This is a genomic window from Stenotrophomonas sp. Bg11-02 (assembly GCF_002836635.1).
GTDB lineage: Bacteria > Pseudomonadota > Gammaproteobacteria > Xanthomonadales > Xanthomonadaceae > Stenotrophomonas > Stenotrophomonas lacuserhaii.
In genome coordinates, this window is sequence record NZ_PJAY01000050.1 from 56,601 (window position 1) to 171,943 (window position 115,343).

At 67.2% G+C, this 115,343-nt stretch carries 87 protein-coding genes and 1 pseudogene (2 of these 88 cut by a window edge); 49 read left to right on the top strand and 39 right to left on the bottom strand.

What is annotated here, in order from left to right:
* On the bottom strand, positions 1–623 hold the 5' portion of the coding sequence (locus tag CXG43_RS04840; RefSeq protein ID WP_101098917.1) for a lipid A deacylase LpxR family protein. The gene continues 439 nt to the left of window position 1, outside the view; the window shows 623 of its 1,062 coding nt (coding positions 1–623); it begins with the start codon at positions 621–623; the stop codon falls past the left edge of the window.
* A 352-nt stretch (positions 624–975) separates the two neighbouring features.
* Between CXG43_RS04840 and CXG43_RS04845 the strand changes: the two genes are divergently transcribed.
* The 8 genes from CXG43_RS04845 (at position 976) to gnd (ending at position 9,684) form a co-directional block, all read left to right on the top strand.
* Positions 976–1,968 (top strand): CsgG/HfaB family protein, encoded by a 993-nt coding sequence (locus tag CXG43_RS04845; RefSeq protein ID WP_042615460.1) that lies wholly within the window; start codon positions 976–978, stop codon positions 1,966–1,968.
* Between the two features lie 239 nt (positions 1,969–2,207).
* Positions 2,208–2,486, top strand: a complete 279-nt coding sequence (locus CXG43_RS04850; protein ID WP_101098918.1) for a DUF493 family protein — start codon at positions 2,208–2,210, stop codon at positions 2,484–2,486.
* Between the two features lie 11 nt (positions 2,487–2,497).
* Entirely contained in the window at positions 2,498–3,187 is a 690-nt protein-coding gene (lipB, locus tag CXG43_RS04855; protein WP_101098919.1) for a lipoyl(octanoyl) transferase LipB, read from the top strand.
* Between the two features lie 41 nt (positions 3,188–3,228).
* Positions 3,229–4,242, top strand: a complete 1,014-nt coding sequence (gene lipA / locus CXG43_RS04860) for a lipoyl synthase (RefSeq protein WP_101098920.1) — start codon at positions 3,229–3,231, stop codon at positions 4,240–4,242.
* Positions 4,243–4,586: 344 nt separating this feature from the next.
* Complete coding sequence (locus CXG43_RS04865) at positions 4,587–6,764, top strand: carboxy terminal-processing peptidase (RefSeq protein ID WP_101098921.1); 2,178 nt, start codon at positions 4,587–4,589, stop codon at positions 6,762–6,764.
* A 120-nt stretch (positions 6,765–6,884) separates the two neighbouring features.
* A complete protein-coding gene (locus tag CXG43_RS04870) occupies positions 6,885–7,478 on the top strand; it encodes a DUF2242 domain-containing protein (RefSeq protein ID WP_101098922.1) in 594 nt (197 codons plus the stop codon).
* A 2-nt stretch (positions 7,479–7,480) separates the two neighbouring features.
* Positions 7,481–8,773, top strand: a complete 1,293-nt coding sequence (locus CXG43_RS04875; RefSeq protein ID WP_101098923.1) for a hypothetical protein — start codon at positions 7,481–7,483, stop codon at positions 8,771–8,773.
* Positions 8,774–8,778: 5 nt separating this feature from the next.
* Complete coding sequence (gene gnd / locus CXG43_RS04880; RefSeq protein ID WP_101098924.1) at positions 8,779–9,684, top strand: phosphogluconate dehydrogenase (NAD(+)-dependent, decarboxylating); 906 nt, start codon at positions 8,779–8,781, stop codon at positions 9,682–9,684.
* Between the two features lie 88 nt (positions 9,685–9,772).
* On the opposite strand, the gene CXG43_RS04885 is transcribed toward gnd, so the two are convergent.
* A complete protein-coding gene (locus tag CXG43_RS04885; RefSeq protein ID WP_101098925.1) occupies positions 9,773–10,810 on the bottom strand; it encodes an oxidoreductase in 1,038 nt (345 codons plus the stop codon).
* A gap of 171 nt (positions 10,811–10,981) precedes the next feature.
* Between CXG43_RS04885 and CXG43_RS04890 the strand changes: the two genes are divergently transcribed.
* A complete protein-coding gene (locus CXG43_RS04890) occupies positions 10,982–11,362 on the top strand; it encodes a BON domain-containing protein (protein WP_042614161.1) in 381 nt (126 codons plus the stop codon).
* A 529-nt stretch (positions 11,363–11,891) separates the two neighbouring features.
* Positions 11,892–13,406 carry an ATP-binding protein gene (locus tag CXG43_RS04895; RefSeq protein WP_101098926.1) on the top strand — a complete coding sequence of 505 codons (1,515 nt, stop codon included), beginning with the start codon at positions 11,892–11,894 and terminating at the stop codon, positions 13,404–13,406.
* A 206-nt stretch (positions 13,407–13,612) separates the two neighbouring features.
* Here CXG43_RS04895 and CXG43_RS04900 read toward each other — a convergent pair whose 3' ends face one another.
* Positions 13,613–14,353: a 20S proteasome subunit A/B gene (locus CXG43_RS04900; RefSeq protein WP_101098927.1), complete on the bottom strand. Its 741-nt coding sequence runs from the start codon at positions 14,351–14,353 to the stop codon at positions 13,613–13,615.
* A gap of 89 nt (positions 14,354–14,442) precedes the next feature.
* Between CXG43_RS04900 and folK the strand changes: the two genes are divergently transcribed.
* Positions 14,443–14,943 carry a 2-amino-4-hydroxy-6-hydroxymethyldihydropteridine diphosphokinase gene (gene folK / locus CXG43_RS04905; RefSeq protein ID WP_101099031.1) on the top strand — a complete coding sequence of 167 codons (501 nt, stop codon included), beginning with the start codon at positions 14,443–14,445 and terminating at the stop codon, positions 14,941–14,943.
* Positions 14,944–15,056: 113 nt separating this feature from the next.
* On the opposite strand, the gene CXG43_RS04910 is transcribed toward folK, so the two are convergent.
* Positions 15,057–15,794 (bottom strand): pteridine reductase, encoded by a 738-nt coding sequence (locus CXG43_RS04910; protein WP_101099032.1) that lies wholly within the window; start codon positions 15,792–15,794, stop codon positions 15,057–15,059.
* 57 nt (positions 15,795–15,851) lie between these two features.
* Between CXG43_RS04910 and CXG43_RS04915 the strand changes: the two genes are divergently transcribed.
* Together CXG43_RS04915 and CXG43_RS04920 are read left to right on the top strand one after the other, a co-directional pair.
* On the top strand, positions 15,852–17,036 hold the full coding sequence (locus tag CXG43_RS04915; protein WP_101098928.1) for an SAM-dependent methyltransferase: 1,185 nt from the start codon (positions 15,852–15,854) through the stop codon (positions 17,034–17,036).
* Positions 17,033–17,419, top strand: a complete 387-nt coding sequence (locus tag CXG43_RS04920) for a hypothetical protein (RefSeq protein ID WP_101098929.1) — start codon at positions 17,033–17,035, stop codon at positions 17,417–17,419. The genes CXG43_RS04915 and CXG43_RS04920 overlap by 4 nt, the downstream gene beginning before the upstream one ends.
* 96 nt (positions 17,420–17,515) lie before the next feature.
* On the opposite strand, the gene CXG43_RS04925 is transcribed toward CXG43_RS04920, so the two are convergent.
* From CXG43_RS04925 to CXG43_RS04935, 3 genes are all read right to left on the bottom strand, one after another.
* Positions 17,516–19,840, bottom strand: a complete 2,325-nt coding sequence (locus CXG43_RS04925) for a family 20 glycosylhydrolase (RefSeq protein ID WP_101098930.1) — start codon at positions 19,838–19,840, stop codon at positions 17,516–17,518.
* A 121-nt stretch (positions 19,841–19,961) separates the two neighbouring features.
* Positions 19,962–22,592, bottom strand: a complete 2,631-nt coding sequence (locus tag CXG43_RS04930) for a TonB-dependent receptor (RefSeq protein ID WP_101098932.1) — start codon at positions 22,590–22,592, stop codon at positions 19,962–19,964.
* Between the two features lie 166 nt (positions 22,593–22,758).
* A complete protein-coding gene (locus CXG43_RS04935; protein ID WP_232767605.1) occupies positions 22,759–23,778 on the bottom strand; it encodes a glucokinase family protein in 1,020 nt (339 codons plus the stop codon).
* A gap of 363 nt (positions 23,779–24,141) precedes the next feature.
* Here CXG43_RS04935 and CXG43_RS04940 point away from each other — a divergent pair, with 363 nt between their 5' ends.
* From CXG43_RS04940 to CXG43_RS04975, 8 genes are all read left to right on the top strand, one after another.
* Entirely contained in the window at positions 24,142–25,431 is a 1,290-nt protein-coding gene (locus CXG43_RS04940; protein WP_101098935.1) for a sugar MFS transporter, read from the top strand.
* A 42-nt stretch (positions 25,432–25,473) separates the two neighbouring features.
* On the top strand, positions 25,474–26,541 hold the full coding sequence (locus tag CXG43_RS04945) for a LacI family DNA-binding transcriptional regulator (RefSeq protein WP_042614153.1): 1,068 nt from the start codon (positions 25,474–25,476) through the stop codon (positions 26,539–26,541).
* 8 nt (positions 26,542–26,549) lie between these two features.
* Positions 26,550–27,578, top strand: coding sequence for an SIS domain-containing protein (locus tag CXG43_RS04950; RefSeq protein WP_101098936.1), 1,029 nt, complete (start codon positions 26,550–26,552; stop codon positions 27,576–27,578).
* Positions 27,578–28,726, top strand: a complete 1,149-nt coding sequence (nagA, locus tag CXG43_RS04955; RefSeq protein WP_101098937.1) for an N-acetylglucosamine-6-phosphate deacetylase — start codon at positions 27,578–27,580, stop codon at positions 28,724–28,726. Before CXG43_RS04950 ends, nagA begins: the two co-directional genes overlap by 1 nt.
* A complete protein-coding gene (locus CXG43_RS04960; protein WP_101098938.1) occupies positions 28,723–29,790 on the top strand; it encodes a heparan-alpha-glucosaminide N-acetyltransferase domain-containing protein in 1,068 nt (355 codons plus the stop codon). Before nagA ends, CXG43_RS04960 begins: the two co-directional genes overlap by 4 nt.
* 317 nt (positions 29,791–30,107) lie before the next feature.
* Positions 30,108–32,999 (top strand): autotransporter outer membrane beta-barrel domain-containing protein, encoded by a 2,892-nt coding sequence (locus CXG43_RS04965; RefSeq protein ID WP_101098939.1) that lies wholly within the window; start codon positions 30,108–30,110, stop codon positions 32,997–32,999.
* A gap of 138 nt (positions 33,000–33,137) precedes the next feature.
* A complete protein-coding gene (locus CXG43_RS04970; RefSeq protein ID WP_101098940.1) occupies positions 33,138–34,175 on the top strand; it encodes a S41 family peptidase in 1,038 nt (345 codons plus the stop codon).
* A 101-nt stretch (positions 34,176–34,276) separates the two neighbouring features.
* A complete protein-coding gene (locus tag CXG43_RS04975; protein ID WP_042614147.1) occupies positions 34,277–34,711 on the top strand; it encodes an SseB family protein in 435 nt (144 codons plus the stop codon).
* 37 nt (positions 34,712–34,748) lie between these two features.
* On the opposite strand, the gene CXG43_RS04980 is transcribed toward CXG43_RS04975, so the two are convergent.
* Together CXG43_RS04980 and CXG43_RS04985 are read right to left on the bottom strand one after the other, a co-directional pair.
* Positions 34,749–35,969 carry a multifunctional CCA addition/repair protein gene (locus tag CXG43_RS04980; RefSeq protein WP_101098941.1) on the bottom strand — a complete coding sequence of 407 codons (1,221 nt, stop codon included), beginning with the start codon at positions 35,967–35,969 and terminating at the stop codon, positions 34,749–34,751.
* 146 nt (positions 35,970–36,115) lie between these two features.
* Entirely contained in the window at positions 36,116–38,092 is a 1,977-nt protein-coding gene (locus CXG43_RS04985) for a transglycosylase SLT domain-containing protein (RefSeq protein WP_101098942.1), read from the bottom strand.
* 266 nt (positions 38,093–38,358) lie between these two features.
* Here CXG43_RS04985 and CXG43_RS04990 point away from each other — a divergent pair, with 266 nt between their 5' ends.
* Positions 38,359–41,175 (top strand): TonB-dependent receptor, encoded by a 2,817-nt coding sequence (locus tag CXG43_RS04990; protein ID WP_232767612.1) that lies wholly within the window; start codon positions 38,359–38,361, stop codon positions 41,173–41,175.
* A 78-nt stretch (positions 41,176–41,253) separates the two neighbouring features.
* On the opposite strand, the gene fhuE is transcribed toward CXG43_RS04990, so the two are convergent.
* The 5 genes from fhuE to CXG43_RS05015 all read right to left on the bottom strand — a co-directional run bounded on the left by fhuE (position 41,254) and on the right by CXG43_RS05015 (position 46,910).
* A complete protein-coding gene (gene fhuE, locus CXG43_RS04995) occupies positions 41,254–43,413 on the bottom strand; it encodes a ferric-rhodotorulic acid/ferric-coprogen receptor FhuE (RefSeq protein ID WP_198551399.1) in 2,160 nt (719 codons plus the stop codon).
* A 237-nt stretch (positions 43,414–43,650) separates the two neighbouring features.
* Positions 43,651–44,388 carry an endonuclease/exonuclease/phosphatase family protein gene (locus CXG43_RS05000; protein WP_191769632.1) on the bottom strand — a complete coding sequence of 246 codons (738 nt, stop codon included), beginning with the start codon at positions 44,386–44,388 and terminating at the stop codon, positions 43,651–43,653.
* Positions 44,389–44,440: 52 nt separating this feature from the next.
* Positions 44,441–45,262 carry a thiol:disulfide interchange protein DsbA/DsbL gene (locus tag CXG43_RS05005; RefSeq protein ID WP_101098946.1) on the bottom strand — a complete coding sequence of 274 codons (822 nt, stop codon included), beginning with the start codon at positions 45,260–45,262 and terminating at the stop codon, positions 44,441–44,443.
* 100 nt (positions 45,263–45,362) lie between these two features.
* Positions 45,363–46,010 carry a thiol:disulfide interchange protein DsbA/DsbL gene (locus tag CXG43_RS05010; protein WP_101098947.1) on the bottom strand — a complete coding sequence of 216 codons (648 nt, stop codon included), beginning with the start codon at positions 46,008–46,010 and terminating at the stop codon, positions 45,363–45,365.
* Between the two features lie 102 nt (positions 46,011–46,112).
* A complete protein-coding gene (locus CXG43_RS05015) occupies positions 46,113–46,910 on the bottom strand; it encodes a c-type cytochrome (RefSeq protein WP_101098948.1) in 798 nt (265 codons plus the stop codon).
* Between the two features lie 124 nt (positions 46,911–47,034).
* Between CXG43_RS05015 and yihA the strand changes: the two genes are divergently transcribed.
* Together yihA and CXG43_RS05025 are read left to right on the top strand one after the other, a co-directional pair.
* Positions 47,035–47,634, top strand: a complete 600-nt coding sequence (gene yihA, locus CXG43_RS05020; RefSeq protein ID WP_101098949.1) for a ribosome biogenesis GTP-binding protein YihA/YsxC — start codon at positions 47,035–47,037, stop codon at positions 47,632–47,634.
* 604 nt (positions 47,635–48,238) lie between these two features.
* Positions 48,239–49,603, top strand: coding sequence for a glutamate--cysteine ligase (locus tag CXG43_RS05025; RefSeq protein ID WP_101098950.1), 1,365 nt, complete (start codon positions 48,239–48,241; stop codon positions 49,601–49,603).
* Positions 49,604–49,755: 152 nt separating this feature from the next.
* On the opposite strand, the gene CXG43_RS05030 is transcribed toward CXG43_RS05025, so the two are convergent.
* A complete protein-coding gene (locus tag CXG43_RS05030; protein WP_101098951.1) occupies positions 49,756–50,808 on the bottom strand; it encodes an NAD(P)-dependent alcohol dehydrogenase in 1,053 nt (350 codons plus the stop codon).
* A 105-nt stretch (positions 50,809–50,913) separates the two neighbouring features.
* Here CXG43_RS05030 and CXG43_RS05035 point away from each other — a divergent pair, with 105 nt between their 5' ends.
* The 5 genes from CXG43_RS05035 (at position 50,914) to fghA (ending at position 56,479) form a co-directional block, all read left to right on the top strand.
* Positions 50,914–51,801 (top strand): LysR family transcriptional regulator, encoded by an 888-nt coding sequence (locus tag CXG43_RS05035; protein ID WP_101098952.1) that lies wholly within the window; start codon positions 50,914–50,916, stop codon positions 51,799–51,801.
* A gap of 379 nt (positions 51,802–52,180) precedes the next feature.
* Positions 52,181–54,085: a pyridoxal-dependent decarboxylase gene (locus CXG43_RS05040; RefSeq protein WP_198551385.1), complete on the top strand. Its 1,905-nt coding sequence runs from the start codon at positions 52,181–52,183 to the stop codon at positions 54,083–54,085.
* A 79-nt stretch (positions 54,086–54,164) separates the two neighbouring features.
* Positions 54,165–54,440: a metal/formaldehyde-sensitive transcriptional repressor gene (locus tag CXG43_RS05045; protein ID WP_101098954.1), complete on the top strand. Its 276-nt coding sequence runs from the start codon at positions 54,165–54,167 to the stop codon at positions 54,438–54,440.
* A 90-nt stretch (positions 54,441–54,530) separates the two neighbouring features.
* Positions 54,531–55,640 (top strand): S-(hydroxymethyl)glutathione dehydrogenase/class III alcohol dehydrogenase, encoded by a 1,110-nt coding sequence (locus CXG43_RS05050; protein ID WP_101098955.1) that lies wholly within the window; start codon positions 54,531–54,533, stop codon positions 55,638–55,640.
* Positions 55,641–55,654: 14 nt separating this feature from the next.
* Positions 55,655–56,479 (top strand): S-formylglutathione hydrolase, encoded by an 825-nt coding sequence (fghA, locus tag CXG43_RS05055; RefSeq protein ID WP_101098956.1) that lies wholly within the window; start codon positions 55,655–55,657, stop codon positions 56,477–56,479.
* A gap of 52 nt (positions 56,480–56,531) precedes the next feature.
* Here the strand turns inward: fghA and CXG43_RS05060 are convergent, their stop codons facing one another.
* The 5 genes from CXG43_RS05060 to CXG43_RS05080 form a co-directional block, all read right to left on the bottom strand.
* Entirely contained in the window at positions 56,532–57,392 is an 861-nt protein-coding gene (locus CXG43_RS05060) for a PA4780 family RIO1-like protein kinase (RefSeq protein ID WP_101098957.1), read from the bottom strand.
* Between the two features lie 120 nt (positions 57,393–57,512).
* On the bottom strand, positions 57,513–57,857 hold the full coding sequence (locus CXG43_RS05065) for a hypothetical protein (RefSeq protein ID WP_101098958.1): 345 nt from the start codon (positions 57,855–57,857) through the stop codon (positions 57,513–57,515).
* A 67-nt stretch (positions 57,858–57,924) separates the two neighbouring features.
* A complete protein-coding gene (locus CXG43_RS05070) occupies positions 57,925–58,866 on the bottom strand; it encodes a DegV family protein (RefSeq protein WP_101098959.1) in 942 nt (313 codons plus the stop codon).
* A 156-nt stretch (positions 58,867–59,022) separates the two neighbouring features.
* Positions 59,023–60,276, bottom strand: coding sequence for an amidohydrolase family protein (locus tag CXG43_RS05075; protein WP_101098960.1), 1,254 nt, complete (start codon positions 60,274–60,276; stop codon positions 59,023–59,025).
* Positions 60,276–61,679 carry an amidohydrolase gene (locus tag CXG43_RS05080; RefSeq protein WP_101098961.1) on the bottom strand — a complete coding sequence of 468 codons (1,404 nt, stop codon included), beginning with the start codon at positions 61,677–61,679 and terminating at the stop codon, positions 60,276–60,278. Before CXG43_RS05080 ends, CXG43_RS05075 begins: the two co-directional genes overlap by 1 nt.
* Before the next feature lie 241 nt (positions 61,680–61,920).
* Between CXG43_RS05080 and CXG43_RS05085 the strand changes: the two genes are divergently transcribed.
* The 3 genes from CXG43_RS05085 (at position 61,921) to CXG43_RS05095 (ending at position 66,799) form a co-directional block, all read left to right on the top strand.
* A complete protein-coding gene (locus tag CXG43_RS05085) occupies positions 61,921–65,310 on the top strand; it encodes an autotransporter serine protease (protein WP_101098962.1) in 3,390 nt (1,129 codons plus the stop codon).
* A 128-nt stretch (positions 65,311–65,438) separates the two neighbouring features.
* Positions 65,439–66,215 (top strand): AMP nucleosidase, encoded by a 777-nt coding sequence (locus CXG43_RS05090; RefSeq protein ID WP_101098963.1) that lies wholly within the window; start codon positions 65,439–65,441, stop codon positions 66,213–66,215.
* Positions 66,216–66,259: 44 nt separating this feature from the next.
* Complete coding sequence (locus tag CXG43_RS05095; RefSeq protein ID WP_101099033.1) at positions 66,260–66,799, top strand: DUF924 family protein; 540 nt, start codon at positions 66,260–66,262, stop codon at positions 66,797–66,799.
* Between the two features lie 72 nt (positions 66,800–66,871).
* Here the strand turns inward: CXG43_RS05095 and grxD are convergent, their stop codons facing one another.
* Positions 66,872–67,798, bottom strand: coding sequence for a Grx4 family monothiol glutaredoxin (grxD, locus tag CXG43_RS05100; protein WP_101098964.1), 927 nt, complete (start codon positions 67,796–67,798; stop codon positions 66,872–66,874).
* Positions 67,799–67,857: 59 nt separating this feature from the next.
* Here grxD and CXG43_RS05105 point away from each other — a divergent pair, with 59 nt between their 5' ends.
* Positions 67,858–68,640: a polysaccharide deacetylase family protein gene (locus CXG43_RS05105; RefSeq protein WP_101098965.1), complete on the top strand. Its 783-nt coding sequence runs from the start codon at positions 67,858–67,860 to the stop codon at positions 68,638–68,640.
* 9 nt (positions 68,641–68,649) lie between these two features.
* On the opposite strand, the gene CXG43_RS05110 is transcribed toward CXG43_RS05105, so the two are convergent.
* The 3 genes from CXG43_RS05110 to CXG43_RS05120 are packed head-to-tail and all read right to left on the bottom strand — an operon-like array spanning position 68,650 to position 71,277.
* Positions 68,650–69,378: a methyltransferase domain-containing protein gene (locus tag CXG43_RS05110; protein ID WP_232767607.1), complete on the bottom strand. Its 729-nt coding sequence runs from the start codon at positions 69,376–69,378 to the stop codon at positions 68,650–68,652.
* Between the two features lie 4 nt (positions 69,379–69,382).
* Positions 69,383–69,994: an SGNH/GDSL hydrolase family protein gene (locus tag CXG43_RS05115; protein ID WP_101098967.1), complete on the bottom strand. Its 612-nt coding sequence runs from the start codon at positions 69,992–69,994 to the stop codon at positions 69,383–69,385.
* Positions 69,995–69,999: 5 nt separating this feature from the next.
* A complete protein-coding gene (locus tag CXG43_RS05120) occupies positions 70,000–71,277 on the bottom strand; it encodes a pyridoxal phosphate-dependent aminotransferase (RefSeq protein ID WP_101098968.1) in 1,278 nt (425 codons plus the stop codon).
* A gap of 122 nt (positions 71,278–71,399) precedes the next feature.
* On the opposite strand from CXG43_RS05120, the gene rsgA reads away from it, so the two are divergent.
* Positions 71,400–72,497 (top strand): ribosome small subunit-dependent GTPase A, encoded by a 1,098-nt coding sequence (rsgA, locus tag CXG43_RS05125; protein WP_101098969.1) that lies wholly within the window; start codon positions 71,400–71,402, stop codon positions 72,495–72,497.
* Between the two features lie 112 nt (positions 72,498–72,609).
* Entirely contained in the window at positions 72,610–73,863 is a 1,254-nt protein-coding gene (locus tag CXG43_RS05130; protein ID WP_101098970.1) for a flavohemoglobin expression-modulating QEGLA motif protein, read from the top strand.
* Between the two features lie 525 nt (positions 73,864–74,388).
* Here the strand turns inward: CXG43_RS05130 and CXG43_RS05135 are convergent.
* From CXG43_RS05135 to CXG43_RS05150, 4 genes are all read right to left on the bottom strand, one after another.
* On the bottom strand, positions 74,389–76,674 hold the full coding sequence (locus tag CXG43_RS05135) for a TonB-dependent receptor (protein WP_101098971.1): 2,286 nt from the start codon (positions 76,672–76,674) through the stop codon (positions 74,389–74,391).
* Between the two features lie 305 nt (positions 76,675–76,979).
* Entirely contained in the window at positions 76,980–77,720 is a 741-nt protein-coding gene (gene phbB / locus CXG43_RS05140; RefSeq protein ID WP_101098972.1) for an acetoacetyl-CoA reductase, read from the bottom strand.
* A gap of 31 nt (positions 77,721–77,751) precedes the next feature.
* Positions 77,752–79,080, bottom strand: a complete 1,329-nt coding sequence (locus CXG43_RS05145; protein ID WP_101099034.1) for a CitMHS family transporter — start codon at positions 79,078–79,080, stop codon at positions 77,752–77,754.
* 55 nt (positions 79,081–79,135) lie between these two features.
* Positions 79,136–80,293, bottom strand: a complete 1,158-nt coding sequence (locus tag CXG43_RS05150; RefSeq protein WP_101098973.1) for a porin — start codon at positions 80,291–80,293, stop codon at positions 79,136–79,138.
* Positions 80,294–80,784: 491 nt separating this feature from the next.
* Between CXG43_RS05150 and CXG43_RS05155 the strand changes: the two genes are divergently transcribed.
* Genes CXG43_RS05155 through CXG43_RS05170 form a run of 4 tightly spaced genes read left to right on the top strand, consistent with a single transcriptional unit; the run spans position 80,785 to position 84,630 of the window.
* Positions 80,785–81,483 carry a response regulator transcription factor gene (locus CXG43_RS05155; RefSeq protein ID WP_101098974.1) on the top strand — a complete coding sequence of 233 codons (699 nt, stop codon included), beginning with the start codon at positions 80,785–80,787 and terminating at the stop codon, positions 81,481–81,483.
* Positions 81,470–82,864 carry a sensor histidine kinase gene (locus tag CXG43_RS05160; RefSeq protein WP_101098975.1) on the top strand — a complete coding sequence of 465 codons (1,395 nt, stop codon included), beginning with the start codon at positions 81,470–81,472 and terminating at the stop codon, positions 82,862–82,864. Before CXG43_RS05155 ends, CXG43_RS05160 begins: the two co-directional genes overlap by 14 nt.
* On the top strand, positions 82,861–83,961 hold the full coding sequence (locus tag CXG43_RS05165) for an ABC transporter substrate-binding protein (protein ID WP_101098976.1): 1,101 nt from the start codon (positions 82,861–82,863) through the stop codon (positions 83,959–83,961). Before CXG43_RS05160 ends, CXG43_RS05165 begins: the two co-directional genes overlap by 4 nt.
* Positions 83,962–83,982: 21 nt before the next feature.
* Entirely contained in the window at positions 83,983–84,630 is a 648-nt protein-coding gene (locus tag CXG43_RS05170; protein WP_042614680.1) for a response regulator transcription factor, read from the top strand.
* A 64-nt stretch (positions 84,631–84,694) separates the two neighbouring features.
* Here the strand turns inward: CXG43_RS05170 and CXG43_RS05175 are convergent, their stop codons facing one another.
* Together CXG43_RS05175 and CXG43_RS05180 are read right to left on the bottom strand one after the other, a co-directional pair.
* Positions 84,695–87,343: a PAS-domain containing protein gene (locus tag CXG43_RS05175; RefSeq protein ID WP_101098977.1), complete on the bottom strand. Its 2,649-nt coding sequence runs from the start codon at positions 87,341–87,343 to the stop codon at positions 84,695–84,697.
* A 57-nt stretch (positions 87,344–87,400) separates the two neighbouring features.
* Positions 87,401–88,560: pseudogene (locus tag CXG43_RS05180) on the bottom strand (porin).
* 235 nt (positions 88,561–88,795) lie between these two features.
* Between CXG43_RS05180 and CXG43_RS05185 the strand changes: the two are divergent.
* Positions 88,796–90,139 (top strand): dicarboxylate/amino acid:cation symporter, encoded by a 1,344-nt coding sequence (locus CXG43_RS05185; protein ID WP_101098978.1) that lies wholly within the window; start codon positions 88,796–88,798, stop codon positions 90,137–90,139.
* Between the two features lie 238 nt (positions 90,140–90,377).
* Complete coding sequence (locus CXG43_RS05190) at positions 90,378–92,669, top strand: NADP-dependent malic enzyme (protein WP_101098979.1); 2,292 nt, start codon at positions 90,378–90,380, stop codon at positions 92,667–92,669.
* Positions 92,670–92,849: 180 nt separating this feature from the next.
* Here the strand turns inward: CXG43_RS05190 and CXG43_RS05195 are convergent, their stop codons facing one another.
* On the bottom strand, positions 92,850–93,548 hold the full coding sequence (locus CXG43_RS05195; protein WP_101098980.1) for a basic secretory protein-like protein: 699 nt from the start codon (positions 93,546–93,548) through the stop codon (positions 92,850–92,852).
* On the bottom strand, positions 93,545–96,826 hold the full coding sequence (locus tag CXG43_RS05200; protein WP_232767615.1) for a GH92 family glycosyl hydrolase: 3,282 nt from the start codon (positions 96,824–96,826) through the stop codon (positions 93,545–93,547). The genes CXG43_RS05195 and CXG43_RS05200 overlap by 4 nt, the downstream gene beginning before the upstream one ends.
* 276 nt (positions 96,827–97,102) lie before the next feature.
* On the opposite strand from CXG43_RS05200, the gene CXG43_RS05205 reads away from it, so the two are divergent.
* From CXG43_RS05205 to CXG43_RS05215, 3 genes are read left to right on the top strand one after another with little or no spacing between them, the layout of a single operon-like run.
* Positions 97,103–97,300, top strand: coding sequence for a zinc-finger domain-containing protein (locus CXG43_RS05205; RefSeq protein ID WP_042614687.1), 198 nt, complete (start codon positions 97,103–97,105; stop codon positions 97,298–97,300).
* Between the two features lie 16 nt (positions 97,301–97,316).
* Complete coding sequence (locus CXG43_RS05210) at positions 97,317–98,432, top strand: glycosyltransferase (protein WP_101098982.1); 1,116 nt, start codon at positions 97,317–97,319, stop codon at positions 98,430–98,432.
* The gene (locus CXG43_RS05215) at positions 98,413–99,741 is read left to right on the top strand and encodes an O-antigen ligase (protein ID WP_101098983.1); all 1,329 of its coding nucleotides are present in this window, start codon (positions 98,413–98,415) and stop codon (positions 99,739–99,741) included. The genes CXG43_RS05210 and CXG43_RS05215 overlap by 20 nt, the downstream gene beginning before the upstream one ends.
* A gap of 134 nt (positions 99,742–99,875) precedes the next feature.
* Here CXG43_RS05215 and CXG43_RS05220 read toward each other — a convergent pair whose 3' ends face one another.
* Complete coding sequence (locus CXG43_RS05220) at positions 99,876–100,793, bottom strand: LpxL/LpxP family Kdo(2)-lipid IV(A) lauroyl/palmitoleoyl acyltransferase (RefSeq protein ID WP_101098984.1); 918 nt, start codon at positions 100,791–100,793, stop codon at positions 99,876–99,878.
* A 70-nt stretch (positions 100,794–100,863) separates the two neighbouring features.
* Here CXG43_RS05220 and waaA point away from each other — a divergent pair, with 70 nt between their 5' ends.
* Positions 100,864–102,183 carry a lipid IV(A) 3-deoxy-D-manno-octulosonic acid transferase gene (gene waaA / locus CXG43_RS05225; protein WP_101098985.1) on the top strand — a complete coding sequence of 440 codons (1,320 nt, stop codon included), beginning with the start codon at positions 100,864–100,866 and terminating at the stop codon, positions 102,181–102,183.
* A 129-nt stretch (positions 102,184–102,312) separates the two neighbouring features.
* Complete coding sequence (locus tag CXG43_RS05230; RefSeq protein ID WP_157825058.1) at positions 102,313–103,278, top strand: hypothetical protein; 966 nt, start codon at positions 102,313–102,315, stop codon at positions 103,276–103,278.
* 63 nt (positions 103,279–103,341) lie between these two features.
* Here the strand turns inward: CXG43_RS05230 and mgtE are convergent, their stop codons facing one another.
* Positions 103,342–104,727 carry a magnesium transporter gene (gene mgtE, locus CXG43_RS05235; protein WP_101098987.1) on the bottom strand — a complete coding sequence of 462 codons (1,386 nt, stop codon included), beginning with the start codon at positions 104,725–104,727 and terminating at the stop codon, positions 103,342–103,344.
* A gap of 69 nt (positions 104,728–104,796) precedes the next feature.
* Positions 104,797–105,465, bottom strand: coding sequence for a hypothetical protein (locus CXG43_RS05240; protein WP_101098988.1), 669 nt, complete (start codon positions 105,463–105,465; stop codon positions 104,797–104,799).
* Positions 105,466–105,978: 513 nt separating this feature from the next.
* Between CXG43_RS05240 and CXG43_RS05250 the strand changes: the two genes are divergently transcribed.
* The gene (locus CXG43_RS05250; RefSeq protein WP_101098990.1) at positions 105,979–106,938 is read left to right on the top strand and encodes a hypothetical protein; all 960 of its coding nucleotides are present in this window, start codon (positions 105,979–105,981) and stop codon (positions 106,936–106,938) included.
* A 137-nt stretch (positions 106,939–107,075) separates the two neighbouring features.
* Here the strand turns inward: CXG43_RS05250 and CXG43_RS05255 are convergent, their stop codons facing one another.
* The 3 genes from CXG43_RS05255 to CXG43_RS05265 form a co-directional block, all read right to left on the bottom strand.
* Positions 107,076–108,434, bottom strand: coding sequence for a TolC family outer membrane protein (locus tag CXG43_RS05255; RefSeq protein WP_101098991.1), 1,359 nt, complete (start codon positions 108,432–108,434; stop codon positions 107,076–107,078).
* Between the two features lie 16 nt (positions 108,435–108,450).
* The gene (locus CXG43_RS05260; RefSeq protein ID WP_101098992.1) at positions 108,451–109,098 is read right to left on the bottom strand and encodes a protein-L-isoaspartate O-methyltransferase; all 648 of its coding nucleotides are present in this window, start codon (positions 109,096–109,098) and stop codon (positions 108,451–108,453) included.
* 139 nt (positions 109,099–109,237) lie between these two features.
* Positions 109,238–109,927: a TetR/AcrR family transcriptional regulator gene (locus CXG43_RS05265; protein WP_101098993.1), complete on the bottom strand. Its 690-nt coding sequence runs from the start codon at positions 109,925–109,927 to the stop codon at positions 109,238–109,240.
* Positions 109,928–110,048: 121 nt separating this feature from the next.
* Between CXG43_RS05265 and CXG43_RS05270 the strand changes: the two genes are divergently transcribed.
* A complete protein-coding gene (locus CXG43_RS05270) occupies positions 110,049–111,185 on the top strand; it encodes an efflux RND transporter periplasmic adaptor subunit (RefSeq protein ID WP_101098994.1) in 1,137 nt (378 codons plus the stop codon).
* 4 nt (positions 111,186–111,189) lie between these two features.
* Entirely contained in the window at positions 111,190–114,357 is a 3,168-nt protein-coding gene (locus tag CXG43_RS05275; protein ID WP_101098995.1) for an efflux RND transporter permease subunit, read from the top strand.
* Between the two features lie 464 nt (positions 114,358–114,821).
* Here the strand turns inward: CXG43_RS05275 and leuB are convergent, their stop codons facing one another.
* Positions 114,822–115,343, bottom strand: the end of a protein-coding gene (gene leuB / locus CXG43_RS05280; RefSeq protein ID WP_101098996.1) for a 3-isopropylmalate dehydrogenase. 543 nt of this gene lie beyond the right edge of the window; only the last 522 of its 1,065 coding nucleotides appear in the window; its start codon lies beyond the right edge, outside the window; its stop codon occupies positions 114,822–114,824.

Sequence of the window (115,343 nt, forward strand, 5' to 3'; positions counted from 1 at the left end):
GTGGCATCGCGCGGCCAACGGTTCATCCGTTCGTGGGTCAGCATCACCACCGGCTCGTTGTGCAACTGGTTGTCCCAGCCCTGGAATTTGTCATCGCCCAGCAGGTCATGCACACCGTCCTGGACTTCCTTGCCCAGTGCCCAGGGGCCGACCACGCCCAGCGTCAGCTGGGTGGTCTGCAGGTAATTGCCGCGCCGCGCGTTGTAGCCGAAGCTGCCGACCAGAACGCCTGCGTAGGGACGGTCATCTTCAATGACGTCCTTGCGGGTGAAATCGCTCGGCGTGAAGATGCCCTGGGCGATGCTGAAGATCATGTTCTGCTGCTCGAACTCGCCCGGATGCAGCGCTTCCAGGTGGCTGTTGACCCAGCGCGCCAGGCGCGGCAGGCAGGGGTCGTCGGTGAAGTCCACCAGGTTCGGGGATACGAAGGTGATCTGCGCGCCGTTGGTATAGCCCTGGTCCTGGTCGGCACCACCGAACAGGTCGTTGTCCACGCGGAAATTGATCTGCGGGGGATGATCGGCCAGCGCACTCTGGCTGCATTGATCGGCGGCGTGGGCAGGGAGGGCGAGGGCCATCAGGCTGGTCAGCCCGAGGGCTGCCGCGATACGCGTGGGGTGCATGGAAGTCCAGAGGGCTGTTTTGACGTTTTTCTCCTAAATACGGTAGCGCCGATGTGAATTCGGATCGACGGCCGTGGCCGGTCTGGTCCGTTCCGCACGTGGACTTCTACGCCGCGCGTTCGTACCGTCCCGTCGGCGGGTCGGAAAAAGTGATGAGTGTCACGATAATTTGCCTCCCTCGCATCCAATTGGACCGTTGTTCAGCCGCGGTTGCCGTTGGCACAGCGGTGTTTTATCCTCTGCGCCGGCGCCAGAGGGCGCTGTTCAAGGATTCCGGCCTGCCACCACCGGCCTCTCTCAAACCAATGGATTGCGCGCCGCCTGCAACGGGCAGGCGCGCTGGACAACAGACATGACCCAACAGAATTCGTTCGCCACCCTCGTGGTCACCGCCGTGCTGGGCGTTGGCCTGATGGCCGTCAGTGCACCTGCCTCGGCCGGCCTGCGCGACAGCTTCAGCTCCAGCCGTACCTCCGCGCAGGAGCAGAGCAAGCAGGGCCAGGCGCAGATCCCGGTCTGCACCAAGCCGCTGGGCTCGATTTCGGTGATCGAACCGGAAGACGTGGTGAACTGGTGGACCGGGCAGCAGCTGCCGGCGCCTTCCAAGCTGATCAAGGTGTTCGTCAACAAGTCCAAGTGCTTCACCCTGGTCGACCGTGGCGTCGGCATGGCCGCCGCCCAGGCCGAGCGCGCGCTGGCTTCGGAAGGTGAGCTGCGTGGCCGTTCCAACATCGGCAAGGGCCAGATCCGCGCGGCCGATTACGTGCTGGTGCCCGACCTGATCTCGCAGAACAGCAATGCCAGCGGGAATGCGATCGGTGGCCTGCTGGGCGGGCTGATCGGCGGCAAGGCCGGTGCCGTGGTGGGTGGGCTGAACTTCCGCAGCAAGACCGCAGACGTCACCCTGACCCTGACCGACGTGCGTTCCTCCGAGCAGGTCGCGATCGTGGAAGGCAACTCGAAGAAGACCGACCTGGGCTGGGGCGCCGGCGGCGGCCTGTTCGGCGGTGGCGGCATCGGCGCGATGGGCGTGGGCGGCTATGCCAACACCGAACTGGGCCAGGTGATCACCCTGGCCTACCTGCAGGCCTACACCAACATGGTGAACGAGCTGGGCGGCCTGCCGGCCGACGCCTCCGCCGCCAACAGCAGCCAGGCCGTGACCATGCTGAAGGCCGGTCGCCTGCTGGCCAATTCCAAGGGCACCGGCGCGGCCGTGCGTGACCTGGAACCGGGCATGCTGCTGTACCCCACCGGCCAGAAGGACGGCACGATGTGGGAAGTGGAAGACGAGATGGGCAACAAGGGCTGGGTCAATTCCACGTCCATGCAGCTGGCCAAGTAAGGCGGGGAGTGACGGCCACCGGCCGTCATTCACCGAAGCCGGAGCGGTAGCGCCGAGCCATGCTCGGCGAGCGCAGCGGCGAGGGCAAAGGCGTGACGACCAACGGTCGTCACCCACCAGACGGCCGCTGGCCGTCACCCAGCAGACGGCCAGCGGCCGTTATCCAGCAGACGGCCAGCGGCCGTCACGACCGATCGGACCCCCTTGGGTTTGATCTGCGGCGGCCCGATAATGGGCGGATGGAAATCAAGTCCGACAATCCCGAACACGGCTTCCAGTTCCCCGGGCAGTTCGAGCTCAGCGCCATGGGCGCGGCCAACTCCGGGCTGGAAGTGGAACTCCCCAAGCTGCTGATGGCCGCTGGCATTGACGTGCTCAACGAGCAGATCAGCTGGAAGCACTCCTCCAACGGCAAGTACGTCTCGGTGCGCATGGCATTCACCGCCCGCGACCGCGCCCAGTACGACCTCGCCCACGAGGTGCTGCGCGAGCATCCGGAAGTAAAGTGGACGCTGTAGCACCGGCGGTAGTGACGGCCGCTGGCCATCAATCGCCTCAGGGCCGTCAATCCCAGCCCGCCGTAGTCCGCGACCTCGGCCGCCAGCCCTACGAACCGGTCTGGCGCGCGATGCAGCGCTTCACCGACCAGCGCGACGACGATACCGCCGACGAACTATGGGTGGTCGAGCACGACCCGGTGTTCACCCTGGGCCAGGCCGGCAAGCCCGAACACGTGCTCGCCCCCGGGGACATCCCGGTGGTGAAAGTGGACCGCGGCGGCCAGGTGACCTATCACGGCCCCGGCCAGATAGTGGTCTACCCCTTGCTGCGCCTGCCGCGGCTGGGCATCGGCGTGCGTGATTACGTATGCCGGATCGAACAGGCCATCATCGATACCCTTGCCGAGTGGAATATCGGCGCGGAACGCCAGGATGGCGCCCCGGGCGTGTACGTGGGGGGAGCCAAGGTCGCCGCGCTCGGCATCCGGGTCCGCCGCGGCTGCACCTTCCATGGCCTGGCGTTCAACGTCGCGATGGACCTGGAGCCCTTCCGCCGCATCAACCCCTGCGGTTACCAGGGGCTGCAGGTGACCACGATGGTAGACTTGGGCGGGCCTTCCGGCATGGCAGCCGTCAAGCCCGTCCTGCTGGACAACCTGGCGCGCCAGTTCGGCCTGCACCTGCAGCCGTCCTCCACGCAGCCGGACCTGTCTGCCTGACCGAACCCATACCACGCGGCCCCGTTGCCGCCGGGAACACCATGACCGAACAGACTGCCCGCACCATTCCCCTGCAGATGCTGCAGGGCGATTCCGCTCCCGCCGCCGCGCCGTTGCAGGCCGGCGTCAAACAGCTGGGCGGTGACAAGATCAACCGCTCGCCGGTGCAGTTCGCCGACGCGCCGGTGCTGCGCAAGCCGTCCTGGATCCGCGTGCGCATTCCCTCCGGCAATGCGGTGCAGAACCTGAAGGCCAAGCTGCGCGAGAACCGTCTGGTGACGGTCTGCGAAGAGGCCAGCTGCCCCAACATCCACGAGTGCTTCAGCCACGGCACCGCGACCTTCATGATCCTCGGCGAGGTCTGCACCCGGCGCTGCTCGTTCTGCGACGTGGCCCACGGCCGGCCCAAGCCGCCGGATGCCAACGAGCCGGCCACCCTTGGCCAGACCGTGGCCGACATGGGCCTGAAGTACGTGGTGGTGACCAGCGTGGACCGCGATGACCTGCGCGACGGCGGTGCGCAGCACTTCGTCGACTGCATCACCGCCATCCGTGCGAAGTCGCCCGGCACCCGCATCGAAGTGCTGACCCCGGACTTCCGTGGCAAGGGCCGCATGGAACGCGCGCTGGAAATCCTCGCGCAGAACCCGCCGGATGTGTTCAACCACAACATCGAAACCGTGCCGGACCTGTACCGCAACGTGCGTCCGGGCGCGGATTACCAGTGGTCGCTGACCCTGCTGAAGAACTTCAAGGCGCAGCACCCGGGCGTGCCGACCAAGAGCGGCATCATGCTGGGGCTGGGCGAGGAGTTCGAGCAGATCAAGGCCACCATGCGCGACCTGCGCGCGCACGACGTGGACATGATCACCATCGGCCAGTACCTGCAGCCGACCGCGCACCACCACCCCGTGCTCAAGTACTGGACGCCGGAAGATTACAAGGCGCTGGAAGACTACGGCTACGAGCTCGGCTTCAGCCACGTGGCGTCCGGCCCGATGGTGCGCTCGTCGTACCACGCCGACGTGCAGGCCAAGGGCGCCGGCGTCGCCTGAGCGGTTGCCGCTGCGCTCGCCGAGCATGGCTCGGCGCTACCGGGTGGGTGACGACCGTTGGTCGTCACGCTTTCGCTTTCGCCGCTGCGTTCGCCGAGCATGGCGATGCCGGCCTCCTGACCGGCACCCTCCGGGCAGTCGCAAGCGACGTTGGCAGCGGCTCCTGCCGCTGCCTTCAGCGCTACCAGGGTCCAGATCCTCGTTCACATGCTGCTACAGGACCCCGTCTACGCTGGAAACACGCGTTCCATGAACGCGGGTGACAAAGCGCGCAACTTTCGGCACTGTCGTGGTGTCTGTAATGCACGCAGTCTTCCTTTCGGCAAGGTGCCCTGAGCAATTCCATGAAATTCAAAGCCCCCGCATTCCTGATTGCCCTGGCACTCACCGCACCGCTGGCGCTGTCGGCGCAGGCAGACGGGCCGGCGCTGCCGGCCGCCGCCACCGCAGACCAGGCGACCACCTCCAAGCTGGTCTACGGGCTGCTGTCCGACAGCCGCTATGCCTACCGGCCGCGCGCGCTGGATGAGGCTACCTCCAAGGACGTCTTCAAGCGCTACCTGGAGACCCTCGATGGCGGCAAGCAGTTCTTCACCCAGGCCGACGTGGCGAAGTTCGCCCCGTTCGAGGCCGGCATCGCCACGGCCATCCGAGGCGGCGAACTGGAGCCGGCCTTCCAGGTGTTTTCCGTCTACAAGCAGCGCGTCGGCCAGCGGGTGGGCTATGCACGCAATCTGCTGAAGCGCGAGCCGGATTTCAGCACCGACGAGAAGTTCGAGTACGACCGCAAGGATGTGCCGTGGGCGGCCAGCGATGCCGAACTGGATGAACTGTGGCGCAAGTCGGTGAAGAACGATTGGCTGCGCCTGAAGCTCGCCGGCAAGAAGCCGGACGAGATCCGCACCACGCTGGACAAGCGCTACGCCACGCTGGAAAAGTCGGTCAACGAGCTGAAGGGCGAAGACGTGTTCCAGTTCTTCCTCAACGCCTATACCAGTGCCGTTGACCCGCACACCGATTATTTCACCCCGCGCACCGCCGAAAACTTCAACCAGGCGATGTCGCTGTCGCTGGAAGGCATCGGCGCCCAGCTGCAGCGCCAGGACGACATGGTGGTGATCCGCGAGATCATCGCCGGTGGCCCGGCGGCGGTGAACGGCAAACTCAAGCCCGGTGACCGCATCGTCGGCGTCGGACAGGGCACCTCCGGTCCGATCGAAGATGTGATCGGCTGGCGCATCGATGACGTGGTCGCCAAGATCCGCGGCAGCAAGGACACCCAGGTCCGGCTGGAGTTCATCCCGGCCGAAGAGGGCGTGGACGGCAAGCACCACACCCTGGTCCTGACCCGCCAGAAAGTGCGCCTGGCCGAACAGGCGGCCAAGGGCGAGACCTTGACCATCCCGGCCAAGGACGGAGCGCCGGAGCGCAAGGTCGGCGTGATCAAGTTGCCGACGTTCTACCAGGATTTCGAAGGCCGTCGCCGCAACGCAACCGACTATGCATCGGCGACCCGCGACGTGGCCAAGCTGCTGGCCGGTTTCAAGACCGACAAGCTGGACGGCGTGGTGCTTGACCTGCGCAACAACGGCGGCGGTTCGCTGGATGAAGCCATCGAGCTGACCGGGCTGTTCATCGAGCAGGGCCCGGTGGTGCAGGTGCGCGAATCCGGTGGCCGCGTCACCGTCAACAGCGATCGCAGCGAAGCGGTGGCGTGGGATGGTCCGCTGGCAGTGCTGATCAACCGCGGTTCGGCCTCGGCCTCGGAGATTTTCGCCGGTGCCATCCAGGACTACGGTCGTGGCCTGGTGATCGGTGAGACCACCTTCGGCAAGGGGACCGTGCAGAACATCGTCGACCTGGACCGCTGGCCGAGCGGCGAAGCCCAGCGTTTCGGCCAGGTCAAGCTGACCATCGCGCAGTTCTTCCGCGTCAGTGGCAGCAGCACCCAGCACAAGGGCGTGGTGCCCGACCTGGCCTTCCCGGCCAGCGTGGACGCCAGTGAGTTCGGCGAAAGCACCTACGACAACGCGTTGCCGTGGACCCGTATCGCCGCCGTGCCACATACCCAGTACGGTAACTTCGGCCCGTTGCTGCCCAAGCTGGAAAGCCGCCACGACACGCGCATTGCCGCTGACAAGGAGTTCCAGTGGTGGAACGAGGACGTGCAGCAGTTCCGCGAAGAGAAGGCCAAGAAGTACATCTCGCTCAACGAGGCCGAGCGCCGCACCGAACGTGAGCGCCAGGACAAGCAGCGCGCCGACCGCCAGGCTGTGCGCAAGCAGTTGGGCCTGGACCTGGATCCGCTCGCCGATGACAGCAACGACGATGGCCTGACCGGCAACGAGCGCGACATCGTCAAGGATGCCGCCCGCGAGAAGGCCGCCGAAAAGCGTCCGGACCCGCTGCTGCGCGAATCGGCGGCGATCCTGGCCGACGCGGTGAACCTGCTGGAAGAGGACCGCCCGCTGTCCGCCCAGGTGCTGCCGCAGTCCACCGGCGCAGGCCGCTGGGCCGACTGAAGCAGCCGCTGAACCATCGCCAACCCATGGCGCGCCGCCAGCCGGCGCGCCATGGGCGTAAACCTGCCGCTTACGCACCGCGCGTTATGCTGCGACGAGTCAATCGTTGCAGGAACGTCCATGCGGACTGCCGTCTTCCTTACTCCCGTAGTGCTGATGGCCGGCCTGTCCGGTTGTGGTGGCCGTGCGGCCGACAGTACCTTGCTGCGGGAATCGTTTGATTCCGGCGACATGTACTCGCGCACCGTGGACGGTTCGCCGGCCGAGGCCTGTGAGGCCGCCCGGCGCACCCTGCTCAGCCAGGGCTATGCGATCGCCCGTGCCGACGGGACCGGCGTGGAAGGCAGCAAGAATTTCCAGCCGCGCGATGACGACCACGAGCAGCTGGTGCTGCGCATTTCCTGTGCGCCACGCGGCCAGCAGGCGCTGGTGTTCATCAGCGCGGTGCAGGACCGTTACGCGTTGAAGAAGAGCCCGACCTCCGCCAGTGTCGGCGTAGGTGCGCTGGGCTCGGTGTCGCTGCCGTTCGGCAGCAATGACGATTCGCTGGTGAAGGTCGCCAGCAGCACGGTGCAGGACGGCGAGTTCTATGGCCGCTTCTTCCAGCGGCTGCAGCAGTACCTGCCGGTGGTGGCGGCCCCGGCCCCGGCCCCGGCCGCGGCACCCGCGGCGGATCCGCCGCCGACGGACAGCACGGACGACGGGCTGCGCTGAACATGCGTGCAGGCGTCGCGCTGCTGGGGGCGCTGCTGGTCCTTCCGGGGACGGCGCTGTCGGCCGCGCCGGAGTGCACGCAGGGGCTGCTGGAACGCCTGGGATGGCGATTTGAGTCGGCGGCGGTGACCACACCCGACGTGCACGGCGGCCCTGTCTGCACCCGCGAGGATCTACGCCAGGCGCACGCGCAGGGCGATCTGCGCGCCACGCTTCCGCGCCAATGGCAGCCTGCCGAGCGCGCGGAATTCATGCAGCAGCTGCTGGACGATCCGGCCAGTGTCTGCGCCTATGCGATGCGGGTGGGCGAAGCAGCGCGGCGGGCGGCCCACGCGCTGGAAAGCAATCCGGGCTATCGGTTTTCAGGCCTGCAGCTGGGATGGATCGGCTTCGGCGCGCGCGGGGCGCACGCACAGGGCTGGCACCGTACGCGCAGCCTGGGGCGGGGTTACCGGCCGGCGGCCAGCAACAGCCAGGCACTGGCGGCGTTCTACAGCGGCAAGGTGCGCAGCGAATGCGGCGTCGGCCGCCAGGTCGCCCAACTGGCCACCCAGCGCGAGCTGCACGGGGATGCCTCGTTCGACACGGCGTTCGACAACGATGAGCTCGGCATCGGCACGTTCGTCGGCCTGCACGACACCAACAGCATCCTGCTCGGCGCGCACGCTGGCGACCTGTTCGCCGACGGCAAGGCGGTACGCACCTCGGCGATGGGCCGCCAGGCCTTCATGGGTGCGCCGGGTTACCTCACCCACGCGCTCGGCCGGGAAACGCTGGACGACCTGAACAACCAGGCCGAAAATTTCATCGTGGTGGACGTGGGCGCCGAGGCGGCCGAGGCGCTGCGGCGGCACGGCGGATTCGGCTGGTACGACCAGCGCAACCGGGAACTCTGGGAACTGTCCCGGCAGCTGCCACGCCGTGGCGTACGCTTCTTCGAACGCTTGTTGGCCGAGCGCGATCCTGCCCTGCGCGCATCGCTCACCGATGATGAAGCGGTGCTGTTGGAGCGCATGGACGCCGTGCTGGACGATCCGTTCTACCGGCAGTTCCTGATCTTCGTACATCCGCGCGGTATAAAGCCCATCGGCCTGCATGTCGCACGCCTGCTGGACCGCAACCCGCGCACGCCGTTCACGGTGGAGCTGACGGTGCACAATCTGCCTACCACGCTGTACCGGCGCTGGCAGCAGGCGCAGTTGCGCCACTGCGCGGCAACCGGACTGCCGGGCAGCCTGACTTCTGATTCCGGACCCGACGGCGATGCCGGTCGCCGTCCCTCAACGCAAAGGTGAAACAGATGGATATCGCAATGATCGGCCTCGGCCGGATGGGCGCCAACATGGCCCAGCGGCTGCAGCGTGGCGGCCACCGCGTAGTGGGCCATGACCCGATGGAAGCGGCACGCGCGCGGGCGGCGGAATCGGGGATGGAAGTGTTCGCCACGCTGGCCGAGGCCGTCGCCGCGCTGCCGGTGCCGCGCGTGGTGTGGCTGATGGTGCCGGCCGGCGATACCGTCGACCAGACACTGGCGCAGCTGGTACCGCATCTCGCTGAAGGCGATGTGGTGATCGATGGCGGCAACTCGAACTATCAGGATTCCATCCGCCGCGCGCGGTCGCTCGCCGACGATGACATCTTCTATCTGGACTGCGGCACCAGCGGCGGCGTGTGGGGGTTGCAGGAGGGCTACAGCCTGATGATCGGTGGCGAGGCGGCCACCGTGGAACAGCTGGCCCCGCTGTTCCAGGCGTTGGCTCCGGCTGCCGACCGCGGCTGGGCACGGGTGGGCCCGAGCGGGGCAGGGCACTACACCAAGATGATCCACAACGGCATCGAGTACGGAATGATGCAGGCCTATGCCGAAGGCTTCGCGTTGATGGAGCGGAAAGAAGAAATGGAACTCGACCTGGGCCAGGTCGCCGAGGTATGGCGCCACGGCAGCGTGGTGCGTTCGTGGTTGCTGGACCTGAGCGCGCAGGCGCTGCAGCGCAATCCGGCGCTGGACGGCATCGCGCCCTACGTGGAGGATTCCGGCGAGGGCCGCTGGACCGTGGCCGAAGCCATCGCGCTGGACGTGCCTGCGCCGGTGATCACGCTGGCACTGCTGGAGCGGCTGCGTTCGCGCGAGTCGAACAGTTTCAGCGATCGCCTGCTGGCGGCGATGCGCAATGAATTCGGCGGGCACGCAATCAAGAAGACCTGATCGCTGTGGTAGCGCCGCGCCATGCCCGGCGGACGCGGGGCGAACCGCAGAAAGCCGCCGAGCATGGCGCGACGCTACACCAGAGGCGTCACAGCGCGATGGTGCGGCCCTCGCGCGCGCTGCGGCGGCCGGCATCCAGCAGCTGCATCAGCTGCAGCGCCTGCCCCGGGGTGACCTCGGCCGGCCCTTCGCCACGGATCGCCGCAGCGAAGGCGCTGTACAGCCGCCGATAGTCACCGGGCACGTTGTCCACGGTGGTGTGCTGCAACGTGCCCGCCTCGTCGAAGGCCGAGTGGACGCCATGCAGCGGATCCAGTCCCCAGCCCGGCGCGCCGGGTGCCTTGCCTGCCGCCAGCTGTGCCTCCTGCACATCCAGTCCGTGCTTGATCCAGCTGCCTTTGCTGCCGTGCACGGTGAAGCGCGGCGCTGCTGCGCTGACCAGCGAACCCGCATGCACGATGGCGCGCATGCGGGGGTAGTGCAGCACCGCATGCAGGTAGTCGGTGCTGCCTTCGCTGCGCTGGCGATCCAGGTCTGCGGTGATCGCCTGCGGCCAACCGAACAGCTGCAGCATCTGGTCAAGCAGGTGGGGTCCCAGGTCGTACCACAGGCCGCCACCGGGTTGCTCACGCTCGCGCCAGCGGTCGCGGACCTGCGGGCGGAAACGGTCGAAATGGGAATGGCATTCGGCAATATCGCCCAGCACGTCGGTAGCCAGCAGGTGGCGCAGAGTGAGGAAGTCCGCATCGAAACGCCGGTTCTGGAAAACAGTCACCACCCGTGCGTTGTCTTCTGCGGCGCGCAGCACGGCTTCAGCCTGCGCGGTGTCCAGCGCGAAGGGCTTGTCCACCAGCACGTGCTTGCCAGCGCGCAGTGCGGCGATGGCCAATGGCGCGTGCTGTTCGTTGGGCGTTGCAATGATCACCGCGTCCACCGCGGGGTCTTCCAACACCTCAGCGGGTGCGGCGCGCACGTGCACGTCGGTGAAGTGGCGGCGCAGTTCATCACGACGCGAGCTGACCACGCTGTGCAGGAAAAGCCCCGGCGTGTGCTGGATCAACGGCGCGTGGAAAACCCGCCCGGCGAGGCCGTAGCCGATCAGTGCAAGCTGCAGGTCGACAGGCATGGCGCGCTCCGCGTTGGGTGGGGATGACCAGCCTAGCGGCTCGTCCACGCGGTGCAAAACATGAATGGATGTCGCATCCCGCATCTTGGTTCACCCCGGCATGACAGTACCGGCACGCGAACTGGACGCCGGTTACGGGACACTCCATCCACCAACGAGGAGGACCGTACGATGAAGACGAATTCCAAGCTGCTTACCGCGACCATTGGCCTGGGCATGCTGCTGGCTGCACCGCTGGCGATGGCGAACGATCCGGCAAAGAAGGGCGGCACGATGGCCCAGGATCGGACCCATGCGGCGAACCACGACTCCAACGAGCCGGTGACCGATACGTGGATCACCACCAAGGTCAAGGGTGACCTGGCCGTCAGCAGCAATGTGCCGGCCACCGATATCAGCGTGACCACCGTCAACGGCGTGGTGACCCTGCAGGGCAACGTGGCCAACAAGGCCGAGCATGACAAGGCGGTCAACACGGCGAAGGGGATCAAGGGCGTTACCCGCGTTGATTCCAGCCAGCTGAAGGTCGCTGGCACCGCCTCGACGAAGTAAGTCGGCAGTCCAGTAGAGGTAGTGGCGGAGGCGCTCCAGGTGGGCGCCTTTGCCGTGTCTGGCTCTGGCCTGGGCGGCATCGAGCTGGTGCAATCGTCCGCTGCTGACCTTCAAGGACTGACGTGATGATGCACGCGATGGACGTGGCCGCGCTGCCGCCCTCCCAAGCCACCATGACGACGGCGCCGCGCTTCCTGTGCGTACGCGCCAGGCCCCCGCATCCGCCAGTTGATGCAGCGTGGGTACGGTGATGTACGGGACGTTCGGCAAGCCCGTCTTTCTGGCCCTGTCACCTTCGGGCGATCCGGATACACCGGCGGCAGGAGCGGAAAAAGCGGTCGCCGGGACGGCCGTGGACAGGATCCTGCGCCGGGCATTGGGTTGACGCAGCTACCCCATGGCCGGACGCGCCCCCACTGGACTATAGTGGCTTCACGCGCCCTTCGCGGCCCCCATGGTCGCGCGGCGCGGGGGGCGGCGTTCTGGAGTCTGCTGGGGGATCGGCAATGTGGATGGCCAGGGTGAGACCATGCCAGTGAAAACTGAGGTGGACGATCTGCGTATCCTGCTGGTCGAGGACATGCCCGACGATGCCGAGCGCGTCATCGCGCAGATCCTCGCTGCAGGCATGCGCGCCAGTTTCCAGCGGGTGGACGAAGAAGGCCAGCTGCTGGCTGCGCTGCAGTCCTTCCAGCCGGACGTGGTGCTGGCCGAGTTGAACATGGCTGCTTTTTCGGGCTTCCAGGCCTTGGACATCGTGCGCCTGGCGCAACCGGACCTGCCGTTCCTGTTCCTGTCCAGCACGCTTGGCGAAGATGCGGCGGTGGCCGCGCTGCAGCGCGGCGCAAGTGATTACATCCTCAAACACCAGCCCGCGCGGCTGCCTTCGGCGGTCGCCCGTGCCGTGCGCGATGCGCGTGCGACGGGCGAACGGCAGCGGGTGGAGGGGGAGCTGATGCGCGCGCAGCGGCTGGAAAGCCTGTCGCTGCTCGCGGCCGGGCTCAGCCACGACCTGCGCAATATCCTGCAGCCTCTGCTGATCGTGCCGGAGTTGCTGAAAGCCCGGACGCAGGATCCGCAACTGCTGCACATGGCCGAGGTCATCGCCGAATGCGGGCGGCGCGGGCATGAGATGGCGGAGTCGATGCTGTCCTTCGTGCGCGGCTCGCGCAAGCCGAGCGAGCGGGTCCCGGTGCACCATCTGTTCGAGGCGGTGCAGTTGCTGTTGCGCGGCACCCTGCCCAGCGATGTCGAGCTGCAGGTGGAGGCGGCGGATGGCGCGCCAGCGGTGGACGGCAATTACACCGAGCTGCAACAGGTGCTGCTCAACCTTGCGCTCAATGCCCTGCAGGCGATGCCCGATGGTGGCAGGCTCACCCTGCGGGTGGGCCCGGACGGCAGCCGCGAGGGACGGCAGTGGCTGGTCATTTCGGTGATCGACGAAGGCATCGGCATGGATGCCCAAACGCTGGAACGGCTGTTCAGTCCCTTCTTCACCACCAAGCCGGACGGCACCGGCCTGGGCCTGGTGTCCTGCAAACGGATCGTGGAAAGCTGCGGCGGACGCATCGTGGTGACCAGCGCCGTGGGCAAGGGGACGCGTTTCGATCTGCACCTGCCGGTCAGCGAGCAGGGCGGGCTGCCGGTGCCGCCCAGCACCCCACAGGCCGCCGGCACGGGGCAGTCCATCCTGATCGTGGATGCCGAGGCAACCCGCCTGTCGCTGCTGGGCAATGCCTTGTCCAGCCAAGGGTATGAGCTGCAACTGGCATCCGACGGCGCAGCGGCGTTGCGCGCGTTGAGGCCCGATGCCATGCCGGCGCTGATCATTCTCGATGGTGGCGCCCAGTTGCTGAGCGCCAGCGCGCTGTTGTCGGAGCTCTCGGCACGCGGGTACCGCGGCGCGGCACTGCTGCTGCGCGATGAGGCCTGCGTGTCGCCGGTTGTCGCGCCACCGGGGATTACACTGCACGCGCTACGCAAGCCGCTGGAGATGCAGCAGGTGTTCGGTTCCGTGGCCAAGGCGCTGCGCTCGCACCGGTAGTGACGGCCGCTGGCCGTCTGCCCCGTCTGCAGGTGGGTGACGACCGTTCCCTGCCACGGGTAGGTGACGACCGCTTCCTGCCACGGGTGGGTGACGACCGTTCCCTGCCACGGGTGGGTGACGACCGCTTCCTGCCACGGGTGGGTGACGACCGTTGGTCGTCACGCCTTCGCGCTCGCCGGGCATGGCGCGGCGCTGGCCTGGCATCACGCCTGCTGTTCCCACGGGAAGCGCGGCAGCGCGGCCACTGCCTGTTCCAGCCGATGCGCCCAGTTGCGGTGGATATCGGCATACAACGGCGAATCGCCGCTCAGGCGCAGCTGTCCGCCGATCCGCAGTTCATCGCGGCGCACCAGCGCGAGGTCCAGCGGCAGGCCCACCGACAGGTTCGAGCGGATGGTGGAATCCAGTGACACCACCGCGGTGCGCGCCGCATCGTCCAGTCGCGTGCGCGGCCGGATGATGCGGTCCAGGATCGGCTTGCCGTACTTGGATTCACCGATCTGCAGGTACGGCGTTTCGGGCGAGGCGGAGATGGCATTGCCAAGGGGATAGACCATATAGAGGCCAGGCCGCTCGCCGGCGATCTGCCCGCCGAGGATCAACGTCGCCTGGGTGTTCACCCCATCGTGGCCGTGTTCCACGTCGCGGCATTTGACCTGGCTGTCGACCAGCAGCGCGCCGACATACTCGGCCACCTCGAACAGGTGGCGCAGGCCGCGCAGGTTCGGCGTGCGCTGCTCTTCCACGTCGCGCTGCAGACGCGAAACCAGCAGCTGGGTGGTGGCCAGGTTGCCGCTGGCCATCAGCACGAACACCGCCTGGCCGGGGTATTCGAAGACATGCAGCTTGCGATGGACGCGTACATCGTCCACCGACGCATTGGTGCGGGTGTCGGCCGCAAAGACCAGCCCCTCGTCCACGTCGATTCCGACGCAATAAGTCATTGGCATCGTCCCATCAAGTGCGGTCCAATGGTACGGGTGATGCCGTGATGAAGACATTACCTCCCTCCCCTTGTCTCCCGATGACCTGCATGACCACCGTGCTCCTCAGCCTGGGCAGCAATGTCCAGCCCCGCCGTCACCTGCATGCCGCCGTGGCCGCCTTGGCGGAACGTTTTGGCGCCATCGCCATATCTCCGGCCTACCGCACCGCGGCGGTGGGCTTTGACGGCCCGGCGTTCCTCAACAATGCGGTGGCCATCGAAACCGATCTGGACCTGGACACGCTGGACGCGTGGGCGCATGCGCTGGAAGACCGGCACGGGCGTGATCGCAGCGGGCCGCGCTTTTCCGACCGGACCCTGGACATCGACGTGGTGTTCTACGGCGATCTGATCGTGGAAGGACCGGGGCACCTGCGCATTCCCCGTCCGGAATTGAAGCATGCGTTCGTGATCAAGCCGTTGGCCGACATCGCACCGGACTTCGTCGATCCGGTCAGCGGGCTGACCCTGGCGGCGCTGTGGGGGGCCCACCGCCAGTTCGGCGACGCCTTCGAGGTGGTGGAACTGGGTCCGGACAAAGAGGGCTGATGCAGCGGCGAGCGCAGCGGCAAAGGCGGTGACGACCAACGGTCGTCACCCACCGCGGTCGTCACCCACCGCAGTGGTCAGCCACCGCGGTCAGCACGACCGAAGCCGGCGGCTCAGGACAGCGTGCGCCCGCCATCCAGCCGCAGCGTATGGCCGGTGACGAAGCCGGCATCGGCGATCAGCCAGCGCACCGCCTCGGCGATCTCTTCCACCGTGCCGATGCGCGCCAGCGGGGTGCGCGCCAGCAGCGCCTCGCGGGCGAAATCATCCTTGCCGCTTTCCGGCCACAGGATGGCGCCGGGGGCCACCGCGTTCACCCGGACCTTGGGCGCCAGCTCCAGCGCCAGTGAGCGGGTGACCATTTCCAGCGCGGCCTTGGCCATGCAGTAGGCGGGATGGTCGCGCATGGGCTGGCTGCCGTGCAGGTCGGTGAGGTTGACGATGCTGCCGTGGCTGCGACGCAGGTGGGGCGCGGCGGCCTGCCCCAGCAGCAGCGGCGCCCGGGCGTTCACCGCGTACAGGTCATCGATGGCTTCGGCGGTGATCTGCCCAAGCGGGGTAGCGAAGAAGTTGGAGGCATTGTTGACCAGCGCATCCAGCCTGCCGAAATGGGCCGCTGCCTGTTCGACCAGGTCGGCCAGGGCATCAGCCTGGCGCAGGTCGGCCTGCAGTGCCAGCACGCTGCCCGGCCGGGCCAGTTCAAACGCGAAAGCGGCCTGCTGCAGCTCGTCGCTGGAGCGGTTGGCGTGCAGCACGATGTTGTAGCCAGCCTGGTGCAGATGACCGGCAATGGCCGCACCGATGCGGCGCGCGCTGCCGGTGATCAGGGCCACGGGGGCGGTAGGGGTCATCGGGTACTCCATGGCTCGGCTATCCTGTGCACCATTGTCACCGCATTTGAAGACGCCATGCAGTCCACCCTTCCGCTGCCCGATACCGACGCCCTGGCCCATAGCGAACAGCTGGCGGCCGCCCTGCGTGATGAAATCCGTACGCAGGGCGGTGCGATCCCGTTCTCGCGCTTCATGGAGCTGTGCCTGTACACACCCGGTTGGGGGTATTACAGCGCCGGCGCCAGCAAGTTCGGCGCCAGCGGCGATTTCACCACCGCGCCTGAAATGGGCGGACTGTTCGCCGCCACGGTCGCAAATGCGCTGGCCCCGGTGTTCGGCCAGCTGGGACCGCAGGCCCGCCTGCTTGAACTCGGAGGGGGTACCGGTGCCTTCGCCGAAGCGCTGCTGCTGCGGCTGGCGGAACTGCAGGCGCTGCCGGCGCGCTATGCGATCCTCGAGCCCAGCGCCGACCTGCGCCAGCGCCAGCGCGAGCGGTTGCAGCAGAACCTGCCGGCGGAGATCGGCGGGCGCGTGGAATGGCTGGACCGGCCGTTCGACGATGACTGGGAAGGCGTGGTGTTCGCCAACGAGGTGATCGATGCACTGCCTACGCCGCGCTTCGTGATCATTGCCGGTGAGGTGTACGAGGAAACCGTGGCGCTGGATGCCGACGACCAGTTCGTGCGCGCCACGGCACCAGCGGACATGCTGCTCAACGGCGCGGTACGGCACCTGGAGCGTTACCTGGACAAGCCGTTCGCCGATGGCTACCGGTCCGAACTGTTGCCGCAGCTTCCCTATTGGCTGCAGGCGGTGGCCGGCGGACTGAAACGCGGCGCGATGCTGTTCGTGGACTACGGTTACAGCCGCGGCGAGTACTACCTGCCGGAGCGCGATGACGGTACCGTGCGTGCGTTCTATCGCCACCACGTACACAACGAGGTGTACCTGTGGCCGGGCCTGCAGGACATCACCGCCTCGGTGGACTTCACTGCCATGGCCGAAGCGGGCCTGCATGCAGGCTTCGACCTGGCCGGTTACTGCAGCCAGGCCAGTTTCCTGCTCGGTAACGGGCTGGACCAGGTGCTTGCGCTGGCCGATGAGCGCACCGACGACGTAGGTCGCGTGCAGCTGCGTGAGGAGGTGAAAAAGCTCACCCTGCCCAGCGGCATGGGCGAGCGCTTCCAGGTGATCGGCCTGCAGCGCGACGTGGATTTCGAACCGTCCTTCGAACTCGGTGACCTGAGCTGGCGGCTGTGAGCGGCAAGTGGCTCAAGCCACTGCGCCATCGGCGGTTCTGGCTGTGCGTGTGGCTGGCCGCGGTGGTGACGGTGATCGTGGTCTGCCTGATCCCGCCGCCGCCGCTGGCGCTGCCGCAGGGCAGTGACAAGGTAGAGCATTTCCTCGCGTACTTCCTGCTGGGGGGCAGTGCCGTGCAGGTGTTCCAGCGCGGGCGCGCGCTGCTGTGGGTGGCCGCGGGCCTGGTGCTGATGGGAGTCGGTATCGAGATCGCGCAGGGCGCGCTGACCGAAACCCGCATGGCCGATCCGGCCGATGCGCTGGCCAATACCATCGGCGTCGTGGCCGGCCTCGCCACGGCGCTGACGCCGTGGCGGGACCTGTTGCTGCGCCTGCGCGGCTGATGCCGGACGGGTGGTAGCGCCGAGCCATGCTCGGCGGGCTGCCTGAAGCGCCGCTGCGCTCGCCGAGCATGGCTCGGCGCTACCGGGTCCGCGGCGCTACCGGGCCAGGGTCACTTCATCCAGCACCCACATCGCCGGACGGGTGTCACCGGTGAAGCTGATGCACAGGTCGCTCTTGCCGGCCGCCTGCTTGGGCAATGCCGCTTCCAGGGTGACGAATCCCTCGGCACCCACCTGGGCGGGCAACGGCACTTCGGCCAATGCCGGGCCGGTGCAGTCGCCGCGGCGGACCTTCATTTCACCGTGTGCCCGCCTGGCCGCTTCGAACTTGCGCTGCGGTTCGTCGTGGGCCAGCTGGAAGTAGTAGGGAATGCGGCCAGCACGGACCTTCAGCGTGCGGATGCCGGTGAGATCGGCATCGGCCCAGCGCCAGCACGGGTTGAAGATGTTGACGTTGAACACCGCACGCGCACCATCAGCCGGGCCGTCATCTTCCAGTCGCAGCAGCAGCTGGCCCGGGCCGGGGCAGGTCAGCAGTTCGTCGTCGCGGCGGGTCAGCAGCGACTGCGCAGTGAACGCGGCCACGCTGGGTGCGGCAGCCAACGGCTTGCCGTTGAAGAACGCGGCAGCGCGCACGGTCACCGGCACCGTGGCCTGCAGCGGCGTCTTGTACAGCGTCGAGTCTGCGGTCACCGGCAGGCCATCGGTGCGATAACGCACTTCGTAGCCCAGCGGGTTGGCCAGGCTGATCCGCACGCTGCCGGCGCGCCGGTCGTCCTGATGCTCGACGGCTACCTCGAACGGGGTCTGCGCATACGCAAGCCCCCATGCACGGTAGCGCTGCAGCTGCGCAGGCAGCCGGGCCAGGAAGTCGCGGAAATCACGCTGCTGCACCGGGCTCCAGCCGGTTTCGGCCACCGCGGCCAGGCGCGGGAACAGGTTGTGCTGCAGGCGGGCGTAGCTGCGCGTATGTTCGGTGAACATGTTGGCCTGCAGGCCGAGGATGTGGTGCTTTTTGTCCGCCGCCAGCGTGGCCGGCACCGGCTCGAAGGCGTAGGTGCGGGCCAGCGTGGTGAGCAACGGGCGGCCCGGCGGCTCGTTCGGCGATGAGGTCTGCAGGTAATCCATGTACATGTCGGTGACCGGCGACATCACCACGTCGTGGCCTTCGCTGGCCGCCTTCAGGCCACCCTCGGTACCGCGCCAGGACATCACCGTGGCCTGCGGCGGCAGGCCGCCTTCGAGGATTTCATCCCAGCCGATCAGGCGCCGGTCGTGCTGTTCCAGGAAGGTTTCCAGCCGCTTGATGAGATGGCTCTGCATCTGCATTTCATCGCTGGCACCCAGTTCGCGCATGCGCTGCTGCACACGCGCCGAGGCGATCCACTGGTCCTTCACCGCTTCATCGCCGCCCACGTGCACGTAGCTCGACGGGAACAGGGCGATGACTTCTTCCAGCACGTTTTCCAGGAAGGTGAACGTGCTTTCCTCGGTATTGAACAGATTGGGGAACACGCCCCATTCGCTCAGCGGTTGCAACGGCGTATCCAGTACGCCCAGCTCCGGGTAGGCGGCAATGGCGGCGGTCGCGTGGCCCGGCACGTCGATCTCCGGGATCACCTGGATATGCAGCGCGGCGGCGTAGGCGATGACCTCGCGGATCTGCTGCTGGGTATAGAAGCCGCAATACGGACGCGGTGCACCGCTGGCCGGATCGCGGCCACCGTCACCGGCCGGGATGCGGCAGCTGCCGACCTCGGTCAGTTTCGGGTAGCGCTTGATCTCCATGCGCCAGCCCTGGTCATCGGTGAGATGCCAGTGGAAAGTATTGAGCTTGTGCGCGGCCATCGCATCGAGCACCTGCTTGATCTCGTCCAGGCTCTGGAAGTGCCGCGCCGAATCCAACATCAGGCCGCGCCAGCTGAAGCGCGGGGCATCGTCGATGCGTAGTGCCGGCAGGGCACCGTCGGTGTTGCTGGTGAACAGTTGCGACAACGTCGCCGCCCCGTAGAACAGGCCGGCTTCGGTAGCTGCGGCAACGGTCACACCGTCGCCGTTGGAGCGCAGTTGGTAGCCTTCGGCGCCGGTCTTCAGCGCGGTGTCGAGCACGAAGTTGACGCCGTTCTTGCCGTTCCCGTTCTTGACCGGCAGGGTGGGGCCGCCGCTGTCGCGCAACAGCGTGCTGAACTGGCGTGCCACGCGCGTGGCCGCGTCGCCGCGCGCCCAGACCGGGGTGCTGGCTTCCACCTTGAAGGGCGCGCCATCGAGGCGTTCCACGTGGGCCGGTGCGGGAATGAGCGGCAGGCTGCCGTCGCGCAGCAACGGGCCGGGGGCGTTGTCGATGGCCGGTGCATCGGCGGCGCGCGCCAGCGGCGCGATGGCCAGGCACAGCAGCAGCGGGGCCAGGGAGGTGAAGCGCATCAGGTGACTCCTGTGGTGGCGGGGCGCCGACGTTTGGCCGGTGCCTCCCGTTTTACCGTCCCCATCATGCAACGGGCCCGGATGACCGGGCCCGTTGCGATGGGACATTGCCAGCTGCAGCTTAGAACTTGAAGTGCACCGTGGCCATGTAGCGGCGGCCACTCTTGTACTTGCCGGCCAGGTGCTCCTTGTCGCCCAGATACTGGAAGTAGGTCTCGTCCAGCAGGTTCTGTGCGTCGACGGTGAGCGACCAGTTCTCGTTGAAGGTGTAACCGATGCTGGCGCCCAGTTCGGCGTAGTCGTCCACGCTTGCCGGCGCGGCACCGGCCACATAGCCGCCGGCCAGGTAGCTGTCACGCCAGTTGTAGGTCAGGCGGGCATTCAGCGGGCCCTTTTCGTAGTACGGGCTGAAGGCCACGGCATTGCGCGACTGGTAGGGCAGCGGATCACCGGTGTTGTTCTCGCCGTTGGCGTAGGTGTAGTTGCCGGTCAGGCCGAAGCCGCTCTCGCCGAAGGGCTGCTGGAAGCTCAGGTTGAAGCCCTTGACGTGGCCGCTGCCGGCATTGCGCGGACGCTGGATGCTGTAGTCGCAGTAACCATCGGCCGTGCAGCCGTTGGTGCCGACGATGCTGTCCCAGGTCAGCGGGGAGGTATCGCGGATCGAGTTGTACTGGCGCTCGATGGTGGCCGAGGTGTCGATGTAGTTCTCGATCTTCTTGTAGAAGATCGACCACGCCACCACCGCCTGCGGCGCGAAGTAGTACTCGGCCGACGCGTTGAAGTTCCACGACTCATACGGCGACAGGTCGGCGTTGCCGCCCGAGCCGGTCAGCTGGGTATCGTTGAGGAAGGTGTTGTTGACCATCTGGTTGTACGGCGCCCAGGCGATCACCTTCGCACCGGAGAAACGGAACACCCAGTCGCTGTCGGTGTCCCAGGCCAGGCTCACCGAGGGCAGCACGAAGTCTTCCTTCTTGCTCCGGGTCTGCCACTTGCTGTCGAGGTCGGTCAGGGTCGGCGTGCCGCCGTAGACGAAGCCGCTGCCGTCGGTCTTGGAGTCGACGTAGCGCACGCCGACGTTACCGCGCAGCGGACCGTTGGAGAAGTTCAACTGCGCATAGGCGGCGTTGTTGGTCTGCTCCAGCGCCCAGCTGTTGTTGAGGTAGCTGGACGGATCCGGGTTGGCGAAGTCCAGCGGGCTGCCCTTGACCCAGGCCAGCACGTTGTCCCGGCCCACCTGGATGTGGTGCGACTGGTCGTCACCGAAGCCCTGGATGCCGTCGGTCAGGCCGATGGTACCGACGTCGGCCAGGGTGCCGGTACGCACGCCGCCGTACACGTTGAGCTCGAAGTTTTCTTCGTGCTTGCCGTGGCGCACGCCGAACTGCAGCTGGTTGAACACGCTGTCGAACTGCACGTTGAAGTCCAGCTGCGCGTAGGTGTCCTTGCTGTCGGTGGCGAAGATGCCGTTGTTGCCGAGCCAGCCGCCCGGGGCGCCCCAGTTGGCCGGATCACGCGCGCCGGCCGGGTCGTCGAAGGTCAGGCCATCGTCGACGCTCCAGCTGTAGGCGCCGTTGTAGACCGGTTCGATGAAGTACTGCGCCAGGTTCTTGTTTTCCGACTTGCTCTGGCCGACCTGGCCGTTGACGCCCCAGCCTTCGCCCTTCCAGGCGCCACGCAGATCCAGGCCCTTGGTGGTGACTTCGGATTCGCGCACGTTGTTGTCATAGATGACGGTGCCGCTGGTGGCATCGGCATTGGCATTGGAGTGGCCGCTGGTGGCCACGCCGTTGCGCACGCCGCCGAGCTGGTCGATGGCGTTGCGGGTGCCGTCGTTCCAGGTCAGGAAGGAGTACATCGACTGGTTGTAGTTGTCGAAGTTTTCCTTGATGTACAGGCCACTGAGGTTGAACTCGAGGTCTTCGTTCGGCTTGAACTGCAGGTTGACCACGGCGCTGTCGCGCTTGCGCTCCTGCTGGAACCAGGCCGCATTGATCGAGTTCGGCACGTCGACATCGCCGGCCACGCCCGTTGCGTTGGTGAAACTGCTGGCCTTGGCGTAGCCGAACACTTCGATGCCCTGGCGGTCGATTGCTTCTTCGTAATGCTGCGCGGAAACGGCGATGCCGAACGTTTCGTCGTCGTTCTTCCAGCTGTACAGCGCCGAAGCGTTCGGCTTGCCTTCGCTGGCCTTCTGGCTGTAGCTGTAGCCTACAGAGGCGGCCACTTCGTTTTTCTTCAGGTCCAGCGGCTGGCGGGTGTGCATCAGCACGGTGCCGCCGAGGCTGCCTTCGGTCAGGCGTGCTTCGGAAGACTTGATGATCTCCGCGCGGCCGAGGATCTGCGGAGACAGCAGGGTGTAGTCGAAGCCGCGGTTGGGCTGCTCGCCATACAGCCAGATGGCCTGCGCGACCGGGTGGCCATCCAGGAAGGACAGGTTGAGGCTGGGATCGGTGCCGTCGATGCTGACCCGCTCGCCTTGGCCGAAGCGGCGGTCCAGGGTGACGCCGGGAATCTGCGACAGCGCTTCGGCGACATTGGTGCTGGGGAACTTGCCGATGTCCTCGGCGGTGATCGCTTCGGACACACCAACGTTGTTGCGCTTGGTATCCAGCGACTTTTCCAGGCTGGCGCGGATGCCGACCACGGTGATCGTGTCCAGGTCCTGCGGTGTCTGGGTCTGCTGGGCGTGGGCACTGAAGGCCAGGCAGCCGACGATGGCGGCCGAAAGTACGGACTTGCGGGTGTTCATGATGTCTCTCCTCATCACACGAAGTTTCGCCGCGTCGGCGCGTGGTTGTTGCTGTCGTACGACCTCGCCGCGGCCGGCGGGTCGGGTGTTCCGGGTACAGCGTGCTGCGTGTTCCGGGTACCGCGTCGTTCGTTCAGGCCGCCACGCGCTCCAGCGCGCCGCGCGGTCAGCGGGATTGCTGGCCGAGATACCAGCTGGCCGCGCCGATGACGCCCAGCTGACCGTGTTCGACCACCTTCACCGGGATCCGCTGCAGCGCTTCGCTCATCGGTCCCTTGTTGAGATAGCGCGCCACGAAGGTGCTGGCGCGCAGGTAATCACGGATCTTCGGCAGGATGCCGCCGGCCAGGTAGACGCCACCATGGGCGCCGTACAGCAGGGCCATGTCGCCGACAGTGCTGCCGAGCAGGCCGCAGAACACGTCCAATGCCCTGCGTGCCAATGCGTCGGTGTCCGCGATGGCGGCAGCGGTCACCGCATCGGGGGTGCCCAACACGGCGGGCTGGTCTTCCAGTGCGCACAGCGCGGTGTACAGGTTGATCAGGCCGGGGCCTGACAGCGCATGTTCCACCGACACGTGGGCGCGTGCGCGCAGCATGTGGCGCAGGATCGCCATTTCAAGTTCATCGCTGGCGGCAAGGCTGGCCTGGCCGGCCTCGGTCGCCAGCACCACCGGACCATGCGCGGTCGGGATCCACAATGCCGCACCCAATCCGGTGCCTGGTCCCACCACCAGCGTGGGGCCGACCGGCGCGCTGTCCGGCCCGCACAGCTGCAGCACGCCGCTCGCATCGACCTGGGCCGCCGCGTGGGCCACGGCTTCGAAATCGTTGACGATGTGCACGTGCTGCACCCCGACCTCGGTTTCCAGCTGGCGCGCCGACAGCGGCCAGGGCACGTTCGCGGTGATCACCGTGCCGTCTTCGCGGGCGTAGCCGGCGGTGGCCACCACGCAATGCGCCGGACGCATGCCGTCGCCGAGGAAGTCGGAAAGGATCGCGCCCAGGCCGGGGTGATCGGCATTGCGGTACTTGCGGTAGTCCAGCACGCGTACCGGATGCGCGGCGTCGCCGCTTGCCTCTACGCGGGCCACCCGGACATGGGTGCCACCGACGTCCGCGGCCAGAAAGCCCGGCGCTGCAGTGGAAAGGACGTGGGTGGGTGCGGGATGGCTGGCAGCGGTCACGCGGGCTCCTGCGGAGTGCGGGCCATGGGTGGCCCGCCGTTGAGCGGAATATGAAGCCGTGTTGACAACGATGTCAACGGCTTCGTGAATTTTTCGTTGCTGCATCGCAAGAGATGGTTTCCGCAGAAAACGATTACATGCCGGAACCGCTTCCTCCGGGGAAACATCCGCAGCGCAGGCGCTTGAGCGGTCCAGCGTGTTCAGTGTGTCCGACAGCCCCAAGGATGCGGCATCGCAGCAAATATAGGGCGGAGGATTTTGTGAGTTGACAAAGTCCCTATGCCCGTCGAAAGAATGTGACAACGTTGTTCCCAGCCACTCGTCGACGACGCCCTGCGCGGAGTCGCAGCAGGAGCCTTGCCGATGTCCGCCGTCCACGCTGCAGGTGCGCGTACCAGCGTCACCACGTCCATCGCCATCGTCGGCGTGTTGTTCTTCCTGATCGGCTTCTTCACCTGGCTCAATGGACCGCTGATCACCTTCGTCAAACTGGCCTTCGAGCTCGACGAGGTGGGCGCGTTCCTGGTGCTGATGGTGTTCTACCTGTCCTACTTTTTCCTGGCGCTGCCGTCCTCGTGGATTCTGCGCCGTACCGACATGAAGAAAGGGCTGAGCCTGAGCCTGCTGGTGATGGCCGCCGGTGCAGCCACTTTCGGTGAGTTCGCTACCCAGCGCTGGTATCCGGGCGCGCTGGGCGGTCTTTTCATCATCGGCAGCGGCCTGGCACTGCTGCAGACCGCGATCAATCCGTACATCAGCATCCTGGGGCCGATTGAAACCGCAGCGCGGCGCATCGCGCTGATGGGCATCTGCAACAAGATCGCCGGCATGCTCGCGCCGGTGCTGATCGGCACGCTGGTACTGCATGGCGTCGGCGATCTCTCCACCGCGGTGGAGCAGGCCGACGTGGCAACCCGCGCGGCACTGCTCAACGACTTCGCCGCCAAGATCCATGCGCCTTACCTGGGCATGGCCGCGCTGCTGGTGGTGCTGTCGGTGGCGGTGCTGTTCTCGCCGCTGCCCGAACTGAAATCCTCCGAGGCCAATGCCGCACCGGCGGGCAAGGGGGGGATCGAACGCAGCAGCATTTTCCAGTTCCCGCACCTGTGGCTGGGCGTGCTGTGCCTGTTCGTCTATGTGGGCGTGGAAGTGATGGCCGGTGATGCCATCGGCACCTACGGCCACGGATTCGACCTGCCGCTGGACCAGACCAAGATGTTCACCTCCCTCACCTTGGGGGCGATGCTGGTGGGCTACGTGGTGGGCCTGCTGCTGATCCCCCGTTTTGTTTCCCAGTCGCGATACCTGAGCATCTCCGCCTCGCTCGGCGTGCTGTTCTGCGTGGGCGCCTACTTCACCCATGGCTATGCGTCGGTCGCCTTCGTGGCACTGCTCGGGTTCGCCAACGCGATGATGTGGCCGGCGATCTTCCCGCTCGCGATCCGCGGCCTGGGGCGCTTCACCGAGACCGGTTCGGCACTGCTGGTGATGGGCATCGCCGGCGGTGCGATCATTCCGCAGGCCTTTGCCGTGCTCAAGCAGCATGTCGACTTCCAGCTGGTGTTCCTGCTGCTGATGGTCCCGTGCTACCTGTACATCCTGTTCTATTCGACCATCGGGCACCGCGCGGGCCTGCCGCGCGACGCTGCCTGATCGGCGATCATGGACGCCACGGATCAACCGCGGGGAACGGCAATGCGCAGAGCCACAATCAAGGACGTCGCCGAGAAGGCCAAGGTCTCTTTGAAGACCGTGTCGCGCGTCATCAACAACGAACCGTCGGTGATGCAGGCCACCCGCGCGCGGGTGCTGCGTGCGGTGGCCGAGCTGGATTACGAGCCGGATCCCTCGGCGCGCAACCTGCGCAGCGGCACTACCTTCGTGGTCGGGCTGGTGTATGACAACCCCAACCCGTACCACATCATCGGCGTGCAGAACGGCGTGCTGGCGGCCTGCCGCGAGACCGGCTTCGGCCTGCAGATCCACCCCTGCGATTCCAGTTCGCCGCTGCTGGCTGAAGAGCTGGCCGACTGGGTACAGCGTTCGCGACTGGCCGGGCTGGTGCTGACCGCGCCGATGTCCGAGCGCCGCGACCTGGTGCAGGCCTTGACCGCGCGTGGCATCAAGCTGGTGCGCATCATCGCCGCTACCGAAGATCCCGCCGACGGGGCCTGCGTGTTCGTCGACGACCGCGAGGCCGCCTACGAGGTCACCGAGCACCTGATCCAGCTTGGCCACCAGCGCATCGGCTTCCTGTGGGGCGGTAGTTCACACCGCTCATCGGTGGAGCGCCATGCCGGCTACGAAGCGGCGTTGAAGGACTACGGAATGACCGTGGACAAGCACCTGGTGGTGCAGGGTGATTACACCTTCGACGATGGATTCCGCGGTGCACGGCGCCTGCTGGCGCTGCGCGAGCCGCCGACCGCCATCTTCGGGTCCAACGATGAAATCGCCGCCGGCGTACTGGCGGCAGCGAAGTCGGCCGGCATGAACGTGCCCTACGACCTGTCCATCGCCGGCTTCGAGGACAGTCCGTTTTCGCGCCAGTCCTGGCCGCCATTGACCACCGCCAAACAGGCCACCGAAGACATCGCCCGGCATGCCGCGCGCCTGCTGATCGCACAGCTGCGCAGCGATGCGTATGACGATGCGCCGTCGCCGCTGCACAACCAGGGCTTCGTGCCACAGCTGGTGGTGCGTGGTTCGACCGCGCCGATGCGTCCGGCCGCCGCGCGTGCCCTTCCTTCCGATCCTCCTTGAGTACCGCCATGACCCTGCCAGCCCCTGCCGACACGTTGATGTTCCGCGAAGCCGCCGAGGCGGCCGATGTCATCGCCGCCCAGTTCGCGCGCAATCATGGCGTGATGGAAACGCTGGCAGCCAGCCTGCGCGCTGCGCCGCCGCCGTTCGTGGTGACCTGCGCGCGCGGCAGTTCGGACCATGCGGCGACCTATGCCAAGTACCTGCTGGAGACCCAGCTTGGCCTTGTGGTGGCGTCGGCTTCGCCATCGGTGGGATCGGTATACGCCGCGCCGCTGCAGCTGCGCGGGGCGTTGTTCATCGTGATCTCGCAGTCCGGCAAGAGCCCGGACCTGCTGCGCAATGCGGAGGCGGCCAAGGCCGCCGGCGCGCGCGTGGTGGCGCTGGTCAACGTGGAGGATTCGCCGTTGGCGCAGCTGGCCGAGACGGTGATCCCGCTGCACGCCGGGGCCGAGCGCAGCGTTGCGGCGACCAAGAGTTATCTCGCCTCGCTGGCCGCCGTGCTGCAGCTGGCCGCGTACTGGAAACAGGACAGCGCGCTGCGCGCGGCGCTGGACGCGCTGCCGGCGGCCCTGCGCGAGGCCTGGCAGGCGGACTGGAGCGCGGTCACCGAGGGCCTGGTGGAGGCCTCCAATCTGTTCGTGCTGGGGCGTGGCCTCGGTCTTGGTGCGGCGCAGGAAGCGGCGCTGAAGTTCAAGGAAACCTGTGGCCTGCATGCCGAGGCGTACAGCTCGGCGGAGGTCAAGCACGGACCGATGGCGCTGGTCGGGCCGGGCTTCCCGGTGCTGGCCTTCGCCCAGCCGGACGAAACAGGCGCCGGTACGCGCGCGGTGGCCGATGAATTCGCCGCGCGGGGTGCGCAGGTGTGGCTGGCAGGCGCCGGCGGAGACCTGCCCTTGGCCGCCGCGCCGCATCCATTGTGCGCACCGCTGCTGACGGTGCAGAGCTTCTACCGCGCAATCAACGCGCTGGCGCTGCGTCGCGGGCACAACCCGGACCTGCCGCCGCATCTGAACAAGGTCACGGAGACCGTCTGATGAAGCAGGTGCTGCGCAATGCCCGGATGCTGGTGGGCGAAGAGTTCCGCGATGACCTCGCGCTGGTGATCGAAGAGGGCCGCATCAGCGCGGTGCTGCCCGATGCGGCACCGCAGCTGGGACCGGCCGACGAACAGGTGGACCTCGGTGGCGGCTGGCTGCTGCCGGGCTTCATCGACGTGCAGGTCAATGGCGGCGGCGGCGCCTTGTTCAACAACACGCCGGACGTGCCGACCCTGCGCACGATCGCCGCGGCGCATCGCCGTTTCGGCACCACCGCGCTGCTGCCGACGCTGATCAGCGATGACCTGCAGGTGATGCGCGCGGCGATCACTGCCACCCACGATGCCATCGCGCAGGGGGTGCCCGGCGTGATCGGCATCCACCTGGAAGGTCCCTATATCGCGCCGGCCCGCAAAGGCACGCACGACGTCAGCAAGTTCCGCGTGCCGGACGCCGATGAGGTCGCGCTGGCGGCATCGCTGGACAATGGCGTGACCCTGCTGACGCTGGCGCCGGAACGGGTGCCGCTGGAGACCATCCGCGCGCTGGTGGAGCGTGGCGTGATCGTGGCGGCCGGGCACACCGCGGCCACCTACGAAGAAGCACGCGCCGGGCTGGATGCCGGTATCCGCGGCTTCACCCACCTGTACAACGCGATGTCACCGCTGCAGGGCCGTGAGCCGGGTGCGGTGGGCGCTGCGCTGGAAGACCGGGACAGCTGGGTCGGGATCATCGTCGATGGCGTGCACGTGCATCCGGGCAGCCTGCGCGTGGCGCTGGCCGCCAAGCCGCGCGGCCGCCTGTTGCTGGTGACCGATGCGATGCCGCCGGTCGGTGCGGATGACCCCAGTTACGAGCTGTACGGGGAGATCATCACCGCCGTGGACGGCGTGGTGCGCAACGCGGCCGGTTCGCTGGCCGGTTCCGCGCTGGACATGGCCACGGCGGTGCGCAACACCGTGCAGCTGCTCGGCGAGCCACTGGCCGAAGCCGCACGCATGGCCTCCACCTACCCGGCGCGCTTCCTCAACGTGGATGACCGGATGGGACATATCGCCGAGGGCTTCCAGGCCGACCTGGTGCTGCTGGACGATGCCCTGCAGGTGCGCGGCACCTGGATTGCCGGGCAGTACGAAGCGGCATGAGCACGGCCGCCGCCACGCGCCTGGCATCGATCGATGCACTGCGCGGGATCACGGTGGCGGCGATGTTGCTGGTCAACAACCCGGGTGACTGGGGCCATGTGCATGCGCCGTTGCTGCATGCGGCATGGCATGGCTGCACGCCGACCGACCTGGTGTTTCCCTTTTTCCTGTTCCTGGTCGGCGTGTCGATGGCGTTCAGCGTGGTGCCACGCGCAGCGAATGCAGCGGCACGGCCTGCGCTGGCGCGCGGCGTGCTGACCCGTGCGCTGCGGATCCTGCTGGCCGGCCTGCTGCTGCACGCGCTTGCGTGGTGGCTGCTGGAGCTGCCGCACTACCGCCTCTGGGGCGTCCTGCAGCGCATCGCGGTGTGCTCGGCGCTGGTGGGGTTGCTGGCGGTGTACGCGCGCCAGCGGCTGCAGTGGGCGGCGCTGGTGCTGCTGCTTGCAGGCTATTCCGGTCTGTTGCTGGGCGCCGATACGCTGGTGCCGCTGCTCAACCCGGTGAGCCGGCTGGACACCGCGTTGTTCGCCCCATGGATCTACCAGTACGAGGCGGCCAGCGGACTGGGCCATGATCCAGAAGGATTGATGAGCACGCTGGGTGCGCTGGCGACCACGCTGCTGGGGCTGCTGGCGGGGCAGATGCTGCGTGCCGCCGCGGCGCTGCGGCTGGCCATCTGCGGCGCGCTGCTGCTGGCCATCGGCCTGGCGGCGGCAGTGTGGCTGCCACTCAACAAGAATCTGTGGACGCCGCCGTATGTGCTCTGGACGGGGGGCCTGGCGATCATCGCCCTGCTCGCCGCGCATTGGCTGATCGACCAGCGCGGCTGGCCGGCATTGGGGCGCCGCTTCGGCGTGAACGCCATTACCGTTTATCTCGGCGCATCGGTGATGTCGGTGCTGCTGGGCGCCAGCGGGCTCTGGCAGGCGGTCTGGAACGCTGCCGCTGGCGCAATGCCGACGCAGCTGGCGACGGCCTCGCTGCTGATCGCGGTTTCCTTTGTCGCTGCATGGTGGGCGGTGGCGTGGTGGCTGGACGCACGCCGCATCTACCTGAAGATCTGAACCTGTTAAGTCATGTTGGCGGCGCGTGAGCCCAAGGCCTGTCCACATCCAATGTGCGAATGGCCTCACATTTAAAATGTGGAATATACGTAGAACCCGGTGGCAGACTGCGGTTGCAGTGCATTCAAGGTGGCACGTGACGCAGGGGACATTCCGGGACAACCGCCGCATCCAGGCGGACACGGCATGGGTGTCGGGGCCGATACATCCAGCGGCATTTCGTGTCTTCCGATCATGATGATGGAGAACGTCCCTTGCACCCTCCCGCACCTTCCCGGCTTGCATTCAGCATCTCAGATCTCCTTCACTCGCGGGCCATGGCAGGCACCGCGCTGCTGCTGGTCACGCTCAATGCGAGTGCCGACTGCATCACTATAGGCACCAGCACGGTCTGCGACGCGGCCCCGCCCACGCCGTGGACCAGCACGCTGGGTACCGGCAGCAACGCCACCGCAAGCGGCTCGGTACGACTGCTGGCCGGCGCGGTGGTCGATGTGGGCAACGCCGATGCCGTGGTGATGGGCGAAGGGGACGACCTGGTCGACCTCTCCGGGGCCATCATCGGCAATGTCGCCCAGGGCGGTGGCAACGACACCGCCATCCTGCGTGCGGGAGGCAGCATCAGCGGCACGTTGGCGCAGGGTGCCGGCAATGACCGGCTGGAGCTGCGGGGAGGTACGCTGACAGGCGCGGCCACGCAGGGCAGCGGTGACGATGTGGCGGTGATAAGTGCGGGCAGCCTCGCTTCGCTGGACCAGGGCGACGGTGCCGACAGCCTGCAGGTCAGCGGTGGCAGCATCACCGGCACCGTGCAGCAGGGCAACGGCATCGACAGCTTCCTGATGACCGATGGCAGCCTCGGGGCGCTGCTGCAGGGAGACAATTTCGATTCGTTCCGCATGACCGGTGGCCGCATCGTCGGGGCGTTCGAAGATGGCGACTACGCCGAAATGACCGGCGGTCGCATCGGCCGGGTCAACATGAAGCTGGACAACAACGTGTTCGACATGTCCGGCGGCACCATCGATGGCAACCTGGTCACCGGCTTCGGCCGCGACACGATCATCCTGTCCGATGGCTACATCGGCGGCAACATCAGTGTCAGTGGCGGCGATGACAGGGTGACCCTTACCGGCGGCACGGTGCGCGGCGAAATCCGCATGAGCGTGGGCAACGACGTCCTCGATTGGAGTGGTGGCGGGGTTGTGCACGACCTCATCGACATGGGCGAGGGCGACGACACCGCGCGACTGTCCGACCTCAACGAATCGCACCTCGGCGCGGTGCCGCGGCTGGACGGAGGCAGCGGCACCGACGCGCTGGCGATGGACAACGTCAAGACCTCCGCGGTAGCGCGCTACACCGGCTGGGAACGCATCGCGCTGGCCAACGACAGCCAGATGACGTTCGATGGCGCGTTGGTGCTGGGCGATGCGGGCACCACCACCGGGGCGCTGGATATCGATGCCACCAGTGCGTTGTTTTCCAGCGGGGCGAACGGCGTATCCGCCTTCGCTGCCGGGTCGTTGGCAAGCGTGCTCAATGCCGGGCGCATCGACATGAGCAGCAATGATGCGCCCGGCGATGTGTTCACCATCAACGGCAACTACACCGGCAACGGCGGTGGCCTGTACCTCAACACCGTGCTGGGCGATGACAGCTCGGCCAGTGACCGCCTGGTGATCGCCGGTGGCGCCGGTACCGGCACCACCGGTATCGGCGTGATCAACGCCGGTGGCGCCGGCGGGGCGACGATCGCCGATGGCATCCTGCTGGTGCAGGCAGGCAACGGCGCCACCACCAGCGCGGAGGCCTTCGCGCTGTTCTCGCCGGTGGCTGCCGGTGCCTACGAGTACTTCCTGTTCAAGGGCGGCGTCAGCGGCGGCACCGCTGAAAACTGGTACCTGCGCTCGACCCTCGTGGCAAGCGCGGATCCTGCCCCGGCGCCTGCGCCGACCACACCGCCACTGCCGGAGCCGCCGCCGCCGGAAGACCTCGGCACGCCGCCCTCGGTCCTGCCGCCGGCGCCACCGCCGCCGCCCGATGTGCCGGTCGATCCGGGTGCGCCGGATCCGGACCCGGTGGCGCCCGAACCGGCACCGCCGGCACCGCCAGCGGAGCCGGAGCCGGTCGACCCGCCGGATCTTACCCCGCCGCCGCCGGTGCCCGATGAGGTCGCCGTGGTGCCCGGCCCGCTGGCCAGCCCGCCCACGCCCGGCGCGCGCCCGTCGCAGGCCGAGGTGACCCCGATCTACCGGCTGGAAACACCGGCGTACACGGTGGTTCCGTCGCTGCTGCGCACGGTATCGCAGGCCTCGCTGGGAACCTTCCACGAGCGCCAGGGCGAACAGCGCCTGCTGGCGGGCGAGGGCGTCGCGCGCGCCGCCTGGGGCCGCTTGATCGGCAGCAGCGAGGAGCAGCACTGGAACGGCGATGCGCTGACCGGCTTCGACGGCGACCTGCAGGGACTGCAGGCCGGCATCGACCTGCATGCCAGCGACGCTGGTACCCTCCGCAGCCAGTGGGGCGTATTCGTCGGCCGCACCCGCGCCACCGGGCGCATCACCGGCCTGGCGCTGGGCTGGGAGAACGTGCACGTGGGCCAGACCCGGCTGGATGACAAGCACGTGGGGCTGAGCTGGACGGGTGTCGGCACTGCCGGTGGCTACCTGGATGCGGTGGTGATGCAGAGCCGTTACCGCGGGCAGGCGTGGTCGACCCGCGGGCTGGGCATCGACGTCCGCGGCGATGGCACCAGTGCCTCGCTGGAAGCGGGCAAGCCGCTGCTGCGCCTGGGGCAGTCGTCGTGGTGGCTGGAACCGCAGCTGCAGGTCATCTGGCAGCGGCAGTCGCTGGACGATGCGGCCGACGCGGTGGCGGCGATCCGCTTCGGTGCCGACAACGCCTGGACCGGCCGTATCGGCCTGCGCCTGGCCGGCGATCATGGACTGGCCGACAACGGCTGGCAGCCGTATTTCAAGCTCAATTACTGGAAGACCCTGGACGGTGACAACCGCGTGGACTTCGGCAGCAACCGCATCGTGGCGGGGCAGGAGACCAGCGCGTGGGAAGTCGGCGTGGGCGTGGTAGGGCGATTCAACCGCAACGTGAGCGCGTACGCAGTGGCTGATTACACGCGTGACCTGGAGGACCGCAACCGCGAACGCAGGAGCGTGGAGGGGAATATCGGCCTGCGCTTCGACTGGTGAGGCATTCCGCCGGGCACGGCCCGGCGTTGCCATGGGCATATCGGTAGCGCCGAGCCATGCTCGGCGGGATCCCCCAGCCATCGCGGTCCCGCCCTGCGTTCACGTATCATCCGGCTTCCTCTACATGGATGTAGCGCGATGGCCGGTAGGCATGCGTGGGTGGTTGCGATGATGCTGGTGCCTGCCGCCGCGCAGGCGGTGGACCTTCCTTCCGCCGAATCACAGGCGAAGATGCTTGACCTGATGGAACAGCGGGCGCTGTACCGCCAAGCCGTGGACTGGGAGGCCGTGCGCGCCGATATCGCCCGCGCGCACGGCGATCCCGCACGGGTGCGCTCCTTGCTGGATGCCGCCATCCAGCGCAGTTCAAAGGGCCATGGACGCTGGTTGGCCACCGACACCGTGCAGCTGCCCGTGCCGCTCGACGCGGTGCCTGGCGCGGGCACCGCAGCAGGGCGCGGCGTGCTGCCTGCCACGCTGGATCGCCGGCTTGGCTGGGTAGCGGTCGACCGTTTTTCCCCGGCCCTGGCCAGCTCCCCGGCCGAGCAGGCGCGGCAGTCGGTGCAGCGCGCGGTGGACCTGCAGCGGCGCGTGCGCGATGGCGATTCGAGCCCGCGCTGTGGTTGGATCGTCGACCTGCGCAACAACAGCGGCGGCAACATGTGGCCGATGCTGCTGGGCGTGGAGCCGCTGCTGCGGATCCCCGGCGATGGCATCCAGGTGCTTGGCATGCTGCGTGGCGCGGGGCCGAATGTGCCGTGGGAATCGCACGACGGCACGCTGATGGTCAAAGGCCGTCCCATGCTCGGGTTTGGCCAGGCCGGATACCGCCTGCGTGAGCCGGGCGCGCCGGTGGCCGTGCTGCTGGGAGAACGCACGGCCAGTTCCGGCGAAGCCACGGCGTTGGCCTTTCGTGGGCGTCCGGATTCGCGCAGCTTCGGCGCGCCGACCGCCGGCTTTGCCACCTCCAACTCCTCCATCCGCCTGCCCGATGGCACTCTTTTCCTGCTGACCGACACGCTGATGGCCGACCGCAATGGCGTGGGCGATGGTGGACCGATCGTGCCGGACCAGGTCACCGACGGCGATGCCGCGACGCTGGCCGCGGCCCAGCGTTGGCTGCTCTCGCAACCGGGCTGCGTCGCACAGGCCAAGGTGGCTCCGCGTGCTGGGTGAGGTCATCGGCGCGGGGGGCGCCAGTCCACAGGATGACAACGTCACGGCCTGTTAAAGTCGCGGTATCGATCACGCGTGTCAGCACGCAACCAGGAGTAACCGTGGAAGCCGAAGCCCCCTTTGAACCGCTGAACGATCTGGAAGTGCGCCTGGTGCAGGCGCAGGACGGCACCCTGCAGGCGCCGGCGTTCCTGGACAGCCTGCTGGGCGACCAGGTGTTCGTGCTGCTGGACAAGCCGGTCGGCCCGGACGCGGACTGGGATGAATCGATCAATCCGCTGGTACTGACCAGCGAAGCGGACGAGCCGATGTTCGCGATCTTCTCCGCCGTCGAACGTGCCAGCGCGTGGAGCGAACAGTTGCCGCAGTTCGAGAACGCCCTGCAGGTGGAAGTGCGCTGGCTGCTGAGCGCGATTTCCGATGGCGTCGGCATCGTGCTCAATCCCGGTTTCGACCTGGGCATGGAGATGATTCCCGATGCGGTGGTGCAGTTGAAGCAGCGCGCCGACGCCTTCACCCGCGGCGAAGCCCGCTGAGGATCGCCGCTGGCCGGTGCTGGCCGGTGCTGGCGGCTCAGCGTGCCGCCGCAATCGCTGCGATGCGCGCCCTGGCCAGCGCCTGGCCGATCGCCGGGCCCTGCAGGTGGGTGGTGTCCAGGTCACGGGCCTGCACGGACAACGCAGCCTGGTGCAGGCGCTTGAGGGTTTCGGCCTGCGGGTAGTCGCCTTCTTCGAAGCCGAGCCGGCCGCGCTTGTCCGCTTCGCAGCACAGCGCGATGCGGGCGATGCGCTCCGGTCGTCGCAGCGCATCGCAGCGGCCCAGCAGCTCCAGTACGGTGGCATCGCGCAGCTCGTCGATGCGATGCACGTTGAGGTGCTCGCGGCATACGGCCTCGGCCAGCTGCTGGTGCTCGGCCGGTACCTTCAACCGCGCGCACAGCGCCTTCAGCGGCTTCAACCCTCGCTGCTCGTGCATGATGTGGCGCGGCCATTCTTGCTGGGGAGTCAGCGCCTTGCCCAGGTCGTGGGTGAGCGCGGCGAAGCCGACCAGATCATCGCCCGGTGCCAGTCGCGCGGCCATGTCGCTGACCATTTCCTGGTGCACGCCGGTATCCACCTCCGGGTGGTACTCCGCGCGCTGGGGCACGCCGTACAGTGCGTCCAGCTCGGGCAGGATCGGCGCCAGCGCGTGCGCATCGTGCAGCGTGCGCAGGAAGGCTGACGGACGCTCCGATGCCAGCGCACGACGCAGTTCCTGCCAGACGCGTTCGGGCACCAGCGCGTCGAGCTCGCCACTGGCGGCGACATCGCGCATGAGTGCCATGGTTTCATCGGCGATGGTGAAGCCCAGCGGGGCGAAGCGGGCCATGAAGCGCGCCGCACGCAGCACCCTCAGGGGATCTTCGACGAAGGCCGGACCGACGTGGCGCAGCACGCGGTTCTCGATATCGTCGACACCGCCATACGGATCGACCAGGGTGCCGCTGTCTTCGTCGCAGGCAATCGCGTTGATGGTGAAATCGCGCCGCTGCAGGTCTTCTTCCAGCGTGACCGATGGATCGGCATCGACCACGAAGCCGCGGTAACCGCGGCCGGATTTGCGTTCGGTGCGGGCAAGGGCGTATTCCTCGCCGGTGTCCGGATGCAGGAACACGGGGAAGTCGCGCCCGACCGCCCGGAAGCCCTGGGCTTCCATCTGCGCGGGCGTGGCGCCGACCACCATCCAGTCGCGGTCACCGGCGGGGCGCTGCAGCAGGCGGTCGCGCACCGCGCCGCCGACGAGATAGATCTTCATGGCCCCCATGATACGGCGGGTTCGCCGCAGGTAGTGACGGCCGCTGGCCGTCACGCTTCTGCCTGCCGCTGCGCGCGCCGAGCATGGCTCGGCGCTACCCCGCCTTCGGTAGTGACGGCCGCCGGCCGTCATGCTTCTGCCGCAGCTCAGTCCGCCTTGGCACCCGCCGCGGCGGTGCAGGTGAACTTCTTGCGGGTGTCCACCAGCTTGCCCATCAGGCGGTCGCTCAGCGGCAGCGCATCGCCGTTGAGGCGCCAGTCGTAGATCACGCTGAAGGCCAGCACGCGGGCCACGTACTCGCGGGTTTCCTTGTAGCTGATGGTCTCGATCCACAGGTCCGGATCAAAGCCGGGGCGCTGGGTCTGCCAGCGCGCCGTGGGCGTGGGACCGGCGTTGTACGCGGCGATGGTGACGTAGGGCAGGCCGTCGTACTTGTTCATCAGTTGGCGCAGGTAGGCGGTGCCGATGGCGATGTTGGTGTCCGGGTCGTACAGGCTGGCGGCCCCGCCGTAGGTGGTCAGCCCGATGTTCCTGGCGACCGCAGCGCCGGTGGTGGGCAGAACCTGCATCAGGCCCATGGCGTTGGCGGGCGAGCGCGCATTGGGGCTGAAGATGCTCTCGGCACGGATTTCCGCCGCCACCCAGGCCGGGTCGATCGCATTGCGTGCGGCCTCACGCCGGATGCTGCCGTCGTGATGCAGCGGGAAGCGCAGGTGGTACAGCCGCTGTTCGTCCGGCTGCTTGCCGAGGGAGAACACCGCGCGATCGAACCAACCGTTTTCCTGTGCCACTTCCACCGCCAGGCGGCGCTGGGTGTCGTCGAACTTGGCCAGCGCGCTGTTCCACTCCGCCGTTGCCCAGCTGGCGCGGTCGATGCGGTACAGCTCCATCGCACGCACGATGGCCGGATCACGCGACACGGCCGCACGCGCCGATGCACTGTCGTTGGGCTTCCACGGACACAGCATGTACGGCTGTTCCAGCTTGTCGGCGGCCAGGAAACCATGGAAGGTCGGCGAGCTGGCGGCGCGCGCGAATACCGGCTTGGCCTGCGCGGTCTGGCCGGTCTTTTCCAGCATGCGGGCTTCAAAATAGGTCCAGCGCGAGTCCGCCCGTTGGGTCGGGCCCATCTTGCGGATCGCGGCCAACGTGGCCGGCCAGTCACCGCGCGACATCGCCTCGCGCACGCGCCATTCGTGCAGGCGTTCGTCATACGCCGAATCCGGTACGGCGTTGAGCCGGCGCGCGGAATCGGGCAGGTAGGAGGCCACCGTCCACAGCGCGATCTGGTAGCGCACCTGGGCCTGCTGGTCCGCGCTCAGGCCCAGCGCCTGCGCGTACTGCGGCAGCTGCTGTTCGGTGGCGTCGGGATTGGCCTTGGCCAGCTTCTGCAGGCCATCGGTGGCAATGCGGCGGCTGCGTTCGTTGCGTGGCCAGTTCAGGGCCTTGGCACTGGGTGCATCGACAAAGGAGGCGTAATCGGTGGCCAGGGCGAGGTCGGCCGCGGGCAGGCCGCGCGCGGCGCTGCGCATCACCGCCGGCTGTCCGGCATCGGCGGCGGCGTCCACGCGCTCCCAGCGCAATGCGTCGGTCATGCCGCCCTGGGTCTGCAATACGGCGAACACCGCATCGCAGCCATCGGGCAGCGACTTGCCGGCCTTGCGCCACAGGTCCTGCGCCTCGCTCGTCCACTGCGCATCGGCCTTGCCGGTGGCTTGGCGCGCGGTCAGCTGGGCACAGCGCAGGCCGACGTTCTCAGTCGGGGCCCAGTTGGCCAGCAGGGTCGACCAGTCCTGGCGGCGTGCGACCGCCGGCAGCCACACGCTGCGGAACGTGGAGGCCACGGCCTGGCCGTCGTAGCGCTTGAGGAAGGCCTGGGCCTGGTCGTTGCTGACCGTTTCGATGTTGCGTCGCAGGTTGGCATATTCCAGCCAGCCGTAGGCCGGGTTGCGGCTCAGGGTGCCGGCCTGGGCCGCATTGAACTGGCCGCGCTCGGCATCGGCGATGGCCGCTTTAAGCTGCGCACGCTGGGCATCGGAGGACTGGGCAGAAGCCGGGGATACGGCAGGCAGCAGGGCAGCCAGCGCGATCAGGGACAGGGCAGGGCGAGAGTGTCGAGTCATCCGGGGAGCATAGCCGCTGACGCCTGAATTCTGCTGTTCACGTGACCGCGTCGGGTCTTGCCAGCCATCGCATCTCCCAAGTGGGTTTTGTGCAGCCGAGGTGAAAGCGAGGACCAGGTCACGCCGTATGTTTTACAAGTTGTTTACAACTAGGACGCTGTGTGATTTCCGCAGTTGATTAGCACGCCCATCTGGAGAGAGAGAAGCGAATGAACAACCTGCATTACCGCCCGTTGGCGGTCGCCGTATCCCTGTGCGTCGGCCTGATGTCCTCCGTCAGCGTCATGGCGCAGGAGACCCCTCGTGTCGCCACTGACCTGGATCGTGTTGAAGTGACCGGGTCGCGCATCAAGCGTGCCGAGGTCGAAGGCCATCTACCGATCCAGACCCTCACCCGCACTGAAATCGAACGCACCGGCCTGACCTCCATCGGCGAGGTGCTGCAGCAGCTCACCGGATCGGGCTCGGCGCTGAATGCCAAGTTCAACTCGTCGGGCAACTTCGGCTTCCCGCCCGATGGCAGCGGCGTAGGGGCCGGCTCGGCACAGGTTGATCTGCGTCACCTCGGCGCCAAGCGCGTGCTGGTGCTGGTTGACGGCATCCGCTGGGTCAACGAATCGTCCGCCTCCGGCGTCGGCTCGGCGACCGATCTGAACACCATTCCGCTGGCCATCGTCGAACGCATCGAAGTGCTGGAAGACGGCGCATCGTCGTTGTACGGCTCCGATGCCATCGCCGGTGTGGTCAACATCATCACCCGCCGCAATTTCGATGGCGCCCAGGTGACGATGAACTACGGCGAGTACAGCAAGGGCGATGGCACGCAGAAGGGCATCGACCTGGCCTGGGGCACGCAGGGCGACCGTTACAGTCTGTTCCTGGGAGCCAGTTATACCAAGCAGGATCCGGTGTATGCGCGGACCCGTGAGCAGTCGCGCTTCCCGGTTCCGGGCACTGGCTTGACGTTCGGCAGCGGTGGCATTCCGCAGGGGCGCTTCCGCTTCATCGATCCCAACACCGGCGCCGTGCAGGACCTCGTGCCGAACAACGGTGCCAGCACCCCCAACTACGATGGCAGCGCCGGGTGCAGCCGCAGTGATGATTACCACTGCTTCACCACCGCAGACCGCTTCAACTTCGCTGAATACAACCTGTTGTTGACTCCATCCGAGCGCAAAGGTGTCTTCGGTCAGTTCCGCTTTGACATCACCGATAACCTGCAGTGGTACGTCAAGGCGCTGAGCAACCGCCGTGAATCGACCAACCAGGCCGGCCCCGAGCCGCTGTTCTTCGGCCCTGATGGCGCCACCGGCAACCCGCTGGCAGACAACATCACCATCTCGGCATTGAATCCGTTCAACCCCTTCGGCTTCGATCTTGTTTCCTCGGACAACATGCAGTTCATTGGCCGACGCCCGGTGGAAGGCGGCGCGCGTGTGTTTGAGCAGGAGGTCAATACCAGCTACTTTGCCACCGGGCTGGTGGGTGATTTCGAAGCCGCGGACCGCAGCTGGTTCTGGGACGTCAACGGCATGTACAGCAAGAACAAGGCCGAGCAGACCAACTACGGCAGCTACAACATCTTCAACATCGCCACCGCACTCGGCGACCCGGCGGTATGCGCATCTACGCCTGGCTGCGTGCCGTTGAACATCTTCGGCGGTGTAGGCAGCATCACCCCCGAGATGCTTCAGTGGATCCAGCCGGTGGTGCGTGACCGCAGCCAGAACGAGCTGAGCCTGTTCACTGCCAACCTCTCCAGCGAGCTGTTCACCCTGCCTGCCGGCCCGGTAGCGTTCGCCACGGGCTACGAGTACCGCAAGTACGAGGGTTCCTATCAGCCCGATCCGCTGACCGTGATCGGCCATTACAACGGCGTCCCGTCACTGCCGACGTCCGGTTCCTACGACGTCAACGAAGCCTACCTGGAGCTGAGCATCCCGATCTTCGCCAAGAGCGCGCTGGGCGAGAAGCTGGACCTGAGCCTGGCGGGACGTTACTCGGACTACTCCACCTTTGGTGGAGAGTTCACGCCGAAATATGGCCTGCGCTGGCAAGTGACCGATGACTTCGTGCTGCGTACCAGCTATGCCGAAGGCTTCCGCGCGCCGTCCATCGGAGAACTGTACGGTTCGGCCGCACGCGCTGACCTGCAGATCTTCGATCCGTGCTCGATCGGCCTGGGCGGCGATGCACCACGCGGCAATGCAGCCAACTGCGCCGCGCTCGGCGTGCCGACCGGCTTCCAGTCGGCGAACTCGCAGATCTCGGTCACCACCGGCGGCAACATCGAGCTGGATCCGGAGCATTCGCGCAGCTTCAGTGCCGGCTTCGTCTGGAGCCCGTGGTTTGCCAACAATACCGAATGGTCCGAGCGCTTCGACGTGGAAGTGACGTTCTACCGCCACACCATCGAGGGCGCCATCCAGGCCATCAACGCGCAGACCCAGCTGGACCTGTGCGTGGATTCACTGGACCCGCTGTACTGCAACGGCATCACCCGCGCCAACACCGGTGCGATCAGCAGCTTCAACAACCGCCTGACCAACCTCGGTTCGATCAAGACCGATGGCTGGGACGTGGATCTGTTCTACACCCTGCCGCAGACCGACATCGGTCAGTTCAAGCTGGGCTGGCAGAACACCTTCGTTGGCCGTTACGAGGCACTCGGCGCGGCCGGCCAGCGGCAGCCGCAGGAGCCGGGCGTGGAGGTGGCGGATAGTTCAATCCCGGAATGGACCAGCAATGCCAGCGTATCGTGGGCGCTGGACAACTGGAATGCCTCGTGGACGGTGCGGCACATCTCCGAGCTCACTGAACAGTGCGGCGACGCCTCCGCCTTCCCGATCTGCAGTGACCAGGTCGCTGGTACCAACAAGCTGGCCGCCACCACCTTCCATGACATGCAGGTGGGCTACAAGGTGGACTGGATGAAGGGCCTGCAGCTGAGCCTGGGACTGAACAACGTGTTCGACAAGGATCCGCCGATCTGCCTGTCGTGCTCGTTGAACGGCTACGACGCTTCCACGTATGACATCCCGCGTGGACGTTACTGGTACGCAAGGGCGGACCTGCGCTTCTAAAGCAGTAAGGGGCGGATCTTTCGATCCGCCCCTGCTCTACATCGGTGGGTGACGACCGTTGGTCGTCACTTGCCAGACTCAGAAGTTGTAGGTGAACGTCAGCGAGCCGTTACGCCCATCGCCATACGCGCCATATCCGTTGATCTGCGAGAAGTACTGCTTGTCCAGCAGGTTGTTGAGGTTGGCCTGCACGCTGAACTCCGGCGAGAGGCGGTAGCGCACGAAGGCACTGACCAGCGCGTAGCCGTCCTGCTCGATGCGGCCGTAAGCCGGCACCGGGTAGTAGATGCCGTTCTGCCAGTTGGCACCACCACCCACGGTCAGCGCGGTCAGCGACTGCGGGGTGTAGCTGGTGAACAGCTTGATCGTGGTCTGCGGCAGGTTGGTGTTGATGTTGGCGTCGTTGATGTCCTTGGCCACGTAGCGCGACGCACCGAAGGTGGCATTCCAGCCTGGGGCCAGCTCACCATTGAGCTCGAACTCGAAACCACGGCTCACCGTGCCGCGGGCGGCGACGTAGGCAAACTCGCCCGGGCGGCTGGGGATCGGCTCGCTGGTGACCTGCGCCACGTTGTCCTGTTCGATGCGGAAGGCCGCGACCGAGGCGTTCAGGCGATTGTCGAACCACGCACCCTTGACGCCGATCTCGTAGCTCTTGCCGTCCACCGGATCCAGGTAGCCGCCGCTGCGGTCGCGCGCGGTCTGCGGCTGGAAGATCTCCGTGTAGCTGGCGTAGGTGGAGTAGGTGTCGTTGATGTCGAACACCAGGCCCGCGTAAGGCGTGGTGACCGTGTGCGAGCGGTCGTCGCCTTCGCCTTCACTCTTCCAGTCGGTGTATCGGGCGCCGAGGATCAGCTTGAGCGGATCGGCCAGTGACAGGCGCGTGGCGGCATAGCCGGCCTTCTGGGTGATGGTGCCTTCGCTCTGCAACGGCAGGGTGGCCGCCCAGTTAGGCTCCGGGAAGCTGCCCACGCCGGCCAGATAGTTGTCCAGCGGCGCCCAGCCGACCTGGTAGTCGCCGTAATTGGCGAACTCGCGCTTGTTGTAGCTCAGGCCGGCCATGAACTGGTGCTCGCGGCCGAACAGCTGGAACGGGCCTTCCACGAAGCCGTCCACTGCGTTGACCTTGCGCTCGGTGTTGTAGAAACCGGCCGAGGGCGTCACGCCGGCGCCAGTGTTCCTGTCCAGCAGCGAGGCGCCGGTGGTCCAGTCGTTGTAGGCCGGGTAGAACAGCTTGTCGTCGGCCTTGGTGGTGTCATGCGTCGCGCCGAGCTTGACCTTCCAGTCGTTGGCGAAGGCATGTTCCAGCGTGGCGAACGCACGCTTGCTGGTGGTATCCCAGTAGGTCCAGCCCGGGTTGGCGCTGAACGATTCGTCAAACGGGGTCGGGCTGCCGTCGGAGAACAGCATCGGGAAGCCGCCCCAGGTCGCGCCGTTGGCGCGCTTCTGCTGGTAGTCGTAGCCCACGCTGAGCTGGGTGTCCGGGGTCAGGTCGGCATCGATGACCGCATAGCCCAGCGTCTTGTGCTGGTTGTAGCGGTCCATCTGCGATTCGGTGTCAAGGTAGCTGCCGATCACGCGCGCGCGCACCGAACCGCTGGCATTCAGCGGCGTGGTCACGTCCACGGTGCTGCGGGTGCGGCCCCAGCTGCCGACGTTGACCGACACGTTGCCGGTCAGTTCGGCGCTGTCGGCGTGCTTGCGGATCAGGTTCACCGAAGCCGACGGATTGCCGGCGCCGCTCAGCAGGCCGGTCGCGCCGCGGACCACTTCCACGCGGTCGTACAGGGCCAGGTCCAGGCCCGAATCGCCGTAGCTCCAGTTCTGCACCATCTGGGTGGGCAGCCCGTCGAACTGGTAACTGTCGATGTAGAAGCCGCGCGCGTAGAACTCGGTGCGCTCGGTGTCGGACTGGGTGCTGCTGACGCCGGTGGTGTTGGCCAGCACGTCGATGATGTCGTCGAGGTTCTGGTCCTCGATGCGCTGGTGGCTGATGATGCTGACCGACTGCGGAATCTCGCGCGGGGCCAGGTCGAAGCGCGTGCCGGCCGAGGTGCGGCGGACCGAATACCCTTCGGCGCGCTCACCCTTGACCACGATGCCATCCAGCGTGGTGGCGGCGCTGCCATCGGGCGTGGCGGTGTTCTGCGCGAACGCAGGTGCGGCAGCCAGGCTGCACAGGGCAACCATCAGGGCCTGCGGCAGGCGGCGCAGGGCGAGAGGGGCGGGACGGGTCATCGGCATCAACCAGGCAGGTCGCTACAGGCGCCTGGCCGGGGATCCATGGTGGCCAGGCGGAGCGGGAAGTGGGGGAGAGCTAAGGCGCGTCCGCACCATCCTGTGCGATCACGATCACACTATGATAATGGGACTGATTCGCATCTTCAATGGCAGAAAAAAGGGGACGGAGGGGATTAAGTCGTTTTCGGCTCGCTTGCTCGGCCGAAAACGACTTAATCCCCTCCGTCCCCTTTTTCAGCGCAGCGCGCTGGCCGGGACGTCGATCGACATGGCCAGCGCCAGGTGATCGGAGAACGCTGCGGGCACGGCTTCGATGCTGCGCTGCTGCAGGTTGCTGCTGACCAGGATGTGGTCGATGGCCCGGTCCGGTCGCCAACTGGGGAAGGTGGGCACTACGCAGCCGGGGGGCTGCAGGGTGGTCTTCTGGTACAGCACCTGCATTTCCGGGCGTTCGGCCAGGCAGTTGAAGTCGCCCATCAGCACTGCGTTGGGGTGGTCGGACAGCATCTCGGCGATGAACGAGAGCTGCGACAGCCGCGACCCGGCGCCCAGCGAAAGATGCGCCACGGCCACCGCCAGCCCGTCGGCACCATCGCCGAACTTGGCCAGCAGCACGCCGCGCCCGCCGATCCGGCCGGGCAGGGCGTGGTCCTGCACTTCCACCGGTTCCAGTCGGCTCAGCAGGCCGTTGGCCGAGGAGGCCACCCCGCCCATGCGCCGGTTCGGCTGATGGCTCCAGTAATTGAAGCCAGCGCGTTCGGCCAGGTAGTGGGTCTGGTTGGTGAAGCCCGAGCGCAGGCTGCCCGGGTCGGCTTCCTGCAGGCCGACGATGTCGTGCCCGCGGGCCAGCGTGGCGATCGCATCCAGGCTGCTGCGCTTGCGACCCGCCGGCAGCGCATGTGACCAGCTGCGGGTCACGTAGTCGCTGTAACGGCGGGTGCTCGAGCCGGCCTGGATATTGGCCGTCAGCAGGCGCAGGGTGCGTGATGTGGGGGAATTCACGACGGAATGCGCTTGTCCAGGATCAGTTGCCGGCCTTGGCCGCACGCTCACGCGCGATCAGGTGGTCGGCGATGCGCAGGTAGTCCGGGAAGGAGTTGCCCTTCACCAGGTACTTGCCGTTGATGATCAGCGACGGCGTGCCGGAGATCTTGCTGCGCTGGGCGAACTGCTTGGCGGCGTTGGTCTTGGCATTGACTGCGAAGCTGCTCATCGCGGCGCTGAACTGCTTGGCATCCACGCCATGCTTGCCGTAGAAGGCGGCGATGTCATCGACCGAATCACGGCCGCGCTCGCCCTTCAGGGTCTGCTCGGCGTGGATGGCGGCGTAGACGGCTTCATGGGTCTTCTCCTGCACGCCCAGGGTCTGCGCAGCGTAGAACGCACGCGCATAGTCGTCCCAGGTGCCGCCGAACATGGCCGGCACGTAGATGAAGTTCACATCACCCGGCAGGCCGGCCTTCCACGGGCCCACCAGCGGCTGGAACGCCGCACAGGCCGGGCAGACGTAGCCGAAGATCTCGACCACTTCGACCTTGCCTGCCACCGGCTGGAACGGTTGGCCGTTCTCGATCACCACGTAGTCGGTGCCGGCCACCGGTTCCGGACCGGTCAGGCGCATCGGCGCATCGTTGGCGGCCGCCGGTGCGGCTTCGCTGCCCGCCGCCTGCTCGGTGCCGGCAGCCTGTTCACTGGTGGCCGGTGCGGCGGCATCGGCTGCCGGAGCGGTTTCGGCGGCCGGGGTGGCTTCGGTCGGTGCTGCGACATTGGCGGTGCCGTCGTCGGCCTTGCAGGCAGCGAGGACAGGCAGCAGGGCCATCAGGGTCAGGGCGAAACGGGTCTTCATCAAAGCTTCTCCAGCAATGGTTGAGGCCGGCGTCGAGCGCCAGCCAGGAACGGATGATGACACGCAGGTGCATGGGCACCGCGTGTGGATGGCATGTGGTTCAGCGGGCCTTGCCGGAGCGGGCCTGTGCGATCAGCGCCGAGGCGATGCGCAGCTGGTCTTCGGCACTGTTGCCCTTGACCAGGAACTGGCCGTTGATGACCAGGCTGGGCGTGCCCGGAACCCGGGTGCGACGGGCGAAATCGCGCGCGGCGCTGACCTTGGCCTGCACCGCCTCGCTCTTCAGCGCGGCCACGTAGGCGGCCTCGGTTACGCCGTATTGCTTGTAGAAGGTCGCCAGTTCGTCGGCCGATACGTTCTGCATCGGCAGGCTGCGATCTTCGTGCAGGGCCTTGAACACCGCACCGTGGCTGCGCTTGGCGACGCCCAGCTGGTCGGCGGCGTAGTAGGCGGTGGCCCACGCATCCCACGGCCCGCCGAAGGCGGCCGGAACGGGGGTGAAGCGCACGTCCTTGGGCAGCTTGGCGACCCAGGCGACCAGCTGCGGTTCGAAGTGCGCGCAGTGCGAGCAGGTATAGCCGAACACTTCGACGACCTCGATCCTGCCGGCCAGCGGCTGGAACGGGCCGGGCTGGGCGATGCGCTCGTAATCGCGACCTTCCTGCAGGTCGGTCGCGGCGGGCGCGGCGGACAGGGCCAGCGGCAGCAACGCCAGCAGGGACAGCAACAGACGGGGAATCAACCTCATCGACACGCATCTCCATGAAAACAGTCGCCGGCGGGTGCCGGCGCGGAGATGAACATACCTCAGCCAGCGCCCGCGGGGGATACCGCAGGCGATCGACGGTCGTCAGGGAGCAGCGGTCGGCGCCGTTGCGGTGGCCTGCGCGGCGACATCGTCGGCGCGGTCGTGCAGGCCCTGCAGGTAACTGCCCAGCGCCTGGATTTCCTGCTCGGTGAGCTTGGATGCCACGCTGGCCATGATCTGGAAGTGGGTCTTGTCCGTCTCCCCGGTGCGGCCGGCCTGGTACTCCTGCAGGCGACGGGACACATAGCTGGCGTGCTGGCCGCCGATGTGCGGATAGGCGGGGCCGGGGTTGCCCGCGCCGGTCGGGCCGTGGCAGGCCATGCAGGCCGGCAGCCCGCGCGCCACGTCGCCGCCGCGATACAGCTGCTGGCCTATCTCGTAAAATTTCAGGCCTTTGTAGGGGCCATCGGCGACGACGGTGTCATCGGCGATCCCTGCGGCGCCCTTCTGGGTGGCGAAGAACGCGCCGATATCCCGCATGTCCTGTGCAGTGAGATCCTTGACGAAAGGCACCATGGCAACCGCCGCGCCCGAGGTGCGTTGCCCGGTGGCGATCAGTGCCATCTGCTGGGCGGAATAGCGTTCGCTCTGCCCGGCGATGCGGGGATACATCTCGATGCTCGCGTTGCCATCGGCGCCATGGCAGGCCGCGCAGGCGGCGGCCTTGGTCTGGCCGGCCTTGGCATCGCCCCATTGGGTCTTGCTGAAGTCGATTTCCAGCGATGCGGTCTGGATCGGGCCGTTGTCCGGCAGCGGGGTGATGCTGGTCTGCGCCCAGGCGGCAGCGCCCAGGATGGATATGGCGACAGCGGAAACGGCAATAACGCGAGCGTGGCGCATGCTAAAGCTCCGTTCTGGTCCGGCCAGGCCCTCCGCCCGGATACGCCGGATTATCAACGCCGGTTCATGGCACGGTCAAACAATGGTCGGGCGCGCGGCAGCGCAACATGCGATCCTATGCGCCATGTCTCTTCTCATCGAACGCGCGCACTACTTCGTTTCGGCCCACAACATGCGGCAGCTGCCGCCTGGTGAAGGTGCCGAAGTGGCGTTTGCCGGCCGCTCCAACGCCGGCAAGTCCAGTGCCCTGAACGCCCTTACCCGCCAGAACGCGCTGGCCCGTGTGTCCAAGACCCCCGGTCGTACCCAGCAGCTGGTGTTCTTCCGGGTCACCCCCGAAGCGCACCTGGTGGATCTGCCCGGCTACGGCTACGCCAAGGTGCCGCTGGACCTGCAGGCGCACTGGCAGGCCTTCATCGACCAGTACTTCCGCACCCGGCAAGCCCTGCGCGGCCTGGTGGTGGTGATGGACATCCGTCATCCGCTGAAGGAATACGACCGGCAGATGCTGTCCTATGCGGTGCAGCGCGGCCTGCCGGCGCATGCGTTGCTGACCAAGGCCGACAAGCTCAGCCGCAGCCAGCAGATGATCTCGTTGAACAAGGTCAAGAAGGAACTGCACGAGGCCTTCGGCGATACCGTCGGCGTGCAGGTGTTCTCCGGCGAAAGCCGGCTGGGCGTGGACGAAGCGCGCGGCATCATCGGCGGCTGGCTGGGTCTCTGACCCCGGCGCGGTAGTTTTGATGGGTGACGACCGTTGGTCTTGGTGGGTGACGACCGTTGGTCTTAGTGGGTGACGACCGTTGGTCGTCACGCTTGTGCCTGCCGCTGCGCTCGCCGAGCATGGCTCGGCGCTACCGGTCCTCGACCCCGCCCGGGTCCGCTGGCCGTCTGCTTCGGCGGTTGGCAGGCAACGACCGTTGGTCTTCGTGGGTGACGACCGTTGGTCGTCACGCTTGTGCCTGCCGCTGCGCTCGCCGAGCATGGCTCGGCGCTACCGGTCCTCGACCCCGCCCGGGTCCGCTGGCCGTCTGCTTCGGCGGTTGGCAGGTGACGACCGTTGGTCTTAGTGGGTGACGACCGTTGGTCGTCACGCTTGTGCCTGCCGCTGCGCGCGTCGGCGCAACCCTCGACACGCGTGTCGGAATCGGCCATGGCGGTCGGGACGAACGTCATCCCTCCAGTGTACGGGGGTCAAGCCCCCGCCGGTGGGATGCTGAAGTCCGTCACGAGGGCGTGACGCAGGCAGGCCTCACGCTATAGTGCGCCCTTGTGATGACGGGGCCGCAGCCCCATTCCATCCGCCACCCCACCAGCGAGCCTGTCCCTTGTCGAGCCCCAGCCACGTCGCGCAGACGCCCATCACTGACCGTTCGCAGCTGGTGGAGGTGATCGCCTCGGGAGAGAAGCCGCGCGCCGCCTGGCGCATCGGTACCGAGCATGAAAAATTCGGCTTCCGGCTGGACGACCTGCGTGCGCCTACCTTCGACGGTGATCGCGGTATCGAAGCACTGCTGCAGGGCCTGCAGCGGTTCGGCTGGGAAGCGGTGCAGGAAAAAGGCCGCACCATCGCCCTGCTGCGCGATGGCGCCTCGGTGACGCTGGAACCGGCTGGCCAGCTGGAATTGTCCGGCGCGGCAGTGGAAACCATCCACCACACCTGCGTGGAGACCGGCACCCATCTCAATGAAGTGGCCCAGGTAGCCGGTGAGCTGCAGCTGGGCTTCCTCGGCATGGGCTTCCAGCCCAAGTGGACGCGCGATGAGATGCCGTGGATGCCGAAGGGCCGCTACCAGATCATGAAGAACTACATGCCCAAGGTCGGCTCGCTCGGCCTGGACATGATGACCCGCACCTGCACGGTGCAGGTCAACCTGGATTACGCATCCGAAGCGGACATGGTGAAGAAGTTCCGCGTGTCGCTGGCACTGCAGCCGATCGCCACCGCGCTGTTCGCCGATTCGCCGTTCACCGAAGGCAAGCCGAACGGCTACCTCAGCTATCGTTCGCACATCTGGACCGATACCGATGGCGACCGCACCGGCATGCTGGACTTCGTGTTCGAGGACGGCTTCGGTTACGAGCGCTACGTGGATTACCTGCTCGATGTGCCGATGTATTTCTCTTACCGCGATGGCGTGTACCACGATGCCAGCGGCCAGAGCTTCCGCGATTTCATGGCCGGCAGGCTTCCGGTGCTGCCGGGCCAGCTGCCGACCCTGACCGATTGGGCCGACCACATGACCACCGCCTTCCCGGAAGTGCGGTTGAAGAAGTACCTGGAAATGCGCGGCGCCGACGGGGGCCCGTGGAGCCGCCTGTGCGCGCTGCCGGCCTTCTGGGTGGGCCTGCTGTATGACGATGAGGCCCTGGATGCAGCCTGGGACCTGGTGCGTGATTTCACCCTGGTCGAGCGCCACGCGCTGCGCGATGGCGTGCCCAAGCATGCGATGAACCTGCCGTTCCGCAACGGCACGGTGCGTGATCTTTCGCGCGAGGCGGTGAAGATCGCGGTGGGCGGCCTGAAGCGCCGCGCTGCGTTGAACAGCGACGGCATGGACGAAAGCCATTACCTGGACGTGCTGCAGGAAATCGTCGAGTCCGGCCTGACGCCGGCCGAGCGCAAGCTGGCGCTGTTCCATGGGCGCTGGAATGGCGACGTGGACCACGTGTTCCGCGAATTCGCGTACTGATCGTTGCGGCGAACGGCGAACGGCGGAGCCCCTCGTGGTGGGTCGCAGGATGCGGCTTTTGCCGTCCCCCGACCAAGCCCACCGCCCGGCCAAAACCAGAGATCAGGCTTGACGCGACCCACCACGAGGGGCCGCGCCGTTCGCCTGCCTGATCAGCCCTTGATCGAGGCCATGTCGATCACGAAGCGGTAGCGCACGTCATTCTTCGCCATGCGCTCCCACGCTTCGTTGACGTCCTGGATGTTGATCACTTCCACGTCGCTGACGATGCCGTGCTCGGCACAGAAATCCATCATTTCCTGGGTTTCGGCCATTCCGCCGATCGCCGATCCAGTCAGGTGCTTGCGGCCGAAGATCACGCTCACGCCGGTCAGCGGCGGGTCGAGTTCGGTCAGCACGCCCACCAGGCACATCGTGGCATCGCGCTTGAGCAGGCCCATGTATGGATTGGTGTCATGGCCGACCGGGATGGTGTTGAGCAGGAAGTCGAAGCTGCCCGCGTGGGCCTTCATCTGCTCCGGATCGCGCGACACCAGCACTTCATCGGCGCCCAGACGGGTGGCATCGGCGCCCTTTTCCGGGGTGGTGGTGATCATCACCACGTGCGCACCGAGGGCCTTGGCGAACTTCACGCCCATGTGGCCCAGCCCGCCCAGCCCGATCACGCCAACCTTCTGGCCCGGGCCGACCTTGAAGTGCTTCAGCGGCGAATAGGTGGTGATGCCGGCGCACAGCAGTGGCGCGGCGGCCTTCAGGTCCAGCGTCCCGGAGACTTTCACCACGAAGCGCTGCTCCACCACGATGTGGTCGGAGTAGCCGCCCTGCGTTGTTTCGCCGGTATGCCGGTCAGTGCCGTTGTAGGTGAACGTCGCGCCTTCGGCGCAGTACTGCTCGAGGTCGTGGCTGCAGGCTTCGCAATGGCGGCAGGAATCGACCATGCAGCCGACGCCGGCGAAGTCGCCGACCTTCAGCGTGGTGACCTCGGCGCCGACTTCGACCACCTTGCCGATGATCTCGTGGCCGGGAACCATCGGGTACTTTGCGCCGCCCCAGTCATCGCGGGCCTGGTGCAGGTCCGAATGGCAGATGCCGCTGTACAGGATCTCGATGCGGACATCGCCGGCGCCGACGGCGCGACGCTCGAAGGTGAACGGAACCAGCGGCGCCGTGTTGGAATGCGCGGCATAGGCTTTGGCGAGGGACATGGGGGAATCCTTGGCAGGGTTTATGGAAAGGCGCTTTACAATACGCCCGCGGCGACGCCCCACATAGGCCGTTGATCGGGATGATTCATCAAGGCGGACAGGATAATGGCGACGGATAACCTCACCCATCTCGCGGCGTTTGCCGCCGTGGCGCGTCATCGCAGCTTCCGCCGCGCCGCTGCCGAACTGGCGCTGTCCACGTCGGCGGTCAGCTATGCCATCCGTGCGCTGGAAGAACGCCTGGGGGTAGGCCTGTTCCACCGCACCACGCGCAGCGTCTCGCTGACCGAGGCCGGCCAGCGGCTGATGGAGCGGCTGCAGCCGGCACTGGGGCAGGTAAGCGACGCACTGGAGGAAATGAACCAGTTCCGCGCCACGCCGGCAGGATTGCTGCGCATCAACGCGGCCCGCGCCGCCGTGCCGACCCAGCTCAGTCCGCGACTGGCCGATTTCCTGCGTGCGCACCCGGACGTGCGCATCGAGGTGACCGAAAACGACGGGCTGGTGGACATCGTCGCCGAGGGTTTCGATGCGGGCGTGCGCCTGCACGAGTTCGTGCCCGAAGACATGGTGGCCGTTCCGCTGGGGCCGGCCCTGCGCGGCATGATCGTGGCCTCGCCCGCCTACCTGGCCCGCCACGAAACCCCGCAGCACCCGCGGGACCTGCTGCGCCACCAGTGCGTCCGCTTCCGCTTCGCCAGCGGTCATCTGTACAAATGGCAGTTCGAACGCGGCGATGAAACGCTGGAGATCGACGTCCAGGGCCGGATCACCTTGAGCGAGCAGACCACCATCGTGCGCGCCGTGCTGGACGGGTTGGGCATTGCCTACGTGCTGGAAGACGCCGCGCGTCCGTGGCTGGCGTCCGGGCAGCTGGTCAGCATGCTGGAAGACTGGAGTCCGCCGTTCCCGGGGTTCGTGCTGTATTACCCGCGGCAGCGGCAGATGACCTCGGCGCTGCGTGCGTTCGTGGACCTGCTGCGCGTGGCGTGAATGGCGCCTGCGCGCCGTCTGCATCCGGATCCGAGCCTGCGCCGGTCATCTGCATGACGGGCACGCGCGGGGCACTGCCGCGCACCGGATGACGGGTACAACCGCAAACGGCCCAGTGTCGGAAAACCCGATGCCCTATCGGGCAGATTCCCTGCAATCGCCATGGACCGGGCAACGCAGGATCGGGCTGCTGCACGCGCACCCGCCATGAAGCAGGCGCCAACCGCCGGCGTTGCCGCGGCAGCACTTTCCTGCCATGGCCAAGGTGTATACCCGCATGCAATCACGCGCTTCCAATCCCGCCGTCCTTACCCAGGCGTGGCCCGCTCCCGCCCCTGATCTTCCCGCCTGCTCAGCGCTGCAGACGTTGCAGGATCCCATGGCTGCGTGCTTTCTCGGGCCCTTCGCCGACAACGACGGGTTCATCCAGGAGCTGCTCTACGACTTCTTCCGCGATCATGTCGAGTGGCGTCGAAGCCTGCACCCGCAGGGCGACGGGCCCGTGCCGGCCCCGCGCGCGGCCTCGCCGAAATACCGTCAGCTGCAGCAGCGCATGTTGGAAGAACTCAGCGCACTGTCCCATGCACTGAAGGACTCAGTGCCTTTCCACAGCCCACGCTACATCGGCCACATGTCATCGGACCTGCTGCTGCCCGGCCTGTTGGCGCAGATGCTGACGCTGCCTTACGACCCCAACAACATCAACACCGACTCCGGCGCGGTCACCATGCGCATGGAAATGGAGGTTGGCCTGCAACTGGCCCGCATGCTCGGCTGGCCCGACGATGTCAGGCAGCCGGATTGTGCCTTCGGCCACCTGACCTCCGGCGGCACCACCGCCAACTACCAGGCGCTGCGCCTGGCCATGTCACTGAAGGCCTGGCCAGTGGCGCTGCGTGCTGCCAAGGTGCCGGACATTCCCCTGCCGGAGGACGACGACGCGGCGTTCAACTGCGGTCCCGCCGCTGGCATCGCGCTGTTCCAGCAATGGCAGGCGTGGATTGCCGCGCTTCCACCCGCTGACCGCCAGCGGTGGCGTGCCCGGGTCACTGGGCAGCAGGTCGAAACACTGGGCCTGAACGAATTCTTCGCCCGCCATCCCACGCTTCGCGTTCCGCAGGTGCTGGCATCGTCGACCGTGCATTATTCCTGGAACAAGGGCATGAAGCTGGTCGGCCTGGGCAAGGCACAACTGCGGCTGCTGCGCACCCAGGGCATGCGACTGGACATCGAGGCCCTGGACGAAGCACTGCGCGACTGCGCGCGTACGCGCCAGCCGGTGTTGATGGTCGTGGCCGTGCTGGGCAGCACCGAGTACGGCAGCATCGACCCGGTGGAGGCGATATGCGATGCCCGTGATCGCTCGACCCGGGCAGGGCTGGGCCTCAGCGTGCACGTGGATGCGGCATGGGGCGGCTATCTTGCCAGCGTATTCCGCCATGAAAGCGGGGCGTTGCGGTCGTTGCAGGAAATGCGCGCAGAGTATCGTGACTTCCCGCAGCCCTATGTCTACCGCGCGTTCGAGGGCCTGGCCCGGGCAGATTCGGCCACCGTGGATCCGCACAAACTGGGGTACCTGGCATGCGGCGCAGGCGCCTTCGTCTGCCGTGACAACCGCGCGATGCCCTTGCTGGCCGAACAGGCCGACTACGTGTTCGCCGGCGATCCTGCGGCCGGCTACATCGGTCAGTACGCGCGCGTGGGGCAGTTCACCCCGGAGGGCTCGCGACCGGGCGCGATGGCTGCGGCGGCCTACGTCAGCCAGCGCGTACTGCCGTTGGACCATGCCCATTTCGGCGTGCTGGCCCGTCGCACCCTGCTGGCCGCCGAATTTTTCACGGACCAGGTGACGGACTTCGCCGAACGCGTTCGCGACGTGGCCGAAGTCCTGGTGCCGTGCGAGCCGGACAGCAACCTGGTGTGCCTTGCGTTGAACCCGCAGGGCAATCGCTGCATCGATGCGGCCAGCCGATTCGTGCAGCAGCTCCATGATCGGCTCAGGCCTGATCCGTTGGGAAATGGCAGCTGTCCGGCCTTCCTCGCTTCCAGCACCAGTCTGCGCGAGCAGGCAGTGGGCAGGCGGGACATGCGGCGCATCCTGCGCCAGCTCGGCCTGGACGGGGGCGAGGCCGGCAGCTTTGGCAGCCTGTCCATCCTGCGCCACTCGCTGATGAATCCCTTCCTGCTGCGTGCCGAGGCTGCAGGAGAGGCGAACAACCCCATCACGCAGTATTTCGTGCACTTGGAGGTGCTGGTGCGGGAACTGGCGGCGGGTCTGCGGTGATCCCGCCATGACGTGGGCTGGACCGCCACGGCGGTCATCGATATACTGTCCCCCAGTATAGTTCCATGGCCGCTGCCCGATGCCGCATTCCGCTGAAGAAAAGAAGAAGGTCCTGGCCCGCGTGCGGCGCATTCGCGGCCAGTGCGATGCACTGGACCGCGCGCTGGAATCCGGCGCGGACTGCGGCCCGGTGCTGCAGCAGATCGCGGCCATCCGCGGTGCGGTGAACGGGCTGATGTCCGAGGTCATGGAAGCGCACCTGCGCGAGGAGTTCGGCCAGCCTGCAGCGTCCGACGCGCAGCGTTCCGAGCGCGTGCGCGACATGGGCGCGCTGATCCGTTCCTACCTGAAATGAACCGTGCCCGCCGCTTGCGGGCGCTCGTCAACACGCGCGCAACACGCGCCTGCCTACCCTTGTCCTTGTCCGTCCCCTGGAGAACCCACCATGAAGTCCCGCGCCGCCGTAGCCTTTGGTCCTGGCCAGCCACTGAAGATCGTCGAGATCGACGTCGCCCCGCCGAAGAAGGGCGAGGTGCTGGTCAAGATCACCCACACCGGCGTCTGCCACACCGATGCGTTCACCCTGTCCGGTGATGACCCGGAAGGCTTGTTCCCGGCCGTGCTGGGCCATGAAGGCGCCGGCATCGTGGTGGAAGTGGGCGAGGGCGTGACCAGCGTGCAGCCGGGCGACCACGTGATCCCGCTGTACACCGCCGAGTGCGGTGAATGCCTGTTCTGCAAGAGTGGCAAGACCAACCTGTGCGTGGCCGTGCGGGCCACGCAGGGCAAGGGCGTGATGCCCGATGGCACCACCCGCTTCAGCTACAACGGCGAGCCGATCTACCACTACATGGGCTGCTCGACCTTCAGCGAATACACCGTAGTGGCCGAAGTATCGCTGGCCAGGATCAACCCGGATGCCAATCCGGAACACGTCTGCCTGCTCGGCTGCGGCGTCACCACCGGCATCGGCGCGGTACACAACACCGCCAAAGTGCAGGAAGGCGACAGCGTGGCGGTGTTCGGGCTGGGCGGCATCGGCCTGGCGGTGATCCAGGGCGCACGCCAGGCCAAGGCCGGGCGCATCATCGCCATCGACACCAACCCATCCAAATTCGAACTGGCGCGTGAGTTCGGTGCCACCGACTGCGTCAACCCGAGCGAGCACGAGGCGCCGATCCAGCAGGTGGTCGTGGAAATGACCGGCTGGGGCGTGGACCACAGCTTCGAGTGCATCGGCAACGTCAACGTGATGCGCGCTGCACTGGAATGCGCGCACCGTGGCTGGGGCCAGTCGGTGGTGATCGGCGTGGCCGGCGCCGGCAAGGAGATCTCGACCCGTCCGTTCCAGCTGGTCACCGGCCGTACCTGGAAGGGCAGCGCGTTCGGCGGGGTGAAGGGACGCAGCCAGCTGCCGGGCATGGTCGAAGATGCGATGAAGGGCGATATCGAACTGGCGCCGTTCGTCACCCACACCATGGAACTGGAAAAGATCAACGAAGCCTTCGACCTGATGCATGAAGGCAAGTCGATCCGTTCGGTCGTGCACTTCTGATCGGGGGCCACAGCATGCAACGCATTGAACACCGCGCCTGTTCCGGCGGCTGGCAGGACGTCTACCAGCACCGTTCGGAGGTGCTGGACTGCGAGATGAAATTGGCGGTCTACCTGCCACCGCAGGCCGCCACGCAGAAGCTGCCGGTGCTGTACTGGCTGAGTGGGCTGACCTGCAACGAGCAGAACTTCATCACCAAGGCCGGTGCACAGCGCTACGCCGCCGAGCACGGCATCATCCTGGTGGCGCCGGACACCAGTCCGCGCGGCGATGAGGTGGCCGATGCGGAAGGCTACGACCTGGGCAAGGGCGCGGGGTTCTACCTCAATGCCACGCAGGAACCGTGGGCGCGCCACTACCGCATGCACGACTACATCGTGGAGGAGCTGCCGGCGCTGATCGAAGCGCATTTCCCGGCAAGCGATGCGCGCGGCATCAGCGGCCATTCGATGGGCGGTCACGGCGCGCTGGTGCTGGCACTGCGCAATCCTGGCCGCTACCGCAGCGTATCGGCGTTCTCACCGATCGTGGCGCCCAGCCAGGTGCCGTGGGGCGAGAAGGCGTTCAGCGCCTACCTGGGCACCGATCGCAGCGCGTGGGCGCAGTGGGATGCCACCGAACTGGTGGCCACCGCGACCGAGCGCCTGCCGCTGCTGGTCGACCAGGGCGACGCCGATGAGTTCCTCGGCGGGCAATTGCAGCCGCAGCGCCTGCAGGCGGCCTGCGAAGCGGCCGACCATCCGCTGCAGCTGCGCCTGCAACCCGGTTACGACCACAGTTATTACTTCATCGCCAGCTTCATCGGTGATCACATCGCGCACCACGCCAAGGCGCTGTGATCGGGTAGCGCCGGGCATGGCTCGGCGCTACGGGACAGCGTGAGCTTCCTGGTCAGTCGTCGTTTTCTTCGGCGGCTTCACGACCCTGCTGGCGGATCAGCGCTTCTTCGCGTGCATCGTTGATGGCGTGGCGGACACTGTCCAGGTCGATGGTGGTTTCATCGTGGACGAAGGTGCCGGTCAGCGGCGAATCGGGCAGCAGGTCACCGGCTTCGAACAGCGCCCACATCTCTTCGCCGTACCAGGTGTCGAGCAGCTCCGGGGCAAAGCGCCCCAGGTAGGCGGTGAGATTGTTGACGTCGCGCAGCAGCATGCTGCGCGCGGCATTGTTGCCTGCGGCACTGACCACCTGCGGGAAATCGATCACCACCGGGCCCTGCGGGTCCACCAGCACGTTGTACGGTGACAGATCGCCGTGGATCAGGCCGCAGCACAGCATGCGCACGACCTGGCGTACCAGCACCTGGTGGTAATCGCGTGCCTGGTCCGGCGCCAGTTCCACTTCGCCCAAGCGCGGGGCGGAGAAGCCCTCGGCATCGGTGACCAGTTCCATCACCAGCACGCCGTGATAGTAGCCATGCGGCTCGGGGACGCGGACACCGGCGTCGCGCAGCTGGTACAGCGCATCCACTTCGGTGTTTTTCCAGGCGGTTTCCTGCTGCTTGCGGCCGTACTTGCTGGCCTTGCCCACGGCACGGGCTTCGCGGCTGCCACGGACCTTGCGGCCTTCCTGGTACTGCACGCGCTGCTGGAAGCTGCGCTGTGCCATGTCCTTGTAAACCTTCGCGCAACGCACATCGTCACCGCTGCGTACCACGTACACAGCCGCTTCCTTGCCACTCTTCAGTGGGCGCAGCACTTCATCGATCACGCCGTCGTCGATCAGCGCCTGCAGGCCTTGGGGGGTCTTCACATAACCTCGGTGGGACGGCCGGCGCCAACGGCGGGCCTGAAAGGGGGGTGATTTTCGCACCTTCCTGACCCGGCGGCCACCTGCCCCTTCCTGCGGAAGCCGCCGGGCATGGGCGCGGCGTTACGAGCGGACGTCGTGCAGGGTCCAGTGCGGGCCGGCGAGCAGGCGCAGGCGTTCCTTCAGGATCTCGCCCTTGATCGTGGTGCGGGCTTCAAGCTTGATCTGCAGGTCGTCCTGGCTGCCGGTCACGCTGGCGGCAGGGTCGATGACGCCCCACTGTTCGGGCACCGCGTCCGGATCGGACTGCTTGGCCTTCCACTTCTCGAACAGCGTCGGGTTGGCCAGGGCAGCCTGGAGTTGCTCGGCGAAGCCCTCGGCACCATGGGCGGTGAATGCAAGTTCGGCATCGCTGCCGCGGGCCTTGGCCGGGTCCGGCAGGCTGATGTAGTACGTGGTCATTGGCATCTCCGTTCAAGGGTGCAAGCGTTGCAGGCGGCCGGTGCACGGTGCGTGCAGGACCGCCGCAGGCTACTCATTCGAAGCGGTGCGGTCCATCGGCGAGACCGACCGTCAATGCCCCCTTGCCCACGTTGACCATGCCGGTCAGGCTCATCACCGTTTCCAGCACCGCCACGCCGTGGTCGCTGCAGACCTGGCGCAGCGCATCGTAGCCGGGCAGGGCGCGCAGTTCGTCCAGTTCGCCACCGTAGCTCAGGCATACCGCCGGGGTCATCAACCCGGCGCGTACGCGCTGGCCGACCACCTCGAACAGCTTGGTCACCGCGTTGTCGAAGCCCTTGATCTTGGCCACCGGGCCGGTCTCGCCGCGGTAGCCGTGCAGCACCGGCTTGATGTCCAGTGCACTGCCCAGCGCGGCGCTGATCAGGCCGACGCTGCGATCCCCTTTGTGGCGGGCGCGGGCGCGCATGTAGTACAGGTCGCGGGTGATCATGTAGCCATGCACGTTGCCGGCCAGTTCTTCCAGCCGCTCGCGGATCTGCTGCACGCTGGCGCCGCTGTCGCGCAGCCGCACCGCTTCCACGGCGGTCACGGCCTGGGCGGCGAACAGGTTCTGGGTGTCGATCACCCGCAGCGCGAACGGCGAATTGAAACCTGCCGCCTGGCGCACCGGTTTGTAGTCGTTGAGGATGGCGAAGCTGGCCTGCAGCGCGTTGTCGTGGATCGGGCTGCGGGTCTTGGTGATGGTCATGCAGAACACATGGTCGTAATCGATCACCAGGCGCTGCAGGAACAGGTCGCGGATCTGCTGGACGCTGAAGGGTATGGTCTCCGCCTCCGCGCCGTTCTCCGCCACGTGGGCATGCAGGAAGCTGAGCGTGGCCTGTTCGTCGCGATGGTCGGCGAGGATGGCTTCGCCGATCCGCACCGTGATCGGCAGCAGGACGATGTTGTGCTGGGTGATGAAGTCCTGCGGCAGGTCGCAGGCCGAGTCAACGACGATTCCGATGCGCATTCGCAGGCCCCCTCCAGGCGCGTTTACCGCTTCATAAGCGTGAAACGTATCGCACTTTTGGCCATTCCGCGCGTGCCATCGGCGTCCGGGTGTCCAGCGGCTGCGGTGCACCGCAGCCGGCCAGGTGGTGTCCTTGGGGCCCGGGGCCGGGGCAGGTCAGGGCTGCGCCGTGCGCGGCAGGTAACGGTCGCGCAGTTCGGTCTGGCGCGAACGCATCGGCATCGCGCGTCCGCCCAGCCACACCTGCTCGGCATAATGCGCCACGTCCAGTGGATCGCCTTCCCACAGCACCAGGTCGGCCAGCTTGCCCGGCTCGATGCTGCCGATGCGGTCGCCCACGCCCAGCGCCTGCGCCGGTACCCGGGTCAGGCCGGCCAGTCCGTCGGCCCACGGCAAGCCATGCGCCACCGCGTTGCCCGCCAGCTGGCGCACCTTGCGCGCGTTGTGCGAGGCATCGCCGCTCTGGGTGAAGCTGACCTCCACTCCGGCCTTGCGCAGGCGGGCGGCATTTTCCAGGGTCGCGCCGATCTGGTCGAAGGTGGTCGGCAGATTGCCCAGCGCATCGACGAAGACCGGCACGCGGGCTTGGGCCAGTTCGGGTGCCAATTGCCAGGCCTCGGCGCCGCCGGCGATGGCGATCTTGACCTTCTCGCGTGCCGACCAGCGCAGCAGCTGGCGGATGTCCGAGGCACGGTCCACTTCGATGATGATGCGGCCCTTGCCGGCCAGGTAATCGGCCAGCGTGCGCCGGCCGGCGGGGGTCAGCAGGGCATGCGGAGAATCACTGCCGAGGCGGCCACGGGCCTCGTCGACGGCCTGCTGCAGCAGCATCCACTGGGCTGCGCGGGACTTGCCGGTCAGCTCTGCCGCGGCCGATCCCAGCCGCAGGTACAGGGCGCGCGGACCGATCGGATCGGCACTGCCATCCAGCCGGATCACGCCGCCCTGGCCGGCGATGAAGCCGCCGCCGATGTGCGCGCCCAGCGCGGTGAAGCCGATGCCTTCCACGCGTGCCACCGGAACCAGGATCGAGGCCGGGTTGTAGGCCAGGGTGACGTCGAACTCCGGCCGCAACGGCTGCTCGCCGAGGGTCAGGGTGCTGTCCACCGTGCTCTCTTCGCCGGATACTTCCTCGATGCCGATTTCGGTGATGCCACCGAACAGCGCGGGCGTCAGCGGACGGCCCTCGGCCTCCACCACCGCCACGCCGGCCGGTGCGGCAAGGCCGCTGCCCACCGCCTGGATGACACCGCCGCGCACCAGCACATCGGCATTGGACAGGCTGCCGCGCGCGCTGGCGGTATGCACGGTCGCGTTGCGGATCAACAGGTCCTGCGCGGTGGCGGGCAGCGCGGCCAGGCCCAGCAGCAGGGCGAGGGCGTGCGCGGTCTTGATGCGTGCACCGATCATCAGCGCACCTCCTGGCCGAGACGGAAATCAGACACCGGTTTGCTGCGCGGATCGGCCCGATCGTAGTACTGATGACCGTCGATGAAGACCTGGTCGGCCAGCGCATAGGAACTGAAGGGGTTGCCGTTCCACACCACCACGTCGGCGTTCTTGCCCGCTTCCAGGGTGCCGGTCTTGCCTTCGATCCCGAGCGCCTTGGCCGCATTGGCGGTCATCCAGGTGATGGCGCGTTCTGGCGCGATCGCCGGCATGTCGGCGCGGCGCGCGGCGGCGATCACCTTGGCCGCTTCCTGGTTCAGGCGCTGGATGCCTTCAGGGGAGTCCGAATGCACGATGGCGCAGCTGTTGGCAGGGCGATCGACCAGCGCGATGTTCTCCTGGATGCCGTCGAAAGCTTCCATCTTGAAGCCCCACCAGTCAGCCCACAGCGCGCCGCAGACGCCTTCCTGGGCCAGTCGGTCGGCCAGCTTGTAGGCTTCCACGCCGTGGTGGAACGCGGCGATCCTGAACCCGAACTCATCGGCCAGGTCGAGCATGGTGGCCATCTCGTCGGCGCGGTAGCAGTGGATGTGCACGCGGATGTCGCCCTGGATCGTGCCGGCCAGCGTGTCCAGTTTCAGGTCGCGCTTGCCGCCGCTGTCGCCGCTGCTGTCTTCCTTGTCGCCGCCGAACCAGCGCTTGCGCTTGGCCGGCTTGGCGGTGTTCTTGGCGATGTAGTCGCTGGCATCGATGAAGGCGGCGCGGTAGCCGGCCACGTTGCCCATCCGGGTGCCCGGTGCGGTGCCCTTGCCGCCGTACACGCGCTTGGGATTCTCGCCGCAGGCCATCTTCAGCCCCCACGGCGCACCGGGGAATTTCATCGCCTGGTAGGTGGTGGTGGGTACGTTCTTGAGCACCACGCCGCGGCCGCCGACCAGGTTGGCCGAACCGGGCAGCACCTGCATGCTGGTCACCCCGCCGGCCAACGCCTCGGCGAAACCGGGATCCTGTGGCCACACCGAATGTTCGGCCCAGACGTTGGCGGTCACCGGCGCGGTCATCTCGTTGCCATCGCTGTGCGCGCTGACGCCGGGGCTGGGATACACGCCCAGGTGCGAGTGCACGTCGATCAGGCCGGGGGTCACCCAGCGACCGTGCGCGTCGATGCGGCGCACCTCGCTGCCCGCCTGCAGGGCACGGCCGACCTCCACTACTTTTCCGTCGCGCAGCAGCACGTCCGCATCGTCCAGGCGCTGCCCGGTGCCGGTCAGCACGGTGGCGTTGTGGATCAGCACGGCCTCGCTGCTGCGCGGCTGGTAGGTGCTGGGATACGGATCCTGGATGAAGCGCGAAGCGCCGGTGGCCGGCGCAGCGGCCAGCGACAGCAGCGCCAGGCCGATGCCGGCGCGCAGCAGGTTGTACATGGAGTCCCCGTGAGCATGGTGGTGCAGGCCGCTGACGCTAACGGACTATCGCCCTGCTTGCCAAGTGACCTTCGGCCTGGCGTTGCCAACGTATGCGGCGGGACGGTGAAAGCGCGCCTGCATATTTGCGGTAATCTCGGGGAGCGATGGCCCCAAGCGCTGTCCGCCGTGTGGGTCGCCGCGAGCTCCAATGGCCGCGCGCACCCAGGATGAACCACGTAATCAAGGAATAGATCCAACCATGATCGGTACCACGTTGTTCCGTACTTCTTCTTCGTCGCGACGCCCCCTTCCTTCGTTGCTTGCGTCGGCCATCGCCGGATCCTTGCTGGTGGCTGCCGCGATGCCTGCACTGGCGCAGCCGCAGGATGCGCAGCTTGACCGGTACCAGCAGCTGCGCAGCGTGCAGGCAGCTGCCGCATCGGTGCCTTCGGCCAGCGTTGCGCGTTCGGCTGCGACCGCACTGGCAGCGGCCACCGAAACCGCTCCGGTAATGGGCACCGCTGGCAACCGCGAAAGCTGGCAGACCGACGAGTTCCAGGTGGATTGGGGCCTGGCTGCGATGAACGCCGATGCCGCCTATGCGCGCGGCTTGACCGGCCAGGGGATCCGGCTGGGCGTGTTCGACAGTGGCAGTGGCCTGGCGCACGATGAGTTCGCCGGCAAGAACCACAGCAGCATCCGCATCGCCGACCTGCTGCCCGATGGCACCTCGTGCACCAACGTCAACGCGTTGTGGGGGCCGGACGCCTGCTTCGCCAGTGACGGTGATGTGGTGGCGCTGGAGGCCATCGGCTTCGATTACGGCCTGACCGAGGAAGACATCGCCTTCCTGATCGGTGCCGGTGCGCCGTACGGCCTGACCTTCAACACCCATGGCACGCATGTATCGGGCACCATTGCCGCCAACCGCGATGGCAGCGGCATGCATGGCGTGGCCTTCGGCGCGGACCTGGCCGCGGCCAAGCTGTTCTTCGACAGCTATGTCGAGTGGTACCTGGGATCGGACAATTACTACCGCCAAGGCGCTGTGTTCCCGCAGGTCGGACCGAGCGAAGATGCCTTCGCCAGCATGTATTCACAGATGAACGCCCAGGGCGTGCGCGCGATCAATCACAGCTGGGGCCTGGGCAGCGAGCCGGAGACCGTCGAGCAGTTCGATGAGATCTACAACCATGAAGGCGACCGCGCCTATCTGGATATCTTCGCCGAAGGCTCGCGCCAGGCCGGCATGATCCAGGTGTGGGCAGCCGGCAACTCCGCCGCCTACAACCCCAGCCCGGAAGAGGCTCCGCTGGCCGGCGTGTATGCCACGCTGCCGCGCGCCTTCGCGGACATCGAACCGTACTGGCTTGCGGTGGTGAACCTCGACCAGAACCTGCAGCTGAGCGACCTGTCGCACCGCTGCGGGCTGGCGGCGAACTGGTGCCTGGCCGCGCCGGGCAGCGACATCATTTCCACCTCGTACGGTTCGGAAGGACTGGAAGGCCAGCTGGCCACCGATGACAACCAGAACGTGCTGCTGGACGCGCTGCAGCGCGTGCCCAGCTACACCTACGAACAGATGAGCGGCACCTCGATGGCGGCCCCGCACGTCACCGGCGCGCTGGGCCTGCTGTTCGAACGTTTCCCGTACCTGGACAACGCGCAGGTGCGCGACGTGCTGCTGACCACCGCCACCGACCTGGGCGCCGAAGGCGTGGACGATGTCTACGGCTGGGGCCTGGTGAACCTGGAAAGGGCCATCGAAGGTTATGGCCAGCTGCGGGTGGACACCCACGTGGTCATGAACACCGCGGCCGGCGGCCTGAAGGTGTGGGAAGGCGATGCGTGGGACGACTGGACCAACGACATCGGCGGCCCCGGTGCGCTGACCAAGTCCGGCAGCGGCTGGCTGCGCCTGAGCGGTGACAACAGCTTCAATGGCGTGGTGCTGCGCGAAGGCATCCTGGAGCTGGACGGTGTCAACACGCTGACCGATGCGGTGGTGGTGCAGGGTGGCCAGCTGCGTTTGAACGGCAGCCTGGTGGATACCGACCTGGATGTTCGCGGCGGCAGCGGGCTGGTCGCCGCAGGCGCGCTGCTGGAGGGGGCATCGCTGTCGATCAACGGCGGCATGCTGTCATTCAACGGCACGCAGACCGGCGGTTCCACCGTGGTGGGGGCCAATGGCCTGCTGCAGGGCATTGGTACGCTGGGCGATACGCGCGTGGCCGGCATCATCGCGCCGGGCAACTCGATCGGCACGCTGAACATCGATGGCGATTACGTGCAGACCGCCAGCGGCGTCTACCTGGCCGAACTGTCGCCGGGTGGCAGCAGCGACCTGCTGCGCGTCAGCGGTACCGCCTCGCTGGATGGCACGCTGAAGGCGCTGCCGGAAGCGGGCATCTACTACCTGGGCGAGCAGTTCAACGTCATCCAGGCCGATGGCGGGGTGCAGGGCCGGTTCGCCACAACCGACTTCAGCGCGTTCTCGCCGTTCCTGCAGTTCGGCGTGGGCTACGGCAGCAATGGCATCAACATCGAGGTCACCCGTGGCCAATTGCTGGCCAGTGCGGCGACCACCGCCAACCAGCGCGCGGTGGCCGGTTCGGCTGATGCGCTTGGCGTGGACCAGGGCCTGCCGAAGCCGTTGACCCTGCTGTTCCCACAGCAGGTCGGTGCGGCGTTGGATGGCCTGAGCGGTGAACTGCATGCCGCCACGCCGCTGGCGCTGGTGGAAAGCAGCCGTTACGTGCGCGATGCGGCACTGAGCCGTGCGGTAGGCGCACGTTCGCCGCAGGACGACGGCAGCCAGGCCACCGGTGCGTGGGTGCAGGCCATCGGCGGCAGCGGCAATCTGGATGGCGATGCCAACACGGCACGTACCCGGTCCAACACCAGCGGCTTGCTGGTCGGCATCGATCGTGACATCGGCGGCTGGCAGCTCGGCCTGCTGCTGGGCAACGGCCGCACCGACACCAAGCAGGCGCAGGGGCGCTCGGCCAAGGCGCGCATCGACAACACCCACGTGGGCCTGTACGCCGGCCACAGCTGGGGCGCGTTCGGTCTGCGTGGTGGCCTCGGTTACAGCCGGCATGACATCGACAGCAGCCGCCAGGTGGCCTTCGCCGGCTACGGCGACGCGCTGGATGCCAGCTACGAGGCGAAGACGAAGCAGGCCTTCATCGAAGCCGGTTACCGTTTCGGCGGCACCCAGGGCGGACTGGAGCCGTACCTGCAGCTCGCCCGTGTCGAAGTAGACGTGGACGATGTGCGCGAGCAGGGCGGTGCAGCCGCATTGACCGGCCGGGTGGCCGACACCGCGACCACCGTGGCCACCGCCGGCGTGCGTTTCGACAAGGGGCTGAAGGCAGCGTTCCAGCAGGACGCGTGGCTGCATGTGGTGGGCGGGGTGGGCTATCGCCGCGCCTCTGGTGACCGCGATGGACTGGCGCAGCTGGCCTTCGAGGGCGGCAGCAGCTTTGTCGTCAGCGGCGCGCCGATCGCCGACAGCGCGGTGGTGGCGGAGCTGGGCCTGTCGGCGTGGTTGAGCCCGCGCCAGCAGCTGGAACTGGGCTACAACGGCCAGTTCGGCGATGAAAGCCGCGACCATGGGGTCAATGCACGCTGGTCGGTGCGGTTCTGATCTACGCCTGATCCATGCGTGATCGAGGGCGGCCCACGGGCCGCCCTTTTTGGTTCCGCACCGGCGATGCTCGACTCTGTGCCGCGCCTCTCGCAGAATCGTGCCCTGACGTTCGCCAAGACCGCCACATGAAGACCAAGCAGGACATCGTCGACAACTGGCTGCCGCGCTACACCGGCGTGCCATTGGACCAGTTCGGCCAGCACATCCTGCTGACCAACTTCAGCGGCTACCTGCATGCCTTCGCGCAGCTGACCGGCGCACCAGTGGTGGGCCTGGACCGGCCCATGGCCAGCGTCACCGCCGATGGCATCAGCATGATCAACTTCGGCATGGGCAGCCCGAACGCGGCCATCATCATGGATCTTCTTTCTGCGGTTATGCCCAAGGCGGTGTTGTTCCTGGGCAAGTGCGGTGGGCTCAAGCGCAAGAACCAGCTGGGCGACCTGGTGCTGCCCATCGCGGCGATCCGCGGTGAAGGCACCTCCAGCGATTACCTGCCGCCGGAAGTGCCGGCATTGCCGGCGTTCGCGCTGCAGCGGGCGGTCAGCACGATGATCCGTGACCTCGGCCACGACTACTGGACCGGCACCGTGTTCACCACCAACCGGCGCGTATGGGAGCACGATGAAGCCTTCAAGGAGCGTCTGCGCAGCATGCGCTGCATGGCCATCGACATGGAGACCGCCACCGTGTTCGCGGCGGGCTTCGCCAACCACATCCCGACGGGGGCCTTGCTGCTGGTCTCCGACCAGCCGATGATCCCCGATGGGGTGAAGACCGAAGCCTCCGATGCCAAGGTGAGTTCGCAGTTCGTGGACAACCATATCCAGATCGGCATCGAGGCCTTGAGGCTGATCCGGCGCAATGGCAAATCGGTCCGCCACCTGCGGTTCGACGAATGACCGGCAATGGGCAGGGCGCCCCGATGCAGCCCGTGGAGCAGGATATGCAGACCGCAGCGCAGGTAGTGGCGTTCTGGAACGAGGCAGGGCCGGCGAAATGGTTCGCGCGCGACGACGCCTTCGACGCGCGCTTCCGTGCGCTGTTCCTGGAGGAACACCATGCGGCGGCGGCGCGTGCCCGCGAGCACTGGCTGTCAACCGCCGAAGGGGCGCTGGCGCTGATGCTGCTGCTGGACCAGTTCCCGCGCAACTGCTTCCGCGGCACCGCCCATTCGTATGCCACCGATGGGCTGGCCCGGCACTACGCGATGCGCGCGGTGGAAGAGGGCCTGGACCTGGAGCTGCTGCCCAAGCTGCGGGCGTTCGTCTACCTGCCGTTCGAACACTCCGAAGAGCTGCAGGACCAGGACCGTTCGGTGGCGATGTTCGACGTGCTCGGCGACAAGCAATACCTGCAGTTCGCCGAGCTGCACCGCGACATCATCCGGCGCTTCGGGCGCTTCCCGCACCGCAATGCGGTGCTGGGCCGGATGACCACGATGGAAGAAATGGATTTCCTGGCCGAGGGCGGCTTCGCGGGTTGAGGCGCTTCAATGGAAAACGCCGGCGGATGCCGGCGTTTTCCAGATCGTTACGGGACTGCGTGAAACGCCGGATCAGTACTTCGGCACGCCGTTGTCGACCTCGTCGGACCAGGCATCGATGCCGCCGGTCACGTTGTGCACCTTGGTGAACCCCAGTGCACGGAACTGTTCGGCCGCCTGCGCGCTGCGACCGCCGTGGTGGCACAGGAAGGCCAGCGCAGTGTCCCTGGGCAGGGCTTCCAGCTCGGCACGGCCATTGCCATCGAAGACCTTGAACGGCACGCCGACGGCGGCGATCGAACGCTCTTCGGACGGACGTACGTCCACCAGCAGCACGGTGCCGGCACGCACCAGGTCGTCGGCGTCGCGCACCGACAGTTCGGTGATGGCCTTGGGGGCGTTCGGGTTGTCGATGGCCAGGCCCTTGCCGCGGATGTCATCCACCCAGTCGATGGTGATGCCGTCGGCGCGCCGCGCGCTGGCCAGGTCGAACTGCACGCGCAGGCCGTTGGATTCGGCCGCGATCGCGCCCTCGTCGAACGGGGCCAGCTGGAAGTTCGGCTGGAAGCGGGCATCGATGCCCAGCTGCAGGGCCGCGCCGGGCGAGTCAGCCAGGGCACCCTTGAGCATTTCCACGGCGGCCGGGGTCACGGTGATGGACGGCGGCGTGCGGTCCGGGGCGGCCAGGCCGAGCACGCTGCTCAGCTCACCGCTGGAGGCCATCTGCAGGATGATGTCGCTGCCACCGACCAGCTCGCCGTCGATGTACAGCTGCGGGATGGTCGGCCAGTCGCCGTACTGCTTGATGCCTTCACGGATCTCCTGGTCGGCCAGCACGTTGACGTGGCCGAACTCCACGCCCAGGTCCTGTAGTGCGCCGACGGCCTTGGCCGAGAAGCCACACTGCGGCATGGACGGCTGGCCCTTCATGAACAGCACGACGCGGTCGTTGGCGAGGAGGGTTTCGATGCGCGAACGCAGGGCGGGATCGAGGGACATGGCGGTGGAAATCCGGTGATATCGAACCGCTGATTCTACCCCCCGTGGCATCATGGGGCATGACCACGGTAGAAACGCTGCATTGCCCCCCGCGCTGGCCCTGGCGCGCGCTGCTGGGCTTCGCGCTGTCCCAGCTGCTTGCCCTGGCGGTGTGGATCCTTGCCGGCTGGGGCTGGGGACTGGCCCTGCTGCTGGCCAGCCATGCGCTGTTCCTGCTGCCGGTATTCCTGCCCAACTGCCGCTTCTACACCCCGGTCACCAGCCGCCTGGCCGAGGCCGGCGAGGCGGTCTGGCTGACCATCGATGACGGCCCCGGAAGGGATACGCCCGCCGTGCTGGATCTTCTTGACCGCTACCAGGCCAAGGCGACCTTCTTCCTGGTGGGCGAGCGCGCGCTGGCCCATCCAGAGCTGGTGCGCGATCTGATCCGCCGTGGCCATGACGTGGGCAATCACAGCCACAGCCACCCGCAGGCGCGTTTCTGGCGACTGGGGCCGGCCGCCATGGCCCGCGAGATCGGCCACTGCCAGCAGGCGCTGCAGGCGATCACCGGGCGGCCCACGCGCTGGTACCGCTCGGTGGTGGGCATGACCAATCCGTTCGTGGGGCCGGTGGTGCAGCATCTGGGGCTGATCCGGGTGGGCTGGAGCGCGCGCGGTTTCGATGGGGTGGACTGCACACCCGCGCAGGTGCTGGCGCGGCTGCTGCCGGACCTGAAGCCCGGCGCGATCGTGCTGCTGCACGAAGGCAGTGGACACGGCCACAACCTGCAGATCATCGAAGGGGTGCTGCAGGCACTGCACGAGCGCAGGCTGCAGGCGCGGTTGCCGGCAGGCCCCTGACGCGGCAGGTCAGCGCGCCACGGGTGGGCGCCTGGCCACCAGCAGCCAACTGTTGAAGGGAGTACGCCCGCGCAGTGCGCGCGGCGCTTCGGCGACCAGGCCGGCCTTGTCGAGCAGGCGTTGCAGCGCACCGGCGGTTGGATAGTGGCGTGGGCGGGTACGCATCCAGCCGGACAGCCAGCCCAGCCGGTCGGTCAGGCGCGTGGCGCGGTCGCGGCCATCGCCGGTATCCAGCGGACTGCGCAGTACCAGTGTCCCGCCGGGCGCCACGCGCGCGGCCGCCGCCTGCAGCAGGCTGGCCTGGGCGTGTGCATCCAGGTAGTGCAGCACGTCCAGCGCCGCTACATGGCCGCTGTGGCGTGGCAGCGGCTGCTGGATGTCCAGGTGGCGAAGGTCCAGTGCGTGAAGTTCCGCGCGGCGGACCGCACGCGCACCGCGATCGATCTTGCCGGCGTCCAGGTCCACGCCCAGGTAGGGCTGCATTCGGCCGCGCAGGCGCGCGACGTGGCCCAGCAGGCCCAGCCCGCAGCCCAGGTCGAGCAGCGGCAGGTGATCGTCCGGCAGGGCCTGCAGCACGCCGTTGTAGAGCGGGTCGCTGCCGAGCTTGGCGCGCACGTAGTAGTAGGTGCTGCGGTTGCCCCAGCTGCGTTCCGGCAGGAAAGCGCGGGCGATGGCCGTTGCCTCGGCGGTGTCCAGCGAAGAGGCCGGCGCATGCGCCGTGGGCAGCGCGCCGGTCACCGGTTCAGGCGGCGGAGGCGAGCAGGCGCTCGGCCAGCGGCAGGGCCCGCTGCGCCCACAACGCATACATCCGCGCCGAAGGATGCAGGCCGTCGTCTGCGAGCATCGCCGCTTCCGCGCCGTGCTGGCGCGAGAGATCGGTGATGTCCACGTAGGCGATTCCGAGCGCGTTGCAGATCGCCTGCGCGGCATGGTTGTAGCCATCCAGCGCCTCGGCAATGGCGGCGCGGTCGCGATCGTGCGCGAACGGGGTGACGCCCCAGTCCGGGATGGACAGCACCAGCACCCGCGACGGCCTGCCGCCGGCAAACGCCAGCGCACGCTGCAGCAGGGCGATGAATTGCTGCTGGTACTCCTGCAGTGACCGACCGCGGTATTGGTTGTTGACCCCGATCAGCAGGCTGACGAAATCGAACGGACCGTCCGGTGCAACGGCATCGATGCCAGCGTCCAGCTCATCGGTGGTCCAACCGGTGGTGGCGATGGTCCGTGGCTCCTGCAGCGCGATGCCGCGTGCGCGCAGCAACGCCGCCAGCTGATGCGGCCAGCGGCCTTCCGCCGGAACGCCTTCGCCAATCGTGTAGGAATCGCCCAAGGCCAGCCAGGTGAGTGCCATCGCAGTCAGGCGACGGCCGAGCGGCGCGGCTTCAGCGTTACCACTTTGCGGTTGGCTTCGGCGCGGCGTGCCAGCGCGCGGTCGATCCGCGAGAACACCTCGCGCATCACCGCCGCTTCGGGCAACAGGGTGACGCGGAAATGGTGTCGGTAGGGCACGTTGAAACTGGAGCCGGGTACCACCAGCACGCCCTCGTCGTTCATCAGTTCCAACGCGAGATCGTGGTCGTCCAGGCCACGGGCCGCATCGCCGACCACGGCCGGGAAGGCATACAGCGCCCCGGCTGGCGCCACCAGCGAAAGGTGTTCGCTGGCCGCGCAGGCTTCGATCACCGCGCGGCGGGTCTCGTACAGGCGGCCACCGGGGCTGCACAGCGGGGTGATCGTATCGGGACCGTTGACAGCCGCATCGATGGCGTACTGGCCGGGCACGTTGGCGCACAGGCGCAGCGCGCTGAGCAGGTCCATCGCGGCGCGGAACTCGCCCAGCCGCTCGGCTTCGCCGGACAGCATCGCCCAGCCCACGCGCCAGCCGCAGGCACGGTGCACCTTGCTCAGGCCGCTGAAGGTGATGCACGGCTGGTCACCCGCCAGCGGTGCCACGGGCTGGAAGACGGCGTCGTCGTACAGGATCTGGTCGTAGATTTCATCGACCATCAGCAGCAGGTTGTGCTTGCGCGCGATGGCGACGATGCGTTCGAGCAGTTCGCGCGAGTAACTGGCACCACTGGGATTGTTCGGGTTGATCAGCACGATGGCGCGGGTACGCGAGGACACCAGTGCTTCGATCTCGCTCGGGTCCGGCTGGAAGCCGTTTTCCGGGGCGCAGCGGTAATACACCGGGCGGCCGTCGTTGAGGATGGTCGCGGCCGACCACAGCGGGTAATCGGGCGAGGGCACCAGCACTTCGTCACCGGGATTGAGCAGCGCCCGCAGCGACAGGTCGATCAGTTCGCTGACGCCGTTGCCGATGAATACCCGGTCCGGGTGCGCGTCGGGGGCGCCGCGACGCGCGTAGGCGGCCGCGATGGCCTCGCGTGCTTCCGGCAGGCCCTGCTGGTGGGTGTAGGGATCGGTGCGGCCCATGTCATCGGCGATGGCGCGCTGCAGGTGCTCCGGCGCGCGGAAGCCGAAGTTGCCGGGGTTGCCGATGTTCAGCTTGATCAGCGTGCGGCCCTGCGCTTCCAGTTCCCGCGCTCGCCGCGCCAGCTCTCCTCGGATCTCGTAGCGCACTTCGGAAAGGCGCTCACGGATGGCCAGGGGCTTGGGCGTGGGGGTGGACATGGCAGACGGGCCGTCGATGGGCGTGGAAGACCCATACTAGCTGAATTGCTGCGATGCATGGCAAGGGTCTCCGCCGGCCAGCGCCCACGCCCGCAAGGCGCGCTGCCGGTAGAATGCGGACGATGACCGATACCCCTGATTACCCCGCACTGCAGACCATTGGCTGGCCTTGGCCCGGCCCGCCCGCCAACGCCGACCAGGCGGACTGGCAGGCCGCGATGGCGACCCATCCACAGGCGCGGCCTGCGCGGGTGATCGAGCAGCATCGCACCCATTACGTGGTCGCCGATGGCCCGGACGCGTCGATCAAGGCCGAATCCCTGCCGGAATGGCAGCGTCCGCGCTTTCCCAGCCATGAGCGCCCCGCGGTGGGCGATTGGGTGCTGCTGGAGGGCGTGCGCATCGTCGCGCTGCTGCCGCGGCGCACCGCGATCAAGCGTGGCGCGGCGGGGGAGCATTACCACCAGCAGGTGATCGCGGCCAACGTCGATACGGTGTTCATCGTCTGCGGCCTGGATGCCGATTTCAATCCGCGGCGGATCGAGCGTTACCTGCTGCTGGTGGGCGGCGGCGGCGCCGAGCCGGTGGTGGTGCTGACCAAGGCCGACCAGACCGAGTACACCGAAGACGCGCTGGCGGTGCTGGAAGAATTGAAGGCGCAGGGCATCGCGCTGCGGGCGGTCAACGGGCTGGATCCGGCCAGCGTGGCGACCCTGCATCCGTGGCTGGGCGCGGGGCATACGGTGGTGCTGGTGGGCTCTTCGGGTGCGGGCAAGTCGACCCTGACCAATACCCTGCTCGGCGAGCAGCGGATGAAGACCAACACGGTGCGCTCCAACGATTCGCGCGGCCGCCACACCACCACGCATCGCGCGCTGATGCCGTTGCCGATGGGTGCCTGCCTGATCGACACGCCCGGCATGCGCGAACTGAAGCCGACCGGCGAAGAGACGCTGGCCGAAGGCGGCTTCGCCGATATCGAAGCGCTGGCGGCACAGTGCCGGTTCCGCAATTGCCTGCACCAGCAGGAACCGGGGTGTGCGGTCCGTGCGGCGATCGAAGAGGGCGACATCGAAGAAACCCGCGTGTTGAACTACTTCAAGCTGAAGGAAGAAGTCGCTGCCGCAGCGGCAAAGCTGGCGGTACGCCAGGCTGAGACGGCGCAGGAACGCCGCACCGCGGCCCGTCGTGGCGCAGGCAAGGCGCCGCGCCGCCGATAGTGACGGCCGCTGGCCGTCGTTGTGGGTGACAACCATCTTGTGGCTGACGACCATCTTGTGGGTGACGACCGTTGGTCGTCACGCCGTTACCGCCTCAGGCTATAGTTGACCCATGGATCCAGGCGCGACGCTAGACCATGAAGTGGCCCACCATGCCGCGCTGGATGCGCGGCTGGTCGAGGCCGTAGGCGGCATCCGGCTGCTGGGACTGACCAGTTGGCCGGCGGCCCTGCAGTCCCCGTTCCTGGCCAGCGTGGCCAGTGGCCAGCCGCGGCTGCCCCAGGTGGATTACCCCAAGCTGGATTTCAGCGATGCGCGGCGCGCGTTGGCGGCGCTGACCGCCGAATGCGATGCCGACCATCCGCTGGGCCGTTACGTGCAGCAGTCCGCGCAGAGCTGGGACCTGGCCGCGCAGTTGCTGGAAGGGTTGGGCACCGCCGCGGTGGATGCGTGTTCAGTGCAGTTGTTCGGTTCGCCCGAGCAGCCGCTGCCCGGCAACGGGCCCAGCACGCGCGACGCCGCGCGTCATTTCATCCAGATCGCCGCCGAACTGGACCACGAGCTGCTGGCCCCGGAAGAGCAGGTCCCGGTCTCGGCTACCGCGCTGCAGCTGCAGTTGCAGAGTGACCTGGACGCGTTCTTCGAATCCCGCATCATCCAGGTGCAACTGGACCCCGGGCTGGTGTCCAAGGCAGCCGCCGGGCCGACCCGCATCCGCCTGCGCACCAGCGCCCGCTTCAGTGCGTACGATCGCGCACAGCTGTTCCACCACGAAGCGCTGGTGCACTCGCTGACGGCGTTGAACGGCCGGGAGCAGCATGTCCTGCCGAGCCTGGCATTGTCATCCCCGCGCGTCACCGCCACCCAGGAAGGCTTGGCCACCTTCGCCGAGCAGATCACCGGCAGCATCGACATCGAGCGGCTGAAACGCATCAGCCTGCGCACCGAAGCCATTGCGATGGCCCGCGAGGGGGCGGACTTCATCGAGGTGTTCCGCTATTTCTGCGATGCCGGGCAGAACCTCGAGGAGAGCTTCGCTTCAGCCCAGCGCGTGTTTCGCGGCGTTCCGCCCAGCGGCGGCATGGCTTTCACCAAGGACACGGTTTACCTGCGTGGACTGGTATCGGTGCATACGTTCTTCCGCCACATGTTGGCCGAAGACCGCCTGCAGGTATGCCGTTGGTTGTTCGCCGGCAAGATGACGCTGACCGATGCGATCACCTTCGCGCCGTTGTTCGAGGCGGGGATACTGCAGCCGCCGCGCTGGCTGCCGCACTGGGTGAGCCGGGCCAATGGGCTGGCGGGGATGCTGGCGTTTTCGTTGTTCGCCAATCGGATACGGATGGATCAGTTGTCACCGGAGTGACCCGGTCGAACGGGTTGGACCCCCTCGTGGCGGGTGGCATTTGGAGCTGCTGGTTTGGCGCCGGGCGGTGGGGCTGGTCGGGGGACGGCAGAAGCCGCATCCTGCGGGCCTCGTTTCGCGCCATCCATGGCGCTCAACGCCCCCGCCCAGCCCCACCGCCCGCCGCCCGGACAGATTCCGGTGGCCGCCCGCCACGTAAAAGAAAAAGAAAAAGCGGTAGCGCCGAGCCATGCTCGGCGGCTTCTGCTTCTGCTTCTGCTTCTGCTTCTGCTCTTCTCCTCCCCAACCCGGCGGCGGCAGCGCACTGTCCGGAGGCGGGGGAGGGTGATGCGCGGGACGCTGAGCCGCATGGGTCGGGCGCATGCGCCCGACGGGTTGGGCAGGAGCCCAACCCCGGTCTTGCCGTGTGCGCAGGACAGCGCACACGAGCAAGCGGCGACGCAGCCTCCAAGGACGGATTCACGGCGTGTCCCGCGCATTACCCTCCCTCGCCTCAACCCATGACCCAACGCGCCCCGCCTAAGACTAAAAATCAACCCCCACCGTCATGAACACCTGCCGCGGTGCGCTGGCGTGGATCGCATAACGGGTCCCGGTCGGATCGGTCGGCGCGAACGAACTCAACTGCCCTGCGTAGCGCTTGTTGGTCAGGTTGGTGGCGTTGAGCGATACCTTGATGTCGCGCAGGCCCATGCCCGGGCCGAAGGAATAGCCGAGGCCTGCATCGAAAGTGGTCACGCCCGGTACCGACTGGTCATTGGTATAGGTGTAATAGCGCTTGCCGGTGTACTTGGCGCGCACGCTGGCGAAGAAGCCGTCGCGGTTCCAGCTCAGTTCGCTGGACGCCATGCGCTGCGGCGTATCGACGGTGATCTTTCCCGCCACCGGTACGATCGCACCACCGGAGGTGTAGTCGTCCTCGTAGGTGGTCTTGTTCCACGACAGCGCGTTGTACCACTGCAGCCCGTCGACCGGCTTGAGGATGAGGGTCAGTTCGGCGCCCTGGCTCTTCACCGAGCCCACATTGATGAAGCGGGTGATGCATTCCGGCCGCGTGCCCACTTCGATGCTGGTACAGGGGTTGAGCGACAGCAGGCGGTTGTCGAACATCACGTGGTAGGCCGCCAGCGAGGCCTGGTACTTGTCGCCGAAGCGACGGAAACCGGCTTCGAACGTGCGCGACTTTTCCGGCTCCAGGTCATCCACGCTGGCAGGGAAGGACTCCGGCGATACCTGCAGGGGGCCGCCACTGCCGCCACCGACGAAGGCGGCGATGTTTTCGGCATACGAGGCGAACACTTCCTGGCGGGAACTCAGCTTGAAGCTGATGCCGGCCTGCGGCAGCACCGATTCCTTGGCGGTCAACGTGCCGGAGGCATAGCTCGATTCGGTGCCCGGCCTGGCGTTGGCGGTCATCCGGGTGTTGGGGCTCTTGATGCCCACGTCCACTGTCATCCGGTCGTCCATGAAGCGCATGCGGTCCTGCACATAGAACTGACGGGTACGGATATCGAAGTCCTGGTCGAACAGGCGGCGGTCCGGATGGTTGAGGTAGGTGTCGTCCAGGAACGGGCCGTCGATGTAGTAGAAATTGCGCTCTACGTTATGGTCGTTCTTCTCGTACCAGAGCCCGGCTTCCAGTTCGTGGATACCCAGGTTCCAGGTCAACGCTGCAGTCAGGCCCTGGCGGTTGATGGTGTAGTTGGTGCTGCGGATCGAGATCGGAATCTCGCGGTCGGTGCCCGGATGAGAGGGCTGGCCCGGTGCCCACCAGTGGCCCTGGCCGCGGTTGTCGTGATGGTAGGCCAGCAGTTTCAGCCCTGCGCTTTCGCCGAGCTTCAGATCGGCGTCCAGCGAATACAGGTTGTCATCGCGAAGCGCACGGCTCTGGTAGTACGCATCGTCGATGCTGTTGACGCCGCCGCTGAACGCACAGCGTGCCGGATCACGCGTAGCCGGCGCGCAGTAGGCTGCGGCGACGGCCCGCTCCCAGTCGGGTGCATAGATGTTCCAGTCGTAACCCAGGCCGCGTTCGAGCATGCTCTTGGACAGGTAGGCATAGTTCGCCTGGCTGGCGCGCGAGGTCGCGGCGAACGCACCGAAACGGTTGTCCCCCACATGCCAGACGGCCTTGGCGTTGAACTGTCGCGTCGTCTGGTTCTGATACGGCGCCGCCCACATGTCCGCGTCCTGGTGCACGCCGGATACATAGGCGGAAAACCCGTTGATGTCCCCGGTGTCTACGCGCAGGTAACCACGGCGCTGGTTGTCATCGCCTGCGGTAATACTGGCACGCCCGCCGAATTCAGTGGACGGGTCCATCGAGAAGTACTGGATCGCACCACCAAGGTTGCTGGTGGACGCCACGCCCAGCGACCCGATGCCCTGCGACAGCTCGGCACCGGCCAGGTTCTCGGCGATCAAGGCGCGCGCAATGCTCAGTCCGTTGTAGTTGCCGTAGCTGTTGTCACCCAGCGGGATGCCATCGAGCGTATAGCCGAGGCGACTCTTGTCGAAGCCGCGCAGGCTGATGGTCTGCGATTCCTCGTTGGCACCGAAGGCATCATTGGATTGCACGGAAACGCCGGGCAGGCGATCGAGGATCTTCTGCCCGCTGGTGCCGGGCGGCAGGACCTGCTTGTCCACGGGGGTGATGCGCTGCACCTGGCGGGTTTCACCCTGGCCGATCACCGACACGGCATCCAGCGTCTGCGCCGTGACGGCGGTATCGGCGTTGGATTCGCCGGCGGCGTGGGCGTTGGCGGCGCAAAGCGCGATCGCCACGGCAATCGTCAGGTGTCGGGTCTGCATGTCGTTCCGTTGCATGAGGGGAAAGGCCTGCGGGCTGCAGGTCACCAACCACTATGCGAAGCGGAAATGACGGCTTTTTGACGGTGAAGCGTAGAATGCGTGCAACTGCGACGGCGTTCGCTTTATGCCGAAGGACCGCGCCGCACGCAAGAGTAGCGCCGAGCCATGCTCGGCGAGCGCAGCGGCAGGGCAAGGTCGTGACGACCAACGGTCGTCACCCACCGACAGCAGGAGCAGACAGCCAGCGGCCGTCACCACCGAGGGACGGCGAGCCCAGCGCCAGCCACCGGATCCGCCCGGCTGCATCACCCCATGTACAGACCGCCGTTGACCGCATGGTCCGCACCGGTCACGTACGCCGCTTCATCCGATGCCAGCCAGCCGCACAGCGCGGCCACTTCTTCCGGCTTGCCGAGACGACGGATAGGCACCGAGGCGGCCAGCCGGTCCAGCACGTCCGGCGGGAAGCTGCTGATCGCCTGGCTGGCGATGTAACCCGGTGAGATGGTGTTGACCGTGACCCCACGGGCGGCGACCTCCGCGGCCAGCGCGCGGCTGAAACCGTGCATCGCCGCCTTCGCCGTGGCGAAGTTGACCTGGCCGATCTGGCCCTTGTGCGCGCTGACCGAACCGATGTTGATGATGCGTCCCCAGCCGCGCGTGGCCATGCCGTCGACCACTTGCTTGGTGATGTTGAACAGCGAGTTGAGGTTGGACGCCATCACCGCATTCCAGTCATCGGCGCTCATCTGGCGGAACAGCACATCGCGGCTGCCGCCGGAATTGTTGACCAGTACACCGACCTCGCCGACTTCGGCGCGCACCTTGGTGAAGGCGGACGCGGTGGAGCTCCAATCGGTTGCATTGCCTTCGGAGGCGATGAAGTCGAAGCCGAGGTCACGCTGCTCGCGCAGCCAGCCGGCCTTGCGCGGTGAGTTCGGCGCACAGCCGGCCACCACCGTGTGGCCCGAGCGCGCCAGGGTCTGGCAGATCGCAGTGCCGACACTGCCCATGCCACTGGTTACGTATGCAATGCGAAGGGTCATCGGGTTCTCCTGGTGATGTAGCAGGGCCGCATCAGGCGGCCAGCGGGTACAGCGCGAACAGCAGGCTGCCGGCCATCAGCAGCAGGGAGATCATCACCGCCCATTTCAGGGTGAACTTCTGGTGGTCGGCGAACTCCACCTTGGCCAGTCCGACCAGCAGGTAGGTCGAGGGCACCAGCGGGCTGAGCAGGTGCACCGGCTGGCCTGCCAGCGAAGCGCGGGCCATTTCCACCGGCGTGATGCCGTAGTTGCCGGCGGCCTCGGACAGGATCGGAAGCACGCCGAAGTAGAAGGCATCGTTGGACATGAAGAAGGTGAACGGCATCGAGGCCAGCGCGGTGATCACCGCCAGGTAGGGGCCCCAGCTTTCCGGGATGATCGCCAGGAAGCTGTGCGACATCGCTTCGACCATGCCGGTGTTGTTGAGGATGCCGGTGAAGATGCCAGCGGCGAAGATCAGCGAGACCACCGACAGCACGTTGCCGGCATGGTTGACCACGCGACGGCGCTGCTCGGCAAGGTTCGGGTAGTTGATCACCAGCGCAATGGCGAAGCCCACCATGAACAGGATCGGCATCGGCAGCAGGCCCATGATCAGCGCGGCCATCAGCGCAGCGGTCAGGCCGAAGTTGACCCACAGCAGCTTGGGACGCTTGATGTCTTCGGCATCTTCGACGGTCGGCAGCGCATCGCCGTCGTCGGACACGCTGGAGTCCATCCACGAGCCGCCCTGCGGCAGGGTCACCACGCCCAGGCGACGGCGCTCCTTCATGCCCAGGTACCACGCCAGCAGCAGGATGCCGGCGCAGGCGATCACCATGGAGGGAATCAATGGCACGAACACGTCGGCCGGGTCGACGTGCAACGCGGTGGCCGCACGCGCGGTCGGTCCGCCCCACGGGGTGAGGTTCATGACACCGCCCGCCAGGATGGTCACGCAGGTCATGTTCAAGGCATTCATGCCCAGCCGCCGGTAGAGCGGCAGCATCGCTGAGACCGTGATCATGTACGTCGTGGAGCCATCGCCATCCAGCGAGATCAGCATCGCCAGCACGGCGGTGCCCATGACGATCTTCAGCGGATCACCCTTGACCACGTTGAGGATGATCCGTACCAGCGGATCGAAGAGGCCGGCATCGATCATCACCCCGAAGTACAGGATGGCGAACATCAGCATGACGCCGGTGGGCGCGATCTTCTTGATACCGTCGAGCATCATTTCATCGATGCCGGCGCCGAAGCCGCCCAGCAGCGCGAAGATGATCGGGATGGTGATCAGGGCGACCAGCGGCGACAGTCGCTTGCTCATGATCAAGTACATGAACGTAATGACCATGCCAAAGCCGAGGATGCTGAGCATCATCTGCGGACTCCTTGCGGGTTAGTGCGGAAGGGGGAGGGGAGAGCGGGGAGCGTCAGAAATCGAACTGGAGACGGCCGGTGACCGCGCGCGTGCGGTCGACGGTGACGTCGGCCAGGCGGTCGCGGTTGCGGCTTTCGATCAGGTTGAGCATGAAGCGCAGGTTGTCGCGCAGGTACCAGTTGCCAGCAAGTGTCCAGGCCTCGGTGCTGCCCTCGCGCAGGTCCGGCAGGCCGACCAGGTGCTGGTCACCGCGCATCTGGTCGTAGCGCAGCGCCAGTTCGACGGCGCCGGCCCTGTGGTGGATGTCCTTGATGCGGGCGAAGCGACCGGTCCTGCGATCGTAGCCGCGCGATTCGCCGGTCACGAACCAGCTCAGCATGCCGTAGCCGGCCAGCACCTTGCCGCGCTGCAGGCCATCGTCGAACGTGGCGCCGCTGAACTCGCCCTGCCAGGACCACGGCCCACGCACCTGTGCGTACTCCAGCGACCACTTGTCCACGTCGGTATCGCGGCCTGCGGAGAAATCGACCAGGGTCAGGCGGCTCTCATCGGACAGGTGGCCGGCGGGGCGCGGACGGATGCGCAACCCCGGGGCACCGCTGGCGCCGGGGTTGTCATACAGCTCGCGTGCCGCCGAGATGCCAAGGTGCAGCACGTCGCCGGCAGCGGGACTCGGCGCCCACGTGGCACGGCCACCGGCGGCGCGACCCTTGACCTGCCAGGCATCGATGCTTTCCAGGCTGTACAGGCTGGCCGCCCAGGTGAAGTCGCCCGGATCGGCCTGCCAGGAAGCGCTCAGCCGGTACAGCGGCGCCAGCGAGGTGCCCGCGTTGCCGCGTTCCAGGAAGCTGCCGTAGTTGGAACCGGTGCGGTCATCCAATGAGAAGTACTGCTTGAATTGACCGACGGTGAGCCGGCCGGCATCGCCGAAGCTGCGGCTCAGGTACACATCCTTGGCTTCAACGCGGTCGCCGGAGAAGTCGGCTTCCATCTTGTAGTCGACCACGAAAAGCTTGCCGGATACGTCAAGCCACGCACGCCGCACCTCGGTGTCATCCTTGTTCGGCGTGCCGCGTCCGTCGTTGTCGAAGCTGGCGAAATCCAGGTGCAGGCGGCCACCGATCTCGGCGGTGACCGGCCGCTCATCGTCGGCGGCAAAGACCGGCGCAGCAGCAAACACGGCGCAGGCAGCCACCGCGCACGACCCCATGTTCGACCAACGAACAGAAAATACTTCCACAAACCCTCCCAGGTGCGCGCCCGGCGCGCGGCCAACGTGGGCACCCGGAACGGATGCGAGGCCGCAGTCTCGACCCAGCAAGCTGTCATTCACCTGTCAGCGGTTTGTGCAGCGCAGCGAAACCCCCGCGATTCCGCCAGCCGATCCGCCAGCCGAGCATGGCGATGCCGGGCATCCTGCCCGGCACCCTGCGGGCCGTCGCTACCGCTCTTCTTTGTTCAACGCGGCTGCCGGCCACCGGAACCTGTCAGGGCGACGGGTGGGTGGGGTTGGCAGGACCGTCTGTTGCCATGGAGGGCAACAGCGAGCCCCCAAGGACGGGTTCACGGCGTGTCCTGCCAACCCCACCCACCCGTCGCACACCCATGGCCTCAGCTCCAAAGCCAGCCGCGAGGGGGTATCACCCGTTCGACCCACCCCCCGTGCGTTAGCATCTCCATTCCCCCGTACCCGACAACCGCATGCGCCTGCTGCTGGTCGAAGACAACCCGGACCTCGCCGATGCCATCATCCGCCGCATGCGCCGCAACGGCCACGCCGTGGACTGGCAGTCCGATGGACTGGCCGCCGCCAGCGTCCTGCGCTACCAGAGGTTCGACCTGGTGGTGCTGGACATCGGCCTGCCCAAGCTGGACGGCCTGCGCGTGCTGGCTGGCATGCGCGAACGCGGTGACAGCACCCCGGTACTGATGCTCACCGCTCGCGACGGCATCGAAGACCGCGTGCAGGCGCTGGACGTGGGTGCCGATGACTACCTCGGCAAGCCGTTTGATTTCCGCGAATTCGAAGCGCGCTGCCGCGTGCTGCTGCGACGCGCGCGCGGCCAGGCCAGCGAACTGGTGCAGATCGGCGGGTTCCAGTTCGACAACGCCGCACACCGCGTCAGCGTGGACGGCGAACTGATCGAACTGCCCAACCGCGAATTCCGCCTGCTGGAGATATTGGTCGGCCGGCTGGGACAGGTGGTCGGCAAGGACGAAATCGGCAATGGGCTGTTCGGTTTCGACGACGAAGCCGGGCCGAATGCCATCGAACTGTATGTCGGTCGGCTGCGCCGCAAGCTGGCTTCCGCGCCGCTGCGCATCGTCACCGTACGCGGCGTGGGGTACATGCTGGAAGCGGTGGACGCGAACGACGGGGGTAGCGATGCGCCCGCGTGAGCGGCAGCGGCCGGCGTCGCTGCGGCGGACCCTGACCCTGTACCTGGGCGCGCTGCTGGCGGTGTTCGCCGTGGCGCTGTTGTTCGCCGCACGGGATTACGGCCAACGCGCGGCGAACCGTTCCTACGACCACCTCCTGGTGTCTTCGGCGCTGTCCATCGCCGATTCGGTGGCGCTGGTCGACGGACAGTGGCAGGTCGACCTGCCCTATGCCGCGCTGGACCTGCTGGCGATGGCACCGCAGGACCGGGTGTTCTACCGCGTGGCCGACAGCCGCGGCATGCTGATCACCGGCTATGGGGACCTGCCGTCCGCGCCGCGCAGTGCGAAGCCATCCGGCGACGCTCCGGCTTTGTTCGATGCATCCTACAGCGGGGAAACCGTGCGTTTCGTGGTCGTGGCGCGCAACCTGTCATCGCCCTCGGCGCAGGGCGAGGTACAGGTGCAGGTCGGGCAGACCCGGCGTGCGCGCGAAGCGCTCGCGCAGGAGATGGTGAACCGCGCGCTGCTGGCCATCACCGTGCTGTCTTTGTTGTCGCTGGCGCTGGTCGGTGTCGGCGTACACCGTGCCTTCCGTCCGCTGGTGCGGGTGGAACGCGAGCTGTCGCGGCGAGAACCATCGGACCTGCGTCCGCTGGACGCGCACGTGCCTCGCGAGATGGACCAGATGGTCGCCGCGCTCAACCGCTTCATGGGCCGGCTGTCGACCAGCAATGAAACCCTGCGTTCGTTCATGGCCGAGGCCGCGCACCAGATGCGCACGCCGCTGGCGGCGCTGCGCGCGCAGGCGCAGCTGGCGCTGGATGACGAAGAGCCCGAGGACATGCGGCGCAGCCTGCTGGCGATCGAACGCAACGCCAGCCACATGAGCCGGCTGCTCAACCAGCTGCTCAGCGACGCCAGCGTGATCCATCGCGCCAACCTGCAGCGCTATGCACCGGTCGACCTTGCCGAAGCGGTCCACCAGGCGCTGCACGAGGCCGTGCCGCAGGTCGAGCCGATCCCACGCGTGCACCTTGCAATGAGCACCGGGCCGGTGTGGGTGCAGGGCGACGCGCTGCTGCTGCGCGAAGCGATCAAGAACCTGATCGACAACGCCATCAAGTACAGCGCGGCGGCCCCGTTGCAGGTGGCGTTGACCATTGATGGCGACAAGGCCGTGCTGACCGTCGCCGACCACGGTCCGGGCATCGCCCCGGGCGATGCCGAACGGGTATTCGAGCGCTTCGCGCGTGGCGAAGGTGCCGCTGCCGGCGGGGCCGGGCTGGGGCTTGCCATCGTCAAGCGCGTGGTGGATGCGCACGGTGGGCGGATCGATCTTTCCAACCGTCGCGAAGGGGGCCTGGTGGCCACCATCGTGCTGCCCCGGAGTCCTGCATGATCCGACTGTCTGCCCTTTTCGCCCTGCTGCTGTCCATGCAGGACGCCGCTGCCGCACCCGGCGACGTGCAGCGTTTCGCCGCCACCGGCCCGGCCAACGCGCACCTGCGCATCCATGGCTCGACCGACATCGAAGTATTCGCCGTGGTGATCGCCGACTACCAGCGCCTGCATCCGGGAACGGAAGTGGTGTACGAAGACATCATCACCCAGGACCTGCATGCGCGCTTCCTTCGCCAACGGAAGGGGGCCGCCTCGGCCGACCTGCTGATTTCCAGTGGCATGGACCTGCAGGCCAAGCTGGTCAACGACGGGCATGCATTGGCGCACCGCTCGCCACAGACCGAGGCGCTGCCGGCGTGGGCGCAGTGGCGCAGCGAGGCCTTCGGCATCAGCTACGAGCCGGTGGCGATGGTCTACAACACCCGCACGCTGCCTGCCGCGCGCGTGCCGCGGACGCGGCGACAACTGCTGGACCTGTTGCGCGCGCCGGATGCGCCGCTGCGTGGGCGGGTCGGCACCTATGACATCAACCGCAGCAGCGTGGGCTACCTGCTGGCCACGCAGGATGCGCAGCGCGGCAGCATGGCCGGCGCGCTGCTGGGTGCGCTCGGCGACAACCAGGTGCTGCTGGAGGAGCGTACCGGCGTGCTGCTGGACAAGGTCAGCAGCGGCGAGCTGTCGCTGGTCTACAACGTGCTCGGCTCCTACGCGCAGGCGCGCATCGATGACGGCGAGCCGCTGGGCATCGTCGAACCGCAGGATTACACCCTGGTGATGCTGCGCACCGCGCTGATTCCGCGCAACGCGCGCAACAGTGTCGAGGCACGGCGCTTCCTGGACTATCTGCTGTCCCCGCGCGGCCAGCAGGTGCTGTCCCGCGAAGCCCGGCTGATGCCCATCGTGCGGGGCGGCGCGGGCCGCAACGGCAGCCCGGAGCGCAACCTGCGGCCGATCCAGCTCGGGCCTGGATTGCTGGTCTACCTCGATGCATTGAAGCGGCGGCAATTCCTGGACGCATGGAACAGCAGCATGCGTCCGGCGCGCCAGCCGGCATCGATGCAAGGGCAGCGTGGCCCGGCAGCCGCAGCCGACTGAAGTCGGCTCTACAATGCGCGCATGAGCGAACTGAACCTGCTGGTTGCCGACGACCATCCCCTGCTGCGCGCTGCCGTGGTCCATTCGCTGCGGCAGGGCCTGCCGCAGGTCAACGTGCGCGAAGTCGCCAGCGCCGAAGCGCTGGAGCAGGCGCTGGACCAGCACCCCGACGTGGACCTGGTGCTGCTGGACCTGACCATGCCCGGCGCGCACGGGTTTTCAGCGCTGCTGCACGTGCGTGGCGCGCATCCGGACATCCCGGTGGTGATCCTTTCTTCCAATGACCACCCGCGCGTCATCCGCCGCGCGCAGCAGTTCGGCGCCGCCGGTTTCATCCCCAAATCGGTGCCGCCGGAGACCATCGGCGAGGCGGTGGCGGCCGTGCTCGATGGGGGGCTGTGGTTCCCTGCGATGGCGGCCGAGCGATCCGACGCCGATGCACTGCTGGCCAGCCGCCTTGCGCAGCTCACGCCGCAGCAGTTCCGCGTGCTGCTGTGCCTGGCCGATGGGCTGCTGAACAAACAGATTGCCTACACGCTGGGGCTTGCCGAGAACACGGTGAAGGTGCATGTCACCGCCATCCTAAAAAAGCTGGAGTGCCACAGCCGCACGCAGGCCGCGGTGCTGGTGAAGGCGCTTGAGCCGGAAGGGGACGCCGGACTGGTGTAAGGCAGGACAGGGCTGCGCCGCTGCGCTCGCCGACCCTGGGTCGGCGCTACCCCTTTGACGGGTGCTACCTGCGGTGGCGCAGCAGCAACTGGGTCATCAGCGCACGCAGCGCGGGCGGGCGCACCGGTTTGGCCAGGAAGCCCCAGCCGTTGCCAGCGGCCAGCGCCCTGAGCGCGTCATCGCCTTCGGCGGTGACCAGCACCACCGGCGGCCGCGCCTGCCAGCGTTCGCACAGCGCCTCATACAGCGTCGGCCCATGGAACTCGCCCATGCGTACGTCCAGCAGCAACAGCTCCGGTGCGTGCCCGGCGTGGGCAGCATCCAGCGCGGCCTGGGGGCCTTCGGACTGCTCGACATCGCAGCCCCATTTTTCCAGCAGGGCACGCGTGGCAGCGCTGACATGCGCATCGTCATCGATGGCCCATACCCGGCGTCCACGCAGTGGACTGTCTGCCGTGGTCTCCACCACCACCGGCGCGTGCACCATCACCGAGGCCACCACCTCATCCGCCCGGCCCAGTGGCACGGCCACTTCAAACATCGTGCCGCTGCCCAGCACCGAGCGCAGCCGGATCGGATGCCCCAGCAGGCGCCCGATGCGTTCGACGATCGCCAGGCCCAGTCCGGTGCCGCGTTCCTGGCCATCATGCAGGCGGCGGAATTCTTCGAAGATTTCCTTGTGCAGGCTTTCCGGGATGCCCGGGCCCTGGTCGTGGACCTGGATCCACAGGCGGCTGCCTTCGCGGCGGCAGCCCAGCAGCACGCGGCCACGCTGGGTATAGCGCAGCGCATTGGACAGGAAATTCTGCAGGATGCGCCGCAGCAGGGCCTCGTCGCTGACCACTACGGCGCCGGTGGCGACCCAGTGCAACTGCAGTCCACGGCCTTCGGCGGCGATGCCGAACTCGCGGGCCAGCGTCTCCAGCAGCGGGTTCAGCGCGAAAGCCCGCACCCGCGTCTGCAGGCTGCCCGATTCCAGCCGGGAGATGTCCAGCAGGCTGACCAGGATCGCATCCTGTGCCGACAGCGCCGCTTCGATGTGGTCGGCGGTCTGTTGCTGTTCGTCATCGGCCAGCTTGCCGCGCAGCACCGACACGAACATGCGCGCGGCATTCAGCGGCTGCAGCAGGTCGTGCACGGCCGAGGCGACGAAGCGGGTCTTGTAGCGGTTGGCCTGCTCGGCCTCGCGCCGCGCCTCGTCCAGGTCGTGGGTGCGCTCGGCCACGCGGTGTTCCAGCGCATCGGCCAGCGAACGCAGCTCGCGCGCGGCGTTCTTGTAGCTGGTGATATCGGCATAGCTGGTGACGAAGCCGCCGTCGGGCAGCGGGTTGCCGCGGATCTCCAGCACGGTGCCGTCGTCTTTCTCGCTTTCGCGCATGTGCGGGCGGCCGCTGCGCAGGTGGTTGAGGCGGCGTTCGATGGCTTCGTCGACGGGCCCTGGCCCGAGCAGGCCGCGACGCGCGTTGAAGCGGAAAATCTCCTCGATCGGCCGTCCCACCTGCACCAGTCCCGGCGGGAAGCGGAACAGCTCCAGGTAGCGCGAATTCCAGGCGACCAGCTGCTGCTGGCTGTCGATGATCACCACGCCCTGCGGCAGGTGTTCCAGGCTGCGGCTCAGCCCGCGGTCGGCATCCTGGGCGGCCTGCAGCAGGCCATCCTGCGCGCTGCGCAGTTCCTGGGCATGCTGCTTGAGCAGGATTTCCAGTTCGCGCCGGCTGCGCTGGCGATGCGCCGAAAGGCGTCGCCGCTGCTGCACGAACAGCACCAGGAAACCCAGCGCCAACCATGCCGCACCGCCGCCAATGGCTGCACTGCGGGCCACCGCGCCGGCCGCGCTGGCATCGTGCAGCAGGTGCAGGTGCCAGTTTTCTTCGGGCAGGTCGATGGTCTGCCACAGCAGCGCGCGGGGCATTGCCGGATCGGCCATGCGCACGATCCGGCCACCGTCATCCAGCACCCGCTCGGTGCGCGCGCGCAGCGGCTGCAGCGCGCGGTCTGCGTACTGGCGGCTGGCCAGCATCTCGCTGCGCTCTTCCCTGCCCAGCGTCCGCAGCAGGCGGTAACGCCAGGGATCCTGGTTGGACAGGAACACCACGTCGTGGTTGTCGCTGGCCAGCACGATGTCCGGGCTGGCCACCCATTCCTGTTCCAGCGCGGACAGTTCGATCTTGATCACCACCACGCCCAGGCGGGTGCCGTCGGCAGCGTCGATGGCGTGGGACAGGAAATAACCGGGCACGCCGGTGGTCATGCCGATGCCGTAGAAACGGCCGTGGCCGGCCGCCATCGCCTGCAGGTAATACGGCCGGTAGCTGTAGTCTTCGCCGACGTTGGTGGAGGGCTGGTCCCAGTTGCTGGCCGCCACCGCCACGCCATCGCGCCCGACCAGGGTCAGGGTGGACGCACGGGTCACCTGGTTGGCCTGGGACAGCTTCAGGTTCAATCGCTGGCGGTCGGCGGGATCGGGCGCGCTGCGCAGCGCGGCCAGCAGGTCCGGATCCAGTGCCATCACCTGCGGCAGGGTGCCGAAGCGGTCGATCCGCTGCTGCAGCCCCTGTCCGTAGAGCTGCAACTGGCGCCGCACCTGCGCGCTCTCACCGGCCAACGCGCGCTGGCCGGCGAAATGCCCGGCCGATACCGCGCACAGTGCGGTCCCGCCGATCATCACCAGCAGGGTCATGGCCAGCTTGCGGTAGCGGCCGAGCCGGTACATGCGGACAGAGTCTAAGGGCAGAGCGGGTCGGTGACCCGCTCACTCACCCGGCCCGGCTCAGAAATGCATCTGGGCGCGGACTTCGAAGATTTCCGGCTTGGTATGCACGCCGCGACGGCTGGCATCGGCCTTGATGTAGTTGGCCTGGAACTTGAAGTGGCTGGTCAGGTACCAATTGGCACCCAGGGTCCAGTTGTGTTCACGGCCACCGAGCACGTCGGCGTCGTCCAGGTCCAGCCGGCTGTAGCGCGCCAGCACTTCCACCGCGCCGTAGTCACGCGCCGGCTTGACGTTGGACACGCTGCCGCTGCTGTAGCCGCGCGATTCGCCGGTCAGCACCCAGCTGCCCATCACGTACTGGCCGTTGCCGGTGTAATCCGGCTTGCCTTCGCGGGTGATGGTGGCCTGCAACGCTTCGGCCTGGACCGAGAACGGGCCGCGGATGAAGATGCCTTCCAGACCGGCGCGGTTGACCTTGTCGGCGGTGACCAGCGCACCGGAATCGACCAGCCGAAGGTCGGTCAGGCCGGCCTCCGGACGCGCGCGGAAACGCGCGGTCGCTTCGTGGTGCACGTCGCGGCCATCACGCCAGCCACGCGGGTTTTCCTGCGACAGCGCCAGGCCCAGGTGCAGCACGTTGGCTTCGGCCTTGACCGGGGTCCACACCGCACGCACCGCCTGCATGGTGCCGGGGTTGTCGCCCTGCAGGTCCTTGCCACCGTACAGGCCGGCCTGCAGCAGGTAGGCCGGGCGCTCCAGCATCCAGTCCACGCCGGTACGACGACCGGCGTAGAAGGCCTGCACCGGCATCGCGAATTCCATGAAGCTGCCGGCGCGCGAGCTGGTCACCGCATCCAGGCCGACGGGGTCTTCATGTAACCGAAGCGGAACTTGCCGATGTCCTGGCCGACGAACGCCTTGCTTTCCAGGCGCAGGTACACGTCCAGCCAGGTATCGGACTGGAAGTCGTAGTACACCATGGCGTCATACACGCCCTTCTTCTTCAGCGTGGCGCCGAATTCCTTGCGGCGCACGGCATCGGCGTTTTCGATGTCGCCGGAGAAGTTGTTCCAGTCGTAGGCGATGTTGCCGGTGGCGGCCAGCTCGGTGCCATCAGCGAACGACACCTTGGTCGGCCAGTTGTCAAAACCGGCGGCGTTGGCCAGCAGCGGGCTGGCGGCCAGGGACAGGGCAAGCAGGGTCGGGGTCATTCGCATGGGACGGCGGATCTCTATTCGGGAAAGGTGGAACTACACGATCACCCGGCGGGGCGGGGTCGTTGCGACCGGCGCAGTGTAGGGGCAGAAACGCCCTCCGGGCAGCCTGAACCGGGGGGGTAGTACCAATAGGTTATCTGCTGATGCGTCCGCGCGGCGTACAAAGGGCGCCATCCGACGCCGCGTCACCTGTTCTTCGTGGCGTTGCCGTCATCAGTCCCTTCCGGAGCCCGCCATGCACGTTCCCGCCGCTTCCCCGGTGCCGACCAAGCCGCTGCCGTTCTATCGCCAGCTGTATTTCCAGGTGGTGGTCGCCATCATCCTGGGTGCCGTCCTTGGCCACTACGAGCCGCTGGTCGGCGAAAAGATGAAGCCGCTGGGTGATGCATTCATCAACCTGGTGAAGATGATCATCGCCCCGGTCATCTTCCTGACCATCGTCACCGGCATCGCCGGCATGACCCACCTGCGCACCGTGGGCCGGGTCTTCGCCAAGGCGATGGCCTACTTCATGTTCTTCTCCACGCTGGCACTGGTGGTGGGCATGATCGTGGCGCACGTGGTGCAGCCGGGCGCGGGCATGAACATCAACCCGGCCGACCTGGACCAGACCGCGGTCAACAGCTACGTGCAGAAGTCGCACGAGCTCACCCTGGTCGGCTTCGCGATGGACATCATCCCCAAGACGCTGGTCAGCGCGTTCGTGGATGGCAACATCCTGCAGGTGCTGTTCGTGGCGGTGCTGTTCGGCATCGCGCTGGCGCTGGTGGGCGAGAAGGGCAAGCCGGTGCTGAACTTCCTGGAGGCGCTGGTCGCCCCGGTGTTCAAGCTGGTGCATATCCTGATGCGCGCCGCCCCGATCGGTGCCTTCGGCGCCATCGCCTTCACCATCGGCAAATACGGCGTCGGCTCGCTGATCAACCTTGCCTGGCTGGTCGGCTCGTTCTACCTGACCGCCTTCCTGTTCGTGGTGGTGATCCTGGGCGCGGTGGCCCGCCTCTGCGGCTTCTCTGTGTTCAAGCTGGCGCGCTACCTGAAGGCCGAACTGCTGCTGGTGCTGGGCACGTCCTCTTCCGAGTCCGCGCTGCCCTCGCTGATGGAAAAGATGGAGCGCGCCGGCTGCAGCAAGTCGGTGGTCGGCCTGGTCGTCCCGACCGGCTATTCGTTCAACCTGGACGGCACCAACATCTACATGACCCTGGCGGCGCTGTTCATCGCCCAGGCCACCAATACCGAGCTGAGCCTGGGACACCAGATCGCCCTGCTGCTGGTGGCGATGCTGAGCTCCAAGGGCGCCGCCGGCGTCACCGGTGCCGGCTTCATCACCCTGGCCGCGACCCTGGCCGTGGTGCCGGAAGTACCGGTGGCCGGCATGGCGCTGATCCTCGGCGTGGACCGCTTCATGAGCGAGTGCCGCTCGCTGACCAACTTCATCGGCAACGCGGTGGCCACCGTGGTGGTTTCGCGCTGGGAAGGCGCACTGGACCGCGACCGCCTGAAGCTGGCGCTGGATGGCCGCGAAAGCGAGCTGCCGCCGCCGGTCGATGCGTCCCTGCCGCTCGCCTCTGCCAAGATCTGACCCTTCCACGTCAGGATGCGGGGCCCGTCAGCAATGACGTGGCCCCGCAGCTTTTTCCGCGCTGCCAGGCAGTCGTTGTCACACCCACGTAGGGGGCGCAGCGCGATGCTTGGCAGCTCGCTGGAACCGGCAGGGTTGGTGCGCTGCAGCACGCGCGCGACAGCCCCGCGACAGGTCCAGCTCGTACAACGGGGGTATGATCCCCTGTCCCCCTTGCCCATTCATGTGCCCAACGTCGATGTCCAAAGAAGATTTCAAACAGGCCGCCCTCGATTACCACCGCATGTCGCCGCCGGGCAAGATCAAGGTCACGGCGACCAAGCCGATGCTGACCCAGCGTGATCTGTCGTTGGCCTATTCGCCCGGCGTTGCCTACGCCTGTGAAGCGATCATGGCCGACCCGCAGCAGGCCAGCGAGCTCACCGCCCGCGGCAACCTGGTGGCGGTGATTTCCAATGGCACCGCGGTGCTGGGCCTGGGCAACATCGGCCCGCTGGCCGGCAAGCCGGTGATGGAAGGCAAGGGCGTGCTGTTCCAGAAGTTCGCCGGCATCGATGTATTCGACATCGAAATCGACGAGCTGGATCCGGACAAACTGGTCGACATCATCGCCTCGCTGGAGCCGACCTTCGGTGGCATCAACCTGGAAGACATCAAGGCGCCGGAGTGCTTCATCGTCGAGCGCAAGCTGCGCGAGCGGATGAAGATCCCGGTGTTCCATGATGACCAGCACGGCACGGCGATCATCGTCGGTGCGGCAGTGCTGAACGCCATGGCGATCACCGGCAAGAAGATCGAAGAAGTGAAGCTGGCGACCACGGGCATGGGCGCGGCCGGCATCTCCTGCGTCAACATGCTGGTGCAGCTGGGCCTGAAGCCGGAAAACATCCTGGCCTTCGACCGCGACGGCGTGATCCACACCGGCCGCACCGACCTGGATCCGGAAAAGGCGCGCTACGCGCGTGATACCGACAAGCGCACCCTGGCCGAGATCGTCGAGGGCGCGGACATCTTCCTGGGTCTGTCGGCGCCGGGCATCCTGACTGCCGACATGGTCAAGACCATGGCGCCGGATCCGGTGATCTTCGCGCTGGCCAACCCCACGCCGGAAATCATGCCCGAAGACGTGCGCGCGGTCCGTACCGACGCGATCATCGGCACCGGTCGTTCGGACTACCCGAACCAGGTCAACAACGTCCTGTGCTTCCCTTACCTGTTCCGCGGCGCGCTGGACGTGGGCGCCACCGCGATCAACGAAGACATGAAGATCGCCTGCGTGCGCGCCATCGCCGCGCTGGCACGGCGTGCAGCCACCGACATGGGCTCGGCCTACGGCGGTGACACCCCCAGCTTCGGCCGTGAATACCTGATTCCGCGCCCGTTCGACCGCCGCCTGCTGGTCGAGTTGTCCGCCGCCGTGGCACAGGCGGCGATGGATTCCGGCGTGGCCACCCGGCCGATCGCCGACATGGCCGCCTACCGCCAGAAGCTGTCCGAGTTCGTCTACCGCACCAGCTTGATGATGAAGCCGGTGTACGACCGCGCGCGCACCGACAAGCAGCGCGTGGTGTACGCCGAAGGCGAGGAAGAAGTGGTGCTGCAGGCGGTGCAGAACGTGGTCGACGAGGACCTGGCGCATCCGATCCTGATCGGCCGCCCGGACGTCATCGAGGCGCGCATCGAACGCTTGGGCCTGCGCCTGAAGATCGGCGAGAACATCCAGGTCACCAACATCAACGATGACCCGCGCTTCAACGAATACTGGCAGTACTACCACGCGCTGACCGGCCGCCGTGGCGTCACCGTGGCCGCTGCGAAGAACCTGATGCGCTCGCGTCCGACCCTGATCGCCGCGGTGATGGTGGCGCGCGGTGAAGCCGATGCGCTGCTGACCGGCGTGGTCGGCCGCTTCCACAAGAAGCTCGGTTACGTGCGCAGCGTGCTGCCGCTGGAATCGAAGGTCACTTCGACCTCGGCGATGACCGGTGTGATCAACCAGCAGGGCGTGTTCTTCTTCGTGGACACCCACGTGCAGGAAGATCCCACTGCCGAACAGCTGACCGAAGCCACGCTGCAGGCGGCTTACCGCATGAAGCTGTTCGGCATCGAGCCGAACGTGGCACTGCTGTCGCACTCCAACTTCGGCAGCCATGATTCGAAGGACGCGCTGAAGATGCGCCAGGTGCGAGAGATGCTGCTCAAGCGTAATCCGCGCTTGAACGTGGACGGCGAGATGCAGGGTGATACCGCGTGGGATGAAGCACTGCGACAGAAGCTGCTGCCGGGCTCGACCCTTAGCGGCCGCGCCAATCTGTTCGTGCTGCCGAACCTGGAAGCGGCCAACATCGCCTACAACCTGGTGCGCGTGTTCACCGACGGCGTGGCGATCGGCCCGATCCTGATGGGCGTGGCCAAGCCGGCGCACATCCTGACCAGCAGCGCGACCTCGCGCCGGATCCTGAACATGACCGCGATCGCTGCGGTGGATGCGCAGATCCGCAAGCAAATCGAGGCCGAGAAGAAGGCGTAAGCCTTCTTCGCGGGCTCGATTTGCCCACGCATTCCACCTTATCCCCGCGCCTTCGGCGCGCCCCCTTGAGCAAACCGCCAGCGGTTTGCCCACGCATTCCACCTTATCCCCGCGCCTTCGGCGCGCCCCCTTGAACAACAAGGGGGCTCTGCTTCGGATGGGGTGCGGGCGTGTGGGTTCTTATCGTGCTTTTACGTACGCCGCCCACAGGGCCGGCAGGGCGTGGCCGGTCTGCTCCCGCCACAGTGCCGGGGTGTAACGACCGCTGCGCAGCGCGTCATCCAGTGCCTTCACCAGGCCCGGATGGGCCGACTCGCTCCATTTCAGGAATGCGCCGGTTACCCGGTAGCCGGTGTCGAAATTCTGCCCGTCCTTCACCGCCACCGGCAGCGCCCAGCCGGCGGCGGCGTTGTCCACGCCGTAGCGGTCGCGCGCATAGTCGGCGATGCCTTCCACCAGCCAGCCTGGTACCCGCTCGTTGGCGTACTCCGGGTAGCCCTGCACGATGTGCATGGCTTCATGGGTCACCAGGTCGGTATCGCCAGGGTGCTTGGACAGCCACGCCGGATTGATCGTGATCGTCGCCGCCGCGGCCTTCTCGCCGACAAAGGCAATGCCGTCGTATGCCGGATCGATCACGATCGCGGCCTGCGTCGGTGCCATCGGATGGAAGTCGGCGCGCTGCGGCAGGTAGGCCTTGAAGAACGTGTCGATGATCCGCTGGCGCATGGCCTCAGGCAGCGCATCGTGTGCGTCCTGGTAGCGCAGGGTCACGCTGCCGCGCTGCTGCGTCGCTTCGAAGGCACGCGCGGCAGGGGAAGCGAGCAGGCACAGCGCAGCCAGTGCGCCCGGCAGCAGGCAAAGCGAAGCACGGTTCATGGTGTCGTCCCCGCGGCCAGCAGCTCTACTTCCGCCAGTTGCATCCGTCCGGGCGCACCGATGCGCAGGCGGTACTGGGCATAGCGGCCCGGCTTGGCGATGCGGAACGGACGGGTCTGCCGGGCCCAGGCGAAGTCTTCGGCGGTGCGTGTATCCAGCGTGGTCCAGCGACCGCCGGGAGTGCGTGCTTCCAGCGTCCAGGCTCCTCCACGGATGCTGTTCTCGCCACTGGTCAGGGTATACAACGACGCCGCACCATCGGCGATGCCGCTGAACATCACCGTGGCCTTCGCGCCCAGCGGCGCAGCCGTCGTGGCGTTGTCATCGACCAGCGCGTCCAGTGCACGACCGTCTTCCAGCCGCGCCTGCGCGCCCTTGGCCAGCAGGTCATGCAGCAGGGCAGGGCGCTGGCCGCGTGCGGTCAGCGACGGCAGTACATCGCCTTCGCCGGTGCCCCAGCGCGACGGCTGCGGACCCATCTGGAAGTCCAGCGTGGCGCCGGCGGCGACGATGTCATGCGGCAGCCAGGTCTTCGTCCACGGCTTGCCGTTGACCTTCAACGACTGCACGTAGACGTTGGCCGGGGAGTTGTCCGCCGCATTGACGGTCAGCACCGCGCCGTCCTGCAGGGTGACCTTGGCGTGCCGGAACAACGGCGAGCCGATCGCATACTCCGGGGCGCCCATCCGTAGCGGATACAGCCCCAGCGAAGCGAAGACATACCAGGCCGACGTCTCGCCGTTGTCTTCGTCACCCGGGTAGCCCTGGCCGATCTCGCTGCCCACGTACAGGCGCGCCAAGATCTCGCGCACATGCTTCTGGGTCTTCCACGGCTGGCCGGTGTACAGGTACATCCACGGGATATGGTGCGAAGGTTGGTTGCTGTGGGCGTACATGCCCATGCGCACATCGCGGGCTTCGGTCATTTCATGGATCAGCCCGCCGTAGGAACCGGCAAAGGCGGGATCAGCGGTTTCCGGCGTGGCGAAGAACGTATCCAGCTTGGCGGCGAGCGCCTCGCGCCCACCGTACAGCGCCGCCAGCCCTTCGCCATCGTGGGCGGCGGTGAAGGCGAACGTCCAGCCATTGGATTCGGTGTAGTCATGGCCCCAGACGCGTGCGTCGTAGTCCTTGGCAGCCACGCGCCAGCTGCCATCTTCGCGGCGACCCTGGAAGAAACCGGCGGCCGGATCGAACATGGTGGAGTAGGCCGCTGCCCGGTGGCCGAAGTAGTCCGCTTCGGTGGCGTAACGCTCGCGCTCAGCCGCCGAGCGGGCGTCGCCGGCGAGCCGGGTCGCCATGTTGGCGATGCCGAAATCGTTGAGCGCCCCTTCCATCGTCCACGACATGCCCTCGTGCACGTCGGCGCTGGCAAAGCCGGTGAAGAGGGAACGCTCCATGCCCTTGCGGCCGACATGCCGATCCGGCGGCACCACGGTGGCATTGCGCAGCGCCGCGGCATACGCGGTATCGATCTCGAAGCCGCGCACGCCCTTCAGCCAGGCATCTGCGAAGGCAACGTCCGAACTGGTACCGACCATCAGGTCGGCGTAGCCCGGCGATGACCAGCGCGCGACCCAGCCGCCGGCCTTGTACTGTTCCAGGAAGCCCTGTACCAGCGCGCCGACATCCTCGGCGCGGAACAGCGCATAGGCGGGCCAGGTGGTGCGGAAGGTGTCCCAGAAGCCGTTGTTGACGTAGACCTTGCCATCGCGGATCGGTGCGAAACTGCGCACCGCGCTGCCATCGGAGTCCTCCGCTGCGCTGGCCTGGCTGGCGTAGCGCCACTCCGGCGCCTGTGCGGTGCCGACGTTCTCGTGGCCGGAATTGGGGAACAGGTAGAGCCGGTAGAGGTTGGAGTACAGCGTGGTCTTCTGGTCCTCGCTGGCATCGCCGATGTCGAAGGCACCCAGTCGCGCATCCCACGCATCCTGCGCGCGGGCGGCGACACGTTCCAGGTCGTCGTCGGCGCTCAGTTCCAGGGCCAGGTTGTGGCGCGCCTGCTCCACCGAAATCAGCGAGGTGGCGATGCGCATGTTGACCTTGCGATCGCTGCCTGTGTCGAACTTGATGTAGCCGGTCGGGCGCCCGGTCTGCAGCGTGCCACTGCTGCGCCACGGACGGTCGAAACTCGCCACCACGTACATGCGCGTGGCGCCGTTGGACAGGCCGCTGCGGGTATTGGTGTAGCCGGACAGGGTCTGGCTGGCAGCGTCCAGGGTCAGCCCGCCGCGTGCATCGACATTGTCGAACAGCAGGTTGGCATCGCCGGTGGCCGGGAATTCAAAGCGGAACAGCGCGGCGTGGTCGGTCGGTGCGATCGAGGCGGCGATGCCGTTGTCGAAGCGCACGTCGTAACGATGCGGACGCGCGTTTTCCTGGTCATGCGAGAACGCCAGCGCGCGCTTGGCACGGTCCGCTTCGGGCACGCCGCGGCTGGACGATGGCATCACCTGGAAGGTCTGCCGGTCGCCCATCCAGGGGCTGGGCTGGTGGCTGAGCGACAGCGCCTGCAGGCGCGGGCGGTTGTCGGCGTCGTTGTGCTCGTTCCAGCGGTACAGCCAGTTCAGCACGCCGGCGTCGGTCACCGGTGTCCAGAAATTGAAGCCATGCGGCACCGCCGTGGCGGGGTAGTTGTTGCCGCGCGAGAAGCGCCCGTTGGATTGCGTGCCCCGCGTGGTGAGCACCCGGTCGGAGGGCCGCAACGGGGCCGCCGAACGCGCTGCACCGAGCTGCACATCGTCGATCCAGCCGGACACCGGCTTGCCCGCTGCGCTGGCCACTTCCAGCTCCACCGCCACCACGCGGCGGCCGCGCAACGCGGGCACATCGCCCAGGCGCACGGCCTTGTGCGCCCACTGCTGTGGATACAACGTCTTCGAATCGCCCTGGGCGGTGGCACCCAGCGCGAACCCGTGCTGGTCACGCACGGCGCTGGCCGACACGCGCTGGCCGTCGTCAAGCAGCAGGTCCAGCGAAACATACGTGGAAGCGACGGTATCGCCGTCCACGATTTCGGGCAGCACCATCCAGCTCAGGGTGGTGTCGGCGTCGATCTGCTGGTCGGTCGCCAGCAGCACCTGGCGGGCGGTGCCACCGGTGCTGCGGTACTGCAGTGCGCGCTGGCCGCTGTAGCCCGCGCCGGCCTTGGCCGCGTAGGGGTCTGCCGGGCCGGCCCCCACGCGCAGGCTCAGCGCGCCGCTGGCCGCCGCCGCAGGCATCGCTTGACCGGCCTCGAACGAGGTGGAAAGCGCGGCCGCATGGGCGGCGGGAAGCATGGCGAAAGCCAGCGCGAGGCACAGCGGCGCGCGGCGCGCACGGTCAGACGCATTACGGGGCATTGCGGTCTCCTCCCAGAGCAACGCGGACCATCCTGCAACAGGCATGTTGGCGCTGACAAGTGCATTTGGTTCGATCCAAATTGGTGCATCGCGCCATATGGAACGATCCAAATATTCGCATCCGGCCACGGCCAGGGCCGCCGGCGTCGCCGAACGTGCGTCGCGCCGGGTGCTAGAATCGCAGGCCTGCCAATCCCATTCACGATGCCCGCCATGAGCCATACCGCCACCGCTCCCGCCAACGCTGAAAAGCGTTACACCGTGCACCGCGGCGACCTGCCGCTGAGCTGCCCGACGCCGGAGATGGCGCTGTGGAACTCGCACCCGCGCGTGTACCTGCCGATCGAAGACGAACCCAACGGCGAAGCGAAGTGCGCCTATTGCGGTGCCGTCTTCGTGCTGGCCGACTGATCGGGCGGCCGGGCTGATGCGCCGACTGACCGTGGTGCAGTTGCTGCCGGCGCTGCACTCCGGCGGTGTCGAGCGCTCTACGCTGGAAATCGCCGCCGCGCTGGTCCAGGCCGGCCACCGTGCGTTGGTGGTGTCTGCCGGCGGGCGGCTGGTCGAGCCGTTGCTGGCCAGCGGTGCCGAGCATCTCACCCTGGATATCGGCCGCAAATCGCTGCTGACCCTGCGCCACATGCCCACCCTGCGCCGCCTGTTCGCCGAGGTCGGCGCGGACATCGTGCATGCGCGCTCGCGGCTGCCGGCCTGGCTGGGCCTGCATGCCGTACGCGCGCTGCCTGCCGCGCAGCGCCCGCACTGGGTGACCACCGTGCACGGACTGAACTCACCGGGACGCTACAGCGCGGTCATGACCACCGGCGAGCGGGTGATCTGCGTGTCCGAAACCGTGCGCGGCTTCGTCCAGCAGCACTACCCAACGGTGCCGTCCGCGCGCCTGCAGGTGATTCCGCGCGGCGTGGACACCGCGCAGTTCCCGCGTGTCGGCAGCCATGACAAACGCCCCAGGCTGGCGCTGGCAAAGGACCACCCCTGGCTGGCGGAAGTGACCGCGCCGGTGCTGCTGCTGCCCGGCCGCGGGACCCGGTTGAAAGGCCACACCCACGCCCTGCAGCTGCTGGCACGCCTGCATGCGGCCGGGGTGATGGCGCAGCTGTGGATGCTGGGCACGGACGAACCCGGGCGCGAGGCCTACGTACAGGAACTGCGCCGGCAGGCGCAGGCACTGGCGGTCGGCGATGCCGTGCACATCAGCGCTCCGACCTCGAAGATCGCCCAGGCCTACGCCGCCAGTGACCTGGTCCTGCAGTTGTCCGACAAGCCCGAAGCTTTTGGTCGAACCGTGGTGGAGGCCCTTTCCGTGGGCCGGCCGGTGCTGGGCTGGGACCACGGCGGCGTGGGCGAACTGCTGCGCCAGCTGCAGCCCGGCGGCGCCGTCGCCCTGGGCGACATGCAGGTACTGGGTGAACGCGCGCTGGCCCTGCTGGCGGCGCCCCCGTCGCTGCCGGCACGCATCCCGTTTACCCTGCAGGCCATGCAACGCGACACCCTCCGCCTGTATGCCGACCTTGCCGGCTGACCCGCTGCCCGCCGTGATCGATGATCGCGCCGGCCGCTGGGCGCCGTGGGTGGTGCTGGCCTTCGTCGCGCTGTGGCCGTTGCCCGGCATCGCCGAGGGGGTGCTGGCGCTGGGCGCGATCTATGCGGCGGTGCGCATGGTCACCCGCCGCCTGCAGGGCCAGCCGCGCCTGCTCAGCCCGGCCGCCTGGGCGCTGACCAGCATCCTGTTCCTCGGCTACTGGCTGCCGCAGGCGCTGTCTGCGCTGGATGCAGTGGACCCTTCAGCGGCCTGGACCAAGACCGCAGCCGGGCTGCGCTACCTGCCTTTCATGTGGCTGGTCGCCATTGCGGTGGCCACGCCAGCCCGGCGCGCGTTGACCCTGGGCGGGCTGGCCGTGATCACCGCAGCGTGGACGCTGGATGCCCTGGTGCAGGCGGCTGCCGGCACGAGTCCATGGTTCTGGTCGCTGGACCAGCTCAAGCAGCTGGCCAGCCAGCGGCCGCTGTGCAGCCCGGAAGAGGCCGCCCTTGCCGACCGCCTGAGCGGCGCGCTGGGACCGTGCAACCTCAAATTCGGCCAGGTGCTGGCCAGCCTGTCGGCCTTCCTGCTGCTGCCCGTGGCAGCCCGTTTCGGCCGTGTCGGCTGGCTGCTGGCCACCCTTGCCGTGGGCGTGGTGCTGCTGTTGGCCGGCTCGCGTGCGTCCTGGGTGACGTTCGCGCTGGTGGCGGCGTACAGCGGCTGGCGCGGGATGGGCGGACGCCGGCTACTGCTGCTGGCCGCGTTCGCGGTAATGGTGGCAGCGGGGCTGACCTACACCGTTCCGCAGCTGCGTGAGCGCGTGGACCGCACCGCGCAGGCCTGGGAAGGCGATGACGACGGCATCGAGCAGGCGCTGTCCGGCCGTGGCCGGATATGGTCTGCGGCGGGCTGCATGATCCAGGCGCATCCGATCAATGGCGTGGGCGCGCGTGGCTTCCGCGATGCCTATCCAGGCTGCGATCCGGCGGCCGGAAGCACCGGTGTCTGGGGTGCGGGACCGGCGCTGCACGCCCATCAGATCGTGCTGGAAATCCTCGCCGAAACCGGGGTGATCGGCCTGCTGTTGTGGCTGGCGGCGGCCGCGCAGGCGTGGCGGGCATGGCGGTTTGCGCCGCCCTCGGCACGTGAGCGGGCGCGGCCGGCGATGCTGGCACTGGCGGTCACGGTGTTTCCGTTGAATACCCACCTGGCGTTCCATTCCACGTTCTGGGGTGGGGTCACGGTACTGCTGGCGGCGTTGTTCGCGGGCAGCCTGCTGGCGCGTGACGAGCCGGGTTCCAGCGGCTAGACCCGCTCCACATGCTCAGCGCATGTCGGCTGTCGGTAACGCCGACCCATGGTCGGCGGAAAGCCTCGGGCCGCGTTTTTGCGCCATCCGCCGACCATGGGTCGGCGCTACCCGAAGCAGGACGCGGATTGTTTCTACTCGTAATAGGAACTGCGGCCGCCGGGTTGGCGCTTGAAGCGGCGGTGGATCCAGAGGTACTGGTCCGGGGCCTCGCGCACCATCTGTTCGATGGCCTGGTTGACCCGCGCGGTATCGGCTTCCACGTTCTGGGTCGGGAAGTTGTCCAGCGGTGCGCCGACCTTCAGGTAGTAGTCGCCGCCTTCGCGGCGATGGAAGTACGGCACGACCGCGCAGCCGGTCATGCGGGCCAGCTGGTGGGTGGCGGTGATGGTGGCGGCGGTGTGCCCGAAGAAGGGCACGAACACGGTGTCCTTGCCGCGCATGTCCTGGTCCGGCGCGTACCACAGGAACCCGCCTTTCTTCAGGTGCCGCACGCTGGCGCGGATGTCTTCGTTGGCGAACATCGCCGTGGCATAGCGCAGCCGGCCGAACTTCACTGCCCATTCGTAGACCGGATTGCGGTGCTTGCGGTACATGCCGGCCAGCTCGACGTGGTCGCACAGCAGGCGCCCGCACATTTCCAGGGTCATGAAATGGCCTGAAACCAGCAGCACGCCACGACCTTCGGCCTTCAGCTTGTGGAGGTGCTCCACGCCTTCCACGTGCACGCGCGGGCGGATGGTGGCGATGCTTCCCCACCAGGCGCGGGCGAACTCGAAAATGCCCACGCCGAGTGCATCGAAGCTGTCGCGCAGCAGGCGTTGGCGCCATGCATCATCCTTCTCCGGGAAACACAGCTTGAGGTTGACCTCCGCCGCCTTGCGTCGGCTGCCCGCCAGCCGCCAGCTGACCCAGCCGACGCCGCGCCCCAGCGCGCGCTGCAGCATCCATGGCAGCCGGGCGATGGCGAAGGCGCCGAGCATCACGGCGAACATGGGCCAGTTGCGCGGATCGCGCAGCGAAGGACGGGGGGCGGTGGTGGCATCGGACATGCCCCCATTCTACCAAGGCCCCATGGGCGGGCCGCGTGTCTTTCACCGGGCCCTCCCGTATCCTTCCCGCATGCGCAAAGACCCCGTCGAATGGATCCTGCGCGGCCTCTATTCGGCCGTGCTCTACCTGCTGCTGCCCATCACGGTGTACCACCTGGTCTGGCGCGGTTTCCGGGTGCGGGAGTACTTCCAGCGCTGGGACGAGCGCTACGCTTCCTACCCGGATTCGAGCTGCCAGCCACGTGTCTGGCTGCACGCGGTATCGGTCGGAGAGGTGAACGCCGCTGCCCCGCTGGTCAATGCACTGCGTGCGCTGCGACCGGACATCCGCTGGGTGGTCACCACCATCACCCCGACCGGCTCGGAGCGCGTGCGCGCGATCTGGGGCGATGCCGTGGACCACGTCTATCTACCGTACGACGTGCCCGGCAGCGTCGGGCGTTTCCTTAACCATTTCCAGCCCAGCCTGGCCTTGATCCTGGAGACCGAGCTGTGGCCGAACATGCTGTTCGGTTGCCGCAGCCGCGCGATCCCGGTGTATATCCTCAATGCCCGGCTGTCGGCGCGCTCGCTGCGCGGCTACCGCTTGCTGGCCGCGCTGATCCGGCGTGCACTGCGCACCGTCACCTTGGTAGCAGCGCAGTCCGACGACGATGCCGCGCGCTTCGTCCAGCTGGGTGCCGATCCGGCGCAGGTGCAGGCCCTGGGCAACCTGAAGTTCGACATCGCCGCGCCCAACGTGCAGGCTTTCGTCGAGCAGTTCCATCGCAGCGTGCCGGCGAAGCGACCGGTGTGGATCGCCGCCAGCACGCACGAGGGCGAAGAGCAGGCGATCATCGACCTGCACCGGCGCCTGCGCGTGCAGCATCCGCAGCTGTTGCTGCTGTGGGCACCGCGCCATCCGGAACGCTTCGCCCGGGTCGATGCGCTCGCCCGCGAACAGGGCTGGCAGGTGGCCACGCGTCGCGTGCAGCAGTGGCCGCAGGCCGACAGCGATGTGTTCGTGATCGATACCCTGGGTGAGCTGATGTCGTTCTATGCGTGTGCCCAGGTTGCGTTCGTGGGCGGCAGCCTGCAGGCCATAGGCGGCCACAACCTGTTGGAGCCCGCAGCGATGGGGACCGCGGCCGTCACCGGTCCGCACCTGCATAATTTCGCCGAAATCTCGCGGCGCATGCTCGAAGCCGATGCGCTGCTGATAGGACAGGACGTGCAGTCGGTGGGCGAACACCTGCAGCACCTGCTGTCCGATGCGCAGGCGCGTGAAGACATGGCACGCGCAGGCTGCGCGCTGGTCAGCAATGGCAGAGGTGCCTTGAAGCGCACGATCGCCCTGGTGGAACCGCAGTTGCCGCCGCCGCTCTCCAGCGCTGCCTCCGCCGACTGCTGACGCGATCCCGGCCGTCGCGGCGACGCATCGGCCGCGCCGGCTTCTTTTCAGATTTGCCCGATAGGGCGCCCTGCAGCGGCGTCCTAGCGTCCACGAACAGGCATCTGCCTGCTCTTCGTGGAGAACGCCATGGTGCTTCGTCTTTGCCTGCCACGCCGCCGCCGTGGGATGCGCCTGGCCATTGCCCTGCTATCGTCGATGGCTGCCTGCGCGCAGGCGGCCGGCGTGCAGGATGTCCCGCATTTCATCGGTCCGCTGGCGACGCCGGGGCCCCCGTTGCCGAAGGGTGCTCTCAACATCGAACCCTATGTCGTCTCCAGCCGCTCGGCGGCCCGTTTCGATGGCGATGGCCAGCGCCTGCGCAGCCCGGCGCCGATGCAGTGGAGCACCTCCATCCCGATCAAGTACGGGGTGACCGACCGGTTCAGTGTCGGTGGGACATTGCGCGGGCAGTACAACAGGCTGGCCGGCGGCAGCCGCGCGCTAGCCACCGGCGATACCACCGTGGCGGCATCGTTCGGGCTGATCGATGCCGGCGGGGCGCACCGGGCGCGCCTTGCGCTGACCGCGCGGCAGCGGCTTCCCACCGGCCGCCACGATCGGCTGGAGCGGCGCGACGTGCCCGGTAGTGGCACCGGCGCGGCCTCCACCACGATGGTGCTGCATGGCCAGGCCTACCTGCTCGAGGGACGGCTGCGCGCACGGGCCAGCGTCGACTGGACCCTGCCCGGGGCACGCGCACGCCTGCGCGGGCGCAGCGTGTACGGCACCGACACCGGGTTCGATGGGCGCATCCGGCTGGGTCACGGATCCGGGGCCACGGCATCGGCGGAGTTCAGCGTGGCCCCACGTTGGACGCTGGTGGGCGAAGTGCTTTACGAACAGGACGGCGGCTCGACGCTGCGCGGCGACCAAGGGCATGGCAGCGCCGAGCGCCGACAACGGCCCTCGATGTGGCGGCTGTCCGTGCTGCCCGCCGTGCAGTATCACCTCAGTGACCGGGTCGGGTTGATCGGTGGACTGCAGGTGGGCGTGATGGGGCGCAATGCGACCGCGCTGGTTGCGCCACAGATCGCGATCAACATGGGATTCTGAAACATCAGGTGGAGTGCAGCGCATCGTGGGGATGCGCTGCACCCCGCCCGCATCGTGCTTGCCTCAGGCGTCCGTGCCGACCAGCTGGTCTCCCAGCAGGGCCCAGGCGAAGCCGAAGTAGACGAACACGCCAACCAGGTCCATCACCGAAGTGATCAGGGGCGATGACAGGGTGGCCGGGTCAGTGCCCATGCGACGCGCAAGGAACGGCAGCAGCGCGCCGATGACGCCGCCCAGTGCAGTGCACACCAGCATGCTCAGGCCGACCACCAGCAGCACGTCGACACCCACGCCTTTGCTGAACCAGGCCAGCACCGCTTCCAGCAGCGCGATGGTGATGCCCAGCATCGCCGCCACCGGCAGCTCGCGCTTGATGACGAACAGGACATGCCGCCAGCTGAGTCCCAGTTCGCCCAGCGCCATGCTGCGGATGACCAGCGTGGCTGACTGGCTGCCGGTGTTGCCCCCCATGTCCACGATCGGTGCGATGAACGCGGCAAGCACGATCGCCTGGCTGAGCAGTTCTTCCTGCGCGGCGACGAAGGTACTGGTGATGATGCCGAAGAAGGTGAGCACCGCCAGCCAGAACACACGGACACTGAACATCCGCCGCAGCGGGGTGGCCATCATGTCCAGGTCCGTGCCGCCCGCCACCGCCGTGCCGCCGAAGCGCGCCAGCTGGTTGGCATCCTGCTGTTTGTCGATGTCCATCGCATCGTCGACGGTGACGATGCCGATCATGGCCTGGCTGGCATCCAGCACCGGCACGGCCAGCAGGTCATAGCGGCGGATCAGCTCGGCGGCCTGCGCGCGCGGCCACGCGGCCTGGACGAAGACCGGGTCCGGCCGCACCAGGCTGGCCACCGTCGCATCGCCGGCGGCGACCACCAGGTCGCGCAACGACACGGTCCCCTGCAGTCGACGCTGGTCGTCCAGGACGTAAAGGGAGTAGATCGTCTCGCTGCTGGGGGCGAGGGTGCGGATATGCGCAAGCGCCTGTGTGACGGTCTGGGCGCTGTTGACTGCGACGAAATCGGAGGTGGTGACCGAGCCGATCGACTGCTCGGGATAGGCGGAAAGCGTGAGGATGTCCTCGCGCTCCACGCCATCCAGCCCGGCCAGCAGGTCCGGTCGGGACAGCGCGTCGAGACGATTGAACAGATCCGCCCGATCATCGGCGGGCATCCGCTCGACCAGATCGAAGACGGTCTGCCGGGGCAGCAGGGCGATCAGTTCATCCTGCTGGGAGAAGGCCAGATGGGCGAACAGGTCGGCCCGCTGCTGCGGATCGAGCAGCAGCAACAGCGCTGACAGTGACTGCGCGGAGGTGCACAGCAAAGCTTCGGCGAGGTCGGAGGGATGCGATGCACGGACCAGCGTCGCGAAGCCTTCGCGGTCGGGTGCATGGGCAAAGCGGCGCACGGCGAACATCAGCTCTTCACGGTTCATCGTGATGATTCCTTTTTTTCTGGTTGAAGGAAGGGGGAATGCGGGGGGCGACGCGCGTCGGGGAGACGCTCAGCGCGACAGCGGCAGGTTCAGGCCGACGGTGATCCACGACGTGCCGGTTCGGCCATGCAGGCGGCCGGCCAGCAGATCCAGCGATGCCCCGCCGGGCAGGTCACGGCGGATGCCCAGCTGGCTGCTGAGATGGCGGGCCGGGTCGCGTGCCTGTTCGGCCAGCAGCGACCACGTCGGGGCGATCCGGATATCGACCCCGGCGCCCAGGGTGATGCCGCGTTCGTGGCGTGATCGGCTCCATCCGGCGTTGAAATGCGCGGCGGTCAGGGCCTGCCGGTCCAGTGCAACACTCAGTGGAAGATTCAGTGACCAGCTGCGTGCGCCGCCCTGCCGGACATCGCCCGCGGTTTCGATGGATGCGGCCAACTGCAGGCGTTCGTCGTGCCAGTGACGCACTGCGCGTTTGGCACCCAGTGCCCAGGGCATGGCCCCTTCGCCACGCAGATGGCTCAGCCCCAGCGACAGTTCGGTGCCGGACAACGTGCACGCCGGCACGGCGGTCAGTTCCCGATGGCTGGCAGGCTGGCGCGTCCAGGTTTCCAGCTGGCAGGTCCCTTCCGGGGTGGTGCCGGCATCGTCCACCAGCAGGCTCGCGGCGGCATGCAGCGGGCCGCTGGCAGAGAGGGTCGCCCACAGCGGGGCAAGGCGAAGGAAGGTGAAGCGCATGGTCGTTCTCCGGCAGACGGATACGCCAGCGGCTCCCACTTGGGCCGAAGGTAAACAGTGCGATGTTCGAAGTTCAGGCCGCCCACGGCGGGCGGCACCGGGCCCCGTCCTGGCGGACGCGACCTGCCTGGCAGTGTCCGGTCCGCTCAGTAAGCGCAGGATCTACTGTGACTGTCCAAGCAGGGGCCCCCGGGGCGATGAAGTGGGCGCATGGTGTGGGCCTCGATCCGGTGCGTCAAGCAGGATGCGGTGCATGCGCTTCGTTTCGTGCGTGCCAGCACGCTTCTGCCTCGGAGGGGCGTGCTGTTCTCGCCTCAAGACGAGGTGGATGCGACATTGATCAGGCGACGTTTAGCGCTGCGCGCGCTGCTTTCAATAGGCCGCCTGTTTCTATTGAGAACATTCGATAGCTTTCAAATTCTCATCTCCCCAACTTTCCGCATGTCCCCGTGGCGGAAGTCCGCCTAGCGTCATCAGGGCAGGCAGATGCTTGTGTCGAGGAGAGAGAACATCATGTCCGATCGCGTCAACCGCCGTTCCGCAGGGACCGTGGTCGTTATGCTGCTGGCATCCACGCTGCCCGGCCACGCCGCCGCCGAGGGGCCGCGCTTTGCCGGCCCGCTGCTCAGCCCCGCACCGCCACTGCCGGTGGGCATGCTCAACATCGAGCCCTACCTGATCAACAGCCAGCTGCGTGGCCTGTATGACGAAAAAGGCAACCGTCGCGACGCCGGTGGACCGGACGGGTGGTATCTGGCCGTGCCTGTCCAGTACGGCTTGCATGAGCGCGTGACCATCGCGGCCAGCTTGAACGCGTCCTACAACCGGGACGACGCCAACGAGCGTGCCTTCGATATCGGTGACACCACGTTGTCCGCGCTGTTCGGGCTGTACAAGGGGCAGGGCGTGCATCGGCCGACGCTGACCCTGGCCGTCCGCCAGAGCATCGCCACCGGGCATCACGACCGGCTGGAAGAGCGGCCGATCTCGGTCGCCAGCGGAACCGGCGTGGGCGCCACCAGCTTCGGCCTGCACGGCCAGGCCTACTTCCTTGACGGGCACCTGCGGATGCGCGCCAGTACGCTGTGGCGCACGCCGGGCGCCAATGCCGGCGTGCGGGGCCAGAGCGCGTTCGGCACGCCGGTGGGCTTCGATGGCAGGGTGCGGCTGGGAGCAGCAGTGACCAGCCTGCTGGCGGCGGAGTACAGCCTGTCGCCCGCCTGGGTGCTGGCCGGCGAGCTGCTGCATGAGCGTGAAAGCGCCGGCAGCGTGCGCGGCAGGGTGGCGAAGGCGACGGGGAGCGAGGAGATGTACCGACGCGATCCGGCCAGTTGGCGGTTCTCGATCGTTCCGGCAATCCAGTACCACTGGAACGACCATGTCGCGCTCGTCGCCGGTGCGCAGGTGTCGCTGGCCGGCCGCAACAGCAGCGAGGTGCTCGTGCCGCAGGTAGCGGTGAACATGGCATGGTGAGCGCGTTGGTCGGTTGCATGTGACGACCAGCGGTCCTCATCCACCAGGCCGCCCAACCGATTGACGGCCAGCGGCCGTCCACTACCCAAAAAGCCACCCGCATGCGGGTGGCTTTTCATGTTCACACCGGCCTGGGGTCAGTTGTTGACCGTGGTGCTCGGGTTGCCGGCGTCGACGGTCAGCAGGCGGTTGATTTCCTGCAGTTCGGCGATGTCCAGCGCGCCGACGGCCTGGCTCAGCAGCAGGCGGTTCTGCAGGAAGGTGTAACGCGCATTGGCGTAATCCAGCTGTGCCGAGAACAGGATCCGCTGGTTCTGGATCACGTCCAGCACGGTGCGGGTACCCACTTCCAGGCCGACCTGCGATGCATCGTAGGCGCTCTGCGCGGAGACCACCGCCAGGCGGCGGGCTTCCACTTCACTGATGCCCGCCACCAGCGTCTGGTAGGCGTTGCGGGTGTTGCGGTCCAGTGCACGCTTCTGCTGTTCGTAGCCATCCTGCGCGATGTCGCGCTGGGCCAGCGCCTGGCGGACCGCGGACTGGGTGGCGCCGCCGGCGAAGATCGGCACGTTCAAGGTCAGGCCGACGCTGTTGGTGCGCGTATCCGGGCTCAAGCCGCCCGCACCGGTGCTGTCGCCCCAGGTCGCGCCCTGGCCGACGCTGGCGCCCAGGGCAAGCGTGGGCAGGTGGCCGGCACGTGCGGCCTGCACGCTGGCTTCGGATGCACTGACCTGCAGTTCCTGCGCCTTCAGCGCCGGATTCTGCGAGACCGCACTCTGCACCAGCTGGTCGACGTTGCCGCGGTTGGCCGGCACTTCCGGACGGAAGTCTTCCGGCAGGCCGCGCAGGTTGGTCACCGGCTGGCCGGTCAGTTCGGTCAGTGCCTGGTAGGCATCGGCGAGGGTGTTCTGCGAAACGATGGTGTTGGCACGGGCCTGGTCGTACTGGGCGCGCGCTTCATGCACGTCGGTGATCGGCGCCAGGCCCACTTCCAGTCGCTTGTCGGCGAAGTCGAACTGCTTCCTGGCTGCTTCTTCGTTGGTCTTGGCCGCGTTCAATGATTCGATCGCCACCAGCACGTTGAAGTAGGCCGCCGAGGTCCGCACGATCAGGTCGTCGTTGGCCGAATCGAGGTTGAAATCAGCCGCACGGCTCAGTTCGCGCTGGGCGCGCAGGGTGCTGAACTGGCTCCAGTTGAACAGCGTCTGGCTGCCATCGATGGTGTAGGTGCGGCGGCGACTTTCGAAGGTACCGGTGTTGTTGCCCCGGTCTTCGGTGCGCGTGCGGTTCAACGAGGCGACGCCGTTGATCTGCGGCAGCAGGGCGGCGCGTGCCTGCACGGCGCCTTCCTTGTCGAACAGCCGGGTGGATTCGGCAGCGGACAGCTGCGGGTCGCCATTGCGGGCCATTTCATAGACCTGCAGCAGGTCGGCGGCATGGGCGGACAGCGGCAGCAGGACGGTGGCCAGCGCAATAGCGAGGGTTCGGCGGATCATTGCGGCTTCCTTGGACTCAGAGGTGGAACTGGGGGGCCGGCGCGGCACCGCGCAGGTAATCGATATCGGTTTCGAACAGCGATTCGGTGCTGCCATCGGCCTTGACCAGGATCGCTTCCATCGCCGGTGAACGGCCGTGGATGATGTACAGGCGACCGCCCGGACGCAGCCATGTGGCGAACTGTGACGGCACGCGGTCGACGGCGCCAGTGACACAGATCACATCGAAACGGCGGTCAGTCTGCCAGGCCAGGGCATCGGCTACGTCCACGCGCACGTTGGTGCCCAGGCCGGTGCTGTCCAGGCGTGCACGCGCGGTGGCGGCCAGCTCCGGATCGATTTCCAGGCTGAGCACTTCGCGCGACAGCGCGCCGAGGCAGGCCGACAGGTAACCGCTGCCGGTGCCGATTTCCAGCACTTCGTCACCCGGCTGCAGATCCAGCGCCTGCAGGGTGCGGCCTTCGACGACCGGCTTCATCATCTTCTGCCCGCCGCCGAGCGGCAGCTCGATGTCCGCATAGGCCAATGCACGATGGCTTTCTGCCACGAAGGCCTCGCGCGGCAGGCGCGCCAGGACGTCGAGCACCTTGATGTCCAGCACGTCCCAGGGACGGATCTGCTGTTCCACCATCAGTTCACGGGCGTGTGCGTAATCAATCGTCATGAGGTTCCAATCCAGCGCAGTGGGCCGGCCATTTTACCGGTGCCGGAGGCCGTCGGCGCACCCGGAGCATGTATTCAGGGCGGCCGGGGTCGCAGTGCCGGAAGTCATCGCGACCTCCGGCTTGTTCAGGTTGTGGGTGTCAGTCACCACCCGGGCCCGCCTGGGCCGGGCGGGGGACATACGCGCGCAGGAAGAAATCCACGCTGGCCGCTACGTGCCGGCCGGCATCAGCGGCCGCCAGCGGGGGCTGCAGGCCGCACATCATATGTGTATGCAGTTCGCCCTTGACCAGGGTCATCAGCTGCAAAGCGGCAGTGGGGAAGTCCTGGATATCCAGCTCGCCGCGCGCCGTCCGGGCGCGCAGGAACTCGGCCAACGCTTCGGTGGTGCGCCGGGGCCCGGCCTGCCAGAACATTTCGCGCAGGCGGTCATCGGTCTCCGGCGCCATCATCACCCGCTGCACCGACACCGCCGCATCGGAGGTGACCAGCTCGAAAAAGGCCGCGCCGATGCCCAGCAGCTGGTCGCGCAGGGGCCCTTCGGCATCGGCGACGAACAGGGTATCGGGCAGCATTTCCACGCACTTGGAGGTGACCGCCTCGCCGAACAACGATTCCTTGTCACCGAAATGGCTGTACACGGTGAGCTTGGAAACACCGGCCTGGGCGGCGATGGCGTCCATGCTGACGCCGGTGTACCCCTGTTCCACGAACAGCGCCTTGGCCGCTTCCAGGATGGCGGCACGCTTGCCAAGGTCCTTGGGGCGACCCGGGCCTGCCGTCTTGCTGGCAGGTCTGGGCGCATTCTTGCGGGAGAAGGGACACATCATCGGCGTAATAGTAGACCAAGCGGTTCGATATTTATACTATACCGCCGGGTTCACTAAACCGCCCGGCGCCGCGCCTCCGCGCAGCTGCCACCACTCGAATGCGTAATCAGGACGAACACCGATGAAGAGCGTGCGCTGGATGGGAATTGCACTGGGAGTGGCCGCGCTGGCTGCCTGCTCCGACAAGCCGGAACCCCCCTTCGCCGCCGTGCCGGTGCTGGTGGTGCACCCGCTGGTTGCGGCCGGTGAGGGCGCCACGGTGTTCCCCGGCGAAGTCCGCGCGCGGCAGGAAAGCGCGCTGTCCTTCCGGGTTGGCGGCAAGCTGCTGCGGCGGGACGTGGACGCCGGCCAGCGGGTGGTCAAGGGACAGTTGCTGGCCGAGCTGGACCCGGCCGACTTCGCCCTGCAGGCACGCGCGTCGCAGGCGCAGCTGGCAGCCGCGCAGGCCGAACTCGTCCGCGCCCGTGACGACCACAAACGCTATGAAGCGCTGGCGGCGCAGCAGTTGATCAGCCGCTCGGCCCTGGACCAGCAGGCTGCCGCGTTCAAAGCGGCGCAGGGCCAGGTGGACGCTGCGCGTGCCAATGCCAACGTGCTGGGCAACCAGGCCGGCTATGCGCAGCTGCGCGCGCCCGCCGACGGGGTGATTGCCAGCCGCGAGCCCGATGCCGAAGCCGGGCAGGTGGTGGCGGCCGGGCAGACGTTGTTCACGCTGGCCGCCGACGATGGCCGCGAGGTGCGGATCGATCTGCCCGAGGCGATGCTGCGCGATTTCCCGGTCGGTACGGCGGTGCAGGTGGAGCCGTGGAGCCGCAGTGGGCCGATGCTGCCGGGGACGATCCGTGAGGTCGCCGCCGCCGCCGATCCGCAATCGCGGACCTTCGCCGCGCGGGTCAGCCTGGCCGCCGACGCGCTGGCCGATGTCAGCCTGGGCCAGAGCGCGCGCGTGCACGGTCAGGTGGGAGGCAACGGCAAGCAGGCACTGCAGCTGCCGCTGGCCGCCCTGCAGCGCGGTGCCGATGACCGCGCCAGCGTGTGGGTGGTGGATCGGTCCACCTCGCGTCTGAAGGCAGTGCCGGTAACCGCAGGGGCTTACGGCAGCGATACGGTGCCGGTGTTGAGCGGCATCACGGCAAGTGACTGGGTGGTTGCGGCCGGTGGCCACCTGCTGCGCGCAGGCCAGTCGGTGACCGCGGTGGACCGGCAGAACCGCCCGGTACTGAAGCCGGCGGCTGCCGCCAGCAAGGCGGGGGAGTAAGCCGGTGCGCCGTTTCAATCTTTCCGAGTGGGCGCTGGCCAATCGTCCGCTGGTGTTGTTCGCCATGCTCGCCTTTGCCCTGATCGGCGCATGGTCGTACAAGCACCTCGGCCAATCCGAAGACCCTCCCTTCACCTTCAAGGCGATGGTGGTGCGCACGCTGTGGCCGGGTGCAACCGCCGAGCAGGTGTCGCGGCAGGTGACCGAGCCGATCGAGAAGGCGCTGATGAACACCGGCGAGTTCGAGTTCATCCGGTCCTACTCGCGGCCGGGCGAATCGCAGGTCATCTTCATGGCGCGCGACGACCTGCGTTCGAAGCAGATCCCGGAGCTCTGGTACCAGGTGCGCAAGCGGGTCGGCGACATCCAGGCCACGCTGCCGCGGGAAATCGTCGGGCCGTTCTTCAACGATGAGTTCGGCGATACCTTCGGCAACATCTACGCGCTGACCGGCAAGGGTTTCGACTATGCGCTGATGCGCGATTACGCCGATCGCATCCAGCTGGAACTGCAGCGGGTGCCGGACGTGGGCAAGGTGGAGCTGGTCGGCCTGCAGGACGAAAAAGTCTTCATCGAACTGTCCAACACCAAGCTGACTTCGCTGCGCATCTCGCGACAGGAAGTGCAGCAGGCCGTGGCCGAGCAGAACGGAGTGGCCAATACCAGCTTCCTGGAAACCACCAGCGATCGCGTGCAGCTGCGCGTCAGTGGCCAGTTCAACAGCATCGAGGACATCCGCGCGTTCCCGATCCGCGTCGGCCAGCGTACCGTGCACCTGGGTGACATCGCGCACGTGCACCGTGGCTTCGCCGATCCGGCCTCCCCGAAGATGCGCTTCATGGGCGAGGATGCGATCGGCCTGGCGGTGGCGATGAAGGACGGCGGTGACATCCTGGCGCTGGGCACGCACCTGGATGCGGAGTTCGAACGGCTGCAGAAGACGCTGCCGGCCGGCATGCAGCTGCGCAAGGTGTCCGACCAGCCGCAGGCGGTGGATGAATCCGTCGGCGAGTTCGTGCAGGTGCTCACCGAAGCGGTGGTCATCGTGCTGCTGGTGAGCTTCTTCTCGCTGGGCCTGCGCACCGGGCTGGTGGTCGGGGTGACCATCCCGCTGGTGCTGGCGATGACCTTCTTCGTCATGCACTACTTCGGCATCGGCCTGCACAAGATATCGCTCGGCGCGCTGGTGCTGGCGCTGGGCCTGCTGGTGGACGATGCGATCATCGCGGTGGAAATGATGGCCACCAAGATGGAGCAGGGCTATGATCGCCTGCGCGCGGCCAGCTTCGCCTGGCAATCCACCGCTTTCCCCATGCTGACCGGCACGCTGATCACCGCAGCCGGCTTCCTGCCGATCGCCACCGCGGCCTCCAGTACCGGTGAGTACACCCGTTCGCTGTTCCAGGTGGTGACCATTGCACTGGTGGTGTCCTGGATCGCGGCGGTGCTGTTCATCCCCTACCTCGGCGACAAGATGCTGCCGGACCTGTACAACCGGCAGCCGCCCAAACCGGGCAGCCTGCTGGGTCGCTGGCATGCCCGGCGGCAGGCGTGGGCGGACCGCTTTCCGGCATTGGCCAACCTGCTCGCGCCACCGGTGCATGGGCACGACCACGATCCGTACCAGCGCCCGTTCTACGTGCGCTTCCGGCGCTTCCTGGAAGGATGCCTGCGCCATCGCTGGTGGGTGATCGCCGCGACCATCCTGTTGTTCATCGGCTCGCTGCTCCTGTTCCGTTTCGTCCCGCAGCAGTTCTTCCCGGACTCCACGCGGCCGGAGCTGATGGTGGACATCGAACTGGCCGAAGGCGCGTCGCTGAACGCCACCCGCGACCAAGTTGCCAAGCTGGAGACGCTGCTGGCGGGCCGCGATGGCATCCGCAACTACGTGGCCTACGTCGGCACCGGCTCGCCGCGCTTCTACCTGCCGCTGGACCAGCAGCTGCCTGCAACCAACTTTGCCCAGTTCGTGGTACTGGCCAATGACACGCAGGCACGTGAAAGCGTGCGTGACTGGCTGCAGCGCGAGGTGGTGCCCGCCTTCCCGGACGTGCAGATGCGCGTGACCCGGCTGGAGAACGGGCCGCCGGTAGGCTATCCGGTGCAGTTCCGCATTTCCGGCGAACACATCGCGCAGGTGCAGGCGCTGGCCCGCCAGGTGGAAGAAAAGGTGCGCGCCAACCCGCACACCATCAACGTCAACCTGGACTGGAGCGAACCCAGCAAGGTGGTGCGGCTGGTGATCGACCAGGACCGTGCCCGCGTGCTTGGGGTCACCAGCGCCCAGGTCAGCAACTTCGTGGCCAGTTCGCTGGCCGGCGAGACGACCAGCGTGTACCGCGAAGGCAACCGGCAGATCGAGATGGTGGTGCGGGGCGCGGACGATGAGCGGCTGAGCCTGGAACTGCTGGGCAGCCTGCAGATGCCCACGCCTTCCGGTGGCAGCATCAGCATGTCCCAGGTGGCCACGCTGGAGCATGGTTTCGAAGATGGCATCATCTGGCACCGCGACCGCCTGCCGACGGTGACCGTGCGTGCCGATATCGGCGATGGCATGCAGCCGCTGGACGTGGTGCAGCAGCTGCTGCCGACGCTGGAAGGCATCCGCGCGCAGCTGCCCAGCGGTTACCTGCTGGAAACCGGCGGAACGGTGGAGGATTCCGCGCGCGGCCAGGATTCGATCAAGGCCGGCATGCCGCTGTTCCTGGTGGTGGTGGCGACGCTGCTGATGCTGCAGCTGCGCAGCTTCTCGCGCACGGCGATGGTGCTGGTCACCGCGCCGTTGGGCATCATCGGCGCCACCCTGTTCCTGCTGCTGTTCCGGTCGCCGTTCGGCTTCGTCGCCCTGTTGGGCACGATCGCGCTGGCCGGCATGATCATGCGCAATTCGGTGATCCTGATCGACCAGATCCAGCAGGACATCGATGCCGGACATGACCGCTGGGACGCGATCCTGGATGCCACCGTGCGGCGCTTCCGTCCGATCGTGCTGACCGCACTGGCGGCGGTGCTGGCGATGATTCCGCTGTCGCGCAGCGCGTTCTACGGGTCGATGGCGATCTCGATCATGGGCGGGTTGATCGTGGGGACGGTGTTGACGCTGGTGTTCCTGCCGGCGTTGTATGCGGCGTGGTTCCGGGTGCGGCCGGGTGAGGTGGGTCGAACGGGCTGAGCCCCCTCGCGGGGGGCTGCTTGGAGCACGCTGGCTGGTTGGCGCCGGGCGGTGGGGCTGGTCGGGGGACGGCAAAGGCTGCATCCGTGCGTGCCTCGTTTCGCGCCATCCATGGCGCTCAACGCCCCCGCCCAGCCCCACCGCCCGGCGCCCTGACGGGTTCCGGGGCCGCCCGCCGCGTATGAAAGAAAAAGAGAAGCGGTAGCGCCGACCCATGGTCGGCGAGCGCAGCGGACCGTTGGCGGGACCATTCCGCCGATCATGGGTCGGCGCTACCAATGCGCGTGTCCCATGGCCGCCATGGACTTGTCGAAGGTGGGGCGGGGCAGGGTCGCGGGGGCGTTGAGCGCCATGGATGGCGCGAAACGAGGCCCGCAGGAGCGGCTCTTGACGTCCCCCGCGAACCTGCCCCGTCCCGCCAACCGCACAGCCCTGCAGCTTCTGACGTTGACGTTGACGTTGCCTCAGCCCTGCAGTCGTTCGAGCACTGCGGCAGTGGCCTGCGTGGTGGACGCCGCGCTGCCGGCGGCAGCGAGATCCGCAGTGAACACACCTGCATCCAGCGCCGCATGCACGGCCGCTTCAACCGCCGCGGCTTCGGCTTCCAGGCCTAACGAATGGCGCAGCAGCATCGCCGCGCTGAAGATCGTCGCGTAGGGATTGGCGATACCCTTGCCGGCAATGTCCGGTGCCGAACCGTGGATCGGCTCGTAGATGCCGACCGCACCGGGTTCTCCCAGCGAGGCGGAGGGCAGCAGGCCGAGTGATCCGGCCAGCATCGAGGCTTCGTCGGTCAGGATGTCGCCGAACATGTTCTCGGTCACGATGACGTCGTACTCGCGTGGCTTGGCCAGCAGGTGCATGGCCATCGAATCGACCAGCTGGTGCTCCAGCGCCACGTCGGCGAACTCCTCGCGGCCCAGCCGGGTGGCAACGTCGCGCCACAGCCGCGAGGTTTCCAGTACGTTGGCCTTGTCCACCGAGGT

Coding starts and splice junctions, on each gene's coding strand:
- CXG43_RS05010 (WP_101098947.1), bottom strand. CDS start 46,010: ATGAGGTTGATTCCCCGTCTGTTGCTGTCCCTGCTGGCGTTGCTGCCG.
- CXG43_RS05050 (WP_101098955.1), top strand. CDS start 54,531: ATGAAGTCCCGCGCCGCCGTAGCCTTTGGTCCTGGCCAGCCACTGAAG.
- CXG43_RS04895 (WP_101098926.1), top strand. CDS start 11,892: ATGCCAGTGAAAACTGAGGTGGACGATCTGCGTATCCTGCTGGTCGAG.
- CXG43_RS04925 (WP_101098930.1), bottom strand. CDS start 19,840: ATGCGCTTCACCTCCCTGGCCCCGCTGCTGCTGTGCCTGGCCATCGCG.
- CXG43_RS05175 (WP_101098977.1), bottom strand. CDS start 87,343: ATGTACCGGCTCGGCCGCTACCGCAAGCTGGCCATGACCCTGCTGGTG.
- CXG43_RS04940 (WP_101098935.1), top strand. CDS start 24,142: ATGTCCGCCGTCCACGCTGCAGGTGCGCGTACCAGCGTCACCACGTCC.
- folK (WP_101099031.1), top strand. CDS start 14,443: ATGACCACCGTGCTCCTCAGCCTGGGCAGCAATGTCCAGCCCCGCCGT.
- CXG43_RS05260 (WP_101098992.1), bottom strand. CDS start 109,098: ATGACGATTGATTACGCACACGCCCGTGAACTGATGGTGGAACAGCAG.
- CXG43_RS05165 (WP_101098976.1), top strand. CDS start 82,861: ATGATCCGACTGTCTGCCCTTTTCGCCCTGCTGCTGTCCATGCAGGAC.
- rsgA (WP_101098969.1), top strand. CDS start 71,400: ATGACCGATACCCCTGATTACCCCGCACTGCAGACCATTGGCTGGCCT.
- CXG43_RS05135 (WP_101098971.1), bottom strand. CDS start 76,674: ATGCAGACCCGACACCTGACGATTGCCGTGGCGATCGCGCTTTGCGCC.
- CXG43_RS04885 (WP_101098925.1), bottom strand. CDS start 10,810: ATGCCTGTCGACCTGCAGCTTGCACTGATCGGCTACGGCCTCGCCGGG.
- CXG43_RS05090 (WP_101098963.1), top strand. CDS start 65,439: ATGAAGACCAAGCAGGACATCGTCGACAACTGGCTGCCGCGCTACACC.
- waaA (WP_101098985.1), top strand. CDS start 100,864: ATGCGCAAAGACCCCGTCGAATGGATCCTGCGCGGCCTCTATTCGGCC.
- CXG43_RS05265 (WP_101098993.1), bottom strand. CDS start 109,927: ATGATGTGTCCCTTCTCCCGCAAGAATGCGCCCAGACCTGCCAGCAAG.
- CXG43_RS04900 (WP_101098927.1), bottom strand. CDS start 14,353: ATGACTTATTGCGTCGGAATCGACGTGGACGAGGGGCTGGTCTTTGCG.
- CXG43_RS04870 (WP_101098922.1), top strand. CDS start 6,885: ATGCGGACTGCCGTCTTCCTTACTCCCGTAGTGCTGATGGCCGGCCTG.
- CXG43_RS05035 (WP_101098952.1), top strand. CDS start 50,914: ATGGCGACGGATAACCTCACCCATCTCGCGGCGTTTGCCGCCGTGGCG.
- CXG43_RS05270 (WP_101098994.1), top strand. CDS start 110,049: ATGAAGAGCGTGCGCTGGATGGGAATTGCACTGGGAGTGGCCGCGCTG.
- CXG43_RS05105 (WP_101098965.1), top strand. CDS start 67,858: ATGACCACGGTAGAAACGCTGCATTGCCCCCCGCGCTGGCCCTGGCGC.
- phbB (WP_101098972.1), bottom strand. CDS start 77,720: ATGACCCTTCGCATTGCATACGTAACCAGTGGCATGGGCAGTGTCGGC.
- CXG43_RS05170 (WP_042614680.1), top strand. CDS start 83,983: ATGAGCGAACTGAACCTGCTGGTTGCCGACGACCATCCCCTGCTGCGC.
- CXG43_RS05210 (WP_101098982.1), top strand. CDS start 97,317: ATGCGCCGACTGACCGTGGTGCAGTTGCTGCCGGCGCTGCACTCCGGC.
- CXG43_RS04990 (WP_232767612.1), top strand. CDS start 38,359: ATGTCCTCCGTCAGCGTCATGGCGCAGGAGACCCCTCGTGTCGCCACT.
- CXG43_RS05095 (WP_101099033.1), top strand. CDS start 66,260: ATGCAGACCGCAGCGCAGGTAGTGGCGTTCTGGAACGAGGCAGGGCCG.
- CXG43_RS05215 (WP_101098983.1), top strand. CDS start 98,413: ATGCCGACCTTGCCGGCTGACCCGCTGCCCGCCGTGATCGATGATCGC.
- CXG43_RS05040 (WP_198551385.1), top strand. CDS start 52,181: ATGGCTGCGTGCTTTCTCGGGCCCTTCGCCGACAACGACGGGTTCATC.
- CXG43_RS05065 (WP_101098958.1), bottom strand. CDS start 57,857: ATGCCAATGACCACGTACTACATCAGCCTGCCGGACCCGGCCAAGGCC.
- CXG43_RS04890 (WP_042614161.1), top strand. CDS start 10,982: ATGAAGACGAATTCCAAGCTGCTTACCGCGACCATTGGCCTGGGCATG.
- gnd (WP_101098924.1), top strand. CDS start 8,779: ATGGATATCGCAATGATCGGCCTCGGCCGGATGGGCGCCAACATGGCC.
- grxD (WP_101098964.1), bottom strand. CDS start 67,798: ATGTCCCTCGATCCCGCCCTGCGTTCGCGCATCGAAACCCTCCTCGCC.
- CXG43_RS04910 (WP_101099032.1), bottom strand. CDS start 15,794: ATGACCCCTACCGCCCCCGTGGCCCTGATCACCGGCAGCGCGCGCCGC.
- CXG43_RS05115 (WP_101098967.1), bottom strand. CDS start 69,994: ATGGCACTCACCTGGCTGGCCTTGGGCGATTCCTACACGATTGGCGAA.
- lipA (WP_101098920.1), top strand. CDS start 3,229: ATGACCGAACAGACTGCCCGCACCATTCCCCTGCAGATGCTGCAGGGC.
- CXG43_RS05200 (WP_232767615.1), bottom strand. CDS start 96,826: ATGCTTCCCGCCGCCCATGCGGCCGCGCTTTCCACCTCGTTCGAGGCC.
- CXG43_RS05195 (WP_101098980.1), bottom strand. CDS start 93,548: ATGAACCGTGCTTCGCTTTGCCTGCTGCCGGGCGCACTGGCTGCGCTG.
- mgtE (WP_101098987.1), bottom strand. CDS start 104,727: ATGAACCGTGAAGAGCTGATGTTCGCCGTGCGCCGCTTTGCCCATGCA.
- CXG43_RS05005 (WP_101098946.1), bottom strand. CDS start 45,262: ATGAAGACCCGTTTCGCCCTGACCCTGATGGCCCTGCTGCCTGTCCTC.
- nagA (WP_101098937.1), top strand. CDS start 27,578: ATGAAGCAGGTGCTGCGCAATGCCCGGATGCTGGTGGGCGAAGAGTTC.
- yihA (WP_101098949.1), top strand. CDS start 47,035: ATGTCTCTTCTCATCGAACGCGCGCACTACTTCGTTTCGGCCCACAAC.
- CXG43_RS05085 (WP_101098962.1), top strand. CDS start 61,921: ATGATCGGTACCACGTTGTTCCGTACTTCTTCTTCGTCGCGACGCCCC.
- fhuE (WP_198551399.1), bottom strand. CDS start 43,413: ATGACCCGTCCCGCCCCTCTCGCCCTGCGCCGCCTGCCGCAGGCCCTG.
- CXG43_RS04960 (WP_101098938.1), top strand. CDS start 28,723: ATGAGCACGGCCGCCGCCACGCGCCTGGCATCGATCGATGCACTGCGC.
- CXG43_RS04945 (WP_042614153.1), top strand. CDS start 25,474: ATGCGCAGAGCCACAATCAAGGACGTCGCCGAGAAGGCCAAGGTCTCT.
- CXG43_RS05185 (WP_101098978.1), top strand. CDS start 88,796: ATGCACGTTCCCGCCGCTTCCCCGGTGCCGACCAAGCCGCTGCCGTTC.
- CXG43_RS05080 (WP_101098961.1), bottom strand. CDS start 61,679: ATGTACAACCTGCTGCGCGCCGGCATCGGCCTGGCGCTGCTGTCGCTG.
- CXG43_RS04930 (WP_101098932.1), bottom strand. CDS start 22,592: ATGAACACCCGCAAGTCCGTACTTTCGGCCGCCATCGTCGGCTGCCTG.
- CXG43_RS04850 (WP_101098918.1), top strand. CDS start 2,208: ATGGAAATCAAGTCCGACAATCCCGAACACGGCTTCCAGTTCCCCGGG.
- CXG43_RS04875 (WP_101098923.1), top strand. CDS start 7,481: ATGCGTGCAGGCGTCGCGCTGCTGGGGGCGCTGCTGGTCCTTCCGGGG.
- CXG43_RS05230 (WP_157825058.1), top strand. CDS start 102,313: ATGGTGCTTCGTCTTTGCCTGCCACGCCGCCGCCGTGGGATGCGCCTG.
- CXG43_RS05070 (WP_101098959.1), bottom strand. CDS start 58,866: ATGCGCATCGGAATCGTCGTTGACTCGGCCTGCGACCTGCCGCAGGAC.
- CXG43_RS05160 (WP_101098975.1), top strand. CDS start 81,470: ATGCGCCCGCGTGAGCGGCAGCGGCCGGCGTCGCTGCGGCGGACCCTG.
- CXG43_RS04965 (WP_101098939.1), top strand. CDS start 30,108: ATGGCAGGCACCGCGCTGCTGCTGGTCACGCTCAATGCGAGTGCCGAC.
- CXG43_RS05240 (WP_101098988.1), bottom strand. CDS start 105,465: ATGCGCTTCACCTTCCTTCGCCTTGCCCCGCTGTGGGCGACCCTCTCT.
- CXG43_RS05250 (WP_101098990.1), top strand. CDS start 105,979: ATGTCCGATCGCGTCAACCGCCGTTCCGCAGGGACCGTGGTCGTTATG.
- CXG43_RS05120 (WP_101098968.1), bottom strand. CDS start 71,277: ATGTCCACCCCCACGCCCAAGCCCCTGGCCATCCGTGAGCGCCTTTCC.
- CXG43_RS05190 (WP_101098979.1), top strand. CDS start 90,378: ATGTCCAAAGAAGATTTCAAACAGGCCGCCCTCGATTACCACCGCATG.
- CXG43_RS05075 (WP_101098960.1), bottom strand. CDS start 60,276: ATGATCGGTGCACGCATCAAGACCGCGCACGCCCTCGCCCTGCTGCTG.
- CXG43_RS05150 (WP_101098973.1), bottom strand. CDS start 80,293: ATGGGGTCGTGCGCGGTGGCTGCCTGCGCCGTGTTTGCTGCTGCGCCG.
- CXG43_RS04950 (WP_101098936.1), top strand. CDS start 26,550: ATGACCCTGCCAGCCCCTGCCGACACGTTGATGTTCCGCGAAGCCGCC.
- CXG43_RS05220 (WP_101098984.1), bottom strand. CDS start 100,793: ATGTCCGATGCCACCACCGCCCCCCGTCCTTCGCTGCGCGATCCGCGC.
- CXG43_RS05030 (WP_101098951.1), bottom strand. CDS start 50,808: ATGTCCCTCGCCAAAGCCTATGCCGCGCATTCCAACACGGCGCCGCTG.
- CXG43_RS04980 (WP_101098941.1), bottom strand. CDS start 35,969: ATGAAGATCTATCTCGTCGGCGGCGCGGTGCGCGACCGCCTGCTGCAG.
- CXG43_RS04985 (WP_101098942.1), bottom strand. CDS start 38,092: ATGACTCGACACTCTCGCCCTGCCCTGTCCCTGATCGCGCTGGCTGCC.
- CXG43_RS05045 (WP_101098954.1), top strand. CDS start 54,165: ATGCCGCATTCCGCTGAAGAAAAGAAGAAGGTCCTGGCCCGCGTGCGG.
- CXG43_RS05130 (WP_101098970.1), top strand. CDS start 72,610: ATGGATCCAGGCGCGACGCTAGACCATGAAGTGGCCCACCATGCCGCG.
- CXG43_RS05255 (WP_101098991.1), bottom strand. CDS start 108,434: ATGATCCGCCGAACCCTCGCTATTGCGCTGGCCACCGTCCTGCTGCCG.
- CXG43_RS05205 (WP_042614687.1), top strand. CDS start 97,103: ATGAGCCATACCGCCACCGCTCCCGCCAACGCTGAAAAGCGTTACACC.
- CXG43_RS04915 (WP_101098928.1), top strand. CDS start 15,852: ATGCAGTCCACCCTTCCGCTGCCCGATACCGACGCCCTGGCCCATAGC.
- CXG43_RS04865 (WP_101098921.1), top strand. CDS start 4,587: ATGAAATTCAAAGCCCCCGCATTCCTGATTGCCCTGGCACTCACCGCA.
- CXG43_RS04970 (WP_101098940.1), top strand. CDS start 33,138: ATGGCCGGTAGGCATGCGTGGGTGGTTGCGATGATGCTGGTGCCTGCC.
- CXG43_RS05145 (WP_101099034.1), bottom strand. CDS start 79,080: ATGCTCAGCATCCTCGGCTTTGGCATGGTCATTACGTTCATGTACTTG.
- fghA (WP_101098956.1), top strand. CDS start 55,655: ATGCAACGCATTGAACACCGCGCCTGTTCCGGCGGCTGGCAGGACGTC.
- CXG43_RS05155 (WP_101098974.1), top strand. CDS start 80,785: ATGCGCCTGCTGCTGGTCGAAGACAACCCGGACCTCGCCGATGCCATC.
- CXG43_RS05015 (WP_101098948.1), bottom strand. CDS start 46,910: ATGCGCCACGCTCGCGTTATTGCCGTTTCCGCTGTCGCCATATCCATC.
- CXG43_RS04845 (WP_042615460.1), top strand. CDS start 976: ATGACCCAACAGAATTCGTTCGCCACCCTCGTGGTCACCGCCGTGCTG.